Here is a 115,343-nt window from a genome sequence, read left to right as displayed (position 1 = left end):
ACATGTCCCAGGGCCTGCGCACCTCGGCCGTCGCCATCGTCCCGATCTCGTTCGGCTTCCTGTCGCTCGGCATCCCGCTGTGCACGCTGGTCTACGGATCGTCCGGCGCCGGTATCCCGATGGGCTACATGCTGATGGCCTTCGGCGTGGGCCTGATCCCGTTCTCGGTGCAGTACGTCGTCCTGCGCGCCTTCTACGCGTACGAGGACACCCGCACCCCCTTCTACAACACGGTGATCGTCGCCGCCGTCAACGCCGCCGCCTCCGGCCTCTGCTTCCTGGTGCTGCCGGCCCGCTGGGCCGTGGTCGGCATGGCGGCCTCCTACGGCCTGGCCTACATCATCGGCGTCGGAGTGGCCTGGCGTCGGCTCAGCAAGCGCATGGGCGGTGACCTCGACACCGCCCATGTCGTCCGGACCTACGCACGGCTGGCCGGCGCCAGCATTCCGGCCACGCTGATCTCCGGGGCCGTGGTGTACGGCATCATGAAGGTACTCGGCACCGGATTCCTCGGTTCGCTGGCCGCACTGATCGCCGGTGCAGCCGCACTTCTGGCCGTGTTCTACGTCGCCGCACGCAAAATGCGCATCGAGGAACTGAACGCCCTGGTCGGCATGGTCCGGTCGAAGCTTGGGCGTTGATTGAGCACAACCATCGACTGCCACCGTGTGTCGTGCATAGTGGCGGACTGTGGGCACAATTGTCTTGGCTCATTGAGCCTGCAACGGATGGGGAGGCAGGAACGACGGTGGCGGAACGGAGCACGGCTGCCGTCGACGTGGCTGACACGAGCGGTGAGGAACCGCTGACCGCCAAGGCGGGCAAGGCCACGGACGACGGTGCTAAGGCCGAGAAGGTATCCGGCAGGGAACAGGACGCCGCGAGCACCGACGAGGAGCTCGCCGAGGCGATCGAACCCCAGCCACCGGAATTGCACAGCGGCCACAAGCTCGCCAGACGCTACCGCCTCGAGGAGTGCCTCACCCGTCTGGACGGATTCAGCAGCTGGCGCGCGGTCGACGAAAAGCTGCGCCGAGCCGTCGGCGTGCATATTCTGCCCGCCGATCACCCCAGGGGACGGCCGGTGCTGTCCGCCGCCCGCTCGTCGGCACTGCTCGGCGACCCCCGGTTCGTCCAGGTCCTGGACGCCGTCGAGGAGAACGACCTCGTCTACGTCGTCCATGAGTGGCTGCCGGACGCCACCGAGCTCACCACGGTGCTGGCGAACGGCCCGCTGGAGCCGCACGACGCCTACCAGCTCGTCAGCCAGGTCTCCCAGGCCATGGCCGCCGCGCACCGCGAGGGTCTGTCCCATCTGCGGATCACCCCCGGCTCGGTGCTGCGTACCGAGTCCGGGCAGTACCGCATCCGCGGCCTGGCCGTCATGGCGGCGCTGCGCGGTATCACCTGCGAGTCCCCGCAGCGCACGGACACCGAGGCGATCGGTGCCCTGCTCTACGCCGCGCTGACCCAGCGCTGGCCGTACGAGAACGACGCCCATGGTCTCACCGGCCTGCCCAAGGGCGTCGGGCTGATCGCCCCCGACCAGGTGCGCGCGGGTGTGCACCGCGGACTGTCCGAGCTGGCCATGCGCGCGCTGAGCAACGACGGCGCCACGGCCTCCCGCCAGGAGCCGCCGTGCACCACCCCGGAGGAGCTGGCCAAGGCCGTCGCGGCCATGCCCCGCATCCGGCCCCCGGAGACCGCTTTCTCCACGCCTCCGCCGTACCAGCGCACGGGCTACCAGCAGGGCAGTTACCGGCAGCCGTCGGCGCGCAGCGCACACGCCGGCGTGACACAGCCGGTCGCCGCGCCGCCGCCCCCGCTGCAGAGCCGCACCGGGCGGGCCCTGAAGTGGTCCGTCTCCGCGCTGCTCATCGCGGCACTGGGCCTGGGCAGCTGGCAGCTGGCGGACACCCTGCTGAAGCGGGAGAGCGACCAGGAAGACCCGGGTAACTCGCAGACGAGCAGCGGCGCGGCCAAGAAGCCCACGGGCAAGCCGATCAAGATCGTGGACGCCGGGGAGTACTACCCCGACGGCCAGCCGCAGCACGCGAACCAGGCGAAGGACACGCACGACGGGGACCCCAGCACCTTCTGGGGCAGCCGGAGCTATCGCGACGGCCCCGATCTGAATCCGGCCTACAAGAAGGGCGTCGGCCTCGTCTACGACCTCGGCTCGCAGCAGCAGATAAGCAGCGCGTCGATCGGACTGCACTTCCTCGGCAAGCACACGACCCTGTCGCTCTACGCGGCCCATTCGCTCTCGCCGTCGGAGCCGCTGAGCTCCATGCGGCAGCTGGGCACGGGCGAGTCCTCGGGGTCGGTCGTGAAGGTCAAGCTGAAGAAGCCGGCGAAGACGCGCTTCGTCGTCGTATGGATCACCGCGATGCCGTACGCGCCGAGCGACGGGTACACCGACCCGGGCTATCGGCAGGGTGTGACAGAGGTGTCCTTCACCAGCTGAGCAGGCGGTGAGCACGGCACGACTGCGGGGGCTCCGGTCCGGATTACGGCCGGGGCCCCCACCCATGGGGCTCCGCTCCACCGCAGACCGGAGCCCCTGGACAAGAACGGCGCATTTGGCCCGCTCCAGCTGATCGCCGCCATTCGACGGCATTTACTTTCCTCACCTGGCGGGCTTGAATGGGACCGAGATCAGGCAGCTACGGCCGGGGGGCCCGTGTCCACCGACAGCGACGAGGCTTCGACACCAACCGACGCCGATCTCCTTGCCCTGCATGTAAAGGGCGATCCCGATGCCTTCGGAGAGATAGTCCGGCGCCATCGTGACCGCCTCTGGGCAGTGGCACTGCGCACCCTCGGTGATCGCGAGGAAGCCGCCGACGCCGTGCAGGACGCCTTGGTCTCCGCCTACCGCGCCGCACACACCTTCCGCGGTCACTCCGCCGTGACGACATGGCTGCACCGCATCACGGTCAATGCCTGTCTGGACCGAGCCCGTAAGGCCGCCTCGCGGCGCACCTCGCCCGTCGCCGAGACCGACCGGCTGGAGCAGCTGCTCGAACCCGAGGAATCCGCGGCGGCACCCGCCGAGCGGCAGGATCTCCACCGGGAGCTGATCAGCGCCCTGCGCACCCTGCCCGAGGATCAGCGTGCCGCGCTCGTCCTCGTCGATATGCAGGGATACCCCGTCGCCGAGGCCGCATCGATCCTCGATATCCCGACCGGAACGGTGAAAAGCCGCTGTGCACGGGGCCGGGCTCGGCTCCTCCCTTTGGTCACCCATCTGCGCGCCGACAACGGGGATAGCAAACCCACGAGCGGGGGAAGGAACCGGGCGCAGGGGACATCCGTCCCACCGACGGCAGGACCCAAGGGCACAGGTGCCGTGAAGGGCGGAGGTGGGCGAGCGTGACGTCGACGACCGGCACGGGTGAGCACCCCACAGGTGAGCACCCGGAAGTCTCCGAGATTTCCGAGTTCACGGACGGGCTGCTTTCCCCCGCTCGCACCGCGGACCTACGCGACCACCTCGCCGTCTGCCCGCTATGCGACGACGTACGCGCGTCACTGGAAGAAATCCGGTCGCTGCTCGGCACGCTCCCCGGTCCGCTGCGGATGCCGACTGATGTCGCCGGCCGTATCGATGCCGCCCTCGCCGCCGAAGCGCTGCTGGACGCCACCACTCCCGTCGCCACGGCTCACGTTTCACGTGAAACAGCCATCGCCCCTGTCGTCGTTTCACGTGAAACCGACGAAGAGACTCCCCGTCGGCCGGCACCGCCTGCCCGGCCCGCCGGACGCCCCCGGGGTTCCTCCGGACCGGGACGCCAGACGCCGGGCGGCCGCGCGTCCCGAACGCGACGCTGGCCGCGGATTCTGCTCGGCACCGCGGCGGCCGCGGTGGTCTTCAGCTTCGGCGGCCTTCTTCTCCAGAACGCCGCCGTTGACGGCCCCCAGGCGAACAAGCAGGACCACACCAGCGCCTCACCGGAGAAACACACCGGCGATGCGGGCACCGTGACCGCGGCGAGCCTCGAATCACACGTCCAGGATCTGCTGGCGTCCAAGGGTTCGCACAAGTCCCCGGGAATCGGCACCCGGAGCTCTCCCGATACGCCCATGCGCGGCAGCACCGACACCCTGCCGTCCTGCGTCCGCCATGGCATCGCACGCCCAGAGAGCCCGCTGGCAACCAGCCAGACCCGCTACCAGGGCAAGGACGCCTACCTCGTGGTGCTCCCGGATCCGGCCGACCCCCAGCGCGTCACCGCGTATGTGATCGCTGCCTCTTGTGTCTCCGCCACCCCACCCGCTCCCGGAAAGGTACTGCTGTCGCACTCGTTCCAGCGAGACTGAGTGACGAGACGTGCGCTGTGACACTCCGGGAATGCTTGCCCCGTAGGATCCGTTGGGTGGGGTGAGAGAACCGAGAGCCCCAGCAAGCAGTCGGCAGAGACAAGGAAGACACCCGTGAGCGACGTCCGCAACGTGATCATCATCGGCTCCGGGCCCGCGGGCTACACCGCAGCGCTCTACACCGCCCGCGCGTCCCTGAAGCCGCTGGTCTTCGAAGGTGCCGTCACCGCCGGAGGCGCGCTGATGAACACCACCGACGTGGAGAACTTCCCCGGTTTCCGCGACGGCATCATGGGGCCGGACCTCATGGACAACATGCGCGCGCAGGCTGAGCGATTCGGCGCCGAGCTCGTGCCCGACGACATTGTCGCAGTCGATCTCTCCGACGAGATCAAGACCGTGACCGACACCGCTGGAAATGTACACCGGGCGAAGTCCGTGATCGTCAGCACGGGTTCCCAGCACCGTAAGCTCGGCCTGCCCCGGGAGGACGAGCTGTCCGGTCGCGGTGTCTCGTGGTGCGCCACCTGCGACGGATTCTTCTTCAAGGACCAGGACATCGCCGTCATCGGTGGAGGCGACACCGCGATGGAGGAGGCCACGTTCCTCTCCCGCTTCGCCAAGTCCGTCACGGTCGTCCACCGCCGCGACACCCTGCGCGCCAGCAAGGCAATGCAGGAGCGCGCGTTCGCCGACCCGAAGATCAAGTTCGTGTGGGACAGCGAGGTCGCCGAGATCCACGGTGAGAACAAGCTCTCGGGTCTGACGCTGCGCAACCTCAAGACGGACGAGACCTCGGAACTCCCCGTCACTGGCCTCTTCATCGCGATCGGCCACGACCCGCGGACCGAGCTGTTCAAGGGTCAGCTGAACCTCGACGACGATGGCTACCTCAAGGTGGACGCGCCCAGCACGCGTACCAACCTGACGGGCGTCTTCGCCGCCGGCGATGTCGTCGACCACACCTACCGTCAGGCGATCACCGCGGCCGGCACGGGCTGCTCCGCCGCGCTCGACGCCGAGCGGTTCCTCGCTTCGCTGTCGGACAGCGAGTCGACGGCCGAGCCGGAGAAGACTCCCGCCGCCTGACGCGCACCCCAGCTTTCCCACCACCCACCCAGTAAGGAGAATCCCATGGCCGGCGCCACGGTGACCGTCACGGACGACAACTTCGAAGAGGTCGTCCTCAAGAGCGACAAGCCCGTTCTCGTGGACTTCTGGGCCACCTGGTGCGGCCCGTGCCGCCAGATTGCCCCGTCCCTCGAGGCGATCGCCGCCGAGAACGAGGGGATCGTCATCGCCAAGCTGAACACCGACGAGAACCCGGCCACCACCGCCAAGTACGGCGTCATGTCGATTCCAACCATGAACGTCTACCAGGGCGGCGAGGTCGTGAAGACCATCGTCGGCGCCAAGCCGAAGGCCGCGATCGAGCGCGACCTGGCGGACTTCCTCGGCTGAGTCACGCCGCCACGTTTCCCGTGAAACAGAGAACGGGCCGGCCCCCGACGAGGGGCGGGCCCGTTCTCTGTTTCACGGGAAACATCGGCTCTACAGCGGCCGCAGCGCGGGTTCCTTCTGAACGGCTCCCAGCAAGCGGTCGAGTGCCAGCTCCACATCTTCCTTCCACGAGATCGTGGTGCGCAGTTCAAGGCGCAGCCGGGGAAAGCGGGGATGGGGACGCACGGTCTTGAAGCCCACCGCGAGCAGATGGTCGGCGGGCAATACACAGGCCGGTTCGCTCCAACGGGCATCGCCGAAGGCCTCGATGGCTTTGAAGCCCCGCTGGATGAGGTCCTTGGCGACCGTCTGGACCATCACTCGACCCAGGCCCTGACCCTGGTAGCCGGGGATCAGCCATGCGGTCAGCAATTGCACCGCGTCGGGCGAGACGGGGCTTGTGGGAAAGGCCGTGGAGCGCGGCACATAGGCCGGCGGGGCGTACATCACGAACCCGACCGGCACCTCATCGACATAGACCACCCGCCCGCAGGACCCCCACTCCAGCAGTACTGCGGAGATCCAGGCTTCCTTCTCCAGCTCAGGGCGACCCGCCTTTACCGCGGCCTCACCGCTGACGGGGTCGAGTTCCCAGAAAACACAGGAGCGGCAGCGCTTGGGGAGGTCCGGAAGGTTGTCCAGCGTGAGCGGTACGAGCCGACGGCCCATGAACCCAGGTCCTCGCTTTCCTCGCCTGCCACACCCCGAAGCGCCGCCAGCGCCACCTGCTCTCTGAGCAGACCACCAACGAACCCTCCGACGGCAGCGAGACCGAACCCCGCTGCCAACAGTCCGGTGCGGCTCACCGATCGCATGGCCCTCTCCTCGGTGTGAGATGTCTCCACTGGATACGTGCCATACCCGATCGCATCGTATCCACCCTTTACGGGCACGGGTACCGCAAGCGCGCAAAGGGCGGGCCGTGTTCCGGAATGGATTCCGGAACACGGCCCGCCCTGGAGCAGAGAGCGTCAGCTCACTCCTCGTCGTTGTTCTCCTCGGCCAGCGTCTGGCCCAGGACGCGGCCCTCCCCCGGGGCGAGCGTGCTTAGGATGCGCTCCAGATCGTCCATCGAGGCGAACTCAACGACGATCTTTCCCTTCTTCTGCCCCAGGTCGACCTTCACCCGGGTCTCGAAGCGGTCGGACAGCCGAGAGGCGAGGCCCGTGAGCGCGGGGGATACCCGGGTGCCCGCACGCGGCCCCTTGGCCTTGCTCCCGCTCTCCTTGGGCGTCGACCCCATGAGCGTGACGATCTCCTCGACGGAACGGACCGACAGCCCCTCCGCCACGATGCGGCGTGCGAGATGGTCCTGCTCCTCCGTGTCCTCCACGGAAAGCAGCGCACGGGCATGTCCCGCGGAGAGCACACCGGCGGCAAGCCGCTTCTGCACGGACGGCGAGAGCTTCAGCAGCCGCAGCGTGTTGGAGACCTGCGGGCGCGAGCGCCCGATCCGGTCGGCCAGTTCGTCATGCGTGCACTTGAAATCCTTCAGCAACTGGTCGTAGGCGGCCGCCTCTTCCAGCGGGTTGAGCTGGGCCCGGTGGAGATTCTCCAGGAGCGCGTCGAGCAGCAGCTTCTCGTCGCCGGTGGCCCGCACGATCGCAGGAATCTTCTCCAGACCGGCCTCACGGCAGGCCCGCCAGCGGCGCTCGCCCATGATGAGCTCATACCGCCCCGGCCCCGTCTGACGGACCACCACCGGCTGGAGCAGGCCCACCTCCTTGATGGAGGTGACCAGCTCGGCAAGGGCGTCCTCGTCGAACACCTCACGCGGCTGCCGCGGGTTCGGCTTGATCGCGTCCAGCGGCACCTCGGCGAAGTGCGCGCCGGCCACGTCCGAGACGCCTGCCGTCGCTACCTCCGCCCCAGCCGCTTCTGTTTCACGTGAAACACCGTGCGTCGGCAGCGACGTCACCTTGGCGGCCGCCACCCCGCGCTCCGGGGCCAAGACCGACGCGGACGTCGGTGACGCCGCCCCTTGTCCCGCCGGCCCGGCGTTGTCCGTGCTCTGCGGTGCGGCGGGGATCAGCGCACCGAGCCCACGGCCCAGGCCTCTACGTCGTTCACTCACTGATTCCCCTCCGAGATGCTGTGCTGTGCTTCATAGTTGACGCTGAGGCCTTGGCCCCCGGTCTGCGGGACCCCGCGCATGGCGATCTCCCGCGCCGCTTCGAGATAGGAAAGCGAGCCGCTGGAGCCCGGGTCATAGGTGAGTACGGTCTGCCCATAGCTGGGCGCCTCGGAGATGCGCACCGAGCGGGGGATGCTCGTACGGAGCACCTCATGACCGAAGTGGCTGCGCACCTCATCGGCGACCTGGGACGCCAGCCGGGTACGCCCGTCGTACATGGTGAGCAGAATCGTCGAGACATGGAGCTTGGGGTTGAGGTGGCCCCGCACCAGATCGACGTTCCGCAACAGCTGACCCAGCCCCTCCAGCGCGTAGTACTCGCATTGGATCGGGATCAGCACCTCGGCGCCGGCCACCAGCGCGTTGACCGTCAGCAGGCCGAGGGAGGGCGGGCAGTCGATGAAGATGTAGTCCAGCGGCTGTTCGTACGCCTTGATGGCGCGGTCCAGCCGGCTCTCGCGTGCCACCAGCGAGACCAGCTCGATCTCCGCACCGGCCAGATCGATCGTGGCGGGCGCACAGAACAGGCCCTCCACGTCCACGACCGGCTGCACCACGTCGGAGAGAGGCTTGCTGTCCACCAGCACGTCATAGATGGAGGGCACTTCGGAGTGGTGGTCGATCCCCAGTGCCGTGGAGGCATTGCCCTGGGGGTCGAGGTCGATCACCAGAACCCGGGCACCGTGCAAGGCCAGGGAGGCCGCCAGGTTCACCGTGGTCGTGGTCTTGCCGACCCCGCCCTTCTGGTTGGCCACCACCATGACCCGTGTCTGTTCAGGCCGGGGCAGCCCCTCACCCGCGCGGCCAAGTGCCTCCACCGCCAGCTGAGCTGCACGACCGATCGGGGTGTCATCCATCGGGGGCGGCGTTTCACGTGAAACGTCGTCCCCGAACGACTCGCTACGGGGACCGGGGACCGGATCGGTCATCGGTCCCGCGATGTTGGCGTCGGACCGCAAGGATTCACTCTCCTCGACATCAGGCTCGCAATGTTCAGAGCGTGCCATGCTTTTGGTGTCGTGAACCAGTGAGGTCCGTTCTCCTGTGGACGAATCCACTTCTGTGGATACTTCGCTGACCCTTGTGGGTCTACGGTCGCGCGGCCCAGCGGCCGCACGACCACGGTCGATGATCCCTTGCAGTAGAGAACGACGTTTCACGTGAAACACGATGCCAGCGTCACGCCTGAATGAGCCGCGACACTCCGTCTTGTGTCGTTTTGATGGCATTTACGGAATTCGCCCGTTCCTCTTTTCATGGAACGGAGTGCCCTTGCCCTAACGCCGGCCTCACCCGCGCCGACATCAGGGCATCAGCGCCGACGTCCCCGCGACGCACGGCTCACACGCGCCGCCTTCGCCCGCTTGGCGGCGAAGCGCACACCGCCGGGGCTCTCGCCCACCTCGACCCGCACCACGGTCGACGGCGGATCCACGATGCCCTCGCCCACATGCACCACCGAGGTCTCCACGACCCCGAGTTTGCTCAGCGCCGCCCGAGCCCCCTTGAGCTCCTCCTCCGCGGCGTCGCCCTTGAGCGCCAGCATCTCGCCGTAGGGACGCAGCAGCGGCACACCCCAGCCGGCCAGCCGGTCCAGCGGAGCGACGGCTCGCGCCGTCACCACATGCACCTGGGGCAGCTTGCCCATGACCTCTTCGGCCCGCCCGCGCACGACCGTGACATGGTCCAGCCCGAGCAGCTCGACGACCTCCTGAAGGAAGTTCGTACGGCGCAGCAACGGCTCCAGCAGCGTGATCTTGAGATCCGGGCGCACCAGGGCCAGCGGGATACCGGGCAGCCCGGCCCCCGAGCCCACGTCGCAGACCGAGACACCCTCCGGCACCACCTCGGAGAGCACCGCGCAGTTCAACAGGTGCCGCTCCCACAGCCGTGGCACCTCACGAGGGCCGATGAGCCCACGTGTCACCCCGGCGTCGGCGAGCAGTTCGCCGTACCTCACGGCTTCGGGAAAGCGCTCACCGAATACCTCCTCCGCCGCCTTCGGCGCAGGAGGGAGCTCCGCTGCTGCCTCCGTCACGGGAACCGCCCTTCCTCTGGACTGCTTTTTCTGCCGGGAACCCGGGTTACGCCCCGGGATAACACAGATCGCTGACAACTTTTGGCCCCGCCTGCGAGCAGACGGGGCCAAAGAAAACGGGAGCGCTGACCGGTCAGGCCGGGAGGACAACCACTCGACGCTGCGGCTCCTCGCCCTCGGACTCGCTCCGCAGCCCGGCCGCCGCCACCGCATCGTGGACGACCTTGCGCTCGAACGGCGTCATCGGGTCGAGCTTCACCGGCTGCCCGGTGCTCTTGGCCTCCTTCGCCGCCTTCGCGCCGAGCTCCGACAGCTCCTCACGCTTACGCGCCCGGAAGCCGGCGATGTCCAGCATCAGACGGCTGCGGTCACCGGTTTCACGGTGAACGGCCAGCCGGGTCAGCTCCTGCAGAGCCTCCAGCACCTCACCATCGCGGCCCACCAGCTTCTGCAGATCACGGCTGGTCGAATCGCTGATGATCGACACCGCGGCACGATCGGCCTCGACATCCATGTCGATGTCACCGTCGAGGTCGGCGATGTCCAGCAGACCCTCGAGGTAGTCGGCCGCGATCTCGCCTTCCTGCTCCAGGCGGGTCAGGGTGTCGGTGCCCTTGGTGGCAGGGGTCGTGTCCGTCACGAAAGGACTCCTTCTTACTTCTTGGTCGGGTGCTTGGGGCGCTGCTGGCCCTTGCGCTGTCCGGACTTGGTGGTGCTGGACGCCGAAGCGCCGCCCTTGCCCTTGCCGTCCTGCGCGTCCTTCTTCTCCAGCGACGCCTTCTTCGCCGCACCCTGACCGGAGCCCGAGCCACCCGACGCCGATCCGGCACGCGTACGGCTCTGCGTGCCACCGGCCGGAGCACCGGTGGCCTGCCGCTTGCTCTTCGTCTGACGCTTGGGCTGCTGGCGGTTGTGGCGCGCTTCCTCCGCGGCCTGCTTCGCGGCGACCTCGGCCGGGTCCTCGACGAGCTTGCCGGCGGCCCGCAGCCGCTCCTGGCGCTCCTGGAAGGCCTTGCTGCCCGGGGTCGGGTTACGACGGATGACGAACATCTGCTGGCCCATGGTCCACACGTTGGTGGTCAGCCAGTAGACAAGGACACCGACGGGGAAGTTGATGCCGAAGACGGCGAACATGATGGGGAAGACGTACATCAGCATCTTCTGCTGCTGCATGAACGGCGTCTTCACCGTGAGGTCGACGTTCTTGGTCATCAGCTGGCGCTGCGTGTAGAACTGCGACGCCGACATCAGGACGATCATGATGATCGTGACCACGCGGACGTCGACCACGGAAGCACCCAGGCTCTGGATCTTCTCCGCGCTGTCCATGAACTTCGCCGCCAGCGGCGCACCGAAGATGTGGGCCTTCTGCGCGCTCTCCAGAAGCGGCTGGTCGATGACGCCGACCACCTTGTTCTGGGCGATGTGGTTCAGCACCTGGTACAGCGAGATGAAGAACGGCGACTGGGCCAGAATCGGGAGACAGCTCGAGAGCGGGTTGGTGCCCGTCTCCTTGTAGAGCTTCATCATCTCTTCGGACTGGCGCTGCTTGTCGCTCTTGTAGCGCTCCTGGATCGCCTTCATCTTCGGCTGGAGCGCCTGCATGTTCCGCGTCGACTTGATCTGCTTCACGAAGAGCGGGATCAGGCAGATACGGATCAGCACCACCAGCGAGACGATGGACAGACCCCACGCCGCGCCACTGTCCTTGTCAAAGATGAGGCTGTAGAACGAGTGGAACTGGACGATGATCCAGGAAACAGCGATATAGAGGGGACTGAGGATCGTGTCCACGAATCAGGCTCCTTGGGCGTTGGTCTGAGACTCGGGCTGGGCGACAGGCTCAGGGACGGTGGGCCCGCCCAGGCGGCTCCTCAGCCGCTGATGCCAAACCGGACGCTTCCGGGGAGGGACGTGGTCGACGCCCCCGAGCGACCACGGATTGCAACGCAGGATGCGCCAGGCTGTCAGCGCAGTCCCTTTCACCGCGCCGTGCCGGTCGATGGCCGTATAGCCATAGTGCGAGCACGACGGGTAGTACTTGCAGACCGGTCCCAGCAGGGGGCTGATGGTCCACTGATAGATCTTGATCAAAAGCAGCAGCGGGTACTTCACTGTGCGCTCCCTCCCGGGTCCCGTCCGGGGTTCCGGGGGCCCGGGGCGCAGCTGCCGTCGGTTGCGGTCCCCGGGGGGTTGCAGCCTCTCGGCACCCCTCCCAGCAGCCGCTCGAGGGCGGCATCCAGGTCGCGGGTTAGCTGATCGTGATCCGCATCACCCGCGGCGGGCAGGGCCCGTACGACAACCAGGCTACCGGTGGGCAGCCGGTCCAGCCGGTCGCGCATGAGATGGCGCAGCCTGCGCTTGACCTTGTTGCGCACGACGGCATTGCCAACTGCCTTGCTCACGACGAAACCCGCACGTGCCGGGGGAACACTTTCCCCCGACCCGTGCGGGTCCGTTGCACCGCTGCGAAAGTGGACGACAAGGAGCGGGCGCCCGGCCCTGCGTCCCCGGCGTACCGCGGTCGCGAAGTCCTCGCGCCGCCTCAGCCGATACTCGGTAGGCAGCACGTCATGGACCTAGGTTGCTGCTCAGGCCGACAGGCGGGCGCGACCCTTGCCACGGCGGGACGCGAGGATCGCGCGGCCGGCACGGGTCCGCATGCGCAGACGGAAGCCGTGGGTCTTCGCGCGGCGGCGGTTGTTCGGCTGGAAGGTGCGCTTGCTCACTCGGGGGCTCCAGGAATGCTTGTTGTCTCTCGGAGAGACAGATGTGGGGCGTCTTTGGCTGTCACCGTGCGCCCACGAGTAGCTCGCAACGCCTAAGTGCACCGCTACACGATCACTCGAGCGTGATCTTTGCCCATCGGAGGCAGGCGGCAGCAGCCATCGACAACTCGACCTGGTCACGGTACGCGCGGCTACGCCATCCGGTCAAACCGGCTCCTCGGCAGCGCCGACCGGCCCCTTGTCAGGACACACTATGCACAGCCTGTGGACAACAACTTGAATCCCCAGGCCCGCCCTGACTACCGTGACTGAACTTCGATTCCTTCCCGCCCGTCCTGAGAATCACACATTCGTGGGACTGTGAGAGAGCGTGCCCTGTGGCTGATGTACCTGCCGATCTTGCCGCAGTGTGGCCGCGCGTGCTCGATCATCTCCTCCGGGCGGAGATCGACGGGATCAAGCCCAAGGACCAGGACTGGCTCAAGCGCACCCAGCCGCTGGCGCTGGTCGCCGACACCGCGCTGCTCGCTGTCCCCAATGAGTACGCCAAGTCCGTGCTCGAAGGCCGGCTGTCGCCGCTGATCGGGGAGGTCCTCAGCCATGAGTGCGGCCGCCCGATCCGGATCGCGATCACCGTGGACGACTCCTCCGAGGAGCCCCCGGCGCAGACCGCGCCCCCCGCGCCTCAGCACCAGTCGTCCCAGCAGCACTCCGGGCACCACCAGCAGGCGCACCAGTCGCAGCAGCAGCCGCACGAGCAGCAGCACACCGGGTACGACGGCTACGAAGCGCGGCACGATTCGCGGCACGACAGCCGGCACGACAGCCGGCAGGGCTACGGACACCAGGGCGACGACCTGCCCGGCGTCCGGCCCGCCTATCCGGACTACCAGCAGCACCGGCACGAGCCCGGCGGCTGGCCGCAGATGGGCGGCTCCCCCGGTCCGCGCGACGACTACGGCTGGCAGCAGCAGCACCTCGGCGGCTTCCCGGAGCGCGACCCGTACGCCTCCCCGTCGTCCCATGTCCCGCAGCATCAGCAGCGGCAGAACGACTACCGCGCGCAGGCACCCGACCGCAGCGGGCCGCCGCAGCACTCCGACGGCCCGCGCTCCCCTTATGACCAGCAGCGCCACGACCTCTCCGAGCACCAGCCCGGCGGGCACAACGGCCGCTCGGGCAACCCCGGCGCCGGCCCCGGCGCCGTGCTGCCCGCGCCCAGTGGTGCGCCCGGTCCGCTCGCCGCGCAGCCCGCGCCGGCCACCGGCCCCGGTGAGCCGACCGCGCGGCTGAACCCGAAGTACCTCTTCGACACCTTCGTCATCGGTGCCTCGAACCGCTTCGCGCACGCGGCCGCGGTGGCCGTCGCCGAGGCGCCGGCCAAGGCGTACAACCCCCTGTTCATCTACGGGGAGTCGGGGCTGGGCAAGACCCACCTGCTGCATGCGATCGGGCACTACGCGCGGAGCCTGTATCCGGGGACCCGGGTGCGCTATGTGAGCTCGGAGGAGTTCACCAACGAGTTCATCAACTCCATCCGCGACGGCAAGGCGGACGCGTTCCGCAAGCGCTACCGCGACATGGACATCCTGCTGGTCGACGACATCCAGTTCCTGGCGAGCAAGGAGTCGACGCAGGAGGAGTTCTTCCACACCTTCAACACGCTGCACAACGCCAACAAGCAGATCGTGCTCTCCAGTGACCGGCCGCCCAAGCAGCTGGTCACCCTGGAGGACCGGCTGCGCAACCGCTTCGAGTGGGGTCTGATCACCGACGTCCAGCCGCCCGAGCTGGAGACCCGGATCGCGATCCTCCGCAAGAAGGCGGTGCAGGAGCAGCTGAACGCGCCCCCGGAGGTGCTGGAGTTCATCGCGTCCCGGATCTCGCGCAACATCCGTGAGCTGGAGGGCGCGCTGATCCGGGTCACGGCGTTCGCCTCGCTCAACCGGCAGCCGGTGGACCTGGGGCTGACCGAGATCGTGCTGAAGGATCTGATCCCCGGCGGCGAGGATGCCGCGCCGGAGATCACCGCCACCGCGATCATGGCCTCCACCGCGGACTACTTCGGGCTGACCATCGACGATCTGTGCGGCTCCTCGCGCAGCCGGGTGCTGGTGACCGCGCGGCAGATCGCCATGTATCTGTGCCGCGAGCTGACCGATCTCTCACTGCCGAAGATCGGCGCGCAGTTCGGCGGCCGGGACCACACGACCGTGATGCACGCCGACCGCAAGATCCGCGCGCTGATGGCCGAGCGGCGTTCGATCTACAACCAGGTCACCGAGCTGACCAACCGCATCAAGAACGGCTGAGGCCGGCCGCAGGACGCCCAGGGCGCTCCGGGACCCGCTCCCGGAGCGCCCTTCGCTTTACGGGGACCGCCCCGCCCGGGGAGCCCCGGCCGCGTCGCTTCTCCCCTCTTCCCCACGCCCCCGCTTCCTTCCGTTTCCCTGTGCGGTGAATTCTCTGTGCGGCGTCCTGTGCGCCCCTGCCGAACGTGTCCGGTCCCGGCAGGCGCCTCTCCGAACCGCCCCGCGAGCCGCTCGGACGCCCGCTCCGCCACGCCCGTCCGTCGTCCCAAACCTGTGGAGCGCGCCGACTGTGTTCGATTCCGGGGCGGGTCACGGCCTCTCTCCACAGATTGGGCAAGAATCTTCCGTCCACATGCTGGGGAGGGGAAAGTTATCCCTGTGGGATCCACAGGCGGGTCTGCTGACGGAGCATCGGAGGAGGTCAGCTGGGTGTGGAATTGTGGTCAACCGCCATCCACAGGCTGTGGACAGCGGATTCGTCCACAGGGACGCCGCCCGCTTGTCCACCGCCCGCCCACAGGCAAGCCGCTGTTGTCCCCAGCGATCACCGGCTTCTCCACACCGCCGTCCACTGTTCGGCAACACGACACCCGACCTCACCGGGCCGAGTGAAAGCCGTCACACCAAGGTGCCGGGTTGGGCTGTGGGGAACGTGGGTAAAGCTGGGGATGGCACTGGGGAGAAGTACCCGTCCCCTGTGCATCGGGTGTGCAGAACTTTCCGCGGTCCACAGAACCGCCCGCTTATCCACGACCGCCACCCACAGGGGCAGTGGACAAAAAGTCAGCGTTGACCTGCGCAAAAGCAGTTGTCCACGGTTTCCACAGCCCCTACTACTACGACCACGGATATCTACCGGGGAACTCGTTCGGAAACGGGGCCTGTGCACAAGTTGGCCGCCCGGCGTCCCGTCCCGGTCGAGTCGACTTGACCCCGAGCCGCACCGACTGTCGGTGGCGTGCGTCAGACTGGTCTCCGGCAACCCAGCCGACGACGAAGGCCAGCAGGGCGAAGAGCCAGCAACAGCAGGAGGCGGTTTCCGGTGAAGATCCGGGTGGAGCGCGATGTACTCGCGGAGGCAGTGGCCTGGGCGGCCAAGAGCCTCCCGGCCCGTCCGCCGGTGCCCGTCCTCGCGGGCCTGCTGCTGAAGACGGAGGACGGCACGCTCAGCCTCTCCGGCTTCGACTACGAGGTCTCCGCGCGGGTTTCGGTGGACGCGGAGGTGGAAGAGGAGGGCACGGTCCTCGTCTCCGGCCGGCTGCTCGCCGACATCTGCCGTGCGCTCCCCAACCGCCCGGTGGAGATTTCCACCGACGGTGTACGGGTCACCGTCGTCTGCGGCTCCTCGCGGTTCACCCTCCACACCCTTCCTGTGGAGGAGTACCCGGCCCTGCCGACCATGCCCACCGCCACCGGCACCGTCCCCGGTGAGGTCTTCGCCGCGGCCGCCGCCCAGGTCGCCATCGCCGCCGGCCGCGACGACACCCTCCCGGTGCTCACCGGCGTACGCATCGAGATCGAGGGCGACACCGTCACCCTCGCCTCCACCGACCGTTACCGCTTCGCGGTGCGCGAGTTCCTGTGGAAGCCGGAGAGCCCGGACGCCTCCGCGGTCGCGCTGGTCCCCGCCAAGACGCTGCTGGACACCGCCAAGTCCCTGAGCAGCGGCGACACCGTCACGCTGGCGCTGTCCGGCTCCGGGCAGGGCGAGGGCCTGATCGGTTTCGAGGGTGCCGGCCGACGGACCACGACCCGTCTGCTCGAAGGCGACCTGCCGAAGTACCGCACGCTCTTCCCGACCGAGTTCAATTCGGTCGCCGTGATCGAGACCGCCCCGTTCGTCGAGGCCGTCAAGCGTGTGGCGCTGGTGGCCGAGCGGAACACCCCGGTCCGGCTGAGCTTCGAGCAGGGTGTGCTGATCCTGGAGGCCGGCTCCAGCGACGATGCACAGGCTGTGGAGCGGGTCGACGCCGATCTGGACGGCGACGACATCTCGATCGCCTTCAACCCCGGCTTCCTCCTGGAGGGCCTGTCGGCCATCGACTCCCCCGTGGCGCAGCTGTCCTTCACGACGTCCACCAAGCCCGCGCTGCTGAGCGGCCGGCCGGCCAAGGACGCCGAGGCGGACGACGCGTACAAGTACCTGATCATGCCGGTGCGGCTGTCGGGCTGACGGCCGGGAGAGCGCGGGCCACGCGGGTGGCGGACGCCGGGTCCTTCCGGCGGCCGCCACCGCACGACGGCCCTGGCCAGGTGCCTTGCGGCGCCCGGCTGACCGGGCCCCGATGAGCGGCTGAGCCCACAGGTGTGCGCGGACCCGCGGGCGTAGGCTCGGTCCCGGGTACACCAGCAACGACTACGTGCAAAGAGGGTCTCTGATGGAGCTCGGTCTCGTCGGTCTCGGCAAGATGGGCGGCAACATGCGCGAGCGCATTCGCCGCGCCGGCCACACCGTCGTCGGTTACGACCGCAACCCGGACCTGGCGGATGTGAGCAGCCTGCAGGGGCTTGTGGAGAAGCTCAAGGGTCCGCGGGTGGTCTGGGTCATGGTGCCGGCCGGTGCCGCCACCCAGGCCACGATCGACGAGCTGGCCGAGCTGCTCTCGCCGGGCGACATCGTCGTGGACGGCGGCAACTCCCGCTGGACCGACGACGAGAAGCACGCCGCGGAGCTGAAGGCCAAGGGCATCGGCTTCGTCGACTGTGGTGTCTCCGGCGGCGTCTGGGGCCTGGAGAACGGCTACGCCCTGATGTACGGCGGCGACAAGGACGATGTCGCCAAGGTGCAGCCGATCTTCGACGCGCTCAAGCCCGAGGGCGAGTTCGGCTCGGTGCACGCCGGCAAGGTCGGCGCCGGCCACTTCGCGAAGATGGTCCACAACGGCATCGAGTACGCGATGATGCAGGCCTTCGCCGAGGGCTGGGAACTCCTGGAGAAGGTCGACTCCGTCACCGACGTCCGGGAGATCTTCCGCTCGTGGCAGGAGGGCACGGTCATCCGTTCCTGGCTGCTCGACCTGGCCGTCAACGCCCTCGACGACGACGAGCACCTGGAGAAGCTGCGGGGCTACGCCGCCGACTCCGGTGAGGGCCGCTGGACGGTCGAGGCCGCGATCGACAACGCCGTGCCGCTGCCCGCGATCACGGCCTCGCTCTTCGCCCGCTTCGCCTCGCGGCAGGACGACTCCCCGCAGATGAAGATGATCGCCGCGCTGCGCAACCAGTTCGGCGGCCACGCGGTGGAGAGCAAGAAGTAACGACACCGCACGCACGCAGCAACAGAAGCACCAGGCAGTAGCAGCCGGGGGAGGTCGGCGCCCAGCCATGCACGTTTCGCATCTGTCCCTCGCCGACTTCCGCTCGTACGCCCGGGTCGAGGTTCCGCTCGAGCCGGGCGTCACGGCTTTCGTGGGCCCCAACGGCCAGGGCAAGACCAATCTGGTCGAGGCGGTCGGCTATCTCGCCACGCTCGGCAGCCATCGCGTCTCCTCGGACGCCCCGCTGGTGCGGATGGGCGCCGAGCGGGCGTTCGTCCGGGCCGCGGTCGTCCAGGGCGAGCGGCAGCAGCTGATCGAGCTGGAGCTCAACCCGGGCAAGGCGAACCGCGCCAGGATCAACAGGTCGTCGCAGGTCAGGCCGCGGGACGTGCTGGGGATCGTACGGACGGTGCTGTTCGCGCCGGAGGATCTGGCGCTGGTCAAGGGCGATCCGGGGGAGCGCCGGCGCTTCCTGGACGAGCTGATCACCGCGCGCTCGCCGCGGATGGCCGGGGTGCGCGCGGACTACGACCGGGTGCTCAAACAGCGCAACACCCTGTTGAAAACCGCCGCGTTGGCGCGGCGGCACGGCGGCCGGCAGATGGATCTGTCCACCCTCGACGTCTGGGACCAGCATCTGGCCCGCGCGGGCGCCGAGCTGCTGGCGCAGCGGCTCGATCTGATCGCCGCGCTGCGGCCGCTCGCGGACAAGGCCTATGAACAACTGGCGCCGGGCGGCGGGCCGCTGGCGCTGGAGTACCGCGGTTCTGCGGGCGAGGCGCTCGCCGACGCCACCAGCCGCGAGGAGCTGTACGGCGTGCTGCTGGCGGCGCTCGGTGAGGCCCGCAAGGGCGAGATCGAGCGCGGGGTGACGTTGGTCGGCCCGCACCGCGACGACCTGGTGCTCAAGCTGGGGCAGCTTCCGGCGAAGGGGTACGCCAGCCACGGCGAGTCCTGGTCGTACGCGCTGGCGCTGCGGCTGGCCTCGTACGACCTGTTGCGGGCGGAGAGTCCCATGGGCGGGCCCGAAGGGCCCCCGAACGGGGGCGGGCGACGGGCGGGCGAACCCGTGCTGGTTCTCGACGATGTCTTCGCCGAGTTGGACGCGCGGCGCCGCGAGCGGCTGGCGGAACTGGTGGCGCCGGGCGAGCAGGTGCTGGTGACGGCCGCGGTGGACGACGATGTGCCGGGCGTGCTGTCCGGGACGCGCTTCGCGGTGTCCGGCGGCACCGTGGAGAAGGTGACCCCATGAGCGAGGAGCAGCCCGACCGGCCCCGGCCGCCGGAGCTCTCCGGGGTGGACCTGGCCCGTCAGGCGCTGGTGGCCGCCAAGGAGCAGGCGCGGGCGCGGGGCGCGGCCGCGCAGCAGAAGAAGCAGGCCCGGCGCGGTGGGCTGCGCTCGGGGGCGCGGGCGGACGGCCGCGATCCGCTGCCGCTCGGTGCGGCGATCAACCGGCTGATCACCGAGCGCGGCTGGGAGACCCCGGCGGCGGTCGGCGGGGTGATGGGGCGCTGGCCCCAGCTGGTGGGGCCCGAGGTGGCACAGCACTGCGAGCCGCAGAAGTACGACGAGGACGCCCGGGTGCTGACCGTGCAGTGCGATTCGACGGCCTGGGCGACGCAGCTGCGCCTGCTGGCCCCGACGCTGGTGGCCCGGCTCAACGAGGATCTGGGGCACGGCACCGTAAAGGTGATCAAGGTGCTGGGACCCGGTGGTCCCGCACGGCGATACGGGTCGCTGCGCGCACCGGGGAGCACGGGCCCCGGCGACACCTACGGCTGAGCCCCCGACCCCATGGATGACCTGCCGAGAACCGCTGTATACGGGTGAGGCGGGTGAGACTCCGCTCACGGTAGCCACCGGTTGACAGTCCGAAGCGCTGAGTGCCCGTGTGAGCGTCCTGAGGCCCCGTCTCGGATATGGGGAGTCGGCGGACGCCAGTTCAGGGCGGCACATGACGACTCAGGTACCTGCAAACCCCCATGAGTGTCAGCGCCACCGGTACACTGGTAGCAATCCCGCCCACTCGCGGAACATGTCGAACGACGCAGCCGCTCCCGCCTGTCCTCCTGGGGTGACCCGCACAGGCGCGGAAGGGCTTGTGCTGTGCCAGAAAGGGCGCTTCGTGGCCGACTCCGGCGACCTCAACGAGAACAACACGGCTTCTACTGAAGAGGGGGTTCCTGTCGGCCCGACGGGCGACTCCGCGGTGGAGAAGTCGTACGACGCCAGCGCGATCACCGTCCTCGAAGGCCTGGACGCGGTCCGCAAGCGTCCCGGCATGTACATCGGCTCCACCGGTGAGCGCGGTCTGCACCACCTCGTGCAGGAGGTCGTCGACAACTCCGTCGACGAGGCGCTGGCCGGCCACGCCGACACCATCGACGTGACGATCCTGGCCGACGGCGGCGTGCGCGTCGTCGACAACGGCCGCGGTATCCCCGTCGGCATCGTGCCGTCCGAGAACAAGCCGGCCGTCGAGGTCGTGCTGACCGTCCTGCACGCCGGCGGCAAGTTCGGCGGCGGCGGGTACGCGGTCTCCGGTGGTCTGCACGGCGTGGGTGTGTCCGTCGTGAACGCGCTGTCGCAGCGGGTCGCGGTGGAGATCCGCACGGACGGCTTCCGCTGGACCCAGGAGTACAAGCAGGGCGTGCCGACCGCGCCGCTGGCCCAGCACGAGGCCACCGAGGACTCCGGCACCTCGGTCACCTTCTGGGCCGACGGCGAGATCTTCGAGACCACCACCTACAGCTTCGAGACGCTGTCGCGGCGCTTCCAGGAGATGGCGTTCCTCAACAAGGGGCTGAGCATCTCGCTCAAGGACGAGCGCCCCGACCACGTGGACGAGGACGGCAAGCCGCTCGCGGTGCGGTACCACTACGAGGGCGGCATCGTCGACTTCGTGAAGTACCTCAACTCCCGCAAGGGCGAGCTGGTGCACCCGACGGTGGTCTCGGTGGAGGCCGAGGACAAGGAGCGCAACCTCTCCGTCGACCTCGCGATGCAGTGGAACACCCAGTACAGCGAGGGTGTCTACAGCTTCGCGAACATCATCCACACCCACGAGGGCGGTACCCACGAGGAGGGCTTCCGCGCCGCGCTGACCGGCCTGATCAACCGCTATGCGCGCGACAAGAAGCTGCTGCGTGAGAAGGACGACAACCTCACGGGTGAGGACATCCGCGAGGGTCTGACGGCGATCATCTCGGTCAAGCTCGCCGAGCCGCAGTTCGAGGGCCAGACCAAGACCAAGCTGGGCAACACCGAGGTCAAGACCTTCGTCCAGAAGGTGGTCCACGAGCACCTCAACGACTGGCTGGACCGCAACCCCAACGAGGCCGCGGACATCATCCGCAAGGGCATCCAGGCGGCCACCGCGCGCGTGGCCGCCCGTAAGGCGCGTGATCTGACCCGCCGCAAGGGGCTGCTGGAGACCGCGTCGCTGCCCGGCAAGCTGAGCGACTGCCAGTCCAACGACCCGACCAAGTGCGAGATCTTCATCGTCGAGGGTGACTCCGCCGGCGGCTCGGCCAAGTCCGGCCGTAACCCGGAGTACCAGGCGATCCTGCCGATCCGAGGCAAGATCCTCAACGTCGAGAAGGCCCGGGTCGACAAGATCCTCCAGAACAACGAGGTCCAGGCGCTGATCTCGGCGTTCGGCACAGGTGTGCACGAGGACTTCGACATCGAGAAGCTCCGGTACCACAAGATCATCTTGATGGCGGACGCCGATGTCGACGGTCAGCACATCAACACCCTGCTGCTCACCTTCCTCTTCCGCTTCATGCGTCCGCTGGTCGAGGCCGGGCACGTCTACCTCTCCCGCCCGCCGCTGTACAAGATCAAGTGGGGCCGGGACGACTTCGAGTACGCCTACTCCGACCCGGAGCGGGACGCGCTGATCGAGCTCGGCAAGCAGAACGGCAAGCGGATCAAGGACGACTCGGTCCAGCGGTTCAAGGGTCTCGGTGAGATGAACGCCGAGGAGCTGCGGGTGACGACCATGGACACCGACCACCGGGTCCTCGGCCAGGTCTCCCTGGACGACGCGGCCCGCGCGGACGACCTGTTCTCCGTGCTCATGGGCGAGGACGTCGAGGCGCGCCGCTCGTTCATCCAGCGCAACGCCAAGGACGTCCGCTTCCTCGACATCTGAGCCCTGTCGGCCCTTCCAACAGCCGCAGCTCGAAAGGACTTTGAACCACCATGGCCGACGAGAACCCCCCTGTGACCCCGGACGGCGTGACCGCCGAGGGCGCGCCCGCCGCCATCGAAGGCGTCGGGATGCGCGTCGAGCCCGTCGGGCTCGAGACGGAGATGCAGCGCTCCTACCTCGACTACGCGATGTCCGTCATCGTCTCGCGTGCGCTCCCGGACGTCCGGGACGGCCTCAAGCCCGTCCACCGCCGCGTCCTGTACGCGATGTACGACGGCGGCTACCGCCCCGAGAAGGGCTTCTACAAGTGCGCCCGCGTCGTCGGGGACGTCATGGGTACGTACCACCCGCACGGCGACTCCTCGATCTACGACGCCCTGGTCCGCCTGGCCCAGCCCTGGTCGATGCGGATGCCGCTGGTCGACTCCAACGGCAACTTCGGCTCCCCGGGCAACGACCCGGCGGCCGCCATGCGGTACACCGAGTGCAAGATGGCGCCGCTGTCGATGGAGATGCTCCGGGACATCGACGAGGAGACCGTCGACTTCCAGGACAACTACGACGGCCGTAACCAGGAGCCGACGGTCCTGCCGGCCCGCTTCCCCAACCTGCTGATCAACGGCTCGGCCGGTATCGCCGTCGGTATGGCCACCAACATCCCGCCGCACAACCTGCGCGAGGTCGCGGCCGGTGCCCAGTGGGCGCTGGAGCACCCGGAGGCCTCCCATGAGGAGCTGCTGGACGCGCTGATCGAGCGGATCAAGGGCCCGGACTTCCCCACCGGTGCGCTGGTGGTGGGCCGCAAGGGCATCGAGGAGGCCTACCGCACCGGCCGCGGCTCGATCACCATGCGCGCGGTGGTCGAGGTCGAGGAGATCCAGAACCGCCAGTGCCTGGTCGTCACCGAGCTGCCCTACCAGGTCAACCCGGACAACCTCGCGCAGAAGATCGCCGACCTCGTCAAGGACGGCAGGATCGGCGGCATCGCGGACGTCCGCGACGAGACCTCCTCCCGTACGGGCCAGCGCCTGGTCATCGTCCTCAAGCGGGACGCGGTCGCCAAGGTCGTCCTCAACAACCTCTACAAGCACACCGATCTGCAGACCAACTTCGGTGCGAACATGCTCGCGCTGGTCGACGGGGTGCCCCGCACGCTCTCGCTGGACGCCTTCATCCGTAACTGGGTGACGCACCAGATCGAGGTCATCGTCCGCCGGACGAAGTTCCGCCTGCGCAAGGCCGAGGAGCGGGCCCACATCCTGCGCGGTCTGCTCAAGGCGCTGGACGCCATCGACGAGGTCATCGCGCTGATCCGGCGCAGTGAGACGGTCGACGTCGCGCGCGAGGGCCTGATGGGCCTGCTGGAGATCGACGAGATCCAGGCGAACGCGATCCTGGAGATGCAGCTGCGCCGGCTGGCCGCCCTGGAGCGCCAGAAGATCACCGCCGAGCACGACGAGCTGCAGCGCAAGATCAACGAGTACAACGCGATCCTGGCCTCCCCGGAGCGGCAGCGCCAGATCATCAGCGAGGAACTCGCCGCGATCGTCGAGAAGTTCGGCGACGACCGGCGCTCCAAGCTCGTGCCCTTCGAGGGCGACATGTCCATCGAGGACCTGATCGCCGAGGAGGACATCGTCGTCACGATCACCCGTGGCGGCTATGTGAAGCGGACGAAGACGGACGACTACCGCTCGCAGAAGCGCGGCGGCAAGGGCGTCCGGGGCACCAAGCTCAAGGAAGACGACATCGTCGACCACTTCTTCGTCTCCACGACCCACCACTGGCTGCTGTTCTTCACGAACAAGGGCCGGGTCTACCGCGCCAAGGCGTACGAACTCCCCGACGCCGGACGGGACGCGCGGGGCCAGCATGTGGCCAATCTGCTCGCCTTCCAGCCGGACGAGCAGATCGCGCAGATCCTGGCGATCCGCGACTACGAGGCCATGCCGTATCTGGTGCTCGCCACCAAGGCCGGCCTGGTGAAGAAGACGCCGCTCAAGGACTACGACTCGCCGCGCTCCGGCGGTGTCATCGCGATCAACCTGCGCGAGCAGGAAGACGGTACGGACGACGAGCTGATCGGCGCCGAGCTGGTGTCGGAGCACGACGATCTGCTGCTGATCAGCAAGAAGGCCCAGTCGATCCGGTTCACGGCGACGGACGAGGCGCTGCGCCCGATGGGCCGGGCCACGTCCGGTGTGAAGGGCATGAGCTTCCGCGAGGGCGACGAGCTGCTCTCGATGAACGTGGTTCGCGCCAACACCTTTGTGTTCACCGCCACCGACGGCGGGTACGCGAAGCGCACCGCGGTCGACGAGTACCGCGTCCAGGGCCGCGGCGGTCTGGGCATCAAGGCCGCCAAGATCGTCGAGGACCGGGGCTCGCTGGTCGGCGCGCTGGTCGTCGAGGAGACGGATGAGATCCTCGCGGTGACGCTCGGGGGTGGCGTGATCCGTACGCGGGTCAACGAGGTGCGTGAGACGGGCCGTGACACCATGGGCGTCCAACTGATCAACCTGGGCAAGCGTGATGCCGTCGTCGGCATCGCATGGAACGCCGAGGCCGGTCGCGAAGCCGAAGAGGTCGACGGGGGCGCGGAGCCCGACGAGACCGAGGCGGCGGAGACCGTGCCCGCGCAGACCGAGGGCGAGCAGCCCGCGGAGTAACACGAGGAGTAGATCGTGAGTGGAGCCACGGGCGCTGCGGCGGGTGGACAGGGAGCCGAGAAGGGCTCCTCGTCCGGACCCGCGACCGTGACGGAGGACAGCGCCCGTGGCTCTGCCGTTTCCGGCACCGGCCCCGGGGACGAGGGCGGGCAGCAAGGGGAAGCCGTGACCGATACCCGACAGCCGCAGCCGAAGCCCCGGCCGGAACCCCAGGGGAAGGCCGGGAGCGGCGCACAGCAGCCGTACCAGCCGCCTCAGGCGTACCCCACCGAGGACGGGCAGAAGGACGGGCAGGCGGTCCGCCGGCCCCGTACGGGCGCCACCACGGCCCCGCGGACCCGCAAGGCCCGGCTGCGGGTGGCCCGCGCCGATCCGTGGTCGGTGATGAAGGTCAGCTTCCTGCTCTCGATCGCGCTGGGCATCTGCACGGTGGTCGCCGTCGCGGTGCTGTGGATGGTCATGAACGCGATGGGCGTCTTCTCCACGGTCGGCGGGACGATCAGCGAGGCCACCGGCTCCGGTGACGGCGCGGGCTTCGATCTCCAGGCGTTCCTGTCGCTGCCGCGGGTGCTGCTGTTCACCTCGATCATCGCGGTGATCGACGTGGTGCTGGCGACGGCGCTGGCCACGCTCGGGGCCTTCATCTACAACCTGTCCGCGGGCTTCGTCGGGGGAGTGGAGCTCACGCTCGCCGAGGACGAATGAGTCCTCGGGGGAGGTCGCTCGGGAGGCTCCGGGAACCGATTTTGGGAACGCCTCTGAAGTGCGCTAATCTTCTGGTGCAGCGAGCGCGCGGCTATAGCTCAGACGGTTAGAGCGCTTCCCTGATAAGGAAGAGGCCCCAGGTTCAAGTCCTGGTAGCCGCACTGCACAATCGGCCCGGCCGGGGAACTCCCCGGCCGGGCCGATTCGTTGTACGGACGCGGAAGTTGGCTCGCGACGGGCGCCCCGGAAGAGGTGTTGCCGACCGCGGGCTAGGTAACCGATCGGTATCGGTCGGTGTGTATCATCGGCCGACATAGGTCCCCTACGTCAACGAAAGACGAGGTCGCGCGGTGAAGAAGCTTCTCCTGGTCGCACTGGCCGCCATCGGCGGGCTCCTCGTGTACCGCCAGATCCAGGCGGATCGCGCCGAGCAGGATCTGTGGACGGAGGCGACCGACTCCGTGCCCGCAGGTTCGGGTGTCTGAGACCCCCCACACGCACAGCAGGTTCGTACGGACCCCGATTGCCCCCGGGCGGTCGGGGTTTCGTGCATCCAGGACCCTTGTGGGTTTGCTATAGCACATCATTAGCTTGCAAAAGCAAAGGCTCCGTCGGCCGTGGGGCCGATGAGGCGCCAGGGGCACCGGACACGGCGTGGTGACGACCCTGCCGGGGGTGGTGGCATCCACTGTCGGCCGTCGGCCGGTGGCCGGTGGAGTTGACGTTTCACGTGGAACATCCGCTGCGGAAGGGCGTCACGTCCGCGCAGACCCATGGGTGCAAGGGGCCGGGCGGCCGTCGCCATCAGCCGTGCTGTGACGAGGAGTTCGCCAATGAGTCCGGGCCCTCGGGGTACGGGACGCCGGATGGCGGTGGAGGATGGTCCACAGGACGTGACGGGCAGGCGCACGGCAAGCCGCGTACCGGTGGCGGGAATTCGAATCCGATGAGGGGTGGCTCGTGGTGACGGGGCGCACGACGTACAGGGGCATAGCCGTGCTGGCGGCGCTCGCCGCGGTGCCGGTCCTGCCGGGGACGGTGGGGGTGGCCTCCGCCGATGACGTCCCCCACTACCGCATGGCGGCCGGCGCCACGGCGACTCACGGCAAGCCGGACGCCTCGCACGCACCGCGGCTCAGGCCCGGACTGCACACCGACTCCATCAAGCGCGGCGAACAGAAGTGGTACGCCGTCACCCTGGACGCCAGGACCAGCGCGTACTTCTCGGCCGTTGCGGCACCCACACCCGGCACCAAGGTCGCGGACTACGGCGACAAGCTGACCCTCACCGTCCAGGACAGCAGCGGCGCGACCTGCGGCTCGGAGGCCCGGCCGTCGTTCAGCGGCGGCGGTATGGCGTATCCGATCGCCGACTACGCCTCCCGCCGCATCGGCGCCGACCGTACGGAGTGTCAGGAAGCCGGCCCGTACTACCTCGTGATCAGCCGCGAGGGAACGAAGACGTCCGGCGCCGCCGCCTGGCCGCTGGAGCTCGACTACGTCAATGAGCCCCCGCTCAAGGGCAATACGCCCGCCAAGCCCGGCAAGGGCACCTGGAGCACCGAGACCCCCGCACCGCCTACGGACCACACCAGGCGCAAGGCCAGGGGCGGCACCGGCTTCAATGACGCGGGCCCGGTCGCCACGGGGATCTGGACGGACCGGATCAGGCCGGGCGAGACCCGCTTCTACCGCGTACCGGTGGACTGGGGACAGCGGCTCAACCTGAGCGCCGAGCTGCCGAACGCCAAGTCGACCCGTGCCTCCGCCTTCCTCGCCAGGATGCTCGGGCTGGGTGTCTACAACCCCGCGCGCGGCGCGGTCGGCAACCCCCGCTTCGTCCCGTACACGGGGAAGCCGGCCGCCGTGAAGCTGTTCACCGCGCCCGTCGACTACGGCAACCGCTTGGACTCGACCGACGCGGTCAGCGCGATGCGGTTCGCGGGCTGGTACTACCTCGCGGTGAGCCTCCATCCCGATGCCGCGCAGTACTTCTCCCACGGCGCGGAACTGACCCTCCGGGTGGATGTCCGCGGCACCGCCAAGGCCGGACCCGGCTACGCCGCGCCGGCCGGCATCTTCTCCGTCACGCCCGAGGACCGGGACGCGGCACAGAAGGGCCGGACCGCACTGGAGGCGGGGAAGAACGGCACCTTGATGACGGTGGCCTACGCCGGGATCGGGACGGGCGTGCTGCTGCTGGTGGGACTGGGGGCCTGGACGCTGGTGGCGAGGCGGTCCGCGGCCGCCGCGGGGCGCCCGTCGGCCGGGCCGGGGGTCGCGGGTGGGCCGGGCGGACCGCCCGTGCTGCCGGGGCAGCCGACGGACACCACCCAACAGGCGCCGCAGAAACCCCCGTTCGGGCCCCCACAGGGCTGGTAGCGGGCCTCTGCGGGCCGGGTGCTGCCCACCCCGGGCCCCAGCCCGAACGGCCCCGTGGCGGCCCGTCAGGCGGCGATCAGGGCCCAGACGCCGACCGCGATGCACAGCAGCGCCACGATCAGCACCGGGACCGCGACCTTCGGGGGCGGTCCCGGCTTTCGGTGCGGCGCGGGGCGTGCCCTGCCCGGCACGGTGCCGGCGGCGCCCGCCGGGGCCTGTCCGGGGACCGGGAGCGGGCCCGCCGTGTAGGGGCGGGTCGCGGAGTGTTCCGGGTGTGCGGCGGTCGGCTCGTACGCCGGCGCCGGGGGCGGTGTCGGCGTAGGCGTAGGCGTATGCGGCAGACCGGACGGTGCGGGCGGGGGGCCGGCCGGGGTGCCCTGGCCGGTGGGCGGACCGCCGTGGCCGGTGAAGGTGCCGCCGTGGCCCGTGGATGCGTCGCCGTGGCCGGTGGGCGTGCCGCCGTGGCCCGTGAGGGCGTTGCCGTGGCCGGTGGGTGTACCGGTCGGTGGTGCCTGCGGCTTCGGGGCCGGCGGTGCGGGGGCCGGCGTGGGTGTCGAGGCCGGCGGTGCCGGGGCCGGCGTCGGCGGGGTGCTCGGCTCCGGCGGGGCGAGCTGGAAGCTGCCGGTGTCCGACATGGAGATCTGCCCGGTGGTCCCCGTACCGCTGGTGGCGCCGGACGTCGCGGGTCCCGCCGCGTCCCGGGTACGCAGCGGCCCGTCCGGCCCGAAGCCGGCCGGCAGCGGCCCTATGTGATCGAAGACCTCGACGATCTCGTCCTCGATGGTCGCGTCCGGCAGCAGCTCGACCACCGACAGGATCGCCTTACGTGCCCCGGTGGCCGTCTTGAAGCGCGCATCCGGGTCCGGGTGGACCAGGGAAGCCAGCACCTGCCACAGCGGCTCCGGGACGTCCTCGGGCGCGTTCGGGATGCCACAGGGGCCGAAGTGCCGGGCGATCCCCTCGGCGTCCGGCTTGGTCCCGGTGATCAGATAGAGCGCGACCAGGCCGACGGCGAACAGGTCGGCGGGGAAGTCCGGTTCGGCGCCGAGCAGTTGCTCCGGGGCGAAGTAACCGGGCGTGCCCACCACGTAGTTGGCCTCGGTGAGCCGTGGCTCGCCCTTGCGCATCGCGATGCCGAAGTCGGACAGCCGCAGATGCGGCCGCCCGGTACCGGTGGCCTCCAGCAGGATGTTCGCCGGTTTGATGTCGCGGTGCACCACACCTTCCGCGTGCACCGCGGTCAGCCCGGCCAGCAGCTGGTCCAGCAGGGTGCACACCAAACGCGGCGGCAACGGGCCGTAATCCCCGATCAGATGGGCCAGCGAGCCGCCGTTGACCAGGTCCATGGTGAACAGGACCTTGTCGTCGTCGGCGGCCCAGCTGGCCGGGGCCAGCACATGCGGATGGTCGATCCGCATCGCCTGTTCGCGGACGAAGCGCAACAGGGTGTGCGCGTCGCTCTGCTGCAGCACCTTGGCGGCAACGTAGCGGCGGCGCCGGGCGTCCCAGGCGCGCCAGACCGCGCCGACCCCACCCCGCCCGATCGGGTCGATCAGCTCGTACCGACCGGCGAAGACCTCACCCATTGCGCCCCGTCCGCTTTCTGAAGTCGCGACGTCCCCTGTGGCTAACTCTGGTGCGCCTCGTAATGGGCGACCGCGTCCGCGGTGCGGCCGGCACCGTAGACCCGGAGGAACTCTGCCAGTTCGGGGTGAGCCGGGGCGAGGGTGTTCGCCGCATCGATGATGTCCCCGGCGTCGGAGACCGACCGCAGCAGCGACTGGATCTCGCGCACCACGCGCCGCACCGTGGTCGCCCCCGTCGACGAGGTCTGCTGCGCGGTGTTGTTCAGCACCGAGCCCCCTGCCGTCTTCTTGATCTCCTCCATGCGGTCGGTGGCCTCGGCGGCGCTGACGCTGCCGTCGGCGACCTGGCCGGCCAGATCCTGCAGCGCCTGCACCCGCTGCACCACGGCCGGGTTGCCTATCTTGGCGCGCTGCCCGCTCATCAGCTGGGACAGCATCGGGGCGGACAGCCCGAGCACGGCGGCCAGCCGGGCCTGATTCAGCCCGAGATCGTCAATGAGACGGCGGAACAGCGCACCCAGAGGCTCCCCGTACCAACTGCGCTGTAGCTCCCGGGCCCGCGCGGTGGCTTCCTGCTGTGCCGAGTCCATACCCTCTCCCCTGTCTCCCCGATCGCTTCGCTGCCGCGAATCTCGCGAAGCATCCTACGGAGAGCGACGGTGTGCGGCGATACCCGGTCGGGAAAGCGGCCGGACACCGGGTACCCTGGTCCGCGAAGGGGCCTTAGCTCAGTTGGTAGAGCGCTGTCTTTGCATGGCAGATGTCAGGGGTTCGACTCCCCTAGGCTCCACTCCCAAAAGCCTTCCCGATCGGCGAAATCGCTGGTCAGGAGGGCTTTTCAGGTTTCTGACGGAGTGTTGGCCCCGCTCGGCGCCGCAGCCGTCGGCCGTATGTGACCGGGCCGGGCCCGCCGCCCCTCCTCGGGGTGACGGGCCCGGCCCGTGCGTTGCCGGTGTTCGGGGGTCAGGCGTTGCGGCCGCGTTCGTCGGCGTCGGCCTGCTTGGCCTGGACGTCGGGGTCCAGTGCCGCGCCCTCGCTGCCGTCGACCGCGCTCAGCCGACCGCGGTCGCTGACCTCGGTGGGCGCCGGCGGCTCGACCAGCCAGTCCGGGTTCGCCTGCTTGTCCCACCACTTCCAGGCGGCGATCGCGGCGCCGGCCAGGATGCCCAGCACGGTGAGGCGCTTGGCGGCCTTGCCGCACTTGGCCCGCCGGCTGTGCTTCTTCTGGAGCTTGGCGATCTCGGCGGCCGTCACCTGGCCGCGGAGTGCGGCGAGCGCGGCGGTTCCGCGGGCGAGTGCCTCGTCGCGGACCGGCTCGGCCGCGGCACGGGCGTGGGTCACCGCGTGCTCCAGCCGCGGTGCCGTGTAGTCGGCCGCCTGGCGGGCCGCCTTACGGGTCCGGCAGGCAGCCCGGGTCGCGGCGGCGTCCACCTTGGGCGGCAGCGTGCCACGGGCGTGCTCGATACGCGGCAGCAGATGCGCGTCGTACTGCGCACGGGCCTGATGAGCGGCCTCGGCCATCTTGGGAGCCGCGCGCGTGCGGGCCTCGTGCGCGAAGTGCACGGCGGCTTCCTTGGCCGTACCGGCATACGGAGCCACCACCTCCGCGGCGTGCCGCACGCTGTCCTTGGCCGTATCGGTCGCGGCGCGCACGCTTTTCTTGCGGGTCACGGGATCCTCCTCCTCGGTGGCGTGTCCGGGGCTTGGGGGTTGTTCCCCCGTGTCTTCTCTGTCGCCTGTCCACCCGTTTGAAGATCATGCCCGCTCATGGGGCGCATGGCATGTGCGAGCGGGCATCCGGGTCATTACGGACGTTCCGGAGTCTTGTTGATGACAATGCCATGAATTGCCGCTCCGAGGGCAGGAAATCGATACGAAATCCGTGAAGAAGTGCGGGTCAGACGGCGCGCGCACGCGGCGCCGGGGACTTCGGCGGGCCGGTCCGTGCGAGGATCGGAAACCGTCAGCGAAGACTTATGGAAGGTAGATCGTGGCTGAGCAGCTCTACGCCACCCTGAAGACCAACCAGGGCGACATCGAGATTCGGCTCCTGCCGAACCACGCACCGAAGACGGTCAAGAACTTCGTCGAGCTCGCCAAGGGTGAGCGGGAGTGGACCCACCCGGCCACCGGCAAGAAGTCCACGGACCGGCTGTACGACGGCACCGTCTTCCACCGCGTGATCAGCGGTTTCATGATCCAGGGCGGCGACCCGCTCGGCAACGGCACCGGCGGCCCCGGCTACGAGTTCGGGGACGAGTTCCACCCCGACCTGGCCTTCAACAAGCCGTACCTGCTGGCCATGGCCAACGCCGGACCGGGCACCAACGGCTCGCAGTTCTTCATCACCGTCGGGGCGACCGCCTGGCTGACCGGCAAGCACACCATCTTCGGTGAGGTCAGCAACGAGGCGAGCAAGAAGGTCGTGGACGCCATCGCCGCCACGCAGACCAACCCGCGCACCGACCGTCCGCTCCAGGACGTCGTGATCGAGTCGGTGACCGTCGAGACCCGCTGACCCGCGTCATCAGCCCCGGCCCGGTCCGGGGAACCATTGCGCCCCGCCCGGTCGTACATCAGGCGGGGCGCGACGCTCGTCCACGCGGCCGGGGCCGGGCGAGAAGACGAAGCGCTGACGCACCCCGGCGGAGAAGAGGACGAGGGACGGATGGATCAGGTGCCAGGCAGCCCGAAGGAGCCGCAGGACGAGCGGAGTGACGATGGCCTGCCGGGCTGCCACCGCCACCCTGATCGCCCCACCGGCATCCGCTGCACCCGCTGTGACCGGCCCATATGCCCTGAGTGCATGGTCAGCGCCGCGGTCGGTTTCCAGTGCCCGGACTGTGTGCGCAGCGGTGGCGGCACCGGACATCCGCCGCAGGCCGCCGCACCGCGCACGATCGCGGGCGGCACGATCGCGGCCGATCCGCGGCTGATCACCAAGATCCTGCTGGGCATCAACGCCGCCGTGTTCCTCGCCGTACTGGCGACGGGCGGTGACCTCAGCCCACTGGTCGGCCGGCTCGATCTGCTCGGGCTCGCCGCCGACCCGAGCCGGTATCAGCTGGTCGGCGTCGCCGAGGGCGAGTGGTACCGCCTGCTGACCGCGATGTTCCTGCACCAGCAGATCGCGCACTTCGCGTTCAACATGCTCTCGCTGTGGTGGCTGGGCCCGCCGCTGGAGGCGGCGCTCGGCCGGCTGCGGTTCATCGCGCTGTATGTGCTCGCCGGTCTGGGCGGCAGCGCCCTGTCGTATCTCCTCGCCGCGCAGAACCAGCCCTCGCTGGGCGCATCCGGCGCGATCTTCGGGCTGCTCGGCGCGACCGCGGTGCTGCTGCGGCGGCTGAAGTACGACATGAAGCCGGTGCTGATCCTGCTCGGCCTCAACCTGGCCTTCACGTTCCTGTGGCCGCACATCGCCTGGCAGGCCCATGTCGGCGGCCTGGTGGTGGGCGCCGCGGTGGCGTTCGGGATGGTGCACGCGCCGCGCGACCGCCGGACGCTGGTGCACGCCGCGACCTGTGTGGTGGCGCTGCTGGCGATCATCGCCCTGGTGTGGGTACGGACTCTGCAGCTGATGGGCTGAGAGTCCGTTCCGGCATGTTGTCCACAGTGCGTGGCCGCTCTTGTGCAAGCTGTGCGGAACCCTCGTTCCGGTCCGCTCCGGCCTGCGTTTCCCCAGTAAGCAGCGGGGGAGCCGGCGGCCGGACGACGGTGCCGCCGATCACACCGGCGTCAACCTCCGGAGGGTTATCCACAGATCTTCTGAAGTTTTCCCCGGCTGTGGATAACCGTGTGGATGGCCTTGGGCAGGGCTTGCGCTACTTCCACTGAGTGGATACGCCGAAGCCCACCGCGATGAATCCGAAGCCGCAGACGATGTTCCAGTTGCCCATGGCCGCGATCGGCAGATCGCCCTCGGAGACGTAGAACATCACGATCCACACCAGCCCGATCAGGAACATCGTCAGCATCAACGGCGCCACCCACCCGCGGCCTGAGCTCATCTTCAGGTTGGTGGTCTTCGCCGGCGGCGGCGTGAAGTCGTCCTTCTTGCGGATCCGTGACTTCGGCACGAGGAACTCTCCTGTCGATGCGCTGCTCCCCCGCTCGCGGCATCGTTCGAGCGGGCGGTGCCCCCATCCGCGAGGGAGGTACGAGGTGCGCCTGGGCGCGGACGCGGTGGGGAGCGGATTCCTTTCCCGGGCGTCCGTTAGCGTAGTGCTTCCGTGGCGCCGTAAGGAGTAAGGGTACGTTGAGTAATTCCGCTGACTCCGCCGACCGCCCCGCCCGGTCACGCCTGCGGCCTGTGCGCCTTCTCACCCTGGTCGTTTTCGCACTCGCCGGACTGCTGTTCTGGCTGAGCTTCGACACCGCACGGGGCACGAATCTGCGCTCGGACGACTCGATGCTGCGGCTGTCCGACCTCATTCAGGAACGCAGCCACAAGAACGGTGGCCAGGACGACCGTATCGCCATTCTGCGGGGCGAGGTCGACGCCCTCGCGCAGCGCGACAACGGCAGCTCCCGGGCCGAGGAGTCCAAGCTCAAGGCCCTGGAGAAGAACGCCGGCACCAAGCCGTTGAAGGGCCAGGGCGTGACGGTCACGCTCACCGACGCCCCGCCGAACGCCACCGCCAAGATCCCCGGGGTGCCCGAGCCGCAGCCCAACGACCTGGTCATCCACCAGCAGGACCTGCAGGCCGTGGTGAACGCCCTGTGGCACGGCGGCGCCAAGGGCATCAAGGTGATGGACCAGCGGCTGATCTCCACCAGCGCGGTGCGCTGCGTCGGCAACACCCTGATCCTCCAGGGCCGGGTCTACTCCCCGCCGTACAAGGTCACCGCCGTCGGCAACCGCGAGGCCCTCATCAACGCGCTGACCGCGGCCCCCGCCATCCAGAACTACCTCCAGTACGTGAACGCCTACGGCCTGGGCTGGAAAGTAGACCAGCACGAGGCGGTGACTCTGCCCGGCTACTCCGGCACAGTGGATCTCCACTACGCACAGCCTGTGAAGCCGTAGCCCGCACGCCGCGGGCACCGGGGAGGGGCGGGGCCGGATGACGGTGCGGGGCGGGACGACGGTGCGGTGGATCGTGCGGACGCTCAGCGAAGTCTGTGTCACCGCCGGGGCGCTGATCGTGCTCTTCGTGGCCTACCTCCTCTTCTGGACCGGGGTACGCGCCGACAGCGCCATGGACGGTGAGCTCGGCAAGCTCCGGCAGCAGTGGTCCAGAGCCCCGGACGCCGCACCCGACCGCACCCCGGCCCCGGACGGCGACTCCACCCCGGCCGGGCGGCCCCGCCGCTACGCCCCGGGCGCTCCCTTTGCCGTCATGTACATCCCCCGGCTGGGCGCCGACTGGACCAAGCCCGTCCTGCAGGGCACCGCGACCGACACCCTCAAGCGCGGCCTCGGCCACTACGCCCGCACCGCCCGGCTCGGCGAGACCGGCAACTTCTCCGTCGCCGGGCACCGCCGCACCTATGGCGACCCCTTCAAGGACTTCCCACGGCTGCGCCCCGGAGACGCCGTGGTACTGAGCGACGGCACGACCTGGTTCACCTACCGCATCGACAACCGTCCCTATACGACGCTGCCGGGCGACATCGGGGTGATCGACCCCGTACCGCGGAAATCCGGTTTCAACGGGCCCGGGCGCTATCTGACCCTGACCACCTGCGAGCCGGAATGGGGCCACAGTCACCGGCTGATCGCCTGGGCACACCTGGATTCCACCCAACCCGTGGCGCAGGGAAGGCCATCGGCTTTGACCGGCTGACCCACCCGGGCCCGCCCTCGCCCCTTACTCTGGTGTCGCACTCGACATCGTCATCGTCATCGGCAAGGGGACAGCGACAGCATGTACGGCTGGATCTGGCGGCATCTGCCGGGCAACACATGGATCAAGGCGCTGATTTCCCTGGTGCTCGTGCTGGCGGTCGTCTTCGTACTCTTCCAGTACGTCTTTCCGTGGGCGGAGCCCCTGCTCCCCTTCAATGACGTCACTGTCGATCAAGGGATGGCAGCCACCCGATGACCGCACGGATCCTCGTCGTCGACAACTACGACAGCTTTGTCTTCAACCTCGTCCAGTACCTCTACCAACTCGGCGCCGAATGCGAGGTGCTGCGCAACGACGAGGTCGCGACGCGGCATGCCCAGGACGGCTTCGACGGGGTGCTGCTGTCGCCCGGTCCCGGTACGCCCGAGCAGGCCGGCGTCTGTGTCGACATGGTCCGGCACTGCGCCGACACCGGCGTCCCGGTCTTCGGCGTCTGCCTGGGCATGCAGTCGATGGCGGTCGCGTACGGCGGCGTGGTGGACCGCGCCCCGGAGCTGCTGCACGGCAAGACCTCGCCGGTCCACCACGAGGACATCGGTGTCTTCGCCGGGCTGCCGTCCCCCTTCACCGCCACCCGCTACCACTCCCTCGCGGTCGAGCCGGACACCGTCCCCGACGAACTGGTCGTCACGTCCTGGACGGAGGCCGAGGACGTCCCCGGCGGACGGATCGTCATGGGGCTGCGGCACCGCGAACTCCCGGTCGAGGGCGTCCAGTTCCACCCCGAGTCGGTGCTGACGGAGTGGGGGCACCGGATGCTGGCCAACTGGCTCGTCGAATGCGGTGACAAGGGGGCGGTGGAGCGCTCGACGGGGCTGGCCCCGGTGGTCGGCAAGGCCGGCGGGTGACCGCCCTGCGCCCCGAACGTGAAGGAAGATCCCACGAACCGGACGAGCCGGAGCGGTCCTACCCACGGCAGGACCGGCACGGACAGCCCGATGCGTTCGAGGCGGCAGTGGAGCGTCTGGCCGACCCGCTGACCGATCCGCTGCCCGGCCAGACGCCGCAGGCGCCCGCACCCGGGACGTACGGGCAGCCGGGCCGGGGACGCCGACGGGGCAAACCCGCTCAGGAGGGCGGACCACAGGGCTCACCGTGGTTCCGTCCGCATCTGGAGCCCGAGGGGCCCACCCGGCCGGATCGGCAGTCGTACGGACCGCAGGCGGCCGCCTACGGCCCGGCGTACCGCTCCGTCCCCCGCCCCGCCGCCTCCGAACCGATAGCCCCGCGTGAAGCCGCCCCGGAAACACCGGCGCCGTCGGCCTCCGTGCCGCGCGTGAGCCCCAATGACCCGGCCGTGAGCCCCGCTCCGGCCACGGCCGCCGCCTCCGCGCCCTGGCAGGACGACGAGACCATGGCGCTGCGACAGGCCGAGAAGGCCGACGGGGACAACGTTTCACGTGAAACCGGCACCACGGTTTCACGTGAAACGACGGCGACCCCGACGCCCGGAGGACGGGCCGCCCGGCGCAAGGCCGCTCAGGAGGCCGCCAAGCGGGGCGGCAGACGCGGACGCCGCGGTGGCGCTGCCGCCGAGACAACGGCCGCTGACACCGCCTCCGAACCGGCTTCCGCCCCCATGACCCGGCTGGAGGCCCGGCAGGCCGCACGCGCGGCCAAGGACAGCCTCAGCCTGATCGCGAGCCGTGCGCTGGGCGAGGTGTTCATCAGCCTCGGCGTGCTGATGCTGCTGTTCGTCACGTATCAGCTGTGGTGGACGAACGTGCGGGCCGAACAAGAGGCGGGCGGCGCCGCCAACACCCTTCAGCACGAGTGGGACAGCGGCGGCAGCGAGAAGAAGAACCTCGCGGACGGCGAACGCTTCGGGATCATGTATATCCCCAAGCTGGACGTGAAGGCGCCGATAGCCGAGGGGATCGACAAGCACAAGGTGCTGGACCACGGCATGGTCGGTCACTACGACAAGAACAGCGGGATCAAGACCGCGATGCCCTGGGACAAGAAGGGCAACTTCGCGGTGGCGGCCCACCGCAACACGCATGGCGAGCCGTTCCGTTACGTCAACCGCCTGACCAAGGGCGACAAGATCATCGTCGAGACGAAGAGCTCGTACTACACCTACGAGATGGAGAGCATCCTCCCGCAGACGTCTCCGAGCAACACCAGCGTGATCGGCCCGGTGCCGCCCGGCTCGGGGTTCACCCGGCCCGGCCGCTACATCACCCTGACGACCTGTACCCCGGAGTTCACCAGTACCTTTCGGATGATCGTCTGGGGCAAGATGGTCGACGAGCGGCCGCGAAGCAAGGGCAAACCGGACGCGCTCGCCGGCTGAGCAAACACAAGAGGGGTGCTACGCGGTGACTGCCACCGGAAACGACGAGGCATGCGACCGGACCGCGCCGCCACTCGAACCGCGCCGGGTGCGCCGGGCCATCGCCTCCACCGTCAGCGTCATCGGCGAACTGCTGATCACGGTCGGACTGATCCTGGGCCTGTTTGTCGCCTACTCGCTGTGGTGGACCAACGTCCTCGCCGACCGCGAAGCGCACAAGCAGGGTGACCAGGTGCGGAAGCACTGGGCGCGCAGCGGTCCCAAGGGGCCCGGCGAGCTGGACACCAAGGACGGCATCGGCTTTCTGCACGTACCGGCGATGGACAACGGTGAGGTGCTGGTCGAGAAGGGCACCGACTCCAAGATCCTCAACGAGGGGGTGGCCGGCTATTACACCAAGCCGGTCAAGTCGGGGCTGCCCAAGGACAAGAAGGGCAACTTCACGCTCGCCGCGCACCGCGACGGCCACGGCGCGAAGTTCCACAACATCGACAAGCTCAAGGACGGCGACCCGATCGTCTTCGAGACCAAGGACACCTGGTACGTCTACAAGGTCTTCGCGACCCTGCCGGAGACCTCGAAGTACAACGTGGACGTCCTCGACGACATCCCCAAGGAATCCGGCAAGCGCAAGGCGGGCCGCTACATCACCCTCACGACCTGCACCCCGGTCTACACCTCGAACTACCGCTACATCGTCTGGGGCGAGCTGGAGCGGACCGAGAAGGTCGACGCGGAGCGGACTCCCCCGAAGGAACTGAAGTAGAAGCCGAGTAGAAGCAGAGTGTCCCGGTGCCCATGGGGCACCGGGACACTTCGATCATCAGGCGACAGCTTTAGTTGTTGCCCCCGAAGGCTCCGCCGAGGAAGCCACCGCCGTCGTCGCCGTTGTCATTGCCACCCACGGTGGTCAGCGTCACGGTGGTGGTCTTCGGGTCGGACGGCGTCTGCGGCGCCGGGTCCTGGTTGAGCACCCGGGCGTTGTCGTCCTGCGGGCCGCCGCCGGCGATCTGGATGTTGGTGAAGCCGGCCTGTTGCAGCATCTGCTGCGCTTCCTTGAGCTTCCGGCCCCGCACGTCCGGCATCGGGGTCTGTGCGCCCGCCTTGCCGACCGTGAGGGTCACCGTGGAACCGTTCTTGGCCGGGGTGTTCCCGTCCGGGCTCTGCCGGATCACCTTGCCGACCTGGTTCGGGTCGGTGACATCCTCTTCGTTCTTGGCGACCTCGAAGCCCAGACCCTTCAGCTGGTTCTGGGCCGTCGCGAAGTCCTGTCCGGTGACAGGCGGGACGGTCGTCTTCGGGGACTCCTGAGCAACGGTGAGGACGATCTCCGTGTTCTTGGCCGCCTCACTCTGGGGCCGGGGGGTCTGGCTGAGCACGAGGCCCGGGGTCCGGTCGGACTCCTTCTTGACCTGCCGGATGCGCGTGAAGCCCTTGCGCTCAAGGCGCTGTTTGGCCTTTTCGTACGAGAGGTCCTCGACATCGGGAACGGTGACCTTGACCGGCCCGGTGCACAGCGTGACCGTGACCGTCTCGTCCTTGTCGATCTTCGTGCCGGCCTTCGGCTCCTGCTCGGTGACCTCGCCCTTCTTGGCGTTGTCGCAGGCCTTCTTGCCGCCCTCGGAGACCTTGAAGCCGCCGTTGCGGCCGTACGCCTCGGCTTCCTCGAGCTTCTTGCCGGTGAGGTTGGGCACCGGCGTCTTGCCGCCGGTCTTGCTGTTGGTGAACATCGCCTTGCCGATGAAGATCGCACCGACCAGAACCAGGACGGCCGCGATCACCAGCAGGATCGTCGAGGTGTTGCTCTTCTTCTGACCGCCACCGCGGCGGCGGTCGCCGCGGTCGTCGTAGCCGTAGCCCCCGTCGTCCGGGTTCATCGGCGGAAGCATGGAGGTCTGGCCGGCCGGGTCCTGGGGACGCAGCATGGTGGTCGGCTGGTCCTGGTCGTAGCCGGCCGCGCCCATGGCGGCGGTCGCCGCGACCGGCTGGCCGTCCAGCGCCGCCTCGATGTCGGCCCGCATCTCGTCCGCCGACTGATAGCGGTAGTCCGGGTCCTTGACCAGCGCCTTCAGGACGATGGCGTCCATCTCCGGCGTGATCTCGGGGTCGAAGTTGCTCGGTTTCTGCGGCTCCTCGCGGACATGCTGATAGGCCACCGCGACCGGTGAGTCACCGACGAACGGCGGCCGGACCGTGAGCAGCTCGTAGAGCAGACAGCCGGTGGAGTACAGGTCGGAGCGGGCATCGACCTGCTCGCCCTTGGCCTGCTCGGGCGAGAGGTACTGAGCGGTGCCGATGACCGCGGCCGTCTGCGTCATCGTCATACCGGCATCACCCATGGCGCGGGCGATGCCGAAGTCCATGACCTTGACCTGGCCGGTGCGCGTCAGCATGACGTTGGCCGGCTTGATGTCGCGGTGGACGATGCCGGCCCGGTGGGAGTACTCCAGCGCCTGGAGGACACCGGTGGTCATCTCCAGCGAGCGCTCGGGCAGCAGCTTTCTTCCGGAGTGCAGCAGCTCACGGAGCGTGGAGCCGTCGACGTACTCCATGACGATGTACGGGATCGAGACACCGTCGACATAGTCCTCGCCGGTGTCGTAGACCGCGACGATCGACGGATGGTTCAGCGAGGCGGCCGACTGGGCCTCACGGCGGAACCGGGCCTGGAAGGACGGATCACGGGCGAGGTCCACCCGCAGCGTCTTCACAGCCACGGTGCGGCCGAGGCGGGTGTCATGCGCGAGGTACACCTCGGCCATGCCACCGCGGCCGAGCACCGAGCCCAGCTCGTACCGGCCGCCGAGGCGACGCGGCTCTTCCATAAGCTTCTCCAGCCCTCTCCGTCAGTCCCGACCGCACCGGTGTGTGGTCCGGCGGTGTGCTGTCCGGGCATACCGTACCCGTCGCGTCTTACCGGACCGGGCCGGAGCCGCAACCTGATACGCGACCGGTATTGGCATGATCCGCGTCACTTCTCGCCTTCGAGTACGGCCTGCATGACGTGCTTCGCGATCGGAGCTGCGAGCCTGCCGCCGGCGATGTCGTCGCGGAGCGTGTCGGATCCCTCAATCACGACCGCGACCGCGACCGGCGTGCCCTTGTCGGTCTTCGCGTAGGAGATGAACCAGGCGTACGGATTGTCCTTGTTGTCCTCGCCGTGCTGTGCGGTACCCGTCTTGCCGCCGACGGTGACGCTCGGGATCTGGGCGTTGGTACCCGTACCCGACTTGACCACGGTCTCCATGATGCTCTGGATCTTCTGCGCGTTCTCCGGGCTGAGCGGCTGGCTCATCTCCTGCGGAGTGTGCTGCTGGACCACATTGAGGTTCGTCGCCACCAGCTTGTCGACCATGTACGGCTTCATCAGCTTGCCGCCGTTGGCGACCGCCGAGGCGACCATGGCCATCTGGAGCGGCGTGGCGCGGTTCGAGGCCTGGCCGATGCCCGCCATCGCGTTCTGCGGCCGGTTGTCCTTGGGGAAGATGGACTCCGAGGCGCGGACCGGGGTGTTGATCCCGGGGTTGTTGAAGCCGAACTTCTCCGCCTCGGCCTTCATCTTCTTGTTGCCGAGGTCGGCGCTGATCTTGCCGAAGACGGTGTTGCAGGACACCCGCAGCGCCTCGCGCAGCGTGGCGTTCTTGCAGGGGATGTTGCCCTCGTTCTTCAGCTCGACGCCCGAGGTGTCGGGGAGCGTGTAGGGCAGCGGCGACCGGGTGGGGGTGTTGACGTCGTCGTAGAGGCCGTTCTCCAGGGCCGCCGCGGCCGTGACGACCTTGAAGGTGGAGCCGGGCGGGTAGGTCTGGCGCAGCGCCCGGTTGAGCATCGGCTCATCGGGGTTGTTCTTCTTCTGCAGCCCGTTGTACGCCTCGGCGTCCTTGTTGCTCATCCCCGCGAAGGTGGACGGGTCGTAGGACGGGGTGCTGGCCAGCGCCAGGATCGCACCGGTCTCCGGGTTGATCGCGGCGACCGCGCCCTTCTGCTTGCCGAGACCGTCGAAGGCGGCCTTCTGGGCCTTGGCATCGAGGGTGGTGACCACGTTGCCGCCCTTCTGCTTGCTGCCGGTGAACATGTCGACCGTGCGGCTGAAGAAGAGCCTGTCGTCGGTGCCGGTGAGGATGCCGTCGTTCAGCTTCTCGAGCTGGTTGGCGTCGAAGGCCTGCGAGGCGTAGCCGGTGACCGGCGCCCACATCTTGCCGTTCTTGTACGTCCGCTTGTACTTGAAGTCGCCGCTGTCGGTGGTCGTCGAGCCGGTGATGGCCTTGCCGTCGACGATGATGTTGCCGCGCGGGGTGCTGTAGCGCTCGATGGCGACCCGGCGGTTGTGCGGGTCGTTCTTGAGCTCGTCGCCCTGGACGAACTGCACCCAGTTGACGCGGATCAGCAGGGCGAGGACGAGCAGGCCGCAGAAGATGGCGACCCGGCGCAGGGGCTTGTTCACGGGCGGACCACCTGGGTCATCTCGGCGTCGGTGGACGGGGCGGGGGTCGGCGCCGGGCGGCGCGCGGTGTCGCTGATCCGGAGCAGGATCGCGACCAGTGCCCAGTTGGCGATCACGGACGAACCACCCTGGGCGAGGAACGGCATGGTCATACCCGTCAGCGGGATCAGGCCCGTCACACCACCGGCGACGACGAAGACCTGCAGCGCGAAGGCGCCGGACAGGCCGATCGAGAGCAGCTTGCCGAACGGGTCGCGGGCCGCCAGCGCCGTACGGATACCGCGCTCGATCAGCAGGCCGTACAGCATCAGGATGGCCATCAGGCCGGCGAGGCCGATCTCCTCGCCGACCGTGGCGAGGATGTAGTCACTCTTCGGCGCGATGCCCTGGATGAGGCGGGAGTAGCCCTGTCCCAGACCGGAGCCGAGGATGCCGCCGGAGCCGAAGGAGTACATCGCCTGGGCGGTCTCGGTGACACCGCCGTTGAGCAGCTCCAGCGGGTTGAGCCAGTTGTGCACACGGGTCTGGACGTGCGACTCGAAGGTGGCCACCGCGACCGCGCCGCCGGCGCTGAGCAGCAGACCGAACACGATCCAGCTGGTCCGCTCGGTCGCGACGTAGAGCATCACGACGAACAGGCCGAAGAACAGCAGCGAGGTACCCAGGTCGGTCTCGAAGACCAGGATCATCAGGCTCAGCGCCCAGATGACGAGGATCGGGCCGAGGTCGCGGCCGCGGGGGAGGTAGAGCCCCATGAAGCGGCGGCTGGCCAGTGCCAGCGCGTCCCGCTTCACCATCAGATAGCCGGCGAAGAAGATCGCGATGATGATCTTCGCGAACTCACCGGGCTGGAGCGAGCCGAGACCCGGGATCGTGATCCAGATCTTCGCGCCGTTCACACCGGGGAAGAACATCGGCGCCACCAGCAGCACCAGCGCGACCACCATCGAGATGTAGGTGTAGCGCTGGAGGACGCGGTGGTCCTTGAGGAAGATCAGGATGGCGAGGAAGAAGGCGACGCCGAGAGTCGACCACATCAGCTGGTTGGGCGCCATCGCCTTGCCCAGCGACGGCTCCTGGTCCAGCCGCCAGATGAAGATCAGTCCCAGCCCGTTGAGCAGGGTGGCGATGGGCAGCATCAGCGGATCGGCGTACGGCGCCCACTTGCGGACGACGAGATGCGCGACGCCCGCCAGCAGGCCCAGCCCGAGGGTGTAGCCCAGCACACCGGCCGGCACCGTACCGTCCTTGGCCAGGCCGACGTTGATGTACGCGAACACCGGAACCAGCACCGCGAAGATGAGCATCGCCAGCTCGGTGTTGCGGCGGCTCGGGGCTCCGATGGTGCCGATGGTGGTGGTGTTGGTGGTGCTGCTGCTCATGAGATCTACGGCCCCCTACGCCCTCACTGCTGGGTGCTGCAATTCTTTTCCAGCTTCTGCTGCTCCTGGGAAGGGGCCTGGCTGGGAGTGGCTTTGGGAGACGGAGACGTGGTCGCCGCCAGCGTGCCGGCGGTGCCGGTACCGCTGTCCTTGTCGGTGGTGGCGGGCCGGTGGCTCGGCGAGGAGGACGGGGAACCCGGCTTGCTCGGCGTGCCCGACTGGCCGCTGCCCGGGTGGCGCGCCGCATCACGCTCGGCGGCCTCCCGCTGCTCCTTGCTGCGGCAGGCGTTGGCCTGCTTGCTCAGCTCGGTGACCTTTTCGCCCGCCTGCGTGCGGCTGTCGACCGCGATCGTCTCCTTGACCTGATTGCGCTGGTACGGCGGCAGGTACTTGAGTTCGATCTCGGGGTGGTCCTCGTCCACGTCATTGAGCCTGATCCACGCGAGGTCCTGGCTGATGCCCCGGTAGAGCGCGACGTGGTCGTCCTTGGCACCGACGAAGTACTGGGTCTGCGTCCAGTTGTAGCCCGCGTAGCAGCCGCCGCCCACGACGGCCAGGGCCAGCGCGATGAACAGCGACCGCTTGAGCCACCGCCCGCGCCGCCGCGGCTTGACGAAGTCCTCGTCCATGAACGCGCCGAACGAGCCCTGCGGCGGCCCGTCGAACTCCTGGTCACCGCTGCCGGGCGGCCCGAAGGCGCCACCGGGTGCCTGGGGGTGCCCACCCGGCCTGCCGAGCTCGGCGGCCCGCGCGGCGGGGGTCTGCATCGTGCTCGGGTCGCTGAGCTGGTGCTGGTTCTCCGCGACGGCGCCGACGATGACCGGGGTGTCGTTGAGCTGGCCGGCCATCGTGTCGTTGCCGTCCACGTCCAGGACGTCGGCGACGATGCAGGTGATGTTGTCGGGTCCGCCGCCGCGCAGCGCGAGCTGGATCAGCTCCTGCACCGTCTCGTGCGGACCGTGGTAGCTGGCGAGGGTCTCTTCCAGCGTCTGGTGGCTGACCACCCCGGACAGCCCGTCCGAGCAGATCAGATACCGGTCGCCGGCCCGCACCTCGCGGATCGACAGATCGGGCTCGACGTGATCGCCGCTGCCCAGCGCCCGCATCAGCAGCGACCGCTGCGGATGGGTGGTTGCTTCCTCTTCGGTGATCCGGCCCTCGTCGACCAGCCGCTGCACCCAGGTGTGGTCCTGGGTGATCTGGGTCAGCGCACCGTCGCGCAGCAGATACGCACGCGAGTCGCCGACATGGACGAGACCGAGCCGCTGCCCGGTCCACAGCAGGGCGGTCAGGGTCGTGCCCATGCCCTCCAGCTGCGGGTCCTCCTCGACCATCACCCGCAGCTGGTCGTTGGCGCGTGTGACCGCCGTGCCCAGCGAGGTGAGGAGGTCGGAGCCGGGGACGTCGTCGTCGAGCTGGACGAGGGTGGAGATCACCTCGGAGGAGGCGACCTCACCGGCGGCCTGGCCGCCCATGCCGTCGGCGATGGCGAGCAGCCGCGGCCCGGCGTAGCCGGAGTCCTCGTTGCCCTCGCGGATCATGCCCTTGTGCGATCCGGCGGCGAAGCGCAGTGACAGACTCATGCGCACCTCTCCCGTCGGCTCGGGGTACAGCCGGTCTCTTCGAGCCACACTGCCCACCCTCCGGTCGGGAGCACGCCCGGGTCCGCCGGGTGGACCGCCGCGGCTCGCTCGCTCCGCTCGCTCATTGTCGTACTACTTCCGCAGCTCGATGACGGTCTTGCCGATGCGGATCGGGGCTCCCAGCGGAATCGGTGTCGGGGTCGTCAGCCGGTTCCGGTCCAGGTACGTGCCGTTGGTGGAACCGAGGTCCTCGACGATCCACTGGCCGTCACGGTCCGGGTAGATCCTGGCATGCCTGCTGGACGCGTAGTCGTCGTCCAGCACGATCGTGGAGTCGTGCGCACGGCCCAGGGAGATGGTCTGGCCTTGGAGGGCGACGGTGGTGCCGGTCAGCGAGCCCTCGGAGACCACCAGCTTGGTGGGCGCTCCGCGGCGCTGCCGGCTGTTGTTGCCGCGGCCGCCTTCCTGGCGGCGCTGCTGCTGCGGCGGCGCGGCGGCCTGCCGCTGCGCACGCGCTTCCTGCCCGCCGCGACGGGCGGCACCGCGTTGTGTGACGCGCGTGCCGAACAGATCGCTGCGGATGACCTGAACGGCCACGATGACGAACAGCCACAGTACGGCGAGGAAACCCAACCGCATGACCGTGAGGGTCAGCTCTGACATTGCCCCCGCTTCACCCTTCGGCTTGCCGGTAAACGATGGTGGTACTGCCCACGACAATCCGCGAGCCGTCGCGGAGATTAGCGCGAGTGGTGTGCTGCCCGTCTACCACGATGCCGTTCGTGGAACCCAGATCCTGGATCAGGGGGGGCGTTCCGACCCGGATCTCACAGTGACGCCGGGAGACACCCGGGTCGTCGATCCGTACGTCAGCGTCGGTGCTGCGGCCCAGCACGAGTGTGGGGCGCGAGATCTGGTGGCGGGTGCCGTTGATCTCGATCCAGCGCCTGGTTTGTGCGTGGGGCTGCGATCCGGGCGGTGCCGTACGGGGTACGGACTGCGCGCCGCCGGGAGGCGGGGACGAAGGCATGGGGGGCGGGCTCACATGGCCGCCACCCTGGTTGCCGCGGGGCGCGGCGGAGCGCCGCTCGGCCGCCGGGCCCGGGTTGTCCTGGGACGAGCTGGAGGCGAGCGTGCGGCTGCGCACGCGGTACAGACCGGTGTCGAGATCGTCGGCCTTCTCCAGATGGACCTTGATCGAGCCCATGAAGGTGTACCGCTGCTGCTTGGCATAGTCGCGGACCATGCTGGAGAGCTCGTCGCCGAGCTGCCCGCTGTAGGGGCTCAGCCGCTCGTAGTCGGGGGTGCTCAGCTCGACGATGAAGTCGTTGGGGACGACCGTGCGGTCGCGGTTCCAGATGGTGGCGTTGTTGTCGCACTCGCGCTGCAGGGCGCCGGCGATCTCAACGGGCTGCACCTCGGACTTGAACACCTTGGCGAAGGTGCCGTTGACGAGACCTTCGAGACGCTGCTCGAAACGCTTCAGTACTCCCACGGGGCACCTCCTTCCTCAGTCTTCGTCGGGGTCGTCCTGATCGAGTCGTCCTGATACTGCTTACTGATCGTATCCACGCGTCGGGAAATCGGCTGGTTCCCCTTTCCCGCCTTGAGGACGAGTGTCGCCCCTCACAGGGTTGCCCGGTGCTTGTCTGCTCCTTGTCCACTGCTTGTGCACTGCGATCGTAGATGTGCCCCGAAGACAGTGTCCCGCAACCGTCGACCGCTCCGGCCGGGCGGGGGCCGGAGTCGGACACGGCGCGGTGCCGCCCGGCCCGGAGGCGGACCGGGTGGCCGGCACCCCGATTGCGACTACCGCGAGTGTGGACCCTTTGGGCAGTGCTCGGCGAATGCCCGGGGTGAGACGGGGTGCCGCCCGGGTTGCCGCAGGGCGCGGAGCGGGGGAAAGGCGTGTGAAGGCACCCCCGACAGCGTGCTAGTGTTCTGGATGTCGGAAGGCGCTCGCAGCAGACCCGGACGGAACAGCCCGGATCACGTGAGAGAATCAACCGGCAGCACCCATGCGCGGGTGGCGGAATAGGCAGACGCGCTGGATTCAGGTTCCAGTGCCCGAAAGGGCGTGGGGGTTCAACTCCCCCCTCGCGCACAGATGAGACCCCCGGTCTGGAGAAATCCGGACCGGGGGTCTTTCGTTGTCTTCATCACGCTGTTGTCTGCGTCACGGCCGCGGCCGTGGGTGCCCTACGGCCGTCCTCGGCCGGGCTGTTGAGGCCTACGTCACATGCCTGCGGTCTCCTCGCCCGGCGCCCACACCCCGCTGCGGCCCTCCACCGCCCGCGTGGTGCCTGGTCCCGTCCTCGCTGCCATCTCCGTCACCCGGCGATCTCCGTCATGTCCGTACGGATGGTGCGGATGCGGGCGGTTTGCCGGGCGGGTGTGTGGCCGATGCCTCCGGGCGGGCGCGTGGCCGGTGTTCCCGGCGTGTGCGTGCGGGGGGGGGCGACTGGGCTGGGCGTGGGCGGGGTGGCCGGGGAGCCGCGCCGTAGGGGGCCGCCCGCCGGGAGGGGCTGCGGCAGGCCGTGGGAGGCCGTGCCGGCAGCCGCGCCCCGGTTCGGGTGGCCGGGCCTGTCTCGGGACGCTCAGGCGGCGAGGCGTTCGGCGAGGGCCTTGGCCTTGGCCGCCGCGTCCTTGTGGGCCTGCTCGCGGGAGGTCTCGTACTGGGGGATCAGCTCGGCCATCGCCGGGTTGTTCGGGGCCATGGTCAGCTCGGGAACGATGAAGTCGACCTCGAGGCCCAGCCCGCCGTTCAGCACGGCCTCCAGGTAGTTCTGCACGTACTCGAAGGACTCACGGGGCGTGCCCGGTGCGTAGGAACCGCCCCGGCTGGCGACGACGGTGACCGGGGTGCCCTTGGCCGACTGCTGCGCACCCGACGTACGGCCCATGATGATCACCTGGTCCAGCCACGCCTTCAGCGTGGACGGGATCGTGAAGTTGTACATCGGCGCACCTATGACGACCGCGTCCGCCTGCTCCAGCTCCTCGATGAGCTTGATGCGCCGGGCGAACGCCGCCTGCTGCTCCGGGGTGTGGGTGGCCGGGTCGGAGAAGGCGGCGGAGGCGCCGGCGCCGTCGAGGTGCGGCAGCGGATCGGCGGCCAGGTCGCGGTGGATCACCGTGCCGTCGGGGTGCTGCTCCTCCCAGGCCTTGCGGAAGGCCGCGGTGACCGAGCGGGAGGCGGAGCCGCCCTCGGGGAACAGGGAGGAGTCGATGAGCAGAAGCGTGGCCATGGGGATCGGTCCTTCAGTAGGCGGCCGGGCGGCGCTCGACCGTTGGTTAATTTCCGTACGTCACTATTGTTAGCACAGTAGCTTACTTTTCCGCAGTAGCCAACGGGAAGGCGGTACGCTGGGTTTATGGCGGACCACGGCGAGGCGATGTGCAGGCAGGTCGACGGCGGTATGACACGCGTCTTCGAGCTGTTCGGGAAGCGCTGGACGGGCCTGATCGTCGCCACCTTGATGCCGGGCCCGGTGCACTTCGCCGATCTGCGGCGGGCCATCCCCGGGATCAGTGAGCGGATGCTCTCCGACCGCCTCATGGAGCTGGCGGCGACCGGCCTGGTCGTCCGTGAGGTGGACGCGGGACCGCCGCTGCGCGTCTCGTACCGGCTGACGGAGGCGGGGCAGGCGATGGACCCCGCGCTCAAGGAGCTGGGGCGCTGGGCGGAGACCTATCTGGCCGAGGGCGGGCAGTGTCCGGAGCGGTTCCGGAAGTAGGTGTAGCGGGCGCCTTCGGCGGGCTGCGCGGTCGTGTCCGTTGTTGCGGGAGTGCTCGGGTGGGTGGTGTGGCCGGGCGTCTCAACCCAGCTGTTCCTGGGCGGTGTTGTAGCGGCGCAGATAGGTCGCGAAGCGGTCGAGGTGGTCCTCGTCCCAGTCGGCCATCCGCTCATGGAAGGACCGGCGCGGCTGGCGGTCACGTTGGCGAGCACCTGAGCGCCCTTCTCTGTGGGGTGCAGCACCTGGACCCGGTGGTTCTCCGGGTCGACGCGGCGCTCGACGAAGCCGAGCTTCTCCAGTGCGGCGATCTGCCGGCTGACCGTGGACGTGTCCAGGAAGTAGTGCGCCGCGAGGTCGGTGGCGCGGCATCCCTGCTGGTCATCGAGGTGCGCAAGCAGGGTGTAGGAGACCAGCGACAGCTCGGGATGCATCCGGGCGGCGGCGGGCGCGGGCCCGGCGGGCGAACGCGGTCATCCTCTGCTGGATGGTCTCGACGGAGTCCTCGCGGTGAGCCACGGATGGCGCCGGGGGTGCGGCTGCGGGGGAGACGGAGGAGATGGAGGAGGCGGTGGGCGTATAGCGGTCCGGGGAGTTATCCACAGGCCTCTGCGGGCCGTGCCGGGCTCTCGGTAACGTCATGGATGTCGGCAGGCCGGAACCGCCCGGCGCGCGGATGTACGCACCGCGCAGCGACACCGCACAGAAACCGCACAGAAGCAGCGCACGCACCAAGGCACTGAACACGGACAATGCACCGACGAGTCACTGCAGCGCAGGGACATCAAGAACGCAGGTTGTGAAGGGGGAGGTGGCCCGCTATGCCGCGAGTGCCGTACGTACCGGGGTTTGCCCATCCGGATGCACAGGGGCTGTCGCCCAAGGCCGTCGGGCGGGCGCTGCGGGAGCGGCTCCCGCGTTCCGGGCAGGCCGTGTTGCCGATCGCGGACGGGCGGCCGGACGCGGTCGCGGCGGTCGAGGAGTCCAACGCCGGCCGGCTGCCCGAGCTGACACCGATACGGGTCGGGCGGATGGCCGCCAGTCCCTTCGCCTTCCTCCGCGGCTCCGCCGGTCTGATGGCGTACGACCTGGCCACCGGCCCGGTGACCGGCATCGGCACACAGATCTGCGGAGATGCGCACGCCGCCAACTTCGGCCTCTACGGCGACGCCCGCGGCCGCCTCGTCATCGACCTCAACGACTTCGACGAGACCCTGCACGGGCCGTGGGAGTGGGATGTGAAGCGGCTCGCGACGTCGGTCGTGCTGGCCGGCCGGGAGGCGGGCGCCGACGAGGACGACTGCCGCAGGGCGGCGTGTGATGCGGTGGGCTCCTATCGGCGCACGATGCGGCTGCTGGCCAAGCGGTCGGCCATCGAGGCGTGGAACGCGATCGCCGATGAGGAGTTGGTCTCCCACACCGACGCGCGGGACCTGCTGGGAACGCTGGAGCAGGTCGCGGAGAAGGCCCGTAAGAACACCAGCGCGCGGTTCGCGGCCAAGGCGACGGAGGCGACGGCGGACGGCGGCCGCCGGTTCGTGGACGCGCAGCCGGTACTGCGGCGGGTGCCGGATGCGGAGGCGGCAGTGGTGGCCGAGTCCCTCACCGGCTATCTGGACACGATCGCCGAACACCGGCTTCCCCTGCTGGCCCGGTATGCGGTGCACGATGTCGCCTTCCGCGTGGTCGGCACGGGCAGCGTGGGACTGCGGTCGTATGTGGTGCTGCTGCTGGACCACCGAGGCGAGCCGCTGGTCCTGCAGGTGAAGGAGGCACGCGGTTCGGTACTGGCGCCCTTCGTGGAGAAGGCCGGCTTCCCGGTTCCGTCGGTGGCGCACGAGGGGCGCCGGGTGGTGCTCGGACAGCGCCGGATGCAGGTGGTCAGCGACATCCTGCTGGGCTGGACGACGGTGCAGGGCGTGGCCCCGTCGGGCAGGGGCGGCGCGGCTGCGGACGGCGGCCATCGGGAGGGACTGCCGTTCCAGGTCCGCCAGTTCAGAAACCGCAAGGGCAGCGTGGACCCGACGCAGCTGTGCGGTGACCAGATGGACGACTACGCCCGGATGACCGGCGCCCTCCTGGCGCGGGCGCACTCACACAGCGCCGACCCCCGCCTGCTGGCCGGCTACTGCGGCAAGAACGAAGAGCTGGACGAGGCCATAGCGGCCTTCGCGGTCTCCTACGCGGACCGCACGGCAGCGGACCACGCGGCACTGGCCACCGCGGTGAAGAACGGACGGATCGAGGCAGAGATGGGGGTGTGAGGAGAGCGGGCGGGAGGCTGGGGGCGGGGTGAGGAGGGCGTTGGGGGTGGCTCCCTGAGGCCGGATCGCCTTGAGGTGGCTCTCTGAGGTCGGCCTGGTCCGGCTCCGTTGGGCCGGTTCTCCCAGGCCAGCTCTGAGGTCGGCGCCGGGGTGGGGCGGTTGGCGGGCTGGGCGGCGTCGCGGCGTCGCGGCGTGGAGATTGGTCGCTTGGGGGCGCTTGGGCTCGGGGTGCTTGGGCCGGGGGTGGGGCCCTTGGGGGCGTGGGGTTCGTTGGAGGCGGGGTGGAGGAGGGAGGGGTGGGGGGCTGGGGGGGGAGGCCCCCAAGAGCAGCACCCCAAGCGGTCGAATGGCCGTGGAAGGCCGCACCGCTCGGGGCCGTACGCTGGCCGGGTGACGAACTCGCACGCGGAGAACGCGCAGGACGGCCAGCACCGACCGGACGTACCGGGCTCCCCCGACGCCCAGGCCGACCCGCAGGCACCGGACGCCCGCGGCGGCGGGCAGAGCGCCCGGCTCGGGCACGACGGCAGACCGGAAGATCAGGTCGCGGGCTCGGAGGAGTCGCACGTCGGCCACGAGGACCGGGGCGATCGCCCCGCGGACGAGGCCGCAGCAGGCGCCGAGCCGGGCGCAGGCCGGGCCGGTGAGCAGGCTGCTTCGGGTCTCGGTCAGGCTGCGGCGGGGACTGAGCTCCCGGGGCTCGGTCAGTCTGCGGCAGGCGCCGAGCCGGACGGGGCACCGGATGACGCGGCGACCGCAGCTCAGGACGAGGCGACCCGGCGGCTGGCGAAGGCGGTGCTGGCCGCGGAGCAGGCGCTGATCGAGTTCGAGATCGCGGTGGAGACGTTCCGGGTGGAGGTGGAGAACTTCTCCCGCCTGCACCACCAACGGCTCGGCCCCATGTACGCGCGGCTGGACGAGCTGGATGCGCAGATCGCCGAGGCGGTGGCGGCGCGTACCGGCGATCCTGAGGACATCCGTAAGGCGCGGGAGGCGCGGGCGTCGGTGCTGCCGATGCCGGAGGTCGAGGAGCTGTTCCACGGCTGGATGGGGTCGGACGGCCTGTTTCCCGAGGCTCAGGCGATGCTCACTGAGCAGTCCGTGCGGCCTCCGCAGAAGGTGCGGCCCAGCGAAGAGGCCCGCAAGGTCTACCGCGACCTGGTGCGCAAGGCCCACCCGGACCTGGCGCGGGACGACGCGGAGCGTGCGCGCCGGGACGCGTTCATCGCACGGGTCAACACGGCGTACGCCCAGGGTGACGAGGGGACGCTGCGCGAGCTGACGCGGGAGTGGGAGGCCGGTCCTGCGCCGGTCGAGGAGCGGCTCAGCGAGAGTGAGGAGCTTTACGCGCGGCTGGAGTGGCTGGCCGAGCGCAAGGAGCTGCTGGCCGCGATGGCCGCCGAGCTGGAGGAGAGCGCGATCGGCGCGATGATCAAGATGGCGCCGGAGGACCCGGACGCGTTGCTGGACGAGATCGCCGAGAAGCTGCTCGCGGACGTCGCGGAACGTGAGACCTACCTCGCGCAGCTGGTCGGGTAGCGTCAGACCCATGCAATTTGGTTCTGTGCCCACGGTCGGTGTCGACGCCCTCACCCCGGAGGCCTTCCTCCTGGACGTGCGCGAGGACGACGAGTGGGAGGCGGGGCACGCCGAGGGCGCGCTGCACATCCCGATGAGTGAATTCGTCGCCCGCTATGGGGAGTTGACCGATGTCGCGCCCGATGGCGGCAAGGTGTATGTGCTCTGCCGGGTCGGTGGACGCTCGGCGCAGGTGGCGCAATACCTGATCCAGCAGGGTGTCGACGCGGTGAACGTCGCGGGCGGCATGCAGGCGTGGGAGGCCGCCGGCCGCCCCGTTTCGGATGGCAAGGGCGGCTCCGGGGCGGTCATCTAGCCGGAGCGCCGGGGAGTGGTGCGGAGTCGCGCTGCCCGGCGTTCGGTCGGCCGGGGAGGGGTGTCCAGTCGGGCGGCGGTCGTCAGCGGACGGCCGTCATCCGACCCGGGGGTGGAGTCAGCTCCCCCGGAAACCAGCCAACAGACCCGGCAGTCGTAGCCTCTGCCTCCCGTGTGGCTGTCGGAGTCCGCACTCGATGATCGTCCGGGACGCAGAAGTCGTAGTCGGCACCGCCGCCCGATCACGGGGATGAGCGGTGGACCGTGCCCGTGCCCGAGCCCGGAGCCCGCTGCCGTACGGGGCCACCCGCCCCCGCCCAGCCCGTGCCGCTCCCCGGCACCCGCTCCAGTCCCCGCTCCCGGTTCAGCCCAGCGGATGTGTAGCCAGCAGCTCGCCGAGGGACTCCTCATGGGCGGCGGCAGGGCCGAGGGAGAGTTCGAGCTGTTTGGCCCAGGCGTGGTAGCGGTGCAGTGGGTAGTCGGTGTCGGCGCCGAATCCGCCGTGCAGATGCTGGGCGGTCTGGACGACGCGGCGCACGCCCTCCGAGGCCCAGATCTTGGCCACCGCGACATCACCCGCGGCCGGTAGCGGGCCGGCTGCTTCCGTGGTGATGCGCCAGGCGGCCTGCCAGAGCGTGGCCTCCATGGCGCGCAGGTCGATGAAGCGATCGGCGGCCTGGCAGGCGACGGCCTGGAAGGTGGCCACCGGGAACCCGAACTGTTCGCGCTTGCTGGTGTAGTCGCTGGTCATGGCCAGTACGCGCGTGCCGAGCCCCAGGGCGAGTGCGCAGGTTCCGATGGTCAGGACGTTGCTGAGCGACTCCCAGGCCGCGGGATCGGTGATCGCTTCCCGGGTGCTGATGCGTACGGAATCCAGCCGGACCTCGGCGTACGGCTCTCCGTTGGTGGACATCTGGTCGTCGAGCGTGAGGCCCGGGTGGGTGCGGGGGACGAGGGCGAGTACGGCGTGGCCTTCGGGAGTGTGGGCGGGGAGCAGGATCCGGTCCGCGGTCCGGGCCCAGGGGACAGCGGTCTGGACGCCGTTGAGGATCCAGTCCGCGTCTTCCTGGTGGGCTTCCACGGCGAGGTGGGCCGGCTCGTGCCCGGTGCGGCCGTGGGCGGCGACGGTCACGACGAGGTCCCCGGCGCCGATCAGGGGCAGCACCTCCGTCTTGAGCGCGTCGGCCGCATAGCGCTGGATGGTGAGGGCGGCCGCTCCGGACTCCAGCAGCGGTATCCGTGCCAGCACCTTGGCCGACTCGCGGAGTACGAGGCAGAGCGCGATCGGGTCCAGGCCCGCGCCGCCGTGCTCGGGCGCGATCGGCAGGCTCAGCAGGTCGGTTTCGGCGAGCGTGGACCACAGCGCGCGGTCGAAGTCGTCGGCAACCGCGCCGGGGGTGAGCGCTGGGCTGGGCACGCGGTCCGGAGCGACCGCCGAGAAGACGGCCTGCGCCGCTTCGACGGCGGCCTGCTGCTCCTCGGTGAAGGTGAAGTCCACAGCTCTGTCCTTCCACGCGGCACCACTAACTGACGGAGCGTCAAAATAGAACAGGTTGCAGGAATTGGGAATGGTGGAAGCGAGGGAACTGGGGAAGCGGGACGGGTCCGGAGCGATCGGTGAGTGAGTGGGAGGGGCGTTCGGGCACTCCGACCGGCCTCGGCGTCGGAGCCTGCCGCCGTGTCGGCGGCCGTGCGGTGTCGGCGTCGGTGCCGGTCCGGTTCCGGTCAGCCTGCCGCAACGAAGCCGAAGCCTCCCGGAGTTCAGGCCGGTCGCGGCAGGAAGGCTCCGTACGGTGCCGCCCGGGGCTGGGACGCTGCCCTGGTGGGGCGGCCGGGCGGCGGCCGGTGTGGCATCCGCGCGCCCGGCCCGTGAACCCGGACCGCTCGGGGCGGTCTCACCGGTCGAAGTCCAGCTCGACATTCTCCGTGACCGGATGCGACTGGCAGGCCAGGACGTAACCCGCGTCGACCTCATCGGATTCCAGGGCGAAGTTGCGGTCCATGCGGACCTCGCCCGAGACCAGGAACGCGCGGCAGGTGCCGCAGACGCCGCCCTTGCAGGCGTACGGGGCGTCCGCGCGGTTGCGCAGGACCGCTTCGAGCAGCGGCTCGCCGTCGTGGACGGGCCAGCTGCCGGAGCGGCCGTCGAGGGTGGCGGTCACGGTGCTGTGCGCGGGGGTGGCGGGTATGGGGGCGGTGGGGGCACCGTTGTCGACGTGGAAGATCTCTTCGTGGATGTGAGTGCGGGGCACATCGAGGGCGCGCAGGGCGCGTTCGGCGCCCTGGACCAGGCCGTACGGGCCGCAGAGATACCAGCCGTCAACGGAGTCGGTCTTCAGTAGCGCGGGCAGCAGGAAGCGGAGGCGGGCCTCGTCCAGGCGGCCGGACGGCAGGCCGGCCTGTTGTTCCTCGCGGGAGAGGGTGTGGATGAGCTGGAAGCGCTGCGGATAGCGGTCCTTGAGGTCGGCCACCTCCTCCAGGAACATCGTGGACGCCGCCGTCCGGTCACTGCGGATGAGACAGAAGCGGGCGTCCGGCTGCTGGGCGAGCAGGGTGGCGGCGATGGACAGCACGGGGGTGATGCCGCTGCCGCCGACGATTCCGACGAAGTGGCCGGGGCGCGGTTCGAGGGTGAACCGGCCGGCCGGGGCCATGACCTCCACCGTGTCGCCGACCGCCAGTTCCTTGAGGGCATATGTGGAGAACGCGCCGTCCTCGACCAGCCGGATGCCCACACGCAGTACGGGCCGGTCGGTGGCCGGGGTGCAGATGGAGTACGTACGGCGGATCTCCTGGCCGTCGACCGTTCTGCGCAGCGCGATGTGCTGCCCGGGTGTGTGCCGGAAGGTCGTGTGCAGCTCGGGCGGGACCTCGAAGGTGACGGCCACCGCGTCGTCCGTGAGCCGCTCGATCTCCCGGACCTGGAGCGGGTGGAACATCACAACTCCTTGAAGTGGTCGAAGGGTTCGCGGCAGGACTCACAGCGGCGCAGTGCCTTGCATGCCGTGGAGGAGAAGCGGCTCAGCAGGGTGGTGTCGGTCGATCCGCAGTGGGGACAGCGGATGGTGAGGTCGACGGCGACCGGTCCGCCGGCCGGCCCCGTGGGGCGTGGCGGGGCGATCCCGAATTCGGCGAGCTTGCGGCGGCCCTCGGCGGTGATCGCGTCCGTGGTCCACGGCGGGCTCAGGACTGTACGGACCTCGACCTCGGGTATGCCGTGGTCGTGCAGCACCCGCTCGATGTCGGTGGTCATCGCCTCTATCGCGGGGCAGCCGGTGTACGTCGGGGTGAGCAGTACTTCGACCCGGCCGGGGGACATGAGCTGGACCCCGCGGAGTACGCCGAGCTCGGCGAGGGTGAGCACGGGCAGCTCGGGGTCGGGAACGGAGCCGGCCAGCGCCAGCAGTTCCTCTTCGAGGGCGGTGGTGGTCACCATGACGCCCCCGGGTGGCTGCGGTGGAGGTGCTGCATCTCGGCGACCAGCCGTCCGAACGATTCGGTGTGCAGGCCTTGGCGGCCCGCGCCGGCCCGCCAGGCGCCGTGCCCCGGGCCCTCGGGGACGGTGAGGGTGGCCTGCTCCAGGGTGGCGGTGATGCGGATGGTCCAGGTGTCGTGCAGCGCCGACCAGGGCACCGCTTCCAGTCCTTCCACCGGTTCGAAGAGTTCGCCGGTGAAGCGCCACAGGGCGTCCAGGGCGCGCTGCATACGGGCGTGGCTCTCGTCCGTGCCGTCGCCCAGACGCAGTGTCCACTGGTGGGCGTGGTCACGGTGGTAGGCGACCTCCTTGACGGCCTTCCCGGCCAGCGGCGCCAACTCGCTTTCGGCCGCGGCGAGATGGTCGAACAGCAGCTCCTGGTAGGTGGAGAAGTAGAGCTGGCGGGCGATGGTGTGGGCGAAGTCGCCGTTGGGCTGTTCCACGAGCTGGAGATTGCGGAACTGCCGCTCCTCGCGCAGATAGGCCAGCTCGTCCTCGTCACCGGCCAGGGAGAGCAGCACCCGGGCCTGGCCGAGCAGGTCCAGCGCGATATTGGCCAGGGCGACCTCCTCCTCCAGGACGGGGGCGTGGCCGGCCCACTCGCCCAGACGGTGGGAGAGGATCAGGGCGTCGTCCCCGAGCGGAAGGGCCGGGGTGGCGGTGATGTTCATCAAAGGTGATGCACCCCGTCCGGGATCTCGTAGAAGGTCGGGTGGCGGTAGGGCTTGTCGCCGGCCGGCTCGAAGAAGGCGTCCTTCTCGTCCGGTGAGGAGGCGGTGACCTGCGCCGAGGGCACCACCCAGATGGAGACGCCTTCCGAGCGGCGGGTGTAGAGGTCGCGGGCGTTGCGCAGCGCCATCTCGGCGTCCGGTGCGTGCAGGCTGCCGGCGTGGGTGTGTGAGAGACCGCGGCGGCTGCGGACGAAGACCTCCCACAGGGGCCAGTCGGTGGGCACCTGGGCGGTGGCGGCTTCGGTGGGGCGTGGTGTCGTCATCGGGTGGCCTTCCCGTGCTTGGCCGCGTGGGCGGCGGCTGCCTCGCGCACCCAGGCGCCGTCCTCATGGGCCTGTCGCCGGCGGTTGATGCGTTGTTCGTTGCAGGGGCCGTTGCCCTTGAGGACCTCGCGGAACTCGGCCCAGTCGATCGGGCCGAAGTCCCAGTGGCCGCGCTCGTCGTTCCACGTCAGGTCCGGGTCGGGGAGCGTCAGCCCGAGGCTCTCCGCCTGCGGGACGCAGATGTCCACGAAGCGCTGGCGCAGTTCGTCATTGGAGTGCCGCTTGATCTTCCAGGCCATGGACTGCGCGGAGTGCGACGACTCGTCGTCCGGCGGGCCGAACATCATCAGGGACGGCCACCACCAGCGGTTCACCGCGTCCTGCGCCATGGCGTGCTGTGCTTCGGTGCCGCGGCTGAGGGTCAGCAGGAGTTCGTAGCCCTGGCGCTGGTGGAAGGACTCCTCCTTGCAGATGCGGACCATGGCGCGGGCGTAGGGGCCGTACGAACACCGGCACAGCGGGACTTGGTTGGTGATCGCGGCGCCGTCCACGAGCCAGCCGATGGCTCCGACGTCCGCCCAGGTCAGGGTCGGGTAGTTGAAGATCGAGGAGTACTTCTGGCGGCCGGAGTGCAGCTTGTCGAGCAGTTCGTCGCGGCCGGTGCCGAGGGTCTCGGCGGCGCTGTAGAGATACAGGCCGTGGCCGGCCTCGTCCTGCACCTTCGCCATCAGGATCGCCTTGCGGCGCAGGGACGGCGCCCGGGTGATCCAGTTGGCCTCCGGCTGCATGCCGATGATCTCGGAGTGGGCGTGCTGCGCTATCTGCCGCACGAGTGTCGAGCGGTAGGCGTCCGGCATCCAGTCCCGCGGCTCGATGCGCTCTTCCGCGGCCACGGTGGCGTCGAATGCGGCCTCTCGGGCCGTCTCTTCCGGCGCGATCGTCGTCATGTGGTGCCCCCTCGCTGCTCCCGACCGACCGATCGTTCGGTTCAATGGTGAGTGGGCGGACCTCGGGTGTCAAGCCTGTGGATAACCCGGGGAAGGTGTGCCCGGTGGTGCCGCGTAGGTACGGTTCCGGAGCGGAGTCAGACCTTGGATTCTGGGAACGGGGCGGGAATGCAGTCATACGGGGACGAATCGCGGCCACTGGCCGCGCTCTCGCTGCCCTCACGGATCGTCATAGGAGTGGCCGCCTGTGCCATCGCGGTGATCGTCGCGATCCATCTCGCCATGATGTTCCTGCACGTGGCGCCGTCGAACACGCTCAGCAAGCAGCAGGGCGCCCTGATCAGCGACTATGTCTATCCCGAGTACGAGCAGAACTGGAAGCTGTTCGCACCCAACCCGCTCCAGCAGAACAGCGCGGTCCAGGTCCGCGCACAGCTGCGCACCGAGGACGGCGCCCAGCGGACCACCGGCTGGACCGATCTGACCGCCCGCGACGGCCAGGCCATCCGCCACAACCCGGTGCCCAGCCACACCCAGCAGAACCAGCTGCGCCGTGGGTGGGAGCTCTTCCTCAACACGCACAACGCGCAGAACCGCCCGGTCGGCCTGCGTGGTGAGCTGTCCGAGCGCTACCTCCGGCGGCTCGTGATGCTCCGGATGGACGGCGAGTGGACCCGGGGCGGTGCCCGGGTCGAGCGGATTCAGGTCCGCTCGCAGACGACGGCGGTCCGCCCGCCGCCGTGGAGCTCCGAGAAGATCAGCGTCAAGCCCGTGTTCCGCGTGCTGCCCTGGTGGCAGGTCACCGCAGCCGACCTGCCCGAGGGGGCGAAGAACCAGTGACTTCACCGACGCCCCGGCAGCCTCAGCAGACACCCGGCGCACAGCAGCCCGCGCACCCCACGGACCCGACCGACGTGCCCCGGCAAACGCAGGTGCCCCAGGGTCCCCAGGAGTCCGCCCCGTACGAAGAGACCCGTATCGAGCGCGTCATCGGCCGCGGCTTCCGGTACGCCACGGAGCGGGCGCTGGCCCCGTACCAGACCGCCGTGATCCGGATCGGCTTCTCGGCGACCTGGCTGCTGTTCCTGCTGCGCGAATGGCCGCACCGCGCGGTGCTCTACGGGCCCGACAGCCCCTGGAGTCTGGACATGGCGCGCCGGCTGCTGGACGGCAACCACGCCTTCTCGGTGCTGCCCTGGTCCGACGGCCGCGGCTGGTTCGAGTGCGTCTACCTGTTGGCCATCGTGGCCGGCGCGCTGCTGATGCTCGGCTGGCGCACCCGCACCATGTCGGTGCTCTTCATGATCGGCGTGATCTCGCTGCAGAACCGCAGCGTCTTCATAGGGGACGGCGGCGACAACGTCATCCACCTGATGTCGATGTATCTCGTGCTGACCCGGTGCGGGCAGGTCTGGTCGCTGGACGCGCGACGCGCGAAGCGGGCCGCGGATGCCGCCGGCGGCGCGCCCGGCGGCTCCCGTGATCTGCCCGGCGTCATCCTGTGGGCCGTGCTCGGCCTCGCCCTGGCCGTCGCCCAGCTCGGCGGCAACTACGGCCTCGACTGGATCGAGAACGGCCCGTTCCCGCACATCGGCTGGAGCCCGGTGCTCTGGGGGCTGTGGGCGGCGCACGGTCTGTGGTGGGCGGTGCAGCGGTACGCGCCCGGCGAGCCGCGGATCGTCCTGGACACCCTCACCAAGCTCGCCCACAACGGTGCGCTGCTGGTGATCATGGTCGAGGTCTGCCTGATCTACGCCACCGCCGGCTGGTACAAGATCCAGGGCAGTCGCTGGCAGGACGGCACCGCGGTCTACTTCCCGATGCACCTGGACTACTTCTCCCCCTGGCCGTCGCTGTCCGAGCTGCTGGGCAGCAACGGCGTGATGATCATGCTGATCACCTACGGCACCGTGATCGTCCAGGTCGCGTTCCCGTTCACGCTCGCCAACCGGCGGCTGAAGAATGTGCTGCTGGTCGTGATGATCTGTGAGCACCTCTCGATCGCGTTCCTGCTGGGGCTGCCGTTCTTCTCGCTCGCGATGATCACTGCGGACGCGGTCTTCCTGCCGACGAACTTCCTGACCTGGCTCGCCGCCCGCCTCTCCGGCCTGCGCGGACGGCTGTTCCCGCGCGGTGGACCGGCCCGTACGGCCGGCGGAGCCGACGGCGGAGAGCCGGATGCCCGTACGGACCACAGCGGCGGTGGCCATACGCTCGTGGGGTGAGCAGCGAGAACACCGCCCCCGCCGAGCCCCTCCAGTACGACGAGGGGTACGGGCCGCAGATCGGCGTCGGACCGCACCCGGAGCCCTGGCCGCAGGACGAGCGGTTCGACCCCGAGCTGCTCGCCCACGGCGACCGCCGCAATGTCGTCGACCAGTACCGCTACTGGACGCGCGAGGCGATCGTCGCGGACCTCGACACCCGCCGCCATGACTTCCATGTGGCCGTCGAGAACTGGGGCCACGACTTCAACATCGGCTCGGTCGTCCGGACCGCGAATGCGTTCCTGGCCAAGGAGATCCATATCGTCGGGCAGCGCCGCTGGAACCGGCGCGGCGCGATGGTGACCGACCGCTACCAGCACATCCGCCACCACCCGGACAGCGCGGAGCTCACCGCCTGGGCTGCGGCCGAGGAGCTGCCGATCATCGGGATCGACAATCTCCCCGGCTCCGTACCGCTGGAGACGACCGCGCTGCCGCGCCGCTGTGTGCTGCTGTTCGGCCAGGAGGGGCCGGGGCTGACCGAGGAAGCGCGCCGGCACGCCTCGCTGGTCTGCTCGATCGCGCAGTTCGGCTCGACCCGTTCGATCAACGCGGGGGCCGCGGCCGCCATCGCGATGCATGCCTGGATCGGCCGCCATGCGCACATCGAGGCGCCGGGCGCCCTCTGACGGGCCCCGGGCTCCGACGGTGGCCGACGGGGCCCGGGAACGGCTCCCGGGCCCGGCCCGCACCGGTCACGCCGGGCGGCGTACCTCCACCGTCCGGAAGCGGTTCGCCACGAAGGCTCCGTCGCACAGCACCGCATTGGCCGCCGGGTTGCCGCCCGAGCCGTGGAAGTCCGAGAACGCCGCGGTCTGGTTCACATAGACCCCGCCGGTCAGATTCAGCGACAGCTGGGCGCACTCCTCCAGGCAGGCCGCTTCCACCAGCTGCTCGACCTCGGGCGAGGTGGTGTACGCGCCGACCGTCATGGCGCCCTGGTCGCGGACCGTGCGCCGCAGCAGATCCACCGCGTCGGCCGCGGAATCGACGGCCACCGCGAAGGACACCGGGCCGAAGCACTCCGACATGTAGGCCGCCTCGTCGTCCGGCTTGGCGGCGTCCAGCTTGACGATCACCGGCGTGCGGACCGTCGCCCCGGGGAACTCGGGGTTGGCCACCTCACGCGAGGCCAGCGCCACCTCGCCGAGCCCGGCCGCCGCGGCGATCCGCTCCTTGACCTGCGGATTGACGATGGCGCCCAGCAGGGCGTTGGCCCGCGCGTCATCGCCCAACAGGCCGCTCACCGCGCCCGCGAGATCGGTGACCACCTCGTCGTACGACTTCGGTCCGGCGTCCGTGGTGATGCCGTCGCGCGGGATCAGCAGATTCTGCGGGGTGGTGCACATCTGGCCGCTGTAGAGCGACAGCGAGAACGCGAGGTTGCTGAGCATGCCCTTGTAGTCGTCGGTGGATTCGATGACGACGGTGTTGACTCCGGCCTTCTCCGTGAAGACCTGCGCCTGCCGGGCGTGCGTCTCCAGCCAGTCGCCGAAGGCGGTCGAGCCGGTGTAGTCGATGATGCGGACCTCGGGACGGACGGCCAGCGTCTTGGCCAGACCCTCGCCCGGCCTGTCCACGGCCAGGCACACCAGGTCGGCGGGGAAACCGGCCTCGGTGAGCACCTCACGGGCCACCTTGACGGTCAGCGCCAGCGGCAGCACGGCGCGCGGATGCGGCTTGACCAGCACCGGGTTGCCGGTCGCCAGGGAGGCGAACAGGCCGGGATAGCCGTTCCACGTCGGGAAGGTGTTGCAGCCGATCAGCAGGGCGACACCGCGCGGCACGGCCGTGAAGCTCTTGGCCAGCTCGAGCGGGTCACGCTTGCCCTGCGGCTTGGACCACGGCGCCTGCTCCGGCGTGCGGACCTGCTCGGCGTAGGCGTATGTCACCGCCTCCATGCCGCGGTCCTGGGCATGGGGCCCGCCCGCCTGGAACGCCATCATGAAGGCCTGGCCGCTGGTGTGCATCACGGCCTGGGCGAACTCATGGGTGCGCGCACTGATCCGGGCCAGGATCTCCAGGCACACCGCCGCCCGGGTCTCGGGGCCGGCGTCCCGCCAGACGGGAAGCGCGGCGCGCATGGCCGGCAGCAGCGCGTCCACGTCCGGGTGCGGATAGCTGATGCCCAACTCCGGTCCGTACGGCGAAACTTCCTCGCCGGTCCAGTCGTCAGTGCCGGGCTGGTCCAGCTCGAACCGCTTGCCGCGCAGCGCCTCGAAAGCGGCCTGCCCGTCGGCTGCGGCGGTCTCGCCGTACGCCTTGGGGTGCTCGGGGTGCGGGGACCAGTAGGCGCGGGTGCGGATCGCCTCCAGTGCCTGGTCGAGGGTCGGGCGGTGCTTCTCGATCAACTGCGCTGCGGTCATTTCGGCGGCCATCGATGACCAACTCCTCGTCGAGCCGGGCGGAGAGTGGATAAGGGCTGGGAGCGGACAAGGCAACGGAGTTAGAGTAACCGAACGATCGGTCGGGGCGAGAGGGCCCGGCGAGCCTGTGGAAAAGTCGGTCGGGGAGGATCAGCTGGCATGACGGAGATCGGGACCAGCAGCACCGTGGCAGTGGTGGGTACCGGCACCATGGGACAGGGAATCGCGCAGGTCGCGCTGGTCGCGGGCCATCGCGTACGCCTCTATGACACCGCACCCGGGCGCGCCGGGCAGGCCGCCGAGGCGATCGCGGGGCGGCTCGGCCGGCTCGTCGAAAAGGGCCGGATCTCGGCGGACGAGCGGGACGCCGCCCGCGCGCGCCTCTCCCCCGCCACCGCCCTCGCGGAGCTGGCCGACGCCGCCGTCGTCATCGAGGCGATCCTGGAGCAACTTCCCGCCAAGCAGGAGCTGTTCGCCGCCCTGGAGGACATCGTGGCGGCGGACTGCCTGCTGGCCACCAACACCTCCTCGCTGTCGGTGACCGCGGTCGCGGGCCGGCTGCGTCACCCGGGCCGCTGCGTGGGCCTGCACTTCTTCAACCCCGCGCCGCTGCTCCCCCTGGTCGAGGTGATCAGCGGCTTCGCCACCGACGAGGCGGCCGCCACCACCGCTTGCGACACCGCCGCGGCCTGGGGGAAACGGCCGGTGCGCTGCGCCGACACCCCCGGCTTCATCGTCAACCGCATCGCCCGTCCCTTCTACGCCGAGGCCCTGCGGGCCTACGAGGAGCGGGTCGCCGACCCCGCCACCATCGATGCGGTGCTACGCGACGGCACCGGATTCAAGATGGGGCCCTTCGAGCTGACCGACCTCATCGGGCAGGACGTGAACGAGGCGGTCACCCATTCCGTGTGGCAGGCCTTCTTCCAGGACCCGAAGTTCACCCCCTCCCTGGCGCAGCGCAGGCTGGTCGAGTCCGGGCTGCACGGCCGTAAGGCGGGGCGCGGATGGTTCGACTACTCCGAGGGCGCCCGCCGGCCGGAACCGCGGACCGCGGAGCCCTGCCCGGCGCCTGGTTCCGTCGGCCTGCACGCGCAGCTGCCCGGACCCGCGGCGGTGCTGGGCGAGCTCATCGAGGAGGCGGGGATCAAGGTCACCCGCGACCGCACCCCGGGGGCGCCGGAGGGCTTCATCCGTCTTCCCGGTGGGGCCTGTCTGGCGCTCACCAACGGCTCTCCGGCCACGGCCGCCGGCCATGAGAAGGACATCCGCTTCGACCTCTCCCTGGACTACCGCGCCGCGACCCGGATCGCGCTGGCGGCCTCGGCGGCGGTCTCCGAGGCGGACCTCGCGGAGGCCGTCGGGCTGTTCCAGGCGCTGGGCAAGCAGGTCAGCGTGATCGAGGACGCCCCGGGAATGATCGTCGCCCGGACCATCTCCATGATCATCGACTTCGCCGTGGACGCCGCGGCCCGCGAGGTGGCCACTCCCGAGGACATCGACACGGCGATGCGGCTGGGCGTGAACTACCCCGGCGGTCCCATGGAATGGGCCGAGCGGCTCGGCGCCCGTTGGGTGCGGGATCTGCTGGATGCGCTGCACCACCAGTACGGCGGGGGACGCTATGGACCGTCCCGGGCGCTGCGGCGCCGTGCAGACCTCGAGGAATTGGTGCTCTAATCATGACCATGGCCAAGCGCGACACCTATACGCCCGATTCGCTGCTCGCGGTCGCCGTCGAGGTGTTCAACGAGCGCGGCTACGACGGCACGTCCATGGAGCACCTCTCCAAGGCAGCCGGTATCTCGAAGTCCTCGATCTACCACCATGTGCGCAGCAAGGAAGAGCTGCTGCGCCGGGCCATAAGCCGGGCCCTGGACGGCCTGTTCGGCGTGCTGGAGGAGCCGGCCGCCGTCCAGGGGCGGGCGATCGAGCGCCTGGAGCACGTCACCCGGCGGGTGGCCGAGGTGCTGATGGACGAACTCCCCTATGTGACGCTGCTGTTGCGGGTCCGCGGAAACACGGACACCGAGCGGTGGGCCATGGAGCGCCGCCGGGAGTTCGACCACGAGGTGTCCGACCTGCTCAAGCAGGCCGCCGCGGACGGCGACCTGCGGGACGACGTGGACATCCGGCTGGCCACGAGGCTGCTCTTCGGCATGATCAACTCGATTGTGGAGTGGTACCGGCCGGGTCGGGGCGGCGCGGTCAGCCGTGACGAGGTCGCCGAGGCCGTGGTGCGGACGGCATTCGCGGGACTGCGCAAGCCCTGAGCGGCCCCCGGCCCCGAGGGCGGCCAGGCGTGAGCCCGGCAGGCGCCGGGGCGCCCGTGCCCGGTGAGAGGCAGTGCAGTGGTGAGGCCGGAGCCGGTCATCCGTCTTCGGGGCCGAGATCGGTCTCCTCGAAGACCAGCAGGGTGCGGGTGCTGAGGACCTCCGGTATCGACTGGATACGGGTGAGGACCAGCTCGCGCAGCTCGCGGTTGTCCTTCGTGTGGACCAGCAGCAGCACATCGAAGTCGCCGCTGACCAGGGCGATGTGGGTGGCCCCCGGGAGTGCCGTGAGCTGCTTGCGCACGGTCCGCCAGGAGTTCTGCACGATCTTCAGCGTGATGTAGGCGGAGGCGCCCTGACCTGCCCGTTCCTGGTCGATCAGGGCGCTGAAGCCGCGGATCACCCCATCGTCGATCAGCCGGTTGATCCGGGCGTAGGCATTGGCGCGCGAGACATGGACCCGCTCGGCCACGGAGCGTATCGACGCCCTGCCGTCGGTCTGCAGCATGCGCAGGATCGAGCGGTCGATGGTGTCCAGCGGGCGCGCGGCCGGCGCGGGCGGGGCGGGGGCCGCCGGTGGCGGGCCGGCTGACGTCGCCGGTTGCCCGCCGGAATTGGCCATCTGTTCGTCCGGCATGTGGTCCCGCCTCCCCTTTGTGGACGCCCTGGCTTCATCTCAAGCTGTGGAGAACCGTTTGTCCACAGGCTGAGCCCGCCTGTAGCCAAAATGCATCAGCGACCGAACAATCGGTAGGGCAGGGCGTACCCGCCCTGGCCGATTCCATCCTGCCCATCCGCCGCCCCCCACCACCCCACATGCGGCGCATCGCGCCACCCCCTTCGATCCGAGGAGGTGCTCGACATGACGGTCCTAGAGCAGCCCGGCAGCAGCAGGAACACAAGCAGCCTGGCCGGTCCGCCGCCCGCCTGGCATCCGCGCGTCGACCCCGCGCCCCTCCTGCCCGACGCGGAGCCGTACCGCCTCCTGGGCACGGACGCCGCCGCCCGGCTCGACTCCGGACTGCTGACCCGGCTGTACACCCAGCTGGTCCGCGGCCGCCGGTACAACGCCCAGGCCACGGCCCTGACCCGGCAGGGACGCCTGGCGGTCTACCCGTCCTCCACCGGCCAGGAGGCCTGTGAGGTCGCCGCGGCGCTGGCCCTGGAGGACCGGGACTGGCTCTTCCCCAGCTACCGCGACACCCTCGCCGCCGTGGCCCGCGGCCTCGACCCCGTCCAGGCCCTGACCCTGCTGCGCGGCGACTGGCACACCGGCTACGACCCCCATGAACACCGCATCGCCCCGCTGTGCACCCCGCTCGCCACCCAGCTCCCGCATGCTGTGGGCCTGGCGCACGCCGCGCGCCTCAAGGGCGACGAGGTGGTCGCGCTGGCCATGGTCGGCGACGGCGGCACGAGCGAGGGCGACTTCCACGAGGCGCTGAACTTCGCGGCGATCTGGCAGGCCCCGGTCGTCTTCCTCGTCCAGAACAACGGCTTCGCGATCTCGGTGCCGCTCGCCAAGCAGACCGCCGCGCCGTCCCTCGCCCACAAGGCGGTCGGATACGGCATGCCGGGCCGCCTCGTTGACGGCAACGACGCCCCCGCGATGCACGAGGTGCTCACCGAGGCCGTGGAGCGGGCCCGCAGGGGCGGCGGCCCCACCCTGATCGAGGCCGTCACCTACCGCATCGAGGCGCACACCAATGCCGACGATGCCACCCGCTACCGCAGCGATGCCGAGGTCGAGACCTGGAAGGCACACGACCCGATAGCCCTCCTGGAGCGTGAGCTGGCCGCCCGCGACCTGCTGACCGACGACTTCGTCGCCACCACCCGGGACGGGGCCGAGGACCTGGCGGCCGACCTCAGGGAGCGGATGAACGCCGACCCGGAGCTGGACCCGATGGACCTGTTCACCCATGTATTCGCCGAGCAGACCGGCCAACTCCGTGCACAGGCCGCACAGCTGCGTGCCGAGCTGGACGCCGAGGCCGCCGGACACACCGAGGACGCAGCGGGCGCCGACGGGTCCGCCGAGGAGGCCAGGCCATGACGACCACCGCTCCGGCGACCTCGCGCAAGCCCGCCACGATGGCGCAGGCGCTGACCCGCGCGCTGCGCGACGCCATGGCCGATGACCCGTCCGTACATGTCATGGGCGAGGACGTCGGCGCCCTGGGCGGCGTCTTCCGGGTCACCGACGGCCTCGCCAAGGAATTCGGCGAGGACCGCTGCACCGACACCGCGCTCGCCGAGGCCGGCATCCTGGGCACCGCCGTCGGTATGGCGATGTACGGGCTGCGGCCGGTCGTTGAGATGCAGTTCGACGCGTTCGCCTACCCGGCGTTCGAGCAGTTGGTAAGCCACGTCGCCCGGATGCGCAACCGCACCCGCGGCGCGCTGACGATGCCGCTGACCATCCGCGTCCCGTACGGCGGTGGGATCGGCGGCGTCGAGCACCACAGTGACTCCTCCGAGGCGTATTACCTCGCCACCCCGGGACTCCAGGTCGTCACCCCGGCGACCGTCGAGGACGCCTACGGGCTGCTGCGTGCCGCGATCGCCTCCGACGACCCGGTGGTCTTCCTCGAGCCCAAGCGGCTGTACTGGTCCAAGGCCGACTGGTCGCCCGAGGCCCCCACCGAGGTCGCCCCCCTGGGCCGCGCCGAGATCCGGCGCAGGGGCAGCAGCGCCACGCTGATCACCTACGGCCCGTCGCTCCCGGTCTGTATGGAGGCCGCCGAGGCCGCCCGCGCCGAGGGCTGGGACCTGGAAGTGGTCGATCTGCGCTCCCTGATGCCGTTCGACGACGAGACGGTCTGCGCCTCGGTGCGGCGGACCGGGCGGGCCGTGGTGGTCCACGAGTCGAACGGGTTCGGCGGTCCCGGAGGGGAGATCGCCGCACGGATCACCGAGCGCTGCTTCCACCACCTGGAAGCGCCGGTGCTGCGCGTTGCAGGCTTCGACATCCCGTATCCGCCGCCGATGCTGGAGCGGCACCACCTTCCGGGCGTGGACCGGATTCTGGACACTGTCGCCCGTCTCCAGTGGGAGTCGGACTGGACCGAGGGACGTGGTGAGTGATGGCCGTGGTCCGCGAGTTCACCCTGCCCGACCTGGGCGAGGGCCTCACCGAGGCGACGATCGTGCAATGGCTGGTCGAGGTCGGCGAAGTGGTCGCCGTCGACCAGCCGGTGGTGGAGGTCGAGACCGCCAAGGCGATGGTGGAGGTGCCGTGCCCGTACGGGGGCGTGGTGACCGCCCGCTTCGGGGAGGAGGGGGCCGAGGTGCCGGTGGGGGCACCGCTGGTGACGGTCGCAGTGGGGGCCGTACCGGATGACCTGGCGGGGGCCGCTCCCGGGGCGGGGCCCGGCGCCGGGGTGGATGGCGGTGCGCCCGAGGCGGGTGTGCCGGCTGCGGGTCCGGCCCCCGGGGCGTCCGCGGGCGGTACGGCAGATTCCGGATCCGGGAACGTGCTGGTCGGCTACGGCACGAGCGCGGCGGCGGCGCGGCGGCGCCGCATCCGGCCGGGGACCGGAGCGGGGCCCGGGACAGGAGCGCCGGGGCCGTCCGGCCGGGCAACGGACGGCTCGGCCGGGACCGCCGCGGACAAGGGTGCGCCCGGTGTCTCACAGGCGGTTGCCACCGGGGGGACGGCCATGGGCGCGGCGGCTCCCACCGGCACGGCCGGTCCGGCCGGCACCCGCGAGGTGGCCGACAGCAGCCGTACGGTGGCCGTCATTTCCCCGCTGGTGCGGCGGATGGCGCGGGAGCACGGCCTGGATCTGCGGGAGTTGACGGGCTCCGGGCGGGACGGACTGATCCTCCGTACGGACGTCGAGTGCGCGATCCGGGAGCTGCGGGAACGGGAAACGGCGGCGGTCACCCCGGTCGCGGCCGGCGGCCCGACCGGTGCCGGGGCGGCGGGGGCGCGGATCGAGGCCGCCGGGACCGCGACCGGCGGAGCCGGCACGGCGGGTGAGGAGCGAATCCCGCTGAAGGGGATGCTCGGCGCGGCGGCCGAGAAGTTCAGCCGCAGCCGCCGGGAGATCCCCGAGGCGACCTGCTGGGTGGAGGCCGATGCCACCGAGCTCCTCGCCGCCCGTAAGGCGATGAATGTGCCGGACGCCCCCAAGGTGTCACTGCTCGCCCTGCTGGCCCGGATCTGTACGGCCGCGCTCGCGCGGTTCCCGGCGCTCAACTCCACCGTCGACACCGAGGCCCAGGAGATCGTCCGGCTGCCCGCCGTCCATCTGGGCTTCGCGGCGCAGACCGACCGCGGCCTGGTGGTGCCGGTCGTACGGGACGCCCATGCCCGTACGGTCGAGGACCTGTCCGCCGAGATCGCCCGGCTCACCGGGACCGCCAGGGCCGGCGGGCTCTCCCTGGCCGAGCTGACGCATGGCACGTTCACCCTCAACAACTACGGCGTCTTCGGCGTCGACGGCTCCACGCCGATCATCAACCACCCCGAGGCGGCGATGCTCGGCGTCGGCCGGATAGCCGCCAAACCCTGGGTCCACGAGGGCGAGTTGGCCGTCCGGCAGGTCGTCCAGCTCTCGCTGACCTTCGATCACCGGGTGTGCGACGGCGGCACCGCCGGCGGCTTCCTCCGGTTCGTCGCCGACTGTGTGGAGCAGCCCGCGCTGTTGCTCCGCACGCTGTGACGGTTGTGCGCCCGGTGGCGGCCGTGACTCCGGTGACCGGGGCGATACCGGAGCCCGGCCGCACCGCCGGTGCGGGCGGCCCGGAAGCCCCGCCGACCCCCGTTGTGGGCGAGCTGACAGCTGCCGCCCCTCCGGCAGCGGTGTGAACCAGCCGCCCCCGGCGATACTCAGGGGGTGAACGACCTCACCGACCACGACACCGTGGTGCTGGCCGGCGGTGCGGCCCGGCGGCTCGGCGGGGCGGACAAACCCGCCGTGTCCGTCGGCGGCCGCCCGCTGCTGGACCGCGTGCTCGCCGCCTGCCCCGACGCGGCGACCACGGTCGTCGTCGGCCCCGTCCGCCCGACCACCCGCCCCGTCGTGCACGCCCTCGAGGACCCGCCCGGCGGCGGCCCGCTCGCCGCACTGGACGCCGGCCTGCGGCACACCACCGCACCGACGGTGCTCGTCCTCTCCGCCGATCTCCCGTTTTTGACGGCAGGCACCGTACGGAGCCTCCTGGCGGCGGCGACGCGCACGGCGGGCGCTGTCGGACCGGACGGCAGCCCCGCGCCCCGCGACGGGGCGATGCTCCGGGACGCCTCGGGGCGGGACCAGCCGCTCGTGGCCGCCTACCGGACCGGGCCGCTGCGCCGTGCCCTGGCGCGGATCCGGTCCGCGCACGGCGGCCTGGCCGGACTCCCGCTGCGGACGCTGTCGGCCGAGTTGCTGCTCGAACGGGTCCCGGACCCCGGCGCCACGGCCTCCTTCGACTGCGACACCTGGGAAGACATCAGCGCAGCACGCGCCCGCATCAGGGAGCATGGGAACGTGTTGGATGAATGGATCACCGCAGTCAAGGCCGAATTGGACATCGAGCTCGATGTCGACACGGCGGCGCTTCTCGACCTCGCGCGGGACGCGGCCCATGGCGTGACCCGCCCCGCCGCGCCGCTGACGACCTTTCTGATCGGTTACGCGGCGGGCCGCCAGGGCCGTGACGTGCAGGAACTGGCCGACCGGACCGCTGCGCTGGCCAAGCGCTGGGCGGCCGAGTCCGAGCGCGCGCCCGGCGCCGGCCGCGCCACGGGTGCCGAAGCGAAGCCCGCGGAATGACCCACGGGGAATGGGGCGGGGAGCCCGGCATGGCGGGCTCGACCTGGGGCGAACCCGGCGGCGACCCCTTCGACGACGCGCTCGCGCTGGCCAACGGCACGGCGCCGAGGCGCGGACGGCCCGGTTCCGGGCCCGAGTCCACGACCGTCACCGTGCCCTACGCCGCCGGAGGAGCCGCGGCGGCCACCTCCGCCGCGCGCGACGGCGGCGACGTCCCCTACACACCGGACGACCCTTTCGCCCCTGACGACCCGGCCGCCGCCCGGAGCCGCTCCGGCCCCTCCGGCCCCTCCGGCCCCTCCGGCCCGGCGGACCCCGCGCCGCCCACCGGCCCCGGGCCGCGCCCCGCCCCGGCCGCCGTCCCCTGGCACCGCGCCCGCGAACTCGCCGAGCGCGCCGTCCCCGGCCCGCCCGCCGCCGAGACCTCCGCGCTCGGCGAGGCGCTCGGCCGTACCCTCGCGGCGCCCCTGACCGCGCTCACCGACCTGCCGTCGTTCGACACCTCGGCGATGGACGGCTGGGCGGTCTCCGGCCCCGGCCCCTGGCTCCTGGACCCGCCCGCCGACGCCGCCGAGCCGGGCCGGGCGGGCCCCCGGTCCGGCATCCTCGCCGGTCACGACGTCACCGAAGGCCTCCTCGACGGCCATGCGATCCCGATCGCCACCGGCGCACGCGTCCCGTCCGGTGCCACCGCCGTACTGCGCAGCGAGCACGGCGAGGTCCGGACGCTGAGCGACGGCGGCCGCCGGCTGTACGCGCCGCGGCCCGCGCCGCCCGGCCAGGACATCCGCCCGCGGGGCCAGGAGTGCCGCCACGGCGACCAACTGCTGCCCGCGGGCGCCCTGGTGACCCCCGCCGTCCTCGGCCTGGCCGCCGCGGCCGGTTACGACGAGCTGACCGCCTACCGCCGGCCGCGCGCCGAAGTCTTCGTCCTGGGCGATGAGCTGCTGGACCGCGGGCTGCCGCGGGAGGGCCGGATCCGTGACGCCCTCGGCCCGATGCTCGCCCCCTGGCTGCATGCGCTGGGTGTCGAGGCGGCGGCACCGCGCCATCTCGCCGACGATGCCGACGCGTTGTACGCCGCCCTCGCGGACTCCACCGCCGACGTGGTGATCACGACGGGCGGCACCGCATCGGGCCCGGTCGACCATGTGCACCCCACGCTGCGCCGGCTCGACGCGGAGGTGCTGGTGGACGGGGTGGCGGTACGCCCCGGGCACCCCATGCTGCTGGCCCGCCTGGCCCCGGGCCGGCATCTCGTCGGCCTGCCGGGCAACCCCCTCGCCGCCGTCTCCGGTCTGCTCACCCTCGCCGAACCGCTGCTCCGTACGCTCGCCGGACGCCGTCCCGCCGAGCCGTACCGCACCCCGCTGGCCGCCGCGGTCCACGGGCATCCGCAGGACACCCGGCTCGTTCCGGTGGCCTACCGCGACGACCTGCGGCACGGCCTGACAGTGGTGCCGCTGCGCTTCCACGGCCCGGCCATGCTGCGCGGGATCGCCGCCGCCGACGCGCTGGCCGTCGTCCCGCCCGGAGGCGCGCGGCGCGGCACCGAGCTCGAAATCCTGGAACTCCCCTGGTCGGCGGGGTGGTCGGCGGGCTGGACGCCCGGGTCGGCCCCCGGGGACGACCCCACTGAGGCCACCGGAGGCCGCGCGTGAAGCTCCCGTCCCAGGACGCCGCGGCACGTGAGGTACCCGAGGACCGCTCGCACCGGGTGCTGCTGCCCCGCCGCGCCCCCAAGCCGCCGCTGCGGCAGGTGGCCCGCCGGCTGCTGATGGCGCTGCTGGTGCTGCTCGCGACGGTCCTCATCGTCTGGATGGACCGCGACGAGTACCACGACAACGCCAACGGCAAGGTCGACCTGCTCGACTGCTTCTACTACGCGACCGTCACGCTCTCGACCACGGGATACGGCGACATCGTCCCGTACGGCGACAGCGCGCGGTTGCTGAACATCCTGCTCATCACGCCGCTCCGGGTGCTCTTCCTGATCATCCTGGTCGGCACCACACTGGAGGTGCTGACCGAGCGCACCCGTGAGCAGTGGCAACTGAAACGCTGGAGAAACGCCTTGCGCGACCACACCGTCATCGTCGGCTTCGGGACGAAGGGCCGGTCCGCCGCCCAGACTCTGTGTGCGACGGGGCTGCACCGCGACCGCATCGTCATCGTCGATCCCAGCACCAAGGTGATCGACGCGGCGGTGGCCGACGGGTTCGCGGGCGTGGTCGGGGATGCCACCCGCAGCGACGTGCTCCTCCGGGCCGAGGTGCAGCGCGCCCACCAGGTCGTGATCGCCACACAGCGCGATGACACCGCCGTGCTGGTCTCGTTGACCGCCCGTCAGCTCAACAAGCGGGCGAACATCGTCGCGGCGGTGCGGGAGGAGGAGAACGCTCCGCTGCTGCGGCAGTCCGGCGCCGACGCCGTGATCACCTCGGCCAGTGCGGCCGGCCGGCTGCTCGGGCTCTCCGTCCACAGTCCCAGCGCAGGCACCGTCATGGAGGACCTGATCCAGCAGGGCAGCGGCCTCGACCTGGTCGAACGCACGGTGGTGAAGGCGGAGGTCGGCAAGTCCGTACGGGAGACCGACGACCTGGTCGTGTCCGTGCTGCGCGGCCACCGGCTCCTCGGCTACGACGATCCGGAGGCCAGTCCGCTGCAGAGCACGGACCGTCTGATCACCATCGTGCGGGCGTCCGCGGCGGAGGCTGCGGACCCCTCCGGCAAGCCGTCGGGCAAGCCGACCCTCCCCGGTACCGGTGTCGCCCCGATGCGCCGGGCGGATGAATAACCGCACGTGGTGCGGGGGCTGATGGCCGCTCCGGCGACAGCCACCGGCCCCCACACCTTCGCCCCGTACGCGGACGGCGAGTAGCCTCGCGCCCATGCGAGCGATCACTATCCCGGAGCCCGGTGGCCCCGAAGCACTTGTCTGGGCGGACGTCCCCGATCCGCAGCCCGCCGAGGGCGAGGTCCTGATCGAGGTCGCGGCCAGCGCCGTGAACCGCGCGGACCTGCTCCAGCGCCAGGGCTTCTACGATCCGCCGCCCGGCTCCTCCCTCTATCCGGGTCTGGAGTGCGCGGGGCGGATCAGCGCGCTCGGCCCCGGTGTGCACGGCTGGGCCGTCGGTGACGAGGTGTGTGCGCTGCTGGCCGGCGGCGGATACGCGGAGAAGGTCGCCGTGCCGGCCGGACAGCTGCTGCCGGTGCCGGCCGGCCTGGACCTGATCACGGCCGCCGCGCTGCCCGAGGTGACCTGCACGGTCTGGTCGAACGTCTTCATGATCGCGCACCTGCGGCCGGGCGAGACGCTGCTGGTGCACGGCGGTGCCAGCGGCATCGGCACGATGGCGATCCAGCTTGCCAAGGCCGTCGGCGCCCGGGTCGCGGTGACCGCGGGCGGCCCCGAGAAGCTGGCCCGCTGTGCCGAGCTGGGGGCGGACATCCTCATCGACTACCGCGAGCAGGACTTCGTCCAGGAGATCCGCAAGGCCACCGACGGCAAGGGCGCGGATGTCATCCTCGACATCATCGGCGCCAAGTACCTGCAGCGGAACGTCAAGGCGCTGGCGGTCAGCGGACGGCTGGCGATCATCGGGCTCCAGGGCGGGGTGAAGGCGGAGCTGAACCTCGCCGCCCTGATGGCCAAGCGCGCCGCGATCACCGGCGCCGGGCTGCGCGCCCGCCCGCTGAACGAGAAGGCGGCCATCGTCGCCGCGGTACGCGAGCACGTGTGGCCGCTGATCGCCAACGGTCAGGTCCGGCCGATCGTGGACCGCCTGCTCCCGATGGCGGACGCCGCCGAGGCGCACCGGGTCGTGGACGCGAGCGCGCATGTCGGCAAGGTCCTGCTGACCGTCTGAACCGACACCCGCCCCTCCCGCGACCCGCGTCGTCCGCGCCGCCTCTCCCGCGTCTGCGCCCGGTAACCCGGCCGACATGTCCAAGATGCCGTGAATCTAGTCACATGTGACGCTGGTCAGGTCACTCGACGGCTCGGCACGGGAGGGGCACTGTGGTCGCTCCAGGACTCCGTTCGCGCATCGCCACCGGTCTGTTGGTGGCTGCGGTCGTGCTGCCCGTTCCGATAGGGGCCACCTCCGCGGTGGCAGCGGACCGGCGGGCCACACCGGTCGACCGTCCCCCGCAGCTCGCCCGTCCCGGCGACCGGCCCGATGACGTCCCCGGTGACGCCGACGGCTTCGGTCTCGACGGGTACGGGGCCGACGACTTCGCGGCCGGACCGCAGCCGCCCGAGGGGTCCAAGGGCCGGGCGCGCACCGGACACCCCGGCCACCCGGGAGCCCCGGCGCGCCTCCCGGAGCTGCCGGACCACTTCCCTGGCCTGCCGCCGTACGCCCTGCCGGGCTTCCCGCACCGGCCGTCGCATCACCACTTCGGGTTCCGCGGGTACGGGTACCGGCACCACCACCGGCATCACCCGTTCGGGCCCGGCTTCTCCCCGCCCGGCCCCCCGTACGCCGACGGGGGGAGCGCCGAGTTCCCGAGGCACGGCAGGCACCGGCCCGCCGCCTCGGTGGGCTCGTCCGACTCCGACCGCGCGCACTCGCGGAGCGGCCGGCGTGCCCCGAAGAAGAAGCACCGCAAGCCTTCGTTGTCGGCGTCCCATGGGCCGGCGGCTCCCTCGTCACGACCTTCCACCTCGCATCGCCACGACGTCGCGGACCGGTTCACCCGGCGCCCCTACGAGGCGTTGCCGCCCCTCCCGACGTCCGCTCCGGAGACGGCTCCCTCCGCACCGGGGGGCGTGGACGACGCCTCGGCGGCCCCGTACGCCATGGAGACGCCCGGTGCACCGGTCGAGCGGGTTCTCCCGATGGGCGCCGGGCTGGCTCTCACCGGTCTGGGGCTGGCCTTCTTCGCCCTGCGGTTGCGCCGGGGCTGATGATTTCGACGGTTTCACGTGAAACGGCGAGAATCCGCTGTTTCACGTGAAACAGCGATCGCCGGATCCGCGCGGCATGGTGGATCACCTTCTCCCAGGGGCACCACTTGTCTGGAGCCCAGGTACGAGAGAATGGCGGCATGGATATGCCGATGAACGAACGGTCGCAGGAGAATCCGCACGTCCTGGTGGTCGGCCCGGACGGCATGGCGCTCGGCGGCGGCGCCTCCGGCGGCGGGGAAGACGGCGAAGAGTCCCGGGAGACCCCCTTGACGGACATGGTCGAACAGCCTGCCAAGGTCATGCGCATCGGCAGCATGATCAAGCAGCTGCTGGAGGAGGTGAAGGCCGCGCCTCTGGACGAGGCGAGCCGGGTCCGCCTCAAGGAGATCCACTCCAGCTCGGTCAAGGAGCTGGAGGACGGTCTGGCGCCCGAGCTGGTCGAGGAGCTGGAGCGCCTGTCGCTGCCGTTCACCGATGAATCGGTGCCGACGGATGCGGAGTTGCGGATCGCCCAGGCCCAGCTGGTCGGCTGGCTGGAGGGCCTCTTCCACGGCATCCAGACCGCGCTGTTCGCCCAGCAGATGGCGGCCCGTGCCCAGCTGGAATCGATGCGTCGTGCGCTGCCGCCCGGTGCCGTTCCGATGGACGGCGACGAGGGCGCACCCGGTCACGGCGGCGCCCGCTCGGGCCCGTACCTCTGACCCGGGCTTGTTCTCCAGCGACCCGCGGCAAGCAGAGGGGCCGGCACACAGCGCGCGTGCCGGCCCCCTTCTCGTCCCCGGGTTTAGTAGTGACCCGTCGAGACGGTCAGCTCGATCGTGTCGCCGCTCTTCGGGTCCCATCGCTCAAGGCTCGACGGCTTCGTCTCGATGACCGTGTTCTTGGCCGTGTAGCCGCGGTTCTCTTCCGTGACCTTGTACTTCCAGCCCGCCGCGTCGAGGCAGGCCTTCACCGAGTCCAGGTTCTTGTAGGTGAGGAACGGGAAGTAGATCTTCTTCGGATCGCTGTAGAGCGAGTCCGGTTTGGTGCACTCGGTCGTGGCGACCGTCTTCGTCTTGTCCTCCGGCATGACGCTCTGGGTGGGCGACGCCGAGTAGGTCGAGGTCGGGTCGGGGTCCGGATCGTCGCTGCCACCGGCGCTCAGCCCGATGCCGATCGCGATCGCGGTGACCACGATGACACCGACGATCGCCGAGACGACGATCACCGCGGAGTTGCTCTTCCGCGGGGCGGGACGGCCGGCCGACTGCATCGGGGCCGGCACCGGCGGCGGGGTGTACGCCGGAGGCTGGTAGCCACCCGCATTGAACGGCGCCGGGCCCGGAACGGGGCCCGGCGCGGGCGTCGGGTAGGTGCTGTTCGGCGGCGGCGGGGGCGTGGAGGGGCCGAAGGCCGCCTGCGTCGGCTGGTACGGCTGCTGCACGCTCGGCGGTGCCGGGGTGTGCGGGTTGCCGGTGGCGGTGGGGAAGACGGCGGAGGAGACCGAGGCACCGCTGGTGCGCGCCCGCGGGCCCTCGCCGATGATCAGCGGCGTTGCACCGGACTGCCCCGACCCGACGATCCGCAGACACTCGTCCCGCATCGCCTCGGCGGTGGGGAACCGTTCGTTGGGGTTCTTCTTCAGTGCACGGGCCACCAGGGCGTCCACGGCCGGCGGCAGCGAGCTGTTGATGCTCGACGGGACCGGGGGCTCTTCCTGGACATGCGCGTAGGCGATGGCGAGCGGGGAGTCCGCGTCGAACGGCAGCTGGCCGGTGAGCAGCTCGAAGAGCATGATGCCGACGGAGTAGAGGTCGGAGCGGGCATCCACACCGCGGCCGAGCGCCTGCTCGGGCGACAGGTACTGCGGGGTGCCGACGACCATGCCGGTCTGCGTCATGGACGTCACACCGGACTGCATGGCACGGGCGATGCCGAAGTCCATGACCTTGACCACGCCGCGCTTGTTCAGCATCACGTTGCCGGGCTTGATGTCCCGGTGGACCAGGCCCATTTCATGGCTGACCTCGAGTGCGGCCAGGACATCGCCCGTGATCTTCAGAGCCTTGTCCGTCGGCATCGCGCCAATCTGCGCGATGTCGCTGTCCAGATCGGAGCGCAGCGGCTGACCTGCGACGTACTCCATGACGATGTACGGCACCATGCCGCCGTCGAGCTCGTCCTCACCGGAGTCGAAGACGGAGACGATATTGGTGTGCGTGAGCTTCGCCACGGACTGCGCCTCACGGCGGAAGCGCTCACGGAAGGCCTGCTCGCGGCCGAGCTCGGTGTGCAGGGTCTTGATCGCGACCTCGCGGTCCAGCACGCTGTCGTACGCGAGGTGAACGGACGCCATACCGCCCGCGCCGAGAAGATCACGAAGCTGGTAACGTCCTCCGCCGACCGAACGGCCCTCGTATTGGCCCTGAGCGCCGTCCTGGCTCATCGTTCCGCTTCCCCCTAGGCGCACTACCCGTACGTATAGCGATCAAAATCTGCAATTTCGCAGCCAAGTCTGCCCCAGGCCTCGGACACGTCAAGCCGTGTGCCCGTTCCGTGACCAGATGTGCAAGATCCCGTCACGGCCGTGGGACGTTTTGGCGCCCGATTACCCCTGGTGAACTTGCGAGGTTTGACTTCCGGCGGGTTTGATGGCCGGTCCACGACGGACCGGTGGGTGCCGCGGAACCTGTAGCGTGCTCTAGCGAAGACCGATGACCTTACCGCTTTCATGCGGATCGATTCGACGGCGAGGACCGATGGCACCGACGCAGAGCCCCCAGGGCCCGTCCGAACCTGACGCCACCGGCTCCAATATCCCCGACGCACCGGAGATGTGGGGCAACGGCGGGCTGGTCGGCGACGGCCGCTACCGGCTCACGCGACGGCTGGGTCGCGGCGGTATGGCGGAGGTGTTCGCGGCCGAGGACGTACGGCTCGGCCGTACCGTCGCCGTGAAGCTGCTGCGGGCCGACCTCGCCGAGGACCCGGTTTCCAAGGCCCGCTTCACGCGTGAGGCACAGTCCGTGGCCGGCCTGAACCACCACGCGGTGGTGGCGGTCTACGACTCCGGCGAGGACCTGGTCGGCGGCAACACCGTGCCGTACATCGTGATGGAGCTGGTCGAGGGCCACACCATCCGTGACCTGCTGCTCAACGCCGACGCCCCGCCGCCGGACCAGGCGCTGATCATCGTCTCCGGTGTGCTGGAGGCGCTGGCCTACAGCCACCAGCACGGCATCGTGCACCGTGACATCAAGCCCGCGAACGTGATCATCACCAACAGCGGCGCCGTCAAGGTCATGGACTTCGGCATCGCCCGTGCCCTGCACGGTGCGCAGTCGACCATGACGCAGACCGGCATGGTCATGGGCACCCCCCAGTACCTCTCCCCGGAGCAGGCGCTCGGCAAGACCGTCGACACCCGCTCCGACCTCTACGCCACCGGCTGTCTGCTCTACGAACTCCTCACGCTGCGGCCGCCGTTCACCGGCGAGACGCCGCTCTCGGTCGTCTACCAGCATGTGCAGGACATGCCGGTGGCGCCGTCCCTGACCAACGACGCGGTGCCGCCGGAGCTGGACGGCCTGGTCATGCGGTCGCTGGCGAAGGACCCCGACGACCGCTTCCAGTCCGCCGAGGAGATGCGCGGCCTGGTCCAGTACTCGCTGCAGATGCTGCACGAGCAGGGCGGCCACACCGGCACCTGGAACACCGGCCCGGTCGCCGTGCACGAGGGCGGCCTCACCCCGTCCATGGGCACCGCGGCCACCACGGCGATGCCGCATTCCGACGCCGGCCAGACCACGGCGCAGCCGATTCTGTCCGGTATGCGGGACGACGACGGCGGTTTCGACGGCGGGCCCCGGCCGGCCAAGGGCGGCCGCGGCAAGGTCTGGCTGATCGCGGCGCTGGCGGTGATCGCCATCGCGGTGGGTGTGGCCTTCGCGCTGCAGAACGGCGGCGGCCAGGAGAAGAAGCAGGAGACGCCCACCTCGCAGTCGCCGAAGCCGTCGAAGGACGACAAGACGAGCGAGCCGCCGACGGAAGAGCCGAGCATTCCGGAGACCGAGCCGGATGACACGGGCGGTGACAGCGGCACGTACTCCGAGCCGCCGTCCGCGGAGCCCAGCACCCCGCCGTCGTCCCAGCCGCCGTCCTCGCAGCCGCCGTCCTCGGAGCCGCCGTCGTCCCAGCCGCCGACGTCCGAGGAGCCGACCGACCCCACGGAGCCCACCGACCCGGCCGACCCCAGTGGCGGGACCGCCGACGGGGGCGCCGCCGACGGCGGCTCGGACACCGGCATCACGGCGGGTGCGACCGGCTGACGGCCGGCCCGTCCCCGGGTCAGCGGGTGAAGGCGTTCCGCACGGCGCGGTACTCGCGGGTCCACCACACGGCCAGTGCGGCCGCCGCCGGAAACTGTGGGTCGGTGCGGCGGTCGCCCAGCTGGTAGCGCCAGGTGAGCATCCAGAAGTCGTTCAGCCGCTCCCACCACACCCGGTGGACGGCCGCCGCGAGTTCCTCGGCACCGGCCCCGCAGGCACTGCGGTAGGCGCCCGCGTACGCCGCCACCTTGGCGAGGTCCAGCGTGCCGCAGGGGCGTACGAAGAAGATCGCGGCGGCGCGTACCGCCTCTTCGGCGCGCGGCTGGACGCCCAGCCGGTCCCAGTCGACGATCGCGGTCGGTTCGCTGCCCTGGTAGAGCACGTTCAGCGGGTGGAAGTCGCCGTGCACCCAGCCCGCGGGAGGCTCCGCCCCGGGGGCCGGGCGGCGGTGCGCCTGCTCCGCCAGCAGGGCCCGGCGCTCCAGCAGACGGTGTTCGGCGAGTTCGTCGAAGCTGGTGCGCGGCCGGGCGCCGCGGGCCAGGGCCAGCAGCTCGTCGATCGTCTCGAAGGTCCGCTCGGGGTCGGCGCCGGCGTCCGCGCAGGGCGGCCGGGGCGGATGCGGTTCGTCCGCCATGACCTCCGCGAGCGCGGTGTGTACGAGCCCGAGCAGGCCACCGAGCCGCCGGGACTGGCCGCGGGTCAGCGCGGCGCCGCCGAGATGGCGGCCTTCGACCCAGGGGTGCAGGGCGTAGCAGCGGCCGTCGAGGACGGTGACGGTGCAGCCGTCCTCATGGGCGACGGGCGGGGCGACCGGGAGGCCGAGCGCGGCGAGCCGGTAGGTGGCGCGGTGCTGGCGGGTGAGGGCGGCGCGGTCGCCGTCGAGGTGGTGTTTGAGGAAGTAGCGGCCGCGGGTGGTGGCGAGGAAGTAGCCGTGGTTGAGCAGGCCCTCGGCGACGGGTTCACAGGACAGCGGTGTACCGGCGCCTGCGTAGTGGCGGAGCAGGTGTCCGAGGGTGTCTCTGTCGGGCGTCGCCGCCGTTCGGACTACAGATGAGCGCAGCACCCGCCAGATGTTAGATCAACTACGCCCGTCAGAGTGGGTGTGCCGGAAGGCCTTACGCAGAGTGCGCGCCGGGGGGCGCTCGGCGCCCCCCTTGCCGGTCAGTGCCGTTCCGCCTGCATACGGGCGACATAGGCGGCGGCCTGCGAACGGCGCTCCATTCCGAGCTTGGACAGCAGGCTGGAGACATAATTCTTGATCGTTTTCTCGGCGAGATGGAGCCGCTCGCCGATCGCGCGATTGGTCATTCCCTCGCCGATCAGATCGAGGATTCTGCGCTCCTGGTCGGTGAGGCTCGCCAGCCGCTCGTCGCCCTTCGCGGCATTGCCGTCGCGCAGGCGCTCCAGCACCCGGGCGGTCGCCACCGGGTCGAGCAGGGACTTCCCGGCCGCCACCTCGCGCACCGCGGAGAGGAGTTCGTTCCCCCGGATGGCCTTGAGGACATAACCGGCCGCACCGGCCATGATCGCATCGAAAAGGGCCTCGTCATCCGCGAACGAGGTGAGCATCAGGCATTTGATGTCCTCGTCCTGTGAACGGATCTCACGGCAGACCTCGACGCCGCTCCCGTCGGGCAGCCGGACATCGAGCACCGCGACGTCCGGACGGGTCGCCGGGATCCTGACCAGGGCATCTGCCGCGGTGCCCGCCTCGCCGACGACCTCGATGTCGTCCTCGACCGAGAGCATTTCGTGGACACCGCGCCGGACAACTTCGTGGTCATCGAGCAGGAATACCGTGATTTTTCCGTCTTCGCGCACCCCACCAGTCTCACACATCAACCCTTCCCGTGCTCCAGGTCACCGATATAACGTGCCGTTGTCCCGGCGGCCTGCAACGCTGTGACCAGGAGTTGTTCCAAGCCTTCGCGATTTACTTGGAAACCCAAGCAAAATCGCAGGTCAACGCCGTTTCCACTTCGGCTTTGACAATGGGTAACGTGCAATGAGCAGGCCACTGTCCGGGAGCTTTGTTCCACCCGGATCCGGGCCGCGAACGCACACACCCCGTGCGCCGTATCGGATACCGGGTGAGCCGCAATACGGCCACCGGCGGACCCCGGGGGCCGGACAGACGGAGGAGCAGCACGTGACCGTGGAAGGCACTGCGCAGCGGAAAAACGCCCGCGCCAGCAGCAAGCGCACCACCGCCAAAAAGGCGACGTCGGCAAAGAAGACGTCCCCGGCCAAGGCCCGGAACTCCGGCCGGGGCGAGCAGGCGGAGCACGACCAGCTCGTACAACTGCTGACGCCCGAAGGCAAGCGGATCGAGCACCCGGATTACTCGATCGACCTTTCCGCCGACGAACTGCGCGGGCTCTACCGCGACATGGTGCTGACGCGGACGTTCGACGCCGAGGCGACCACCCTCCAGCGCCAGGGCGAACTGGGCCTGTGGGCCTCGCTGCTGGGCCAGGAGGCCGCCCAGATCGGCTCCGGCCGCGCGCTGCGCGACGACGACTACGTCTTCCCGACCTACCGCGAGCACGGTGTGGCGTGGTGCCGCGGAGTCGACCCGACGAACCTGCTGGGCATGTTCCGCGGTGTCAATCACGGTGGCTGGGATCCCAACAGCAACAACTTCCACCTCTACACCATCGTCATCGGCTCGCAGACGCTGCACGCGACCGGCTATGCGATGGGTGTGCAGAAGGACGGCGCGGATTCCGCGGTCATCGCCTATTTCGGTGACGGCGCTTCCAGCCAGGGAGATGTCGCGGAATCCTTCACCTTCTCCGCGGTCTACAACGCCCCGGTCGTGTTCTTCTGCCAGAACAACCAATGGGCGATTTCCGAACCCACCGAGAGGCAGACCCGAGTGCCGCTCTACCAGCGCGCACGCGGTTTCGGATTCCCCGGAGTCCGGGTCGACGGCAATGACGTGCTGGCCTGTCTGGCGGTGACCAAAGCGGCGCTGGAACGGGCACGTACCGGCCAGGGCCCGATGCTCATCGAGGCGTTCACCTACCGCATGGGCGCGCACACCACCTCCGACGACCCGACGAAGTACCGGGCGGACGAGGAGCGGGCCGCCTGGGAGGCCAAGGACCCGATCCTGCGCCTGCGGACCTACCTGGAGGCCGAGGGCCTCGTCGACGACGCGTACCTCGCCTCGATCGACGAGGAGAGCGAGGCCCTGGGCAAGCGGGTCCGCGAAGCCGTACGCGCCATGCCCGACCCGGACACCATGGCGATCTTCGAGAATGTCTATGCCGACGGGCATGCGCTCGTCGATGAGGAGCGCGCGCAGTTCGCCGCGTACCAGGCGTCGTTCGCCGACGCCGATCTTGTCGCGGAGGGGAACTGACCATGGCCGTCTTCGAGAAGATCACCATCGCCAAGGCGATCAACGAGTCGCTGCGGGCCTCCATGGAGGCCGACCCCAAGGTCCTCGTCATGGGCGAGGACGTCGGCAAGCTCGGCGGCGTCTTCCGCGTCACCGACGGGCTGCAGAAGGACTTCGGCGAGGACCGGGTGATCGACACCCCGCTCGCCGAGTCCGGCATCGTCGGCACCGCGATCGGTATGGCGCTGCGCGGCTACCGCCCGGTCGTCGAGATCCAGTTCGACGGCTTCGTCTTCCCCGCCTACGACCAGATCGTCACCCAGCTCGCGAAGATGCACGCCCGCGCGCTGGGCAAGGTCAAGGTGCCGGTCGTCATCCGTATCCCCTACGCGGGCGGCATCGGCGCGGTCGAGCACCACTCCGAGTCCCCCGAGGCGCTCTTCGCGCACGTCGCGGGTCTCAAGATCGTCACTCCCTCGAACTCCTCCGATGCCTACTGGATGCTCCAGCAGGCCATCGCCGGCGACGACCCGGTCATCTACTTCGAGCCCAAGCGCCGCTACCACGACAAGTCGCGGCTGGACACCGAGTCGATCCCGGACCCGCTGCACAAGGCCCGGGTCGCCCGGACCGGCTCCGACCTCACGCTGGCCGCCTACGGGCCGATGGTCAAGGTCTGCCAGGACGTCGCCAATGTCGCGGCCGAGGAGGGCAAGTCGCTCGAGGTCGTCGACCTGCGCTCGCTCTCCCCGATCGACTTCGACACCGTGCAGTCCTCGGTGCAGAAGACCGGCCGGCTGGTCGTCGTCCACGAAGCCCCGGTCTTCTTCGGCGCGGGGGCCGAGATCGCCGCCCGGATCACCGAGCGGTGCTTCTACCACCTGGAGGCCCCGGTCCTGCGGGTCGGCGGCTTCCACTCCCCGTATCCGCCCTCCCGTCTGGAGGACGAGTACCTTCCGGGGCTGGACCGGGTGCTCGACGCCGTTGACCGTGCGTTGGCGTACTGAGGGTTTGAGGAGAGTTCGTGACCATGACTGCAAGTACCGCCAAGGCTCAGCGCTTCCGCGAGTTCAAGATGCCCGACGTCGGCGAGGGGCTGACCGAGGCCGAGATCCTCAAGTGGTACGTCCAGCCCGGCGACACCGTCACCGACGGCCAGGTCGTCTGTGAGGTCGAGACCGCCAAGGCCGCCGTGGAACTGCCCATTCCCTTCGACGGGGTGGTGCACGAGCTGAACTTCGGCGAGGGCGTCACCGTCGACGTCGGCACCGTCATCATCTCCGTGGACACCGACCCGGGCGCCGGGCCGGCCGCGGCACCGGCGGCTGCTCCGGCTGCGCAGGAGACCGCCAAGGCCGAGGAGGAGGCCGAGCCGCAGGGCCGGCAGGCGGTACTGGTCGGCTACGGCGCCGCGCCGTCGTCGACGAAGCGCCGGGCCCGCAAGCCCCAGGCGGTGCCGGCCCAGCCGGAGCCGGTGAGCGCCGCGCTCCAGGCGGAGCTGAACGGACGGGCGGCGGCCGCACCGGTGGCTCCAGCCGCACCTGCCGCTCCGGTGGTTCCCGTTGCTCCGGTGGCGAACGGCGTGGGTGCCGGGGCCTCCGGCCGTCCGCTGGCCAAGCCGCCGGTGCGCAAGCTCGCCAAGGACCTCGGGATCGATCTGGCGACCATCGTGCCGAGCGGGCCGGACGGCATCATCACCCGTGAGGACGTTCATGCGGCCGCGGCTCCGGCAGCGGCGCCCGCACCGGCCGCCGTCGCCGAGGCGGCCGCCCCGGCGGTTGCCGTCGACACCGCGGCCCGCGAACGGCGGGTGCCGGTCAAGGGCGTACGCAAGGCCACCGCGCAGGCGATGGTCGCCAGCGCCTTCACCGCGCCGCATGTCACGGAGTTCATCACCGTCGATGTGACCCGCACGATGAAGCTGGTCCAGGAACTCAAGCAGGACCCGGACATGGCCGGGCTGCGGGTCAACCCGCTGCTTTTGGTCGCCAAGGCCTTCCTGGTGGCCCTCAAGCGCCACCCCGAGGTCAATGCGGCCTGGGACGAGGCGCGGCAGGAGATCGTCTACAAGGACGATGTGAACCTCGGGATCGCGGCGGCCACCCCGCGGGGGCTGATCGTCCCGAACATCAAGGACGCCGGGTCCAAGACGCTCCCCCAACTCGCCGAAGAACTGGGCGATCTGGTCGCCACCGCACGCGAGGGCAAGACCTCGCCGGCGGCGATGACCGGTGGCACGGTCACCATCACCAATGTCGGCGTCTTCGGCGTCGACACCGGTACGCCGATCCTCAACCCGGGGGAGTCGGCGATCCTCGCCTTCGGCGCGGTGAAGCTCCAGCCCTGGGTCCACAAGGGCAAGGTGAAAGCGCGTCAGGTCACCACCCTCGCGCTGTCCTTCGACCACCGGCTCATCGACGGCGAGCTGGGCTCCAAGCTGCTCGCGGATGTGGCGGCGGTGCTGGAGCGGCCCAAGCGGCTCATCACCTGGGGATGAGCCGGGCTGCGGGACCGGGCGGTTCGGAGCGGCGTTTCACGTGAAACGCCGCCTCGGGGCCGCCTCGGCCGGTGGACCGGGCAGCGGGACGCCACGTCGACCGGGCGTATCCCGCCCGGGAGTTCCGCTCGCCGGCCGGCTGTCCGCCGAGCCGGTGGTTCGCCGCGGAGCTCCGGAACGTCCACGGCGGCGGGGGCGCGGGCGGCGCGGGCCCGGGACGTTCGGGGGCTATGCCGTCACCGGCCGCCCCGATGAGCTGTGTGCCCGCGCCAGAGCGGCCGGAGCCGAGATCATCAAAGAGCTGACCGACACCGACTACGGCTCGCGGGAGTTCGGGGTCCGCGACCCCGAGGGCAACCTCTGGTGGTTCGGCACCTATCGCGGCGAGCCGCGCACGGCGTAGGCCCGGTCGACCGGGCCGGCGGGCGGTCAGCCGCGGATGAGCTCCACCGCCCGGCTGAAGTGGCCCACCGGCCCGGCCGGGCCGGACCCGTCGGCGCGTGCGGCACCACGGGTCAGGGCGACGCCCGCCCACAGGCCGGCGACGATCAATGCCAGCACGACGGTGTTCCGCGTACGACGGCCGGCGTTCGTCCTGGACTGCATGGTCAACTCCCCTTGGGTGTCGGAGCCTCCCCGGCTCCCTGCCTCCATTCACCCATGAGATTCACGGCGGTCCGTACGCGGCAGGTACGGACTCCTGTCCGACTTGAGGTGGACCCGACATACCTCTGGGGTCTCGCCTCCCACGGTGGCCGAGAAAGGGTTTGCGGCGCTCTGCCGGGCTGTTTACGGTCGGCGAAATGAGCAGTGAAATGATCATCCGGCGCTACCACCCGTCCGACCAGGACGTTGTCACCGACCTGTGGTCCCGCGCGGCGCGGCAGGCACACCCGTTCCTCGACGGGGAGGGCACCGGCGAACGGGCCCGGCTCCTCCGCGAGGTGTACCTCGTCCAGGGCGAGAACTGGGTTGCCGAGCGCGCCGGCCGGGTCATCGGGCTGCTCGGACTGCCGGCCGGCGGGCCCGGGAACGGCGACGGAACCGGGGCGGAGATCGGCGGACTGTTCGTGGCGCCCGAGGCCCAAGGATGCGGCGCCGGGCGGGAGTTGCTGGAGCATGTGGCGGCGCGGCACGGCGCGCTGACCCTGGAGGTCTTCGAGGACAACACCCCGGCCCGCGCTTTCTGCGAGCACCTGGGCTTCACGGAACGGGGGCGGCGGACGGACGGGGAGACCGGCCACCCGCTGATCGCCCTGGAGCGCGCCGCCCCGCTGAAGTCGGTGAGCTGGCTGCATCTGCGCGAGGGGCGGCTGCTGAGCGTACGGACGCGCGGGAACGACACCTTCTATCTCCCGGGCGGCAAGTACGAGCCCGGGGAGACCGCTCGGGAGGCGCTGTCGCGCGAACTCGGCGAGGAACTCGGCCTGGTGGTGCCCGCCGAGGACCTGTCGGAGGCCTTCGTCATCCATGCCGTCGCCCATGGGAAGAACGGGCGGCGACTGCACATGACCTGCTTCACCGGCGGGCCCCAGGACATCGCACCGGCCCCCGGCCGGGAGATCGAGGAGTGCGCCTGGTTCGACCGCCAGGAAGCGCGGGAGCGCTGCGCGCCCGCCCATGCGCAGGTGGTGCGCCGACTGGTCGCCCAGGGGCGGATGCCGGGCTGAGAGCACCGTCGGGGGCGGGCGGTCCGGGGCGTGCTCGGGACCGGCGGACGGGTCGGGGGACACCCGGCCGTCCGGCCGACGGAGTGTCGCTCATGACTGGCACATAACGCCGCTACCAGGGCAAACAGGGCTCCTCCTGTCCGCATCGCGGAACGAGGTATCCGACGCATACCTGTTGTATCTATCCTGTGCGCATGCCTTCAGCGTCCACGTCCACCGCTCCTGCCAGAGAATCCGCCGCCAAGCAGCCGCCCGCCGCCGAGCGGGTCTATGCGCACATCAAGGACGCCGTCCTGGACCGCCGCTACGAAGGCGGAATGCTGCTCACCGAGGGGGAGCTGGCCGAGGCCGTGGGGGTGTCGCGGACGCCGGTGCGTGAGGCGCTGCTGCGGCTGGAGGTCGAGGGGCTGATCAGGCTCTACCCCAAGAAGGGCGCGCTGGTGCTGCCGGTCTCCGCGCAGGAGATCGCCGATGTCGTCGAGACCCGGCTGCTGGTGGAGAAGCACGCCGCGGCCAAGGCGGTGCCCTCGGGCGCGGCGCTGATCGGTGAGCTGACCGAACTGCTGGAGACGATGCGGGAACAGGCCGCGTCCGGCGATCTGGCCGCCGTCTCCGTCGCCGACCGCGCCTTTCACGCCGCCATCGTGCGCAACGCCGGCAACCAGATCCTGGACCGGCTCTACGAGCAACTGCGCGACCGTCAGCTGCGGATGGGGGTCGCGGTGATGCATGCCCATCCGGACCGGATCGCCAAGAACATCGCCGAGCATGCGGAGATCCTTGAGGCGCTGCGGGCCGGTGACGCGGAGGCCGCGACCGACGTCGTGCAGCGGCACGTCAGCTGGGTCCGCAACCTCGCGCAGGGAGACGTGCGATGACGGCCGGCAGCGCAAGCGCCGGAGGCTCTCCCGGGCCGGACGGCGGTGGCTCCGGTATAGGCGGCGCCGCCCGGCTGCTGCCCGCTGACCCGCCCGGCGGCCGCCGGGCGATGGCCGTCTGGGGCATCGGGGTCGCGGTCTACTTCGTCGCGATCACCTACCGCACCAGCCTCGGCGTGGCCGGGCTGGACGCCGCCGAACGCTTCCACATCAACGCCTCGGCGCTGTCGACGTTCTCCATCCTCCAGCTGCTGGTGTACGCGGGGATGCAGATCCCCGTCGGCCTGCTCGTCGACCGGCTCGGCGCCAAGAAGGTGCTGACGCTCGGCGTGGTGCTCTACACCGTCGGCCAGTTCGGCTTCGCGCTCTCCTCGTCGTACGCCATGGCGCTCGGCTCGCGGGCGCTGCTCGGCTGCGGGGACGCGATGACCTTCATCAGCGTGCTGCGGCTGGGCTCCCGGTGGTTCCCGGCCCGCCGCGGCCCGATCATCGCCCAGATCGCCGCGCTGGTCGGCATGGCGGGCAACCTCGTCTCCACGCTCGTCCTCGCCCGGTTCCTGCACTCCTTCGGCTGGACCCCGACCTTCGCCGCCAGTGCCGCCGGCGGGATCGTCGTGCTGATCGTGCTGTTGCTCTTCCTCAAGGACCACCCCGAGGGCTTTGCTCCGCCGCCCGCCTCCGACCGGCACACCGGCGCCGGCTTCGTACGCCGGCAGATCGCGGACGCCTGGCGGGAGCCCGGCACCCGGCTGGGCATGTGGGTGCACTTCACCACGCAGTTCCCCGCGATGGTGTTCCTGCTGCTCTGGGGCCTGCCGTTCCTCGTCGAGGCACAGGGGCTGTCCCGCGGCACCGCCGGTGAACTGCTCACCCTCGTGGTGCTCTCCAACATGGCGGTGGGCCTGATCTTCGGACAGGTCATCGCCCGTCACCACGCGGCCCGTACCCCGCTGGCCCTGGGGACCGTCGGTGTCACGGCGCTGATGTGGGCGCTGGTGCTGTCCTGGCCGGCCGATCATGCGCCGATGACGCTGTTGATCGTGCTGTGTACGGTGCTGGGCGCCTGTGGCCCCGCCTCGATGATCGGCTTCGATTTCGCGCGGCCCGCCAACCCGCCCGAGCGCCTGGGCACCGCCTCCGGCATCGTCAACATGGGCGGCTTCACCGCCTCGATGACGACGCTGCTCGCCATCGGTGTGCTGCTGGACGCCACCGGGGACAATTACCGGATCGCCTTCGCCTCGATCTTCGTCGTGGAGGCCCTCGGCGTCGCACAGATCCTGCGGCTGCGCCGGAGCGCGGCACGACGCGAGCGGGAACGGCTGGTCGTCAGCCGGGTCGAGGCGGTTCACGTTCCGGCCTGAGGCGGTCGGGGGCCGGTCCGTTTCACGTGGAACGGACAGGGCTGTTTCACGTGAAACGGCTCATGCTCCGGGCCGGTTGTCGTTCTCCGGCCGTGCGACGGGAAGCGCGGAGAGGCGGATGCCCGCCGGGGCGCCGTCCGCCCTGCGCTTCGGCTACGGCGTGACCGCGAAGTTGTCCAGGACCGCCGCGGCCAGCTCGGCGTGGCCGTCGATCTTGATCTGCTCGGTGACGGCCGACGGGCGCACCCGGCCGCAGGCCAGCTGGTGGAAGGTGTCCCAGTCCAGGGCGAGCGTCAGGGTCGGGCCCAGCGAGACGCTGCCGTCGATCGTGGCCTTGCCCTCGCCGTCGATGCGGACCGTACGCAGGAATTCCAGCGGCCCGCTGACGTCGAAGACCACCGCCGAATCGGTGGGCGCCTGGGCCCGCTTGGCGACGATGCCGGGCAGCAGCTTCACCAGCAGATCGCGCGTCACCTGCGCGCCGGGGGAGTCGAGATTGCCGGGCTTGCCGAGCGCCCGGCGCAGGTCCTGCTCATGCACCCAGACATCGAACGCCCGCTGCTGGAGCACGAATTCCAGCGAACGGTCCTCGCCGAGCGGGCTGTGCACCACCGCGTCCGGCTGGCGGGACTCGTTGCGCAGCTGACGGGAGCGGCGGATGACGGTGTATTCGAGCTCGCTGAGCATCTCCGGCGCGGTGTGGTGCCGCCGGACGTCGACCTGCACCTCCATCCGTCGCGCCGACTCGCTGCGTACGTGGTAGAGGTCGCGCGGCAGGGTGTGGATCGGCCGCGGGTCGCCCAGCATTTCGCATTCCAGGCCGATGACATGCGAGACCACATCGCGCACGGACCATCCTGGGAGGCCTGTCGCCCTGCTCCACTCGCCTTCGACGAGCGGAGTCACCAGCTCGGTTATCGCTTCTATGGAGTGCGTCCAGGCATCGATGGAGGACTGAAGGCTGGGATGGACGGTCACGGGACCCCTCGGACGGTTCGTACGCGGGCTGCTGTCTGTGCAGTTAAGTTACGCTGCGCACGGGCACCCCGGCAGTGCTTTCGGACGACCATCGTAGGCCGATGTCCCCCGGCCGCAGAGGGGTGCGCAGTACGCCCGGAACGCGTGCTTCAGTCCTCCCCGCGCTCCCGCTCGGCCAGCCGGATCACACACACCGCGAGGGCGATCAGCAGCGCGGGATCCGCGTCCTCCCGTACGACGTTGACCGCATAGGTGTCGCGCACGGTCAGCAGGCGACGCGAGATCTCGGCGAGCAGCTCGCCCTCGTACTCGATCGCGAACTCCCGGTCCAGGATCTTTCCGCTGACGTCCAGCTCGGTGCCGTCCACCAGCTCGACGCGGTAGTGGTTGCGCAGCAGCGAGAGCCGTTTGCGCCGGATCGTGGCCAGCGGCTGGTCGTCCCGCTCGATGGTCATCGTGTCGCGCAGGCTGAGCATCTTCTTGCGGATGGTGATCAGCACCCGTCGCTCCGGGTCCTTCAGCTCGAAGGTCTCCCGCAGCCGCAGCGCCTTCCCGTCCACGAGGAAGGCGTGCCGTCCGTGCTCGTCCTCGATCCAGTAGTCGTCGCCGATGCCGAAGATGCGGTCGCGTACCAGGTACTTGCTCGGGCGCGGGGAGGCCTCCCCGGGAGATGGCTGCATGGCTGACGTGTTCCCCCGGGGACCTGCGGAATGTGCACGCACCGGAGTGACGTTGAATGTGCACATGGCTTCACGTGCACGCGTCCGCGCCCCCGAGCTGACCGGCAAGGGCGGCTGGCTGAACACCGGCAACAAGGATCTGACCCTCTCCGACCTGCGAGGACGCATTGTCGTCCTGGACTTCTGGACCTTCTGCTGTGTGAACTGTCTGCATGTCCTGGATGAGCTGCGGGAGCTGGAGGAGCGGCACCGCGACACGGTCGTGATCATCGGTGTGCACTCCCCGAAGTTCGTGCACGAGGCCGAGCACCAGGCCGTCGTGGACGCCGTGGAGCGGTACGGCGTCGAGCACCCGGTCCTCGACGACCCCGAGCTCGCCACCTGGAAGCAGTACGCGGTGCGGGCCTGGCCGACGCTCGTGGTGATCGACCCCGAGGGCTATGTCGTCGCCCAGCACGCCGGCGAGGGCCATGCGCACGCCATCGAGAAGCTCGTCGAGGAGCTGGAGACGGAGCACACGGCGAAGGGCACCCTGCGCCGCGGTGACGGTCCCTACGTACCGCCGGAGCCGGTGGCCACCGACCTGCGGTTCCCCGGCAAGGCGGTCCGGCTGCCGGGCGGCAGCTTCCTCGTCTCCGACACCACCCGGCACCAGCTGGTGGAGCTGGCGGCGGACGGTGAGCAGGTGCTGCGCCGGATCGGCAGCGGCGAGCGCGGGCTGACCGCGGACTCCTTCAACGAACCGCAGGGCCTGGCGCTGCTGCCCGACGGCAGGGTGGCCGTCGCCGACACGGTCAATCACGCCATCCGCGTCTTCGACCCCGGCACCGGAGCGCTGGAGACCGTGGCCGGCACCGGCAAGCAGTGGTGGCAGGGCTCGCCGACCTCGGGCCCGGCACGCGAGGTGGATCTCTCCTCGCCCTGGGACATCGCCTGGTGGCAGGACCGGCTGTGGATCGCGATGGCCGGGGTGCACCAGCTGTGGACGTACGACCCGGAAGCCGGCACGGTCCAGGTCGCGGCCGGCACCACCAACGAGGGCCTGGTGGACGGCCCGGCCGCCGAGGCGTGGTTCGCCCAGCCGTCCGGGCTCGCGGCGGCCGGCGACCGGCTGTGGATCGCGGACTCGGAGACCAGCGCGGTCCGCTGGGTGGAGCCGGCCGAAGCGGGGGACGGCTATGTCATCCGTACGGCCGTCGGCACCGGCCTGTTCGACTTCGGGCACCGCGACGGCGCCGCCGGCCAGGCGCTGCTGCAGCACCCGCTGGGAGTGACCGCGCTGCCCGACGGCTCGGTCGCCGTCGCGGACACCTACAACCACGCCCTGCGCCGCTTCGACCCCGCGAGCGGCGAGGTGACGACGCTGGCGAAGGATCTGCGCGAACCGTCCGACGCGGTGCTCGTCGACGGAGACATCGTGGTGGTGGAGTCGGCCCGGCACCGGCTGACCCGGCTGCGGCTGCCGGAGGAGGCGATCCGCGTCGAGTCGGTGGCGCACCGCACCCAGCGCGCGGCCACCGAGGTCGCTCCGGGCGCGCTGCGGCTGGAGGTGGTCTTCCAGGCCCCGGCCGGTCAGAAGCTCGACACCCGCTACGGTCCCTCGACCCGGCTGCTGGTCAGTGCGACACCGCCGGAGCTGCTCGCCGACGGCGCGGGCGCCGGCACCGACCTGACCCGGGACCTGGTGCTCGCGGCCGGCATGACCGAGGGCGTGCTGCATGTCTCGGCGATGGCCGCGTCCTGCGACGACGACCCGGACATCGAGTACCCCGCCTGCCATGTGCACCAGCAGGACTGGGGCGTCCCGGTCGAGATCGCCGAGGGCGGGACGGCCCGGCTGGGGCTCGTCCTGGCCGGGCTGGACGCCGAGTAGCAGCGCGAGGCCCGGGCCCGTCGGACGGGACCCGGGCCGAGGCCGGCCGGCGTACCGGCCGGCGTCGGCTACTTGCCGACGCCGCCCGCCAGCTGCGCCCCGTGGATGCTCGAGCTCCAGTTGGTGACCTTGCTCTTGCCGACGGAGATGTGCAGCCGCTTCTCCGCGAAATCGACGGTGACCGGACCGTGCGTCACGGAGCTCGCCGAGACACCCATGAAGTCGATGGCCACCGACTTCTGTTCGGTGCCCTTGGTGGCCGCGGTGTCGGTGGGGATGACCGCGTAGGCGTAGCCGTGCGCGGGCACGGTGATGCGGGTGCCGTCGAGGTGGCCGGGCGTGCCCTGCAGCAGGGGCAGCGGCTTCTTGGCGTTATTGAAGCGCAGCAGCGGTGCGTTGTAGAGCTTGCAGTCGCGGCTGGTGGAGTTCTTGAACTTCACCGCCACATGGCTCTTCGGGCCGGTCTGCTGGGAGAACGTGACCTTGTACGTGCTGGGGTAGCAGTCGGGCACCCGCTGCGATGCCGCTCCCGCGCCCGCCGCGGCCGCACCACCACCGATGATCTTGCGCTTCTTGCTCTTGGACGACGAGTACGACGACTTCTTCGACGTCTTCGACTTCTTCGAGGAGTGGCTGTTGCAGCCGGTCAGCGCGAGCGAACCGGCCACTCCGAGGGCCAGCGCGGCATACGCGGCGGAGCGGTGGCGGGAGCGGCGTGCGGTCATGGGTGGTTCCCCCCGTGAAGTGCTGCGGGATCAGTGTGGTGTGTCTGTCATGGCACGGACACGATATCCATTGCCGGTCGATGCGCCAGGGCGGGTGCCTCGCGGGCCCTGCCGATATGGCGTCATCGCAGGTTGTAGGGGGGCGTGCGGGGTCGGGGCCGCTCCGGGACAGGGGTGAGGGGCAACCCGTGGGGATGACGATCCGGTCCGGGGCGGGGGAGGAGAAGTCAGTCCGGGCAGCCGGGCAGAGAGGTGTTCTCCACCTGTTCCGGGCGAATACGGATGGCCGGCACCCACACCCGGTCGCCGTCGTGTTCAACGCGGAACCACATGCTGCTGTGCCCGCCCACCTCATCGGTGACCGTGATCCCGTTGGCGATCCGGCACACCGCGCGCAGTACCTCGCCGTGCCAGACATTCGACGAGGCCGGGCAGCCGGTCCTCACCGGTGAACGAGAGCTTGCACCACTGCACCAGCAGCCGTTCGTCGGGCAGGCTCTGCCCCCGCAGATAGCGGGACAGGGACGAGCGGCTGGCCGGCAGCCGGTTCTCCAACTCCTTCAGGCTGTGGCCGAATTCGCCGTGCATGCGGCGTAAGCCGGAGACGAAGTCCCGTACCGGGCCGGAGAGTTCGTCGGGCAGCGGGGCCAAGGGCTTGCGGCGGACAGGAGCGGCGTGGGGAAGTCGGCAGCGGCGGCCTGCCGTAGGGAGCCGGTGGCTGCGGTGCGGGCGGAGCTGTCGTGAGCGAGCCCGGTGACGGTCGCGGGGCGCCCGTCGGAGGTCGCGCGGTCCGCCTCGCTGCCGTGGGCGGGTCCCGCGAACCCGGCGACGGCGATACCGGCCGCGGCCACCGCGGGCAGGACCGTCCGCCACCTCCTCCTGCGGAACGCCGGCCGCAGTCGCCCCGCCATGGGGGCGGTCCGGTCCGTGCGGGGTGTGGTGTCCACCGGGTGCGTGCTGCCGTGCTCGTACATGCCGATTCCCCTCCGTTGAAGGCCGGTTGGCCGGTCGGTGCGCCGCCGGACGGTCTGCTCACGGCGACGCAGACCATCGTGGAGCGGGGCACCGGGGCGGCCCGGAGGTTCCTCGTCCCCTGGGATGTCCCGGCCGGGCACACGACTGTGACCTGCGAAGGCGCCGTGAGCACGGGACATGGCGGGACGCGGTGTGAGACATGACGGGACGGCGGACAGCGGAAAGGGCGCCCGCTGGGGGATGCGAGCGCCCTGGTTCATGGGGCTTTGCTGCCGGTTTCTTCCGCCTGTGTCAGTCAGCTGACGGCCTGCCGGGCACCGGTGCACCGGACCACGGCTAGGAGCACGGAGGGGTGCGTCACCGGCCGGGGTTCACCACGAGGTCGCGGTGCCCGCGTCCGACTGCCAGTACGTCACCCATGCGCTGTCGTCGACGTACACGGAGCCGCCCGGGAGCGCCACCGCCTTCGAGCCGCCGACGCTGCCCTTGCCGTCCCGGCCGGGGAGACTGACGGACAGCGAGGTCATGGTGCGGCCGTTCGTGCCGGAACCGTCGGCGGACGAGGTCTTCACACCGGCGTAGCCGGACTCGCCGGGGGCGAGGGTGACCACGGCCTGCGGCTTGCTCTCCGGAAGTTCGGCGAGGGGGCTCTGGGCCTCGTCGAAGCCCAGGTAGGGGGCGTAGAAGAGGTCGCAGGTGGCGTCGGAGGTGTTGGTGGCTTCCAGCAGCAGATGGTTGACCGGCCGCTTCAGCGACTTGGCGACGATCCGGACCTTCGCGGCGTCGCAGGTGGTGTGCCGGGCACCGTCGGTGGTGCCGCTGCTCCTGCCCGCGTTCCGCATGCCCGCGCCGGTGCCGCTCGCGGCCGTGCCCTCGCCGGACCCGCCGTGCTGGGCCGAGGCCTGCTCCGCGCGACCGCCGTCGGTCCGGACACCGCCCTGGGGCCCGCCGTCACCCTTCGCCTCCTGGCCCTGGCCGGCCTGCGCCGGGGGCGCCGGGTTGTACGGCTTGGCGGCGCCGGTCTGCAGCGGGTTGTCCTGGCCGCCGCAGGCCGTGAGGGTGAGCGCGGCGACGGCGGTCAGGCCCGCCGCGGCGATCCGCAGCGTGCGGCGGCGGACCGTACGGGACGGCCGAGCGGTTCCGGTCGCGATGACGGTCTCGGAGTGGCTGTGGCTGCGCGGCATTCCGGTCTCCCCCGGTCGGTGGCCGTACCGCGTCGGCGGCAGGTCCTGCGGTCTGGCTGTGGTCTGTCCTGCGGTGCGACCACCACATTGCCGTCCGCCGCTGCCGTGCCACTAACGTGCGCCTAACGCTCCCCGCACGGGGACGGTAACGGGCTCGGAAGCCCGTCACTCCCCCTTGCCGTCCCCCGTACCGCGCTTGCCCGCTTCGCCGCTCTCCCCGCGCTCGTCCCGTGCGAACAGCTGCGTCAGCGTGCTGATCGTGTAGACATCGGTGGCCTCCTCGTCCACCAGATGCATCTCCGCGAGCCGGTCCAGACCGTCCTGGGTGCGCTCCGGGTCGTACCCGGCGAGGGCCGCCGCCAGCGACGCGTTGAGGTGTCCGTCCGCACTGGTCGCGAGCGCGCTGAGCAACTGCGCGTCGTCGGCCGACAGCCGGGCGACGGACATCCGCAGGGCCGCCGCGATCCCGGTGTCCTCGGCGGACAGCAGTGCCAGCCGGCGCCGTTCGTCCCGCAGCGCCGCGGCCAGCCGGGCCAGCCGCCAGCGCGGCCGGGCCGTCAGCTGGGCGGCCGCGGCCCGCAGCGCCAGCGGCAGACCGTCGCACAGATCGACCAGTTCGCGTGCGGCCGCCGGATCCTCGGCGACCCGCTCCGGGCCGAGCATGGCACCGAGCAGCGCCGCGCCTTCCTCGTGGCCGAGCGCCTGGAGCCCGACCGGCCGGGCGCAGTCGGTGGCGACCAGCCCGTCGAGGCGGCTGCGGCTGGTGACGACCGTGGCGCAGTGCGGGCCGCCGGGCAGCAGCGGACGCACCTGCGCCGAGCTGCGGGCGTTGTCGAGGACGACCAGCAGGCGGCGCTCCGCGACCAGCGACCGGAACAGCGCGGATGCGGCCTCCGCCGAACCGGGCACCCGATCCGGCGGGGTGCCGAGCGCCAGCAGGAAGTCGCGCAGGATCTCGGCCGGCGCGGCCTCGTCGCCCTCGCCGAAGCCCCGCAGATCCGCGAAGAGCTGGCCGTCGGGGAAGGCTCCGGCGTGCAGATGCGCCCACTGCACGGCACAGGCGGTCTTGCCGACGCCGGCCGGTCCCGCGACCACCGCGAGCGGGCTTTCCCCGGTCGCACGGTCCGTCACCACCGCCGTCAGCGCGCCGAGCTGGTCCTCCCGCCCCAGGAAGCGGGCCGGGGGCCGGGGCAGCAGCCGCGGTGCCGCACCGGCCCGGCCCGAGTCGGCACGGGCGCCGTCGGCCGCGCCGGCCTGGGCCCCGTCGGCCGCGCGCTCCGCACCGGAGCCGTCCGGTCCGGGCACCTGTTGCTCGGAGGGCCGTGGGCCGGCGCCCGCCGCAGGACGGCCGGCCCCGGAGGCGCCACCGGAAGCGGCGCCCGCCGCACCCGTCGGATTCGCCGGTGCCCCGCCCGCCGCTTCCGCGCGCAGGATCTCCTCGTAGGCACCGCGCAGCCGCTCGCCGGGGTCGACCCCCAGCTCCTCGTTGAGCAGCCGGCGGGTGCGGTGGAACCACTCCAGCGCGTCGGACTGCCGCCCCGTACGGAACAGCGCCCGCATCAGGCCGGCGATCAGGCCCTCCCGCAACGGGTGGTTGACGGCCGCCGAGTAGAGGACGGCCGCGGCCTGTTCGTGCTCGCCGAGCGCGCCGTGCGCCCGCCCCAGCGCCTCCACGGCCGTCAGCCGCCGCTCCTCCAGTGCGTGGGCGGCGGCCGCGAACGGCGGGCTGGTGACCGTGCCGGTCAGCGCGGGCCCGCGCCACAGGCCGAGTGCCTCGCGCAGGAGCGGCACGGCATCGGCCGGCGCCGCCTCGGGGCGTGCCAGCGCCACCAGCTCACCGAAACGGTGAGCGTCGATCAGCTCCTCCGGCAGCCGCAGGAGGTAGGCGGAGCCGTGCGTGGCCAGCTCGATGCCGTACGCCTCCGCACCGCCCTCGGCGAGCGTGGCGCGCAGTCGCGACACATGGCCCTGGACGACCGTGCGGGCGTGCTCGGGCGGTTCGTCCTCCCACAGGGAGTCGATCAACTGCTCCAGTGGGACGGTGGTGTTGGGCTGCAGCAAAAGCAGCGCCAGGACACTGCGCCGTTTGGCGGGCCCGAGCGACAGCTCCGCGGAGCCGGTCGTCACGGCGATCGGGCCGAGCAGTGAGAACTCCAACTCAGCCCTCCAGGAAGGCCGTCAGGGCGTTCGCCAGCAGGTACGGGTCCTCGGCGCCGCACAGCTCACGTGCCGAGTGCATGGACAGGATGGCGACACCGATGTCGACCGTCGAGATGCCGTGCCGGGCCGCGGTGATCGGCCCGATGGTGGTCCCGCACGGCATCGAGTTGTTGGACACGAAACTCTGCCAGGGCACCCCGGCCCGCTCGCAGGCCGCCGCGAAGACGGCCCGGCCGCTGCCGTCCGTGGCGTAGCGCTGGTTGACGTTGACCTTCAGGATCGGTCCCCCGTTGGGCATCGGGTGGTGGCCCGGGTCGTGCCGCTCACCGTAGTTGGGGTGAACGGCGTGCCCGGTGTCGGACGACAGGCAGAGGGTGCCGGCGAAGGCGCGCGCCCGGTCCTCGTACGAGCCGCCGCGGGCGAAGACCGAGCGCTCCAGGACCGTGCCGAGCAACGGGCCGTCCGCGCCGGTGTCGGACTGGCTGCCGTTCTCCTCGTGGTCGAAGGCGGCCAGCACCGGAATGCTGGTCAGGGCGCTCCCGGCGGCCGCAGTGGCGATGAGCGCTGCGGTGCCGGCGTGCACGGAGAGCAGGTTGTCCATCCGCGGACCGGCGACCAGTTCGCGGTCGCGGCCCAGATAGGCGGGTGGTTCGATGCTGTGGACCATCAGATCCCAGCCCTTGATGTCGTCGGCCGGTACGCCGGTCTCCTCGGCGACGAACGCGATCAGATCGCCCTCGGCCACCTCGCCCAGGCCCCAGATCGGCGTCATGTGGCGCTGCTTGTCCAGCTTGAGGCCCTCGGCGTTCACCGAGCGGTCGAGGTGCACGGCCAGCTGCGGCACCCGCAGCAGCGCCCGGTCGACATGGACGAGCCGATGGCTGCCGTCCGCCAGCGTCACCCGCCCGCTCAGGCCCAGATCGCGGTCGAGCCAGGTGTTGAGCAGGGTGCCGCCGTAGATCTCGACGGCGATCTGCCGCCAGCCGCGCGCGCCGGTGTCCGGAATCGGTTTGACCCGCAGATTGGGAGAGTCGGTGTGAGCCCCCACAATTCGGTACGGAGTGGCCGCGTCCGCTCCCTCGGGCACGTACCAGGCGACTATCGCGCCGCCGCGCAGGACGTACTTCCCGCCGCTCTCGCCGTCCCAGGCGTCGACCTCGGCGACCTGCCGGAAACCGGCCTTGTCCAGCCGCTCCGCCGCATTTGCCACCGCGTGGTAGGGCGACGGGCTCGCGGCGAGATAGGACATCAGGTCGTCGGTGTGGCCGCGATCGAAGCGGGCGGAGTTGGTCATGGAATCAGCATAAGGAGCCGGACCCCGCATTCCCGGTGCGTGTGCGTCGCGACTGCACACCCTTCCGGCCACGATTTCCGTCCCCCGGACCGGGAAACGTTGCGGAGCGGTTGATTCCGGGTCATCCGGCCGCGCTAACGGCATACGGGGCGCCCGCCCGCTGTGGTGTGCCGCCATCCGTGGTACCTCCCCGGACATGACGGCGCCCGCCTCTCCGGGGGAAGAGAGGCGGGCGCCGTCAGTCTGAACGGTCAATCCGAGAGACCTTTAAGAGAACGCCGCAGCCGGGCTACGGCATGCCCCCTCAGAACGCGGCCTCGTCCAGCTCCATCAGCGACTGGTCGACGGACTCGGCCAGACCGCGCTCGACGGAGACGCCCGGCAGGACGTTGTGCGCGAAGAACTTCGCCGCGGCGATCTTGCCGGTGTAGAAGGGCACGTCCTTGGCAGGCACAGCCTTCGCCGAGGCGCCGGCCAGCTTCTCGGCGGCCACGGCCGCACCCTTCAGCAGGAGGTAGCCGATGACGACGTCGCCGGAGGCCATCAGCACACGGGTGGTGTTCAGGCCGACCTTGTAGATGGACTTGACGTCCTTCTCGGTCGCGGCGAGGTCGGTCAGCATGGCGCCGACGATCGCCTCCAGGTCGGCGGCGGCCTTGGCCAGCTCGCCGCGGGCCTGCTCCAGCTCCTCACCGCCGGTGTTGTCGGCGAGGAACTTCTTGATCTCCTCGGAGAGGGTGGTGAGCGCCTGGCCCTGGTCGCGGACGATCTTCCGGAAGAAGAAGTCCTGGCCCTGGATCGCGGTGGTGCCCTCGTAGAGGGTGTCGATCTTGGCGTCCCGGATGTACTGCTCGATCGGGTATTCCTGCAGGTAGCCGGAGCCGCCGAAGGTCTGCAGCGACTGCGCCAGCTGCTCGTAGGACTTCTCCGAGCCGTAGCCCTTGACGATCGGCAGCAGCAGGTCGTTGAGGCGGATCGCGGCGCTCGCGTCCTCGCCCGCGGCCTCCTTGACGATGATGTCGTCCTGGACCGTGGCGGTGTACAGCACCAGGGCGCGCATGCCCTCGGCGTACGCCTTCTGCGTCATCAGGGAGCGGCGCACGTCGGGGTGGTGGGTGATGGTGACGCGCGGCGCGGTCTTGTCGGTGAAGGCCGCCAGATCCGGACCCTGCACGCGCTCCTTGGCGTACTCCAGCGCGTTGAGGTAGCCGGTGGAGAGGGTGGCGATGGCCTTCGTGCCGACCATCATCCGGGCGAACTCGATGATCTTGAACATCTGGCGGATGCCGTCGTGCTTCTCGCCGAGCAGCCAGCCCTTGGCCGGGTGGTTGGCGCCGAACGTCATCTCGCAGGTGTTGGAGGCCTTGAGGCCCATCTTGTGCTCGACGTTGGTGGCGTAGGCGCCATTGCGCTCGCCCAGCTCGCCGGTCTCCCAGTCGAAGTCGTACTTCGGCACGATGAACAGCGACAGGCCCTTGGTGCCCGGACCGGCACCCTCGGGGCGGGCGAGGACGAAGTGCACGATGTTCTCGGACATGTCGTGCTCACCGGAGGTGATGAAGCGCTTGACGCCCTCGATGTGCCAGGAGCCGTCCGCCTGCTGCACGGCCTTGGTGCGTCCGGCGCCGACGTCCGAACCGGCGTCCGGCTCGGTGAGCACCATCGTGGAGCCCCACTGCTTGTCCACCATCAGCTGGGCTATGCGGTGCTGCTCCTCGGTGCCCTCGTCGAAGAGGACGCCGGCGAAGGCGGGGCCGGAGGCGTACATCCACACGGCCGGGTTGGCGCCCAGGATGGTCTCGGCGAAGCCCCAGAGCAGGGAGCGCGGCGCGGTGGTGCCGCCGATCTCCTCCGGGATGCCCAGCCGCCACCACTCGGCGTCCATGTAGGCCTGGTAGCTCTTCTTGAAGCTGTCGGGGATCGGCGCGGTGTTGGTGTCCGGGTCGAAGACCGGGGGGTTCCGGTCCGCGTCGGCGAAGGACTCCGCCAGGTCGTTCTCAGACATCCGGGCGATCTCGGACAGCACGCTCTTGGCGGTGTCGACATCCATCTCCGCGAACGGTCCGGTGCCGTACACGCTGTCCCGGCCGAGCACCTCGAAGAGGTTGAACTCGATGTCGCGGAGATTCGACTTGTAGTGCCCCATGGATACGGCTCCGTAAGGGTTCGGGAGGGAGGACCTCAAACGCAATACCAGCAAGTAGCAAGTGCCTACGATGATGCTACCCACCGGTAATAAGAATCAACCCCTACCGCCCATCTGTGACGAGCGTCCCCCGGCATATCGCCGACTCAGTACGCTGTGGCGCATGTACGGCTACGACCAGAACGCGGGTGCCGGGCAGCAATACGGAGCGCCGCCCCCGCCGCAGCAACCGGCCCCCGGGGGTTACGGCGAGCAGCCGCTCTATCCCGAGCCGTCCCCGCCCTCCCTCGCCGACGCGGTGCGCGCCTTCACCACCGGCTCGATGTCCGCCGAGGACTTCCAGGGCATCTTCTCCACGTCCAAGGTCTACTGTCCGCGCGGTGACAACCCCGGCTTCCTGGCGCTGCACAACACCCAGCAGCCGGTGATCCCGATGTTCACCTCCCTCAAGGAGCTGCGGCAGTACGCGGGCAAGGAGTCCAAGTACTTCGTGATCACCGGCGCCGAGGTGCTCGACCTGCTGCCGACCGGCTACGGCTTCGTCCTCGACATGGAGGGCGACCACCGGATGGTCTTCGACGCGAAGGCCGTGGAGCAGATGGTCGACTTCGCGATGCGGCGGATGTACGGCTGAGGTGTGGCGAGGGCCGCTGTGGCGGCCGAATCGAGGGCCGGTCCCCCGGGGGCCGGCCCGCTGTGCGTCTCGGGGCGGCTGTCCGGGCTCCAGGGGTGCTCCGGGGCACCTTTGACCTGGGGAAACGGCGTGGGGAATGCCGCGACCCTTGCGGGTTGTTCATCATTCAACTAAGTTAGTGGCGACCGAGGAGGCTGTCATGCCCGCAGTGACCGTAGAGAATCCGCTGACCCTGCCGCGTGTGGCGGCGCCCGTGGGGGCGCACGCCCGTCCTGTGCTGGCCGTTGCCACCGCTCCGAGCGGATTCGAGGGGGAGGGCTTTCCGGTGCGCCGGGCGTTCGCCGGGATCGACTACAAGTACCTCGACCCGTTCATCATGATGGACCAGATGGGCGAGGTGGAGTACGCGCCAGGAGAGCCCAAGGGCACGCCCTGGCACCCGCACCGCGGCTTCGAGACCGTGACGTATCTGATCGACGGCACCTTCGTGCACCGGGACTCGCACGGTGGCGGTGGCGTCATCAACGACGGGGACACCCAGTGGATGACGGCCGGTTCGGGGCTGCTGCACATCGAGGCGCCGCCGGAGTCGCTCGTGCTGTCCGGCGGTCTCTTCCACGGCCTCCAGCTGTGGGTGAACCTGCCGAAGAGCGACAAGATGATGGCCCCCCGCTATCAGGACATCGGCGGCGGCCAGGTCAAGCTGCTGACCTCCGGCGACGGGGGCGCGCTGCTGCGGCTGATCGCCGGTGACCTCGACGGCCACCAGGGACCGGGCATCACGCACACGCCGATCACGATGATGCATGTGACGGTGAACCCGGGCGCCGAGGTGACCCTGCCCTGGCGCAAGGACTTCAACGCCCTTGGCTACGCCCTGGCCGGACGCGGTGCGGCCGGTGCGGAGGGCCGCCCGTTCCGTATGGGGCAGGCGGTCGTGTTCGGCAGCGGGGGAGACTCGGTCACGATCCGGGCGGACGAGTCCCAGGAGTCGCGCAGCCCGAACTTCGAGGTGGTGCTGCTGGGCGGGCTGCCGATCCGCGAGCCGATGATGCATTACGGCCCGTTCGTGATGAACACCCACGCCGAACTGGCCCAGGCCTTCGAGGACTTCCAGGCCGGCCGGCTCGGGACGATCCCCGCCGGCGAGCGCTGACGTCCTGTCGGCGGCGGGGGCGGCGTTTCACGTGAAACGCCGCCCCCGTCCCGTTCCGTGGCCCGTTCCCCGGCCTTCTGCCGTGGTGGACTGTCCGGGTGCGAAACGACTCGGAGGAAAACCGGCCCGGCGGTGACAGTGAACGGCCGCAGGAGCCCGGCCCGTTGCTGCCGGTCGCGGCCCGCCGCGCCGGGGCCTGGTGCCTGGTGGCGCTGCTGATCGCGGCCGTGCTGGCGGTCGGGGTGTGGCTGTGCGTCGAACTGAGTGCGGCCGTGACGCCGGTGCTGCTGGCGCTGCTCGGCAGCGGGCTGCTCGGGCCGCTCTACCGGCGGCTGGTGGCGATGAAGCTCAACCGTTCACTGGCGGCCGGACTGACCTGTGCGGTCCTCGTGGTGGTGGTCGGCGGCGCCGGATACATCGTGGTCAGCGCGCTGGTCGACACCGGGGACCAGATCATCGCGTCGCTCAGGAGCGCCGCCAAGGACCTTTCCCGGCACTTCGGGGCGGCCGGTACGTCGCTCGACGATCTCGCCGCCAAGTCCAAGGACCTGGTCGCCAAGTTCGGGGGCACCGCGGCCTCCGGGCTGCTGGCGGGCGTCAGCGTCGTCGGCCAGTTCCTCGCCGCCTCGGTCCTGGCCCTGCTGCTGACCTTCTTCTTCCTGCGGGACTCCGACAAGGCCGTCCGCGCCCTGCGGGAGTGGGCGCCCGGCAGCTCGGCACCGCAGCTGGAGCGGATGGCCCGCCGCGGCTTCCAGAGCATCGAGGGCTTCATGCGCGGCACCACCTTCATCGCGCTGATCGACGCCACCTGCATCACCGTCGGACTGCTGATCCTCAAGGTGCCGGGCGCCGTCGGGCTGGGCGCGCTGGTCTTCGTCGGCGCCTACATCCCCTACCTCGGCGCCTTCATCTCCGGCGCGGTGGCGATCCTGGTGGCGCTGGCCGACCGCGGCTTCGTGATCGCGCTGTGGGCGCTCGGCGTCGTGCTGGCCGTGCAGGTGCTGGAGGGGCATGTGCTCCAGCCGATGATCCAGAGCCGTACGGTCCAGATGCATCCGGCGACCGTGATGCTGGCGATCACCGCGGGCGCCAGCGTCGCCGGCATCCTCGGCATGCTGCTGTCCGTACCGCTGACCGCCGCCGCGACCGGGGTGCTCCACGAGCTGCGGGGGCACTACGCCGCGGGCTCGGACTCCGACGACAGCGGACCCGCCGCCTCCCCCGCCTCCTCGTAGAGCTCGAACCAGGTCGACTTCCCGTCCCCGCGCGGATCCACGCCCCACGCCCCGGCCAGCAGCTCCAGCAGCATCAGACCGCGCCCCGACGACGCCAGTTCGCCGGGGCAGCGGCGGTGCGGCAGCGCATCGCTGCTGTCGGACACGTCGACCCGGATGCGCCGGGCGCCCCGCTCCCCGCTGATCTCGGCGACCAGCAGCGCATCCCCGTCGGTGTGCAGCAGGACGTTGGTGACCATCTCGGAGACCATCAGCACCGCCGAGTCCACCTGGTCCGGGTCGGCCCAGTCGTGCAGCACGTCCCGGATCTGCCGACGCGCCTCCGCTATCCGCTCCGGCTCGGTCTGCGCGACGGAGAGCACGGTGCGCCGGACGGGCTGCGGGGGCAGCGGGCCACCGGTGCCGATCCCGCAGGCGGCGCCCTCGCGGCGCAGCAGCAGGAGCGCGATGTCGTCTTCGCGGCGGTCCACCAGCGGCCCGGTGGTGTGGTGCGAGGGCGGCCCGTGCACGGCCTGCACCAGCGCGTCGGCCAGCCGCTCCAGACTCTCCCCGTACTCGCCGTCCGCGCCGGGCGCTTCCGCCTCCAGGACACCGCGCAGCCGCGCCCAGCCGGTCTCCAGGTCGTGGCCGCCGGTCTCGATCAGCCCGTCGGTGCACACCATCATGGTCTCGCCGGGCTCCAGGACGAGCCGGGTGGTGGGGTAGTCGGTGTCCGGGACGATGCCCAGCGGCAGCCCGCCCGCGGTGGGCCGGACCAGCATCGTGCCGTCGCTCATCCGGATCGCCGGATCGGGGTGGCCGGCCCGTGCGATGTCCAGCAGCCCCGTCGCCGGGTCCACCTCGATGTAGAGGCAGGTCGCGAAGCGCTGGTCCTCGCCGTCGCCGCGCAGCTCGGTCTCGTTGATCCCGGCCAGGAAGCGGGAGGCCCGGGAGAGCACCGCATCGGGGTGATGGCCCTCGGACGCATAGGCCCGCAGCGCGATCCGCAGCTGCCCCATCAGGCCCGCGGCCCGTACGTCGTGCCCCTGGACATCCCCGATGACCAGCGCGATCCGGCCGGACGGCAGCGGGATCATGTCGTACCAGTCGCCGCCGACCTCCAGCCCGCCGCCGGTCGGGACATAGCGGGCCGCCACCGTCATCCCCGGGATGTCCGGCTGCACCGTCGGCATCATGCTGCGCTGGAGTCCCAGCGCCAGCTCCTGCTGCTCCTCCTGCACACCGGCCCTGGCCAGCGCCTGGGCCAGCATCCGGGCGACGGTGGTCAGCACCGAGCGCTCATCGGGGGTGAACGCCACCGGCTGGGCGAACGCCGCCATCCAGGCGCCGATCGTCCGGCCCGCGTTCACCAGCGGCAGGAACGCCCAGGACGTGCGGCGGAAGCGGGCGGCGAGCGGCCAGGTGGCGGGGTAGCGGCGGCGGTACTCGTGCGGCGTGGGCAGGTAGAGCGCCCGGCCGGTGCGGACGACCTCGGCGGCCGGATGGTCGGCCGCCCGCGTGATGTCGGCGAACGGCCGCTCGTCGTCGGATTGGTGGCCGTGGTGGCCGATGGCCGACAGCCGGTCGCCCTCGATGCCGAAGACCGCCAGTTCGTCGGGCACGAACCCCGGCATGGACAGCCCGGCCGCGACCCGCAGCACCTCGGCGGTGGACCGCGCCTCGGCCAGCGCCCGGCCCGCGTCCAGCAGGAACGCCTCACGGGAGCGGCGCCAGTCGCCGGTGATCGGGGTGTGCGCGGCGGCGGTCCCCGGCTGGGGTTCGGGCACCTCCTGGAGGGTGCCGACCAGCTCGAAGTCGCCGTCGACGATCCGGGGGCGGGAGCGGGAGCGGACGATGCGCTGGATCCGCCCGTGCTCGTCCACGATGCGCAGCCGGGCCTCGGCGAGCGTCTCCTCGGCGACCGCGAGCTGCACGATCCCGTTGACCTCGGCGAAGTCGACGGGATGGAAACGGGAGCGGACCGCTGCCTGGGTCAGCTCCACCGGTTCGGCGGGCAGCCCGAGCAGCCGGGCCGCTTCGGCGTCGAGGGTCACCCGTCCCGATGCGTTGTCCCAGCGCCACAGGCCGGTCGCGATGGCGGCCAGGAGATCCTCGGTGCGCATTGCCTCACTTTAGGGGCGTTTGGTGTGGCCCGACCAGCGAGTGGGACGTGACCGTCGTCCCACTCGGGAGGCCGCGGTCCGGCCCCCGGGGTGCTGATGCGTATATGTCAACGAAGGCGCGCGGGCCGGGACGGTAACCTGGAGCGGTTATGTCAATCCTGGGGTGGCCTTTCGGGTGATCCACGGGGAGAGCGACCGGGCGGACGAGCCCGTACTCCTTTTCCTCTCCCTCTCCCGACAACTCCTCACCTCGACACTCGCGACGACTTGGATGAGCGATGCATCGGTACCGGTCCCATAACTGCGGCGAGCTCCGAGCCACGGACGTCGACACCGACGTCCGTCTCAGCGGCTGGCTGCACAATCGACGTGACCTGGGCGGCATCCTCTTCATCGATCTGCGCGACCACTACGGTCTGGTCCAGCTCGTCGCCCGCCCCGGCACCCCGGCCAACGAGGCCCTCGGCTCGCTGACCAAGGAGACCGTCGTCCGCATCGACGGCAAGGTCAGCGCCCGCGGTGCCGACAACGTGAACCCCGACCTGCCGACCGGTGAGATCGAGATCGAGGTCTCCGAGGTCGAGGTGCTCGGCACCGCCGAGCAGATCCCCTTCACGATCAACGCGGACGACGGCGTCAACGAGGAGAAGCGCCTCGAGTACCGCTTCCTCGACCTGCGCCGCGAGCGGATGCACCGCAACATCATGCTGCGCACCGCGGTCATCTCCGCCATCCGCCACAAGATGGTGGCCCTCGGCTTCAACGAGATGGCGACCCCGATCCTGTCCGCGACCTCGCCCGAGGGCGCCCGCGACTTCCTGGTCCCCTCGCGGCTGCACGCCGGCAGGTTCTATGCGCTGCCGCAGGCCCCGCAGCAGTTCAAGCAGCTGCTGATGATCGCCGGGTTCGACCGCTACTTCCAGATCGCGCCCTGCTTCCGTGACGAGGACGCCCGTGCGGACCGCTCGCCGGGCGAGTTCTACCAGCTCGACATCGAGATGAGCTTCGTCGAGCAGGAAGACGTCTTCCAGCCCGTCGAGAAGCTGATGACCGAGCTGTTCACCGAGTTCGGCAACGGCCGCACGGTCACCTCCCCGTTCCCGCGCATCCCGTTCCGCGAGGCGATGCTCAAGTACGGCTCCGACAAGCCGGACCTGCGCGCCGAGCTGGAGCTGGTGGATGTCTCCGACGTCTTCGCGGGCTCCGGCTTCAAGGCCTTCGCCGACAAGCACGTCCGCGCCCTGGCCGTGCCGGACACCGCCGACCAGCCGCGCAAGTTCTTCGACCAGCTGGGCGACTTCGCCGTCCAGCAGGGCGCCAAGGGCCTGGCCTGGGTCCGCGTCGGCGACGAGAACGCCCTGACCGGCCCGATCGCCAAGTTCCTCACCGAGGACGACATCAAGGCGCTGGTCGCCGCCCTGGACCTCAAGCCAGGCCACGCCGTCTTCTTCGGCGCCGGTGAGTTCGACGAGGTCTCCAAGATCATGGGCGCGGTCCGCGTCGAGGTCGCCAAGCGCGCCGGCCACTTCGTCGAGGACGAGTTCCGCTTCTGCTGGATCGTCGACTTCCCGATGTTCGAGAAGGACGAGGACACCGGCAAGATCGAGTTCTCGCACAACCCGTTCTCCATGCCGCAGGGCGGCCTGGAGGCGCTGGAGACCAAGGACCCGCTGGACATCCTGGCCTGGCAGTACGACATCGTCTGCAACGGCACCGAGCTGTCCTCCGGCGCGATCCGTAACCACGAGCCCGAGGTCATGTACAAGGCCTTCGCGATCGCCGGCTACGACAAGGAGACGGTCGAGGCGGAGTTCGGCGGCATGCTGCGCGCCTTCAAGTTCGGTGCCCCGCCGCACGGTGGCATCGCCCCCGGCGTCGACCGCATCGTCATGCTGCTGGCCGACGAGCCCAACATCCGCGAGACCATCGCCTTCCCGCTCAACGGCAACGCCCAGGACCTGCTGATGGGCGCCCCGAGCGAGGTCGATGAGGCACGCCTCAAGGAGCTGCACCTCTCGATCCGCAAGCCGCAGGTGAAGTAAGCGGCCACGGACGGGCGAAGGCCTCGGACCGGCTGAGGGGCGGCGTTTCACGTGAAACGCCGCCCCGGCCCGTTCGGGGCCTCTGTGCTGTCGGACGGGCCGGGGCGGTCGGGCCGCTCCCCGGCGGGAACGGACGCCGTGCGGCGGGCCGGGTGCCCCGACCGCCCCACTCATGTGGCCGTGCCCCGGCAGCGCCCGCACTGTGGTGCCCATGCAGCAAGCCAGCCTCCGCTCCGCTCCGCCCGGCCCGGGGCCACGGACCCGCGCGACGCGCACCGTTGCGGCCCATGACCTCTGGTGGCTCACCGCCGTGGCCGCCGTCTTCACCGCCCTCCTCGTCCACTCCGCCCTGACCACCCCCGGTCTGGGATGGGACGAGACGGTGTACGTGAGCCAGGTCGACCGCCATACGCCGGCCGCGTTCTTCAGCGCCCCGCGCGCCCGCGGTGTCAGCTTCCTGCTCGCCCCGGCCGCCGCGCTGACGACCTCGGCCACCGTGCTGCACTGCTACCTCGCGGTGCTCTCCGGCGCCGGGCTCCTGCTCAGCCTGTGCGTCTGGCGGCGGCTGCTGCCCGCCCCCGTACCGGCCCTGGGCGGCGCGCTGTTCGCCGGTCTGTGGATCACGCTCTTCTACGGCCCGCAGGCGATGCCCAACCTGTGGGTCGCCTACGCCGCGCTCGCCGCCACCGGCTGCTTTCTGCGCGCCGTACGGCAGCCGTCCCGGCAACTGGCCCCCCGCGCCGGCCGGGGCGCGGCCGCCGGGCTCGCCGTCGCGGTGGCCGTGGCCGCGCTGATGCGCCCCACCGACGCGGTCTGGCTGGCCGTACCGCTCTTCGCCGCGGCGCTGTGCGTACCGCCCTGGCGGCGCCCCGCCGTGCTGCTGGCGGTGCCCGTCGGGCTGGCCCTGGGCTGCGCCGAGTGGGTCGCGGAGGCCTATCTGTCGTACGGCGGGCCGGTGGCCCGGCTGCGGGAGGCCGCGCGGATTCAGGGCGGCCTCGGCTGGCATCTGTCCTTCGACGACCATGCCCGGTCCCTCCAGGGCAAGACGCTGTGCCGCCCCTGCCACCTGGCCTGGGACCATCCGGTGACAGCCGTGTGGTGGTTCCTGCTGCCGCTGGCCGTCATCGGGGCGGTGTGGGTGGCGCTGCGGGCCCGTGAGCCCGGTGGCGCGCTGCACCGGTACGGACCGGTGTGGGCGTCCGCGGAGCGCGGCGGCGGCCCGCAGCCGCTGGGGCTGGCGCCCGTCCGGCCGGGCAGCCGCGAGCCGTCCGACGAGCCGCACCGGCACGGTCCGGTGTGGCCCGCGGTGCGGCTGCGCGACCCGGTCGGCCCGCTGCACCGCAACGGGCCGGCTCCGCTCGTCGTCCCGGCACTGACCGGCCTCTGTCTCGCCGCCCCCTATCTGCTGACGGTGAATTACGCCGCGCCACGCTTCCTGCTGCCCGCGTACGCGCTGCTGCTGATGCCCGCCGCGTGGTTCCTGTACTGGCTGACCCGGCTGCCGCGCCGCCGGCACGCCTGGGCGGTGGCCGCCCTCGTCCTCGCGCTGGTGAGCCATGAGGCCGTCCAGCTGGTCATCCTGCACAAGATGGCGGGCAGCACCGCACGCGCCCAGGCCGGCATCGACCGGATCACCGAGACGCTGCGCCAAGCCGGGCTGCGGGCACCCTGTGTGGTGAGCGGCGAGGAGGCGGTACGGGTGGCGTACCGGGCGGGCTGTGCGTCCCGTCAGCCGCAGGGTCACGACCGCGGGATCACCCCCGCGCGCCTGGCCCGGCTGGCCGCGTCCCGGCCCGCCGCCGTCCTGATCACCGGACGCAAGCCGCCGTCCTACGCCCGGGGCTGGCGCGCGGTCCCGCTGCCGCCGACGCCGGGACTGAAGCCACTGCGCGCCTATGTGTCCCCGCCGACCCGGCCCTGACCCGGCGCCCGCCGCGGCCGGCCGTGCCGTGACGGGCCGTACGGGTCCGGACATGCGGGCGCCCGCCCGGCCCGAAGGCCGGACGGGCGCATCCGCTCTCGCCGTGTCCCCGCCGCGGAGACCTCCGCGGTCAGCGGGGGATCACTGCTCCGCGCCGCCGAAGCGCTCGCGGTAGGACTCCAGGTCGTCCTCGGTGATCTTCGCGAAGAGCACCGGCGGCACCGTGAAGGGCGTCCCGGCCGGCACCGCGGCCAGCGCCTTCGCCTCCTCCTGCGAGACCCACACCGCGGTGTCGTTCTCCAGCGCGAAGGCACCGCGCATCGCCTTGGCCGAGGCCGGGATGAACGGCTCGGAGACGATCGCGTACAGGTGGATCAGGTTCATCGCCGTACGCAGTGTCAGGGCCGCCGCGTCCTTGTCGGTCTTGATCTCCAGCCACGGGGCCTTCTCCTCCAGGTAGGAGTTGCCCGCGCTCCACAGGGCGCGCAGCGACGCCGCAGCCTTGCGGAACTGGAGGGCCTCCATGTGGCCCTCGTACTCGGCCAGCAGCCCGGAGATCTCCTCGCCCAGCTTCTGCTCCGCGGCACCGGCCTCGGCGCCCGCGGGCACCTCGTCGCCGAACCGCTTCCGGGAGAACGACAGCACCCGGTTGACGAAGTTGCCGAGGGTGTCCGCCAGGTCCTTGTTGACCGAGGACGAGAACAGCTCCCAGGTGAAGGAGGTGTCGTCCGACTCCGGGGCGTTGGCGATCAGGAAGTAGCGCCAGTAGTCGGCCGGCAGCAGCTCCAGCGCCGCGTCCGTGAAGATGCCGCGCCGCTGGGAGGTGGAGAACTTCCCGCCGTAGTAGTTGAGCCAGTTGAAGGCCTTGAGGAAGTCGACCTTCTTCCACGGCTCGCGGGTCCCCAGCTGTGTCGCCGGGAACATCACGGAGTGGAACGGCACATTGTCCTTGGCCATGAACTCGGTGTACCGGACGTCATCGGCCTCGTACCACCACGACTTCCAGTCGCGGTTCTGCGGGTCGGCGTCCGCCCACTCCTTCGTCGAGCCGATGTACTCGATCGGCGCGTCGAACCAGACGTAGAAGACCTTGCCCTCGGCCGCCAGCTCCGGCCACACATCGGCCGGCACCGGAACGCCCCAGTCCAGGTCACGGGTGATCGCCCGGTCCTGGAGGCCCTCGGTCAGCCACTTGTGCGCGATGGACGAGGCCAGCGTCGGCCACTCCTTGCTGCCGTTGCCCTCCAGCCAGCCCTCGACCTCGTGCTGGAGCTTCGACTGGAGCAGGAAGAGGTGCTTGGTCTCCCGCACCTCCAGCTCACCGCTGCCGCTGATCGCCGAGCGGGCGTCGATCAGGTCGGTCGGGTCGAGCACCCGGGTGCAGTTCTCGCACTGGTCGCCGCGCGCCTTGTCGTAGCCGCAGTGCGGGCAGGTGCCGACGATGTAGCGGTCCGGCAGGAAGCGGTCGTCGGCGATCGAGAAGACCTGGCGGATCGCCCGCTCCTCGATGAAGCCGTTCTCGTGCAGCTTGCGCGCGAAGTGCTGGGTCAGCTCGACGTTCTCCCGCGACGAGCTCCGCCCGAAGTAGTCGAAGTCGAGGCCGAAGCCCTCGTAGATCGCCTTCTGCTTGTCGTGCTGCTCCGCGCAGAACGCGTCGACCGACTGGCCCGCGTCCTTCGCCGCCAGCTCGGCGGGGGTGCCGTGCTCGTCCGTCGCGCAGATGTAGAGCACGTCGTGCCCGCGCTGGCGCAGGTACCGCGCATAGACATCGGCCGGGAGCATGGACCCCACCATGTTGCCCAGGTGCTTGATCCCGTTGATATACGGAAGGGCGCTGGTGATGAGGTGTCGAGCCATTGCCGGCTGCTCCCAAGTCGCTACGGTGAGTGAGGATTTGATTTACGGAACGTCAATATCGTACTGGACGGGTAGGGGGTGGCCGCGCGGGTATTTCGGCGGCGGACCGAGCCCCTGCTCACCCCGTCCGCCGCCCGCTCACGCCCCGTCCGCCGCCTGCTCCGCACCGCCCGTGGCCCGCTCATCCCGCTGCCGCCCGGCCCCCACTCGGCCCGTTGGGCGTGCTCACACCGCCGCGTCCGCAGACTCCGCACCGTCCGCCGCCGGGGTCCGGCCGCGCCGTGGTGGCCGGCCGTTGACCATGAGCCCAGCCACGAGCGCGGCGAGCAGCATGGTCGCCGACGCCACCCCGATGGCGACGTTGAACCCGTGCACCACGCCCTGTTTCACGATCTGGTCCCGCACCGCCGCGGTGAGCCCGGCGGGCCCGCCCCTGCGCGCCGCGTCCGTCAGGTGATCCGTGATGAACACCGCGCTCGCCGAGGTGGCGATGGTGTTCAGCAGCGCCGTACCGATCGAACCGCCCACCTGCTGCGCCGTGTTGACCGTGGCGGACGTGACGCCGGAGTCGTGTGGGGCGACGCCGGACGTGGCCGTCGCCATCACCGGCATGAAGATCAGGCCCATGCCCAGCCCGACCAGCAGCATGGCCGGGAGCACATGCGACACATAGGCGGGCTCGGCGGTCAGATACCTCAGGGTGAAGAGCCCCGCGGCGGCCAGCAGCGCGCCCGGGACCATCAGGAACCGCGGCGGGATCCGGTGCAGCAGCTGCGCCGAGATCTGGGTGGAGCCGACCACGATCGCCGCCACCATCGGCAGGAAGGCCATCCCGGTCCGGACCGGTGAATAACCGAGCACGGTCTGCAGGTAGTAGGTCATGAACAGGAACATCCCGAACATCGCGATCACCGCGAGCGCCATGGTCAGGAAGGCGCCGCCGCGATTCCGGTCCCGCACGATGTGCAGCGGCAGCAGGGGGTGCGGTGCCCGCGTCTGCCACCACGCGAAGGCGCACAGCAGCGCCACCCCGCCCGCGAGCAGCCCGATGACCAGCCCGTCACCCCACCCCCGCGGCTCCGCCTCACTGCACCCGTACACGATCGCCACCAGGCCGCCGCAGCCCAGCAGCGCACCCCGGATGTCCAGCTGCACGCGGCCGCGCTCCGGTCTGTCGTGCAGAAAGACCGCTGCCCCCAGGAAGGCGATCGCCGCGATCGGCACATTCACATAGAGGCACCAGCGCCAGTTCAGGTACTCGGTCAGCAGCCCGCCGGCGATCAGTCCGATGGCCGCGCCGCCGCCCGCGATGGCCCCGTAGATCCCGAAGGCCTTGCTTCGCTCCTTCCCGATGGTGAACGTCGTGGTGAGCAGCGACAGCGCGGACGGCGCCAGCAGCGCCCCGAAGGCGCCCTGCAGCGCCCGCGCTCCGAAGAGGAGCCCGGACCCGGTGGCCGCGCCGCCCAGCCCCGAGGCGACCGCGAAGCCGACCAGCCCGATCATGAAGGTCTTCTTCCGTCCCACCAGGTCGGCGATCCGCCCGCCGAGCAGCAGCAGCCCGCCGAACGCCAGGGTGTACGCGGTGATCACCCACTGCCGGTTGGCGTCCGACATCCCCAGATCCCGCTGCGCCGACGGCAGGGCGATGTTCACGATGGTCGCGTCCAGCACCACCATCAGCTGCGCGATCGCAATCACCACCAGGCCCCACCAGCGCCGTGGATCGGGCTTCGCCGGCGTGGCCCAACGGGGGGTGCTGCGCCCGGGAGGGGGAGCGGGAACGCCCTCTTGGCTCGCGTCACTCATCACGACCCGCCTCGCTCGGCTGGTACGGCCACCCCGGCCACCCCGCCGCCCAAGCACAGAGCAACCGGATCAAACGGAGCGCTTCACCCATTCAGCGTAGGTAGCCGGGTGGGGCCTCGCCTCTCGTGGTGGGCAGGGGCACCGGGTGCGGGGGTGCGCACACGACGGCGGGGGCGGGGGGGGGCCCCGGCGGCCCCGCCCCCCCCCCGCGGGGGGGGGGGGGGGGGGTGGTTATAAAAAAAAAAAACCACCAAAACCCCCCACGGTAAGAATTGATG

The 115,343-nt window shown here is 70.4% G+C and carries 98 protein-coding genes, 3 tRNA genes and 2 pseudogenes (1 of these 103 running past the window's edge); 59 read left to right on the top strand and 44 right to left on the bottom strand.

Annotation, left to right across the window (positions count from 1 at the left end):
• From murJ to trxA, 6 genes are all read left to right on the top strand, one after another.
• On the top strand, window positions 1–641 hold the 3' portion of the coding sequence (gene murJ, locus ACFW5B_RS00515) for a murein biosynthesis integral membrane protein MurJ (protein ID WP_386431006.1). It extends 1,549 nt beyond the left edge of the window; only the last 641 of its 2,190 coding nucleotides appear in the window; its start codon lies beyond the left edge, outside the window; its stop codon occupies window positions 639–641.
• Between the two features lie 107 nt (window positions 642–748).
• Complete coding sequence (locus ACFW5B_RS00510; RefSeq protein WP_386431004.1) at window positions 749–2,467, top strand: serine/threonine protein kinase; 1,719 nt, start codon at window positions 749–751, stop codon at window positions 2,465–2,467.
• Between the two features lie 216 nt (window positions 2,468–2,683).
• Window positions 2,684–3,379: an RNA polymerase sigma factor SigM gene (gene sigM, locus ACFW5B_RS00505; RefSeq protein ID WP_386431002.1), complete on the top strand. Its 696-nt coding sequence runs from the start codon at window positions 2,684–2,686 to the stop codon at window positions 3,377–3,379.
• Window positions 3,376–4,323 (top strand): hypothetical protein, encoded by a 948-nt coding sequence (locus ACFW5B_RS00500; protein ID WP_386431000.1) that lies wholly within the window; start codon window positions 3,376–3,378, stop codon window positions 4,321–4,323. Before sigM ends, ACFW5B_RS00500 begins: the two co-directional genes overlap by 4 nt.
• Before the next feature lie 114 nt (window positions 4,324–4,437).
• Entirely contained in the window at window positions 4,438–5,412 is a 975-nt protein-coding gene (trxB, locus tag ACFW5B_RS00495; RefSeq protein WP_386430998.1) for a thioredoxin-disulfide reductase, read from the top strand.
• A gap of 45 nt (window positions 5,413–5,457) precedes the next feature.
• Window positions 5,458–5,784 carry a thioredoxin gene (gene trxA, locus ACFW5B_RS00490; RefSeq protein WP_386430996.1) on the top strand — a complete coding sequence of 109 codons (327 nt, stop codon included), beginning with the start codon at window positions 5,458–5,460 and terminating at the stop codon, window positions 5,782–5,784.
• Window positions 5,785–5,874: 90 nt separating this feature from the next.
• Here trxA and ACFW5B_RS00485 read toward each other — a convergent pair whose 3' ends face one another.
• The 9 genes and pseudogenes from ACFW5B_RS00485 to rpmH all read right to left on the bottom strand — a co-directional run bounded on the left by ACFW5B_RS00485 (window position 5,875) and on the right by rpmH (window position 12,724).
• Window positions 5,875–6,492: a GNAT family N-acetyltransferase gene (locus ACFW5B_RS00485; RefSeq protein WP_030075726.1), complete on the bottom strand. Its 618-nt coding sequence runs from the start codon at window positions 6,490–6,492 to the stop codon at window positions 5,875–5,877.
• Window positions 6,493–6,799: 307 nt separating this feature from the next.
• On the bottom strand, window positions 6,800–7,897 hold the full coding sequence (locus ACFW5B_RS00480; RefSeq protein ID WP_386430993.1) for a ParB/RepB/Spo0J family partition protein: 1,098 nt from the start codon (window positions 7,895–7,897) through the stop codon (window positions 6,800–6,802).
• Window positions 7,894–8,964 carry an AAA family ATPase gene (locus ACFW5B_RS00475; RefSeq protein ID WP_386430991.1) on the bottom strand — a complete coding sequence of 357 codons (1,071 nt, stop codon included), beginning with the start codon at window positions 8,962–8,964 and terminating at the stop codon, window positions 7,894–7,896. Before ACFW5B_RS00475 ends, ACFW5B_RS00480 begins: the two co-directional genes overlap by 4 nt.
• Before the next feature lie 305 nt (window positions 8,965–9,269).
• The gene (gene rsmG, locus ACFW5B_RS00470; protein WP_386430990.1) at window positions 9,270–9,995 is read right to left on the bottom strand and encodes a 16S rRNA (guanine(527)-N(7))-methyltransferase RsmG; all 726 of its coding nucleotides are present in this window, start codon (window positions 9,993–9,995) and stop codon (window positions 9,270–9,272) included.
• A 133-nt stretch (window positions 9,996–10,128) separates the two neighbouring features.
• The gene (locus ACFW5B_RS00465) at window positions 10,129–10,635 is read right to left on the bottom strand and encodes a protein jag (RefSeq protein ID WP_386430988.1); all 507 of its coding nucleotides are present in this window, start codon (window positions 10,633–10,635) and stop codon (window positions 10,129–10,131) included.
• Between the two features lie 14 nt (window positions 10,636–10,649).
• Entirely contained in the window at window positions 10,650–11,789 is a 1,140-nt protein-coding gene (yidC, locus tag ACFW5B_RS00460; protein WP_386430986.1) for a membrane protein insertase YidC, read from the bottom strand.
• 3 nt (window positions 11,790–11,792) lie between these two features.
• The gene (gene yidD / locus ACFW5B_RS00455) at window positions 11,793–12,110 is read right to left on the bottom strand and encodes a membrane protein insertion efficiency factor YidD (protein ID WP_386430984.1); all 318 of its coding nucleotides are present in this window, start codon (window positions 12,108–12,110) and stop codon (window positions 11,793–11,795) included.
• A gap of 86 nt (window positions 12,111–12,196) precedes the next feature.
• Window positions 12,197–12,565: pseudogene (gene rnpA, locus ACFW5B_RS00450) on the bottom strand (ribonuclease P protein component); the annotation flags it as partial.
• Between the two features lie 21 nt (window positions 12,566–12,586).
• A complete protein-coding gene (gene rpmH / locus ACFW5B_RS00445) occupies window positions 12,587–12,724 on the bottom strand; it encodes a 50S ribosomal protein L34 (protein ID WP_003949374.1) in 138 nt (45 codons plus the stop codon).
• 377 nt (window positions 12,725–13,101) lie between these two features.
• Here rpmH and dnaA point away from each other — a divergent pair, with 377 nt between their 5' ends.
• From dnaA to ACFW5B_RS00390, 11 genes are all read left to right on the top strand, one after another.
• Complete coding sequence (dnaA, locus tag ACFW5B_RS00440) at window positions 13,102–15,036, top strand: chromosomal replication initiator protein DnaA (RefSeq protein WP_386430981.1); 1,935 nt, start codon at window positions 13,102–13,104, stop codon at window positions 15,034–15,036.
• Window positions 15,037–16,078: 1,042 nt separating this feature from the next.
• A complete protein-coding gene (dnaN, locus tag ACFW5B_RS00435) occupies window positions 16,079–17,209 on the top strand; it encodes a DNA polymerase III subunit beta (protein ID WP_030075713.1) in 1,131 nt (376 codons plus the stop codon).
• A 205-nt stretch (window positions 17,210–17,414) separates the two neighbouring features.
• A complete protein-coding gene (gnd, locus tag ACFW5B_RS00430) occupies window positions 17,415–18,293 on the top strand; it encodes a phosphogluconate dehydrogenase (NAD(+)-dependent, decarboxylating) (RefSeq protein ID WP_386430978.1) in 879 nt (292 codons plus the stop codon).
• A gap of 67 nt (window positions 18,294–18,360) precedes the next feature.
• Entirely contained in the window at window positions 18,361–19,545 is a 1,185-nt protein-coding gene (gene recF / locus ACFW5B_RS00425; protein WP_386430976.1) for a DNA replication/repair protein RecF, read from the top strand.
• Complete coding sequence (locus ACFW5B_RS00420) at window positions 19,542–20,075, top strand: DUF721 domain-containing protein (RefSeq protein ID WP_386430974.1); 534 nt, start codon at window positions 19,542–19,544, stop codon at window positions 20,073–20,075. Before recF ends, ACFW5B_RS00420 begins: the two co-directional genes overlap by 4 nt.
• A gap of 319 nt (window positions 20,076–20,394) precedes the next feature.
• A complete protein-coding gene (gene gyrB, locus ACFW5B_RS00415; protein WP_386431656.1) occupies window positions 20,395–22,449 on the top strand; it encodes a DNA topoisomerase (ATP-hydrolyzing) subunit B in 2,055 nt (684 codons plus the stop codon).
• 50 nt (window positions 22,450–22,499) lie between these two features.
• Window positions 22,500–25,118 (top strand): DNA gyrase subunit A, encoded by a 2,619-nt coding sequence (gene gyrA, locus ACFW5B_RS00410; protein WP_386430972.1) that lies wholly within the window; start codon window positions 22,500–22,502, stop codon window positions 25,116–25,118.
• A 15-nt stretch (window positions 25,119–25,133) separates the two neighbouring features.
• Window positions 25,134–25,823, top strand: coding sequence for a DUF3566 domain-containing protein (locus tag ACFW5B_RS00405; RefSeq protein WP_386430970.1), 690 nt, complete (start codon window positions 25,134–25,136; stop codon window positions 25,821–25,823).
• Between the two features lie 87 nt (window positions 25,824–25,910).
• Window positions 25,911–25,984 (top strand) — tRNA-Ile (locus tag ACFW5B_RS00400).
• A 189-nt stretch (window positions 25,985–26,173) separates the two neighbouring features.
• On the top strand, window positions 26,174–26,308 hold the full coding sequence (locus ACFW5B_RS00395) for a DLW-39 family protein (protein WP_003958712.1): 135 nt from the start codon (window positions 26,174–26,176) through the stop codon (window positions 26,306–26,308).
• A gap of 475 nt (window positions 26,309–26,783) precedes the next feature.
• Window positions 26,784–28,205 (top strand): hypothetical protein, encoded by a 1,422-nt coding sequence (locus tag ACFW5B_RS00390; protein WP_386430968.1) that lies wholly within the window; start codon window positions 26,784–26,786, stop codon window positions 28,203–28,205.
• A gap of 65 nt (window positions 28,206–28,270) precedes the next feature.
• Here ACFW5B_RS00390 and ACFW5B_RS00385 read toward each other — a convergent pair whose 3' ends face one another.
• Entirely contained in the window at window positions 28,271–29,791 is a 1,521-nt protein-coding gene (locus ACFW5B_RS00385) for a serine/threonine-protein kinase (protein WP_386430966.1), read from the bottom strand.
• A gap of 41 nt (window positions 29,792–29,832) precedes the next feature.
• Window positions 29,833–30,381, bottom strand: coding sequence for a helix-turn-helix domain-containing protein (locus ACFW5B_RS00380; RefSeq protein WP_386430964.1), 549 nt, complete (start codon window positions 30,379–30,381; stop codon window positions 29,833–29,835).
• A 127-nt stretch (window positions 30,382–30,508) separates the two neighbouring features.
• Between ACFW5B_RS00380 and ACFW5B_RS00375 the strand changes: the two genes are divergently transcribed.
• Window positions 30,509–30,581 (top strand) — tRNA-Ala (locus ACFW5B_RS00375).
• A 173-nt stretch (window positions 30,582–30,754) separates the two neighbouring features.
• Here the strand turns inward: ACFW5B_RS00375 and ACFW5B_RS00370 are convergent.
• Window positions 30,755–31,462 (bottom strand): DUF5324 family protein, encoded by a 708-nt coding sequence (locus ACFW5B_RS00370; protein ID WP_386430962.1) that lies wholly within the window; start codon window positions 31,460–31,462, stop codon window positions 30,755–30,757.
• Window positions 31,463–31,781: 319 nt separating this feature from the next.
• Between ACFW5B_RS00370 and ACFW5B_RS00365 the strand changes: the two genes are divergently transcribed.
• Both ACFW5B_RS00365 and ACFW5B_RS00360 read left to right on the top strand, forming a co-directional pair.
• Window positions 31,782–32,309: a peptidylprolyl isomerase gene (locus tag ACFW5B_RS00365; protein WP_386430960.1), complete on the top strand. Its 528-nt coding sequence runs from the start codon at window positions 31,782–31,784 to the stop codon at window positions 32,307–32,309.
• A 150-nt stretch (window positions 32,310–32,459) separates the two neighbouring features.
• A complete protein-coding gene (locus ACFW5B_RS00360; protein ID WP_386430958.1) occupies window positions 32,460–33,377 on the top strand; it encodes a rhomboid family intramembrane serine protease in 918 nt (305 codons plus the stop codon).
• Between the two features lie 235 nt (window positions 33,378–33,612).
• Here ACFW5B_RS00360 and crgA read toward each other — a convergent pair whose 3' ends face one another.
• Entirely contained in the window at window positions 33,613–33,867 is a 255-nt protein-coding gene (gene crgA / locus ACFW5B_RS00355; protein ID WP_386430956.1) for a cell division protein CrgA, read from the bottom strand.
• 179 nt (window positions 33,868–34,046) lie between these two features.
• On the opposite strand from crgA, the gene ACFW5B_RS00350 reads away from it, so the two are divergent.
• The 6 genes from ACFW5B_RS00350 to ACFW5B_RS00325 all read left to right on the top strand — a co-directional run bounded on the left by ACFW5B_RS00350 (window position 34,047) and on the right by ACFW5B_RS00325 (window position 38,702).
• A complete protein-coding gene (locus ACFW5B_RS00350; protein ID WP_386430954.1) occupies window positions 34,047–34,817 on the top strand; it encodes a DUF881 domain-containing protein in 771 nt (256 codons plus the stop codon).
• Between the two features lie 37 nt (window positions 34,818–34,854).
• Complete coding sequence (locus ACFW5B_RS00345; protein ID WP_386430952.1) at window positions 34,855–35,577, top strand: class E sortase; 723 nt, start codon at window positions 34,855–34,857, stop codon at window positions 35,575–35,577.
• Between the two features lie 81 nt (window positions 35,578–35,658).
• Window positions 35,659–35,835, top strand: a complete 177-nt coding sequence (locus ACFW5B_RS00340) for a hypothetical protein (RefSeq protein WP_386430950.1) — start codon at window positions 35,659–35,661, stop codon at window positions 35,833–35,835.
• Complete coding sequence (locus ACFW5B_RS00335; RefSeq protein ID WP_386430948.1) at window positions 35,832–36,488, top strand: aminodeoxychorismate/anthranilate synthase component II; 657 nt, start codon at window positions 35,832–35,834, stop codon at window positions 36,486–36,488. The genes ACFW5B_RS00340 and ACFW5B_RS00335 overlap by 4 nt, the downstream gene beginning before the upstream one ends.
• The gene (locus tag ACFW5B_RS00330) at window positions 36,485–37,936 is read left to right on the top strand and encodes a class E sortase (protein WP_386430946.1); all 1,452 of its coding nucleotides are present in this window, start codon (window positions 36,485–36,487) and stop codon (window positions 37,934–37,936) included. The genes ACFW5B_RS00335 and ACFW5B_RS00330 overlap by 4 nt, the downstream gene beginning before the upstream one ends.
• A 25-nt stretch (window positions 37,937–37,961) precedes the next feature.
• Window positions 37,962–38,702 carry a class E sortase gene (locus ACFW5B_RS00325; RefSeq protein ID WP_386430944.1) on the top strand — a complete coding sequence of 247 codons (741 nt, stop codon included), beginning with the start codon at window positions 37,962–37,964 and terminating at the stop codon, window positions 38,700–38,702.
• A 70-nt stretch (window positions 38,703–38,772) separates the two neighbouring features.
• Here ACFW5B_RS00325 and pknB read toward each other — a convergent pair whose 3' ends face one another.
• The 6 genes from pknB to ACFW5B_RS00295 all read right to left on the bottom strand — a co-directional run bounded on the left by pknB (window position 38,773) and on the right by ACFW5B_RS00295 (window position 46,837).
• Complete coding sequence (gene pknB, locus ACFW5B_RS00320; protein ID WP_386430942.1) at window positions 38,773–40,761, bottom strand: Stk1 family PASTA domain-containing Ser/Thr kinase; 1,989 nt, start codon at window positions 40,759–40,761, stop codon at window positions 38,773–38,775.
• A gap of 146 nt (window positions 40,762–40,907) precedes the next feature.
• Entirely contained in the window at window positions 40,908–42,377 is a 1,470-nt protein-coding gene (locus ACFW5B_RS00315) for a peptidoglycan D,D-transpeptidase FtsI family protein (protein ID WP_386430940.1), read from the bottom strand.
• Window positions 42,374–43,759 (bottom strand): FtsW/RodA/SpoVE family cell cycle protein, encoded by a 1,386-nt coding sequence (locus ACFW5B_RS00310; RefSeq protein WP_386430938.1) that lies wholly within the window; start codon window positions 43,757–43,759, stop codon window positions 42,374–42,376. The genes ACFW5B_RS00315 and ACFW5B_RS00310 overlap by 4 nt, the downstream gene beginning before the upstream one ends.
• 23 nt (window positions 43,760–43,782) lie before the next feature.
• Window positions 43,783–45,342 carry a PP2C family protein-serine/threonine phosphatase gene (locus ACFW5B_RS00305; protein WP_386430936.1) on the bottom strand — a complete coding sequence of 520 codons (1,560 nt, stop codon included), beginning with the start codon at window positions 45,340–45,342 and terminating at the stop codon, window positions 43,783–43,785.
• Between the two features lie 132 nt (window positions 45,343–45,474).
• A complete protein-coding gene (locus tag ACFW5B_RS00300) occupies window positions 45,475–46,005 on the bottom strand; it encodes an FHA domain-containing protein (protein WP_386430934.1) in 531 nt (176 codons plus the stop codon).
• A gap of 10 nt (window positions 46,006–46,015) precedes the next feature.
• Window positions 46,016–46,837, bottom strand: coding sequence for an FhaA domain-containing protein (locus ACFW5B_RS00295; RefSeq protein WP_386430932.1), 822 nt, complete (start codon window positions 46,835–46,837; stop codon window positions 46,016–46,018).
• Between the two features lie 525 nt (window positions 46,838–47,362).
• Here ACFW5B_RS00295 and ACFW5B_RS00290 point away from each other — a divergent pair.
• Window positions 47,363–47,446: transfer RNA gene (locus ACFW5B_RS00290), tRNA-Leu, on the top strand.
• A gap of 493 nt (window positions 47,447–47,939) precedes the next feature.
• Here ACFW5B_RS00290 and ACFW5B_RS00285 read toward each other — a convergent pair.
• Window positions 47,940–48,590 (bottom strand): FMN-dependent NADH-azoreductase, encoded by a 651-nt coding sequence (locus ACFW5B_RS00285; RefSeq protein ID WP_386430930.1) that lies wholly within the window; start codon window positions 48,588–48,590, stop codon window positions 47,940–47,942.
• Window positions 48,591–48,716: 126 nt separating this feature from the next.
• On the opposite strand from ACFW5B_RS00285, the gene ACFW5B_RS00280 reads away from it, so the two are divergent.
• Window positions 48,717–49,079, top strand: coding sequence for a winged helix-turn-helix transcriptional regulator (locus ACFW5B_RS00280; protein WP_386430928.1), 363 nt, complete (start codon window positions 48,717–48,719; stop codon window positions 49,077–49,079).
• Between the two features lie 81 nt (window positions 49,080–49,160).
• Here ACFW5B_RS00280 and ACFW5B_RS00275 read toward each other — a convergent pair.
• Window positions 49,161–49,595, bottom strand: a pseudogene (locus ACFW5B_RS00275) (MarR family winged helix-turn-helix transcriptional regulator).
• Between the two features lie 302 nt (window positions 49,596–49,897).
• Between ACFW5B_RS00275 and ACFW5B_RS00270 the strand changes: the two are divergent.
• From ACFW5B_RS00270 to ACFW5B_RS00260, 3 genes are all read left to right on the top strand, one after another.
• A complete protein-coding gene (locus tag ACFW5B_RS00270; protein WP_386430926.1) occupies window positions 49,898–51,340 on the top strand; it encodes a DUF2252 domain-containing protein in 1,443 nt (480 codons plus the stop codon).
• Window positions 51,341–51,730: 390 nt separating this feature from the next.
• Window positions 51,731–52,879 carry a J domain-containing protein gene (locus tag ACFW5B_RS00265; RefSeq protein WP_386430924.1) on the top strand — a complete coding sequence of 383 codons (1,149 nt, stop codon included), beginning with the start codon at window positions 51,731–51,733 and terminating at the stop codon, window positions 52,877–52,879.
• Window positions 52,880–52,889: 10 nt separating this feature from the next.
• Window positions 52,890–53,234 (top strand): rhodanese-like domain-containing protein, encoded by a 345-nt coding sequence (locus tag ACFW5B_RS00260; RefSeq protein ID WP_386430922.1) that lies wholly within the window; start codon window positions 52,890–52,892, stop codon window positions 53,232–53,234.
• A gap of 363 nt (window positions 53,235–53,597) precedes the next feature.
• Here the strand turns inward: ACFW5B_RS00260 and ACFW5B_RS00255 are convergent, their stop codons facing one another.
• The 6 genes from ACFW5B_RS00255 to paaA all read right to left on the bottom strand — a co-directional run bounded on the left by ACFW5B_RS00255 (window position 53,598) and on the right by paaA (window position 58,649).
• Window positions 53,598–54,731, bottom strand: a complete 1,134-nt coding sequence (locus tag ACFW5B_RS00255; protein ID WP_386430920.1) for an acyl-CoA dehydrogenase family protein — start codon at window positions 54,729–54,731, stop codon at window positions 53,598–53,600.
• A 397-nt stretch (window positions 54,732–55,128) separates the two neighbouring features.
• Window positions 55,129–56,172: a 2Fe-2S iron-sulfur cluster-binding protein gene (locus ACFW5B_RS00250; protein ID WP_386430918.1), complete on the bottom strand. Its 1,044-nt coding sequence runs from the start codon at window positions 56,170–56,172 to the stop codon at window positions 55,129–55,131.
• Window positions 56,172–56,669 carry a 1,2-phenylacetyl-CoA epoxidase subunit PaaD gene (gene paaD, locus ACFW5B_RS00245; protein WP_386430916.1) on the bottom strand — a complete coding sequence of 166 codons (498 nt, stop codon included), beginning with the start codon at window positions 56,667–56,669 and terminating at the stop codon, window positions 56,172–56,174. Before paaD ends, ACFW5B_RS00250 begins: the two co-directional genes overlap by 1 nt.
• Window positions 56,663–57,379, bottom strand: coding sequence for a 1,2-phenylacetyl-CoA epoxidase subunit PaaC (gene paaC, locus ACFW5B_RS00240; RefSeq protein ID WP_386430914.1), 717 nt, complete (start codon window positions 57,377–57,379; stop codon window positions 56,663–56,665). The genes paaD and paaC overlap by 7 nt, the downstream gene beginning before the upstream one ends.
• Entirely contained in the window at window positions 57,379–57,702 is a 324-nt protein-coding gene (gene paaB / locus ACFW5B_RS00235; protein ID WP_386430912.1) for a 1,2-phenylacetyl-CoA epoxidase subunit PaaB, read from the bottom strand. The genes paaC and paaB overlap by 1 nt, the downstream gene beginning before the upstream one ends.
• Entirely contained in the window at window positions 57,699–58,649 is a 951-nt protein-coding gene (gene paaA, locus ACFW5B_RS00230) for a 1,2-phenylacetyl-CoA epoxidase subunit PaaA (RefSeq protein WP_386430910.1), read from the bottom strand. Before paaA ends, paaB begins: the two co-directional genes overlap by 4 nt.
• A gap of 168 nt (window positions 58,650–58,817) precedes the next feature.
• Between paaA and ACFW5B_RS00225 the strand changes: the two genes are divergently transcribed.
• The 3 genes from ACFW5B_RS00225 to ACFW5B_RS00215 are packed head-to-tail and all read left to right on the top strand — an operon-like array spanning window position 58,818 to window position 61,545.
• Complete coding sequence (locus ACFW5B_RS00225; RefSeq protein WP_386430908.1) at window positions 58,818–59,489, top strand: DUF5819 family protein; 672 nt, start codon at window positions 58,818–58,820, stop codon at window positions 59,487–59,489.
• Window positions 59,486–60,874 (top strand): HTTM domain-containing protein, encoded by a 1,389-nt coding sequence (locus ACFW5B_RS00220; RefSeq protein WP_386430906.1) that lies wholly within the window; start codon window positions 59,486–59,488, stop codon window positions 60,872–60,874. Before ACFW5B_RS00225 ends, ACFW5B_RS00220 begins: the two co-directional genes overlap by 4 nt.
• Complete coding sequence (locus ACFW5B_RS00215; RefSeq protein ID WP_386430904.1) at window positions 60,871–61,545, top strand: TrmH family RNA methyltransferase; 675 nt, start codon at window positions 60,871–60,873, stop codon at window positions 61,543–61,545. Before ACFW5B_RS00220 ends, ACFW5B_RS00215 begins: the two co-directional genes overlap by 4 nt.
• Window positions 61,546–61,611: 66 nt before the next feature.
• Here the strand turns inward: ACFW5B_RS00215 and paaN are convergent, their stop codons facing one another.
• On the bottom strand, window positions 61,612–63,294 hold the full coding sequence (gene paaN, locus ACFW5B_RS00210; RefSeq protein WP_386430902.1) for a phenylacetic acid degradation protein PaaN: 1,683 nt from the start codon (window positions 63,292–63,294) through the stop codon (window positions 61,612–61,614).
• Between the two features lie 147 nt (window positions 63,295–63,441).
• On the opposite strand from paaN, the gene ACFW5B_RS00205 reads away from it, so the two are divergent.
• On the top strand, window positions 63,442–64,962 hold the full coding sequence (locus ACFW5B_RS00205; protein WP_386430900.1) for a 3-hydroxyacyl-CoA dehydrogenase: 1,521 nt from the start codon (window positions 63,442–63,444) through the stop codon (window positions 64,960–64,962).
• Window positions 64,963–64,964: 2 nt separating this feature from the next.
• Window positions 64,965–65,555: a TetR/AcrR family transcriptional regulator gene (locus ACFW5B_RS00200; protein ID WP_386430898.1), complete on the top strand. Its 591-nt coding sequence runs from the start codon at window positions 64,965–64,967 to the stop codon at window positions 65,553–65,555.
• Window positions 65,556–65,652: 97 nt separating this feature from the next.
• On the opposite strand, the gene ACFW5B_RS00195 is transcribed toward ACFW5B_RS00200, so the two are convergent.
• Window positions 65,653–66,192, bottom strand: a complete 540-nt coding sequence (locus ACFW5B_RS00195) for an Lrp/AsnC family transcriptional regulator (protein WP_386430896.1) — start codon at window positions 66,190–66,192, stop codon at window positions 65,653–65,655.
• Window positions 66,193–66,417: 225 nt separating this feature from the next.
• Here ACFW5B_RS00195 and pdhA (ACFW5B_RS00190) point away from each other — a divergent pair, with 225 nt between their 5' ends.
• From pdhA (ACFW5B_RS00190) to ACFW5B_RS00150, 9 genes are all read left to right on the top strand, one after another.
• The gene (gene pdhA / locus ACFW5B_RS00190) at window positions 66,418–67,611 is read left to right on the top strand and encodes a pyruvate dehydrogenase (acetyl-transferring) E1 component subunit alpha (RefSeq protein ID WP_386430894.1); all 1,194 of its coding nucleotides are present in this window, start codon (window positions 66,418–66,420) and stop codon (window positions 67,609–67,611) included.
• Complete coding sequence (locus ACFW5B_RS00185; protein ID WP_386430892.1) at window positions 67,608–68,642, top strand: alpha-ketoacid dehydrogenase subunit beta; 1,035 nt, start codon at window positions 67,608–67,610, stop codon at window positions 68,640–68,642. Before pdhA (ACFW5B_RS00190) ends, ACFW5B_RS00185 begins: the two co-directional genes overlap by 4 nt.
• On the top strand, window positions 68,642–70,225 hold the full coding sequence (locus ACFW5B_RS00180; protein ID WP_386430890.1) for a dihydrolipoamide acetyltransferase family protein: 1,584 nt from the start codon (window positions 68,642–68,644) through the stop codon (window positions 70,223–70,225). The genes ACFW5B_RS00185 and ACFW5B_RS00180 overlap by 1 nt, the downstream gene beginning before the upstream one ends.
• 174 nt (window positions 70,226–70,399) lie before the next feature.
• On the top strand, window positions 70,400–71,320 hold the full coding sequence (locus tag ACFW5B_RS00175; RefSeq protein ID WP_386430888.1) for a DUF6457 domain-containing protein: 921 nt from the start codon (window positions 70,400–70,402) through the stop codon (window positions 71,318–71,320).
• Window positions 71,317–72,981, top strand: a complete 1,665-nt coding sequence (locus tag ACFW5B_RS00170) for a molybdopterin molybdotransferase MoeA (RefSeq protein ID WP_386430886.1) — start codon at window positions 71,317–71,319, stop codon at window positions 72,979–72,981. The genes ACFW5B_RS00175 and ACFW5B_RS00170 overlap by 4 nt, the downstream gene beginning before the upstream one ends.
• Window positions 72,978–74,117 (top strand): potassium channel family protein, encoded by a 1,140-nt coding sequence (locus tag ACFW5B_RS00165; RefSeq protein ID WP_386430884.1) that lies wholly within the window; start codon window positions 72,978–72,980, stop codon window positions 74,115–74,117. The genes ACFW5B_RS00170 and ACFW5B_RS00165 overlap by 4 nt, the downstream gene beginning before the upstream one ends.
• Window positions 74,118–74,211: 94 nt before the next feature.
• Complete coding sequence (locus ACFW5B_RS00160) at window positions 74,212–75,189, top strand: NAD(P)H-quinone oxidoreductase (RefSeq protein ID WP_386430882.1); 978 nt, start codon at window positions 74,212–74,214, stop codon at window positions 75,187–75,189.
• A 152-nt stretch (window positions 75,190–75,341) separates the two neighbouring features.
• Window positions 75,342–76,232: a hypothetical protein gene (locus ACFW5B_RS00155; protein ID WP_386430880.1), complete on the top strand. Its 891-nt coding sequence runs from the start codon at window positions 75,342–75,344 to the stop codon at window positions 76,230–76,232.
• Between the two features lie 140 nt (window positions 76,233–76,372).
• Window positions 76,373–76,936 carry a bacterial proteasome activator family protein gene (locus tag ACFW5B_RS00150; RefSeq protein ID WP_386430878.1) on the top strand — a complete coding sequence of 188 codons (564 nt, stop codon included), beginning with the start codon at window positions 76,373–76,375 and terminating at the stop codon, window positions 76,934–76,936.
• 83 nt (window positions 76,937–77,019) lie between these two features.
• Here ACFW5B_RS00150 and ACFW5B_RS00145 read toward each other — a convergent pair whose 3' ends face one another.
• Window positions 77,020–78,660: a protein kinase gene (locus tag ACFW5B_RS00145; RefSeq protein WP_386430876.1), complete on the bottom strand. Its 1,641-nt coding sequence runs from the start codon at window positions 78,658–78,660 to the stop codon at window positions 77,020–77,022.
• Between the two features lie 313 nt (window positions 78,661–78,973).
• Here ACFW5B_RS00145 and ACFW5B_RS00140 point away from each other — a divergent pair, with 313 nt between their 5' ends.
• Window positions 78,974–80,542 (top strand): protein kinase, encoded by a 1,569-nt coding sequence (locus ACFW5B_RS00140; RefSeq protein WP_386430874.1) that lies wholly within the window; start codon window positions 78,974–78,976, stop codon window positions 80,540–80,542.
• 19 nt (window positions 80,543–80,561) lie between these two features.
• Here ACFW5B_RS00140 and ACFW5B_RS00135 read toward each other — a convergent pair whose 3' ends face one another.
• Window positions 80,562–81,605 (bottom strand): phosphotransferase, encoded by a 1,044-nt coding sequence (locus ACFW5B_RS00135; protein WP_386430872.1) that lies wholly within the window; start codon window positions 81,603–81,605, stop codon window positions 80,562–80,564.
• 98 nt (window positions 81,606–81,703) lie between these two features.
• On the bottom strand, window positions 81,704–82,363 hold the full coding sequence (locus ACFW5B_RS00130) for a response regulator (protein WP_386430870.1): 660 nt from the start codon (window positions 82,361–82,363) through the stop codon (window positions 81,704–81,706).
• Window positions 82,364–82,691: 328 nt separating this feature from the next.
• Between ACFW5B_RS00130 and pdhA (ACFW5B_RS00125) the strand changes: the two genes are divergently transcribed.
• The 4 genes from pdhA (ACFW5B_RS00125) (at window position 82,692) to ACFW5B_RS00110 (ending at window position 86,788) form a co-directional block, all read left to right on the top strand.
• Window positions 82,692–83,909: a pyruvate dehydrogenase (acetyl-transferring) E1 component subunit alpha gene (pdhA, locus tag ACFW5B_RS00125; RefSeq protein ID WP_386430868.1), complete on the top strand. Its 1,218-nt coding sequence runs from the start codon at window positions 82,692–82,694 to the stop codon at window positions 83,907–83,909.
• Window positions 83,910–83,911: 2 nt separating this feature from the next.
• Entirely contained in the window at window positions 83,912–84,895 is a 984-nt protein-coding gene (locus ACFW5B_RS00120; protein ID WP_386430866.1) for an alpha-ketoacid dehydrogenase subunit beta, read from the top strand.
• Window positions 84,896–84,918: 23 nt separating this feature from the next.
• Complete coding sequence (locus tag ACFW5B_RS00115; protein ID WP_386430864.1) at window positions 84,919–86,385, top strand: dihydrolipoamide acetyltransferase family protein; 1,467 nt, start codon at window positions 84,919–84,921, stop codon at window positions 86,383–86,385.
• A 154-nt stretch (window positions 86,386–86,539) separates the two neighbouring features.
• Window positions 86,540–86,788, top strand: coding sequence for a VOC family protein (locus tag ACFW5B_RS00110; RefSeq protein ID WP_386430861.1), 249 nt, complete (start codon window positions 86,540–86,542; stop codon window positions 86,786–86,788).
• 26 nt (window positions 86,789–86,814) lie between these two features.
• On the opposite strand, the gene ACFW5B_RS00105 is transcribed toward ACFW5B_RS00110, so the two are convergent.
• Complete coding sequence (locus tag ACFW5B_RS00105; protein ID WP_386430859.1) at window positions 86,815–86,991, bottom strand: hypothetical protein; 177 nt, start codon at window positions 86,989–86,991, stop codon at window positions 86,815–86,817.
• A gap of 197 nt (window positions 86,992–87,188) precedes the next feature.
• Between ACFW5B_RS00105 and ACFW5B_RS00100 the strand changes: the two genes are divergently transcribed.
• From ACFW5B_RS00100 to ACFW5B_RS00090, 3 genes are all read left to right on the top strand, one after another.
• Entirely contained in the window at window positions 87,189–88,055 is an 867-nt protein-coding gene (locus ACFW5B_RS00100) for a GNAT family N-acetyltransferase (protein ID WP_386430857.1), read from the top strand.
• 194 nt (window positions 88,056–88,249) lie between these two features.
• Window positions 88,250–88,933 (top strand): GntR family transcriptional regulator, encoded by a 684-nt coding sequence (locus ACFW5B_RS00095; RefSeq protein WP_386430855.1) that lies wholly within the window; start codon window positions 88,250–88,252, stop codon window positions 88,931–88,933.
• A 110-nt stretch (window positions 88,934–89,043) separates the two neighbouring features.
• Window positions 89,044–90,297 (top strand): nitrate/nitrite transporter, encoded by a 1,254-nt coding sequence (locus ACFW5B_RS00090; RefSeq protein ID WP_386431653.1) that lies wholly within the window; start codon window positions 89,044–89,046, stop codon window positions 90,295–90,297.
• A gap of 153 nt (window positions 90,298–90,450) precedes the next feature.
• Here the strand turns inward: ACFW5B_RS00090 and ACFW5B_RS00085 are convergent, their stop codons facing one another.
• The gene (locus tag ACFW5B_RS00085; protein ID WP_386430853.1) at window positions 90,451–91,275 is read right to left on the bottom strand and encodes a maleylpyruvate isomerase family mycothiol-dependent enzyme; all 825 of its coding nucleotides are present in this window, start codon (window positions 91,273–91,275) and stop codon (window positions 90,451–90,453) included.
• A 149-nt stretch (window positions 91,276–91,424) separates the two neighbouring features.
• Entirely contained in the window at window positions 91,425–91,955 is a 531-nt protein-coding gene (locus ACFW5B_RS00080; protein ID WP_386430851.1) for an LURP-one-related/scramblase family protein, read from the bottom strand.
• A gap of 64 nt (window positions 91,956–92,019) precedes the next feature.
• On the opposite strand from ACFW5B_RS00080, the gene ACFW5B_RS00075 reads away from it, so the two are divergent.
• A complete protein-coding gene (locus ACFW5B_RS00075) occupies window positions 92,020–93,828 on the top strand; it encodes an NHL domain-containing thioredoxin family protein (protein ID WP_386430849.1) in 1,809 nt (602 codons plus the stop codon).
• A gap of 68 nt (window positions 93,829–93,896) precedes the next feature.
• On the opposite strand, the gene ACFW5B_RS00070 is transcribed toward ACFW5B_RS00075, so the two are convergent.
• The 6 genes from ACFW5B_RS00070 to ACFW5B_RS00045 all read right to left on the bottom strand — a co-directional run bounded on the left by ACFW5B_RS00070 (window position 93,897) and on the right by ACFW5B_RS00045 (window position 102,312).
• On the bottom strand, window positions 93,897–94,553 hold the full coding sequence (locus ACFW5B_RS00070; protein WP_386430847.1) for a DUF4232 domain-containing protein: 657 nt from the start codon (window positions 94,551–94,553) through the stop codon (window positions 93,897–93,899).
• Window positions 94,554–94,904: 351 nt separating this feature from the next.
• Window positions 94,905–95,204 (bottom strand): helix-turn-helix domain-containing protein, encoded by a 300-nt coding sequence (locus ACFW5B_RS00065; protein ID WP_386430845.1) that lies wholly within the window; start codon window positions 95,202–95,204, stop codon window positions 94,905–94,907.
• 695 nt (window positions 95,205–95,899) lie between these two features.
• Window positions 95,900–96,712 (bottom strand): DUF4232 domain-containing protein, encoded by an 813-nt coding sequence (locus tag ACFW5B_RS00060; protein ID WP_386430843.1) that lies wholly within the window; start codon window positions 96,710–96,712, stop codon window positions 95,900–95,902.
• Window positions 96,713–96,877: 165 nt separating this feature from the next.
• The gene (locus tag ACFW5B_RS00055) at window positions 96,878–98,869 is read right to left on the bottom strand and encodes a BTAD domain-containing putative transcriptional regulator (RefSeq protein WP_386430841.1); all 1,992 of its coding nucleotides are present in this window, start codon (window positions 98,867–98,869) and stop codon (window positions 96,878–96,880) included.
• A 1-nt stretch (window position 98,870) separates the two neighbouring features.
• Entirely contained in the window at window positions 98,871–100,166 is a 1,296-nt protein-coding gene (locus ACFW5B_RS00050; protein WP_386430839.1) for a M18 family aminopeptidase, read from the bottom strand.
• 304 nt (window positions 100,167–100,470) lie between these two features.
• On the bottom strand, window positions 100,471–102,312 hold the full coding sequence (locus tag ACFW5B_RS00045; RefSeq protein ID WP_386430837.1) for an acyl-CoA dehydrogenase: 1,842 nt from the start codon (window positions 102,310–102,312) through the stop codon (window positions 100,471–100,473).
• Window positions 102,313–102,475: 163 nt separating this feature from the next.
• Here ACFW5B_RS00045 and ACFW5B_RS00040 point away from each other — a divergent pair, with 163 nt between their 5' ends.
• The 3 genes from ACFW5B_RS00040 (at window position 102,476) to ACFW5B_RS00030 (ending at window position 105,337) form a co-directional block, all read left to right on the top strand.
• The gene (locus tag ACFW5B_RS00040) at window positions 102,476–102,946 is read left to right on the top strand and encodes an SseB family protein (RefSeq protein WP_386430835.1); all 471 of its coding nucleotides are present in this window, start codon (window positions 102,476–102,478) and stop codon (window positions 102,944–102,946) included.
• A 199-nt stretch (window positions 102,947–103,145) separates the two neighbouring features.
• Window positions 103,146–104,102: a pirin family protein gene (locus tag ACFW5B_RS00035; RefSeq protein WP_386430833.1), complete on the top strand. Its 957-nt coding sequence runs from the start codon at window positions 103,146–103,148 to the stop codon at window positions 104,100–104,102.
• Between the two features lie 98 nt (window positions 104,103–104,200).
• Window positions 104,201–105,337 carry an AI-2E family transporter gene (locus tag ACFW5B_RS00030; RefSeq protein WP_386430831.1) on the top strand — a complete coding sequence of 379 codons (1,137 nt, stop codon included), beginning with the start codon at window positions 104,201–104,203 and terminating at the stop codon, window positions 105,335–105,337.
• On the opposite strand, the gene ACFW5B_RS00025 is transcribed toward ACFW5B_RS00030, so the two are convergent.
• Entirely contained in the window at window positions 105,277–107,439 is a 2,163-nt protein-coding gene (locus tag ACFW5B_RS00025) for a SpoIIE family protein phosphatase (protein ID WP_386430829.1), read from the bottom strand. The genes ACFW5B_RS00030 and ACFW5B_RS00025 overlap by 61 nt on opposite strands.
• 278 nt (window positions 107,440–107,717) lie before the next feature.
• On the opposite strand from ACFW5B_RS00025, the gene aspS reads away from it, so the two are divergent.
• Together aspS and ACFW5B_RS00015 are read left to right on the top strand one after the other, a co-directional pair.
• Window positions 107,718–109,481, top strand: a complete 1,764-nt coding sequence (gene aspS, locus ACFW5B_RS00020) for an aspartate--tRNA ligase (RefSeq protein ID WP_386430827.1) — start codon at window positions 107,718–107,720, stop codon at window positions 109,479–109,481.
• A 211-nt stretch (window positions 109,482–109,692) separates the two neighbouring features.
• Window positions 109,693–111,402, top strand: coding sequence for a hypothetical protein (locus ACFW5B_RS00015; RefSeq protein ID WP_386430825.1), 1,710 nt, complete (start codon window positions 109,693–109,695; stop codon window positions 111,400–111,402).
• 141 nt (window positions 111,403–111,543) lie between these two features.
• On the opposite strand, the gene metG is transcribed toward ACFW5B_RS00015, so the two are convergent.
• Window positions 111,544–113,259: a methionine--tRNA ligase gene (gene metG, locus ACFW5B_RS00010; RefSeq protein WP_386430823.1), complete on the bottom strand. Its 1,716-nt coding sequence runs from the start codon at window positions 113,257–113,259 to the stop codon at window positions 111,544–111,546.
• 225 nt (window positions 113,260–113,484) lie between these two features.
• Window positions 113,485–114,960 (bottom strand): MFS transporter, encoded by a 1,476-nt coding sequence (locus ACFW5B_RS00005; RefSeq protein ID WP_386430821.1) that lies wholly within the window; start codon window positions 114,958–114,960, stop codon window positions 113,485–113,487.
• Between the last annotated feature and the right edge of the window lie 383 nt (window positions 114,961–115,343).

Origin of the sequence: Streptomyces sp. NPDC058773 (assembly GCF_042746015.1) — a bacterium.
In the GTDB taxonomy this organism is placed as follows: Bacteria; Actinomycetota; Actinomycetes; order Streptomycetales; family Streptomycetaceae; genus Streptomyces.
The sequence above is the reverse complement of the archived record's forward strand: the minus strand, read 5'-3'. Positions and strand labels throughout refer to the sequence as shown.

Excerpts from the sequence above, each read along its gene's own strand:
- trxA (WP_386430996.1), top strand. The coding sequence starts at position 5,458 with ATGGCCGGCGCCACGGTGACCGTCACGGACGACAACTTCGAAGAGGTC.
- ACFW5B_RS00485 (WP_030075726.1), bottom strand. The coding sequence starts at position 6,492 with ATGGGCCGTCGGCTCGTACCGCTCACGCTGGACAACCTTCCGGACCTC.
- ACFW5B_RS00475 (WP_386430991.1), bottom strand. The coding sequence starts at position 8,964 with ATGGCACGCTCTGAACATTGCGAGCCTGATGTCGAGGAGAGTGAATCC.
- gnd (WP_386430978.1), top strand. The coding sequence starts at position 17,415 with ATGGAGCTCGGTCTCGTCGGTCTCGGCAAGATGGGCGGCAACATGCGC.
- recF (WP_386430976.1), top strand. The coding sequence starts at position 18,361 with ATGCACGTTTCGCATCTGTCCCTCGCCGACTTCCGCTCGTACGCCCGG.
- ACFW5B_RS00420 (WP_386430974.1), top strand. The coding sequence starts at position 19,542 with ATGAGCGAGGAGCAGCCCGACCGGCCCCGGCCGCCGGAGCTCTCCGGG.
- gyrA (WP_386430972.1), top strand. The coding sequence starts at position 22,500 with ATGGCCGACGAGAACCCCCCTGTGACCCCGGACGGCGTGACCGCCGAG.
- ACFW5B_RS00385 (WP_386430966.1), bottom strand. The coding sequence starts at position 29,791 with ATGGGTGAGGTCTTCGCCGGTCGGTACGAGCTGATCGACCCGATCGGG.
- ACFW5B_RS00380 (WP_386430964.1), bottom strand. The coding sequence starts at position 30,381 with ATGGACTCGGCACAGCAGGAAGCCACCGCGCGGGCCCGGGAGCTACAG.
- ACFW5B_RS00360 (WP_386430958.1), top strand. The coding sequence starts at position 32,460 with ATGGATCAGGTGCCAGGCAGCCCGAAGGAGCCGCAGGACGAGCGGAGT.
- ACFW5B_RS00345 (WP_386430952.1), top strand. The coding sequence starts at position 34,855 with ATGACGGTGCGGGGCGGGACGACGGTGCGGTGGATCGTGCGGACGCTC.
- ACFW5B_RS00340 (WP_386430950.1), top strand. The coding sequence starts at position 35,659 with ATGTACGGCTGGATCTGGCGGCATCTGCCGGGCAACACATGGATCAAG.
- ACFW5B_RS00335 (WP_386430948.1), top strand. The coding sequence starts at position 35,832 with ATGACCGCACGGATCCTCGTCGTCGACAACTACGACAGCTTTGTCTTC.
- pknB (WP_386430942.1), bottom strand. The coding sequence starts at position 40,761 with ATGGAAGAGCCGCGTCGCCTCGGCGGCCGGTACGAGCTGGGCTCGGTG.
- ACFW5B_RS00310 (WP_386430938.1), bottom strand. The coding sequence starts at position 43,759 with ATGAGCAGCAGCACCACCAACACCACCACCATCGGCACCATCGGAGCC.
- ACFW5B_RS00305 (WP_386430936.1), bottom strand. The coding sequence starts at position 45,342 with ATGAGTCTGTCACTGCGCTTCGCCGCCGGATCGCACAAGGGCATGATC.
- ACFW5B_RS00300 (WP_386430934.1), bottom strand. The coding sequence starts at position 46,005 with ATGTCAGAGCTGACCCTCACGGTCATGCGGTTGGGTTTCCTCGCCGTA.
- ACFW5B_RS00285 (WP_386430930.1), bottom strand. The coding sequence starts at position 48,590 with ATGGCCACGCTTCTGCTCATCGACTCCTCCCTGTTCCCCGAGGGCGGC.
- ACFW5B_RS00280 (WP_386430928.1), top strand. The coding sequence starts at position 48,717 with ATGGCGGACCACGGCGAGGCGATGTGCAGGCAGGTCGACGGCGGTATG.
- ACFW5B_RS00270 (WP_386430926.1), top strand. The coding sequence starts at position 49,898 with ATGCCGCGAGTGCCGTACGTACCGGGGTTTGCCCATCCGGATGCACAG.
- ACFW5B_RS00260 (WP_386430922.1), top strand. The coding sequence starts at position 52,890 with ATGCAATTTGGTTCTGTGCCCACGGTCGGTGTCGACGCCCTCACCCCG.
- ACFW5B_RS00250 (WP_386430918.1), bottom strand. The coding sequence starts at position 56,172 with ATGTTCCACCCGCTCCAGGTCCGGGAGATCGAGCGGCTCACGGACGAC.
- paaD (WP_386430916.1), bottom strand. The coding sequence starts at position 56,669 with ATGGTGACCACCACCGCCCTCGAAGAGGAACTGCTGGCGCTGGCCGGC.
- paaC (WP_386430914.1), bottom strand. The coding sequence starts at position 57,379 with ATGAACATCACCGCCACCCCGGCCCTTCCGCTCGGGGACGACGCCCTG.
- paaB (WP_386430912.1), bottom strand. The coding sequence starts at position 57,702 with ATGACGACACCACGCCCCACCGAAGCCGCCACCGCCCAGGTGCCCACC.
- paaA (WP_386430910.1), bottom strand. The coding sequence starts at position 58,649 with ATGACGACGATCGCGCCGGAAGAGACGGCCCGAGAGGCCGCATTCGAC.
- ACFW5B_RS00225 (WP_386430908.1), top strand. The coding sequence starts at position 58,818 with ATGCAGTCATACGGGGACGAATCGCGGCCACTGGCCGCGCTCTCGCTG.
- paaN (WP_386430902.1), bottom strand. The coding sequence starts at position 63,294 with ATGGCCGCCGAAATGACCGCAGCGCAGTTGATCGAGAAGCACCGCCCG.
- ACFW5B_RS00205 (WP_386430900.1), top strand. The coding sequence starts at position 63,442 with ATGACGGAGATCGGGACCAGCAGCACCGTGGCAGTGGTGGGTACCGGC.
- ACFW5B_RS00200 (WP_386430898.1), top strand. The coding sequence starts at position 64,965 with ATGACCATGGCCAAGCGCGACACCTATACGCCCGATTCGCTGCTCGCG.
- ACFW5B_RS00195 (WP_386430896.1), bottom strand. The coding sequence starts at position 66,192 with ATGCCGGACGAACAGATGGCCAATTCCGGCGGGCAACCGGCGACGTCA.
- pdhA (WP_386430894.1), top strand. The coding sequence starts at position 66,418 with ATGACGGTCCTAGAGCAGCCCGGCAGCAGCAGGAACACAAGCAGCCTG.
- ACFW5B_RS00185 (WP_386430892.1), top strand. The coding sequence starts at position 67,608 with ATGACGACCACCGCTCCGGCGACCTCGCGCAAGCCCGCCACGATGGCG.
- ACFW5B_RS00180 (WP_386430890.1), top strand. The coding sequence starts at position 68,642 with ATGGCCGTGGTCCGCGAGTTCACCCTGCCCGACCTGGGCGAGGGCCTC.
- ACFW5B_RS00170 (WP_386430886.1), top strand. The coding sequence starts at position 71,317 with ATGACCCACGGGGAATGGGGCGGGGAGCCCGGCATGGCGGGCTCGACC.
- ACFW5B_RS00160 (WP_386430882.1), top strand. The coding sequence starts at position 74,212 with ATGCGAGCGATCACTATCCCGGAGCCCGGTGGCCCCGAAGCACTTGTC.
- ACFW5B_RS00150 (WP_386430878.1), top strand. The coding sequence starts at position 76,373 with ATGGATATGCCGATGAACGAACGGTCGCAGGAGAATCCGCACGTCCTG.
- ACFW5B_RS00145 (WP_386430876.1), bottom strand. The coding sequence starts at position 78,660 with ATGAGCCAGGACGGCGCTCAGGGCCAATACGAGGGCCGTTCGGTCGGC.
- ACFW5B_RS00140 (WP_386430874.1), top strand. The coding sequence starts at position 78,974 with ATGGCACCGACGCAGAGCCCCCAGGGCCCGTCCGAACCTGACGCCACC.
- ACFW5B_RS00120 (WP_386430866.1), top strand. The coding sequence starts at position 83,912 with ATGGCCGTCTTCGAGAAGATCACCATCGCCAAGGCGATCAACGAGTCG.
- ACFW5B_RS00115 (WP_386430864.1), top strand. The coding sequence starts at position 84,919 with ATGACTGCAAGTACCGCCAAGGCTCAGCGCTTCCGCGAGTTCAAGATG.
- ACFW5B_RS00105 (WP_386430859.1), bottom strand. The coding sequence starts at position 86,991 with ATGCAGTCCAGGACGAACGCCGGCCGTCGTACGCGGAACACCGTCGTG.
- ACFW5B_RS00100 (WP_386430857.1), top strand. The coding sequence starts at position 87,189 with ATGAGCAGTGAAATGATCATCCGGCGCTACCACCCGTCCGACCAGGAC.
- ACFW5B_RS00095 (WP_386430855.1), top strand. The coding sequence starts at position 88,250 with ATGCCTTCAGCGTCCACGTCCACCGCTCCTGCCAGAGAATCCGCCGCC.
- ACFW5B_RS00090 (WP_386431653.1), top strand. The coding sequence starts at position 89,044 with ATGGCCGTCTGGGGCATCGGGGTCGCGGTCTACTTCGTCGCGATCACC.
- ACFW5B_RS00080 (WP_386430851.1), bottom strand. The coding sequence starts at position 91,955 with ATGCAGCCATCTCCCGGGGAGGCCTCCCCGCGCCCGAGCAAGTACCTG.
- ACFW5B_RS00075 (WP_386430849.1), top strand. The coding sequence starts at position 92,020 with ATGGCTTCACGTGCACGCGTCCGCGCCCCCGAGCTGACCGGCAAGGGC.
- ACFW5B_RS00070 (WP_386430847.1), bottom strand. The coding sequence starts at position 94,553 with ATGACCGCACGCCGCTCCCGCCACCGCTCCGCCGCGTATGCCGCGCTG.
- ACFW5B_RS00060 (WP_386430843.1), bottom strand. The coding sequence starts at position 96,712 with ATGCCGCGCAGCCACAGCCACTCCGAGACCGTCATCGCGACCGGAACC.
- ACFW5B_RS00050 (WP_386430839.1), bottom strand. The coding sequence starts at position 100,166 with ATGACCAACTCCGCCCGCTTCGATCGCGGCCACACCGACGACCTGATG.
- ACFW5B_RS00045 (WP_386430837.1), bottom strand. The coding sequence starts at position 102,312 with ATGGGGCACTACAAGTCGAATCTCCGCGACATCGAGTTCAACCTCTTC.
- ACFW5B_RS00040 (WP_386430835.1), top strand. The coding sequence starts at position 102,476 with ATGTACGGCTACGACCAGAACGCGGGTGCCGGGCAGCAATACGGAGCG.
- ACFW5B_RS00035 (WP_386430833.1), top strand. The coding sequence starts at position 103,146 with ATGCCCGCAGTGACCGTAGAGAATCCGCTGACCCTGCCGCGTGTGGCG.
- ACFW5B_RS00025 (WP_386430829.1), bottom strand. The coding sequence starts at position 107,439 with ATGCGCACCGAGGATCTCCTGGCCGCCATCGCGACCGGCCTGTGGCGC.
- aspS (WP_386430827.1), top strand. The coding sequence starts at position 107,718 with ATGCATCGGTACCGGTCCCATAACTGCGGCGAGCTCCGAGCCACGGAC.
- ACFW5B_RS00015 (WP_386430825.1), top strand. The coding sequence starts at position 109,693 with ATGCAGCAAGCCAGCCTCCGCTCCGCTCCGCCCGGCCCGGGGCCACGG.
- metG (WP_386430823.1), bottom strand. The coding sequence starts at position 113,259 with ATGGCTCGACACCTCATCACCAGCGCCCTTCCGTATATCAACGGGATC.